Source organism: Ochrobactrum sp. AN78 (genome assembly GCF_029909885.1).
Classification (GTDB): Bacteria; Pseudomonadota; Alphaproteobacteria; order Rhizobiales; family Rhizobiaceae; genus Brucella; species Brucella quorumnocens.
Map to the genome: position 1 here is coordinate 1 of NZ_JASAMU010000016.1, position 111192 is coordinate 111192.

A 111192-nucleotide genomic window follows, 5' to 3' on the forward strand; every position below is an offset into this window, starting at 1 on the left:
GATGCATCGCCTTCAAGCTATCAAAACTAAGACCGGCGCAAGCAGGTCAGATACAAAAAGGCGAAGCCTCTTCAGGCTCCGCCTTTTGTTGTTTGTGGGGGCATAATGATTTGCGGCAACCTCACAGTCTTCAACTGGCGCGGCAAGTCTGCCAGTTCGAGCCAACTCGATGGCAACGGCTTGAATGCATCGAGCCTCATGAGCAAACCAGAGCCCAAGGATGACTTGCGCGCAAAGAGCTTACCAAGCAATCCCAAGCGCGCCTCTTGCGGCAAAGTAAACCGTGCCGGAGTCCGACTTGCACCCATATGGCGACGCACAGCTTCTTCCCAGCCATCCGACAATGTTGCCCCAGGTTGCAAAACCAGCAGCCACTCCGTTCGCAATGCACCAAGCGCCTCGCTCAACTCATTTTCGCTATAAAGGGCACAGCCTGCACCTTCTGCCACCAGCCTTGTCTCATCGGTCGAGCCTTGATCGACAACGACAACGCGACGCAAAAGCCCCTCGACGACTGCGGGCACCAACGCCGACAACGTGTTCGCCAAAAGCTTTTCAGAATTTTGAGTGACGATAAGAACAGAAAGCATGATCCGTTCTATATCAAGACCCTGTGATCGAAAAGCTGCCTTCTTATCTGTTCTTGCTTTGTTCCAGTCTTTGCGATAGGAATAGATTCATCAACAAGAGAGTCGGTTATGGAAATCATCCAGCAGGCAGATAAAGCAGCATTCGGAACAGGGCGCGCGGAACATGCCAATGCGCTTGTGAGCGAAGCAGGCCTGCGCATTGATCATTCACGACGCCGCGGACGCGGTGCAGGCATCAATCCCACCGGACGATTTGAACCCACCACACGACATGAATTTGACGATGGCTGGGAGACGCTTGAAGACCTTCCACCTTTCAAGACAGATGTTCAGGTTGAAAAGCCGCGGACCATCATCACACGCAATGATTCACCTGACATAAGTTTCGATCGGTCCATCAATCCCTATCGCGGTTGTGAGCATGGCTGCATCTACTGCTTTGCACGGCCAACGCATAGCTATATGGGACTCTCAGCGGGCCTTGATTTCGAAGCCCGGCTATTTGCCAAGCCCGATGCACCACGCTTGCTTGAACGGGAACTGGCAAAGCCCGGTTATCAGCCAAAGACCATAGCCATCGGCACCAATACCGATCCTTATCAGCCCATTGAGAAAAAATGGCGCGTCATGCGCGAGATTCTCGAGGTGTTGGAAGCTGCCAATCATCCCGTTGGCATTGTTACCAAATCGGCATTGGTCGTGCGCGACATCGATATATTGAGCCGCATGGCAGAGAAAGGCCTCGCCAAGGTTGCACTTTCAGTGACCACACTTGATGCCAATCTTGCCCGCACAATGGAGCCGCGCGCCTCGACGCCGACATTGCGCTTGCAGGCCATTCGCAAGCTCACCGATGCTGGCATTCCCACAAATGCAATGATGGGCCCTATCATTCCCGGCATCAACGATCATGAAATTGAGCGTATTCTGGATGCGGCTTACGCACAAGGCGCACGCGAAGCAGGCTATGTCCTCTTGCGTCTGCCGTTGGAAGTGGCGCCTTTGTTCAAGGATTGGCTCTTGCGCAATTACCCTGATCGTTATCGCCATGTGATGTCGCTGGTGCGTTCCATGCGTGATGGCAAGGATTATGATGCCGAATGGGGCAAACGGATGCGTGGCACTGGGCCTTATGCCTGGCAGATCGGTCGTCGCTTTGAGATCGCTGCCCGCAAGCTCGGTTTCAATTCTAAACGGCTTCATCTTCGGACAGATCTGTTTGAGCCGGTCGAAAAAGGTGGCAAGCAGCTTTCGCTTTTTTAAGCTTGCGCGCTCACCGTCTCGATCGTGAGCAGTTTGCATGAGTTACGCGCTGCGTATTTAATCCCCGTCTGATGTCCATTTCAGACGGAAGGTCCCTGCTTTTACGCCACCTTCCTCGGCAGGGACCTTGCGGAGAACCAGAAGCAATGCGAGCATTGCCGCCAAATGAAACGCTTGTCTTCTGATTCTCCGCTCCTTTTCGACATCCCGCTTGCACCAGACTTCTCGGAAGAGAAGAAACATCTGGCAAGCGGCCTTCTTCATATTGCTGGCATCGATGAGGCGGGACGCGGACCTTTGGCCGGCCCAGTGGTTGCAGCGGCTGTGGTGCTTGATCCCAATGATTTGCCTGACGGACTGGATGATTCCAAGCGGCTTAAGGCTGCCAAGCGCGACGCGCTATATGAGATCATTCTTGCCAAGGCATTGACGGTCTCAGTCGCAAGCTTAAGTGCGCGCAGCATTGACGCCAGCGATATTCGCAAAGCGGCGCTCGAGGCGATGCGCCGTTCATTTCTAGGCCTTACTCTCAAGCCTTGTCATGCGTTGATTGATGGACGCGACGTACCGCCAGGCTTGACTTGCCCCGGATCCGCCTTGGTGAAAGGCGATCAACGCTCCATTTCCATTGCTGCTGCCTCCATCGTGGCAAAGGTTACACGAGATCGTATGATGGCTCGCAGCGGTGCTGTTCACACACCCTATGGATTTGAGGTCCACGCCGGTTACGGCACGGTCAAACATCGCTCAGCCATTGAAGCAGTGGGGCCGGTTCCGGGAATTCACCGATATACATTTGCACCTATCAAGGGGCGCTATTCCTGCTGACAGTTCGGTGTGCACCGAAACGTGTGAGGCGACAAGCTGCTAAGAAGCAATGAGGCCGTTCTTACATGCAGGACCAGAATGATCCAGAAAACCAATATCGCTGTCGAACTCGGATTGCTGCTTTTGCTGGCAACTCTATGGGGAGCGTCCTACAGCTTCATCAAGATCGGCGTAGAGACAATCCCGCCAATTACACTAATCGCTACCAGAACACTGATTGCAGGCCTTATACTCATCGTCATAATCCGGTTGCGCGGTTTGAAGCTGCCGACTGATGCCCTCACTTGGAAGCGCTTTCTGTTTCAGGCCTGCCTTAACAGCGTCGTACCCTTTACCGCGATCGCATGGGCGGAGCAGACGACTGATGCAGGTCTTGCAGCGATCCTTAACTCAACGACGCCGATCTTTACATTTCTCATCACGCTCCTGATCACACGACACGAAGCTGTAACCAGCCGCAGGCTGTTCGGCGTTGCGGCAGGTCTTGCGGGCACCAGTCTCATTATCGGCGTGCAGGCGCTTGCTGGACTGGGCAACGAATTGTGGGCACAGCTTGCAATTGTCGCTGCGACTATCTGCTATGCAGGTGCCGCCATCTTTGGCAGAAATTTTAAGGGCCTTGATCCGATGTTGCCTGCAGCAGGGTCTCTCATCAGCGGCGCGATCATTCTGATCCCGTTGAGCCTCGTCATCGACCGACCATGGACCCTGACACCCAGCGCTAACTCGCTCTTCGCATTGCTCGCCCTTGCTGTGTTTTCGACCGCGGCGGCTTTCACTATATATTTCCGGCTTATTCAGACGTTGGGTTCGGTCGGCACCACAGCGCAAGCCTATCTCCGCGTCCCCATCGGTGTCGGTATTGGCGTAACCTTTCTGGGAGAAAGGTTGACATCAACCGCATGGTTGGGATTGGCATTCGTGATTGCAGGCGTCGTCGCGATGACATTACCAGCGAGGCGAATACCGTAAAAACTTGGCTGGTCTCTCAATCGGACAAACAAAAACGCCGCCCCTTTCGAGGCGGCGTTTTCTAAATTTCAGTAAATCACTGAGCTTAGTTCAGGTTGGTCTTAACCTGACCGAGCGCATCCTTGAACAAGGTGCCTGCTACCTTCGTATCAACCTTGTCGGCAACGATCTTGCCGGCAGCAGCGATCGCCAGATCAACAGCCGAAGCGCGGACTGCATTGATTGCATCGGTTTCAGCGGTTGCAATCTTCTGCTCTGCGAGCTTGTTGCGACGAACAACAAATTCCTCAGTCGAGCGCTTTGCGTCTTCAAGAAGCGCCTTTGCTTCGCGTTCAGCAGCGGCGACGATGTCACCAGCTTCTTTTTCCGCTTCCCTACGCTTGCGATGATATTCAGCAAGAAGCTGCTGAGCTTCTTCGCGCAGAGTGCGGGCTTCTTCCAGTTCCTTCTTGATATTCTCGGCTCGCTCATCGAGCGAGCGTCCGATCATGCCTGGAACCTTCAGGTAAACAATCAGTGCAATGAAGAGGAGGAGGGCAATAAACGCCCAAAATGTTGAATCCATTGTCGTCTCCTCAGGCGTTTGCGGATTTGACTGCTGCGGTCACGTCGGCCTTATCGGTCTTGGTTCCCAGAAGCTGTTCAACGATCGCAGACGTGGTTTCTTCGGCGATAGTACCGACATCGCTCATGGCCTTGGCCTTGATTGCGGCGATACGTTCTTCCGCTTCAGCAAGCTTGCTCTCAAGAGCGGCTTCCGCAGTGGCGCGTTCGGCCGCTGCTTCGCCCTTGCCCTTTTCGCGAGCAGCTTCGGCAATCGAAGCGGCCTTGGTGCGGGCAGCAGCCAATTCCTGCTCGTAAGCAGCAATGGCGTTGTCTGCATCCTGCTTGAGGCGGGCAGCCTGCTCCAGATCCTGTGCGATACGGTCACGACGATTTTCAATCACGCCGCCGATACGTGGTAGAACCACGCGAGACAGAAACAGATAGAAAAGACCGAAAGTGATCGCCAGCCACAGAAGCTGTGATGCGTAATGGGTGGAATCAAACGGCGGGAATACGCCGCTGCCGTGTCCGGCATCGTGCGCGACCCCGGTTTCGGTGTGCACAGCATCGGCTGCGCCGTGCTCACCAGCAGCTGGTGCCGGTTGCGATTCGGTGGCGGTTTGGGCAAACGCCGTGGACACGAACATCCAGATTTCCCCTTCAATCCAGCATGTTCTTTCCCGGAAAGAAGTCCCGGATTTATAGAAACATGCTCACTTAGACGTCATATGCAAAGGCCAGCCGCGCTGCATTTCAAGATACAGATCGCGGCAGGCCAGTTTCTTGCGACTGTTTATTAAACAGCGAAGAGGAGCAGAAGCGCGATGAGCAGCGAGAAGATGCCCAGAGCTTCCGTCACAGCGAAACCGAACACGAGACGGCCGAACTGGCTGTCAGCAGCGGATGGGTTACGCAGAGCGCCCGAGAGATAGCTACCGAAAATGTTGCCGAGGCCGAGAGCCGTACCGGCCATACCGAAACAGGCGAGACCGGCGCCGATGTACTTTGCTGCTTCCGCTTCCATGTTAAAGCTCCTTCTGGATTGCAAATTAGTGCGGATTTCTGTTCTGGCGGAAACCCGCCGGCGAGAACCTCAAAGCGCTTCGTTTTTTATTTTACCAATACGAGGCGCTTTAAATATTTTCATTACGCATGTTGTTGTCGGAAAACCGGTAACCCACTTTTCCGCAACATGCTTTAGTGACCCGGATGTACTGCGTCGTTGATGTACATGCAGGTAAGAACGGTGAAGACGTAGGCCTGGAGGAATGCAACCAGGAACTCAAGCGCGGTGATCGCGACCGTCATGATAAGAGGCAGGATCGCGCCACCAACACCAAGCGCACCAAGCGAACTCAGCGAGACAACGAAGCCTGCGAAAACCTTGAGCGTAATGTGGCCTGCCAGCATGTTCGCAAAAAGACGAACCGAGAGGCTGATTGGACGCGAGAGGAACGAGATGATTTCAATGGCGACGACCAGTGGCACGATAATGCCCGGCACACCGCTTGGCACGAACAGCTTGAGGAAGCCAATGCCATGCTTGTAGAAACCGTAGATAATCACAGTGCCGATGACGAGCAGCGACAGAGCAAACGTCACGATGATCTGGCTGGTGACCGTATAGAAATAAGGAAACAGGCCAATAAAGTTCGCAACCAGAATGAACATGAACAGAGAGAAAACGAATGGGAAGAACTTCATGCCCTTCGACCCGGCCGAATCTCTCAGGCTCGATGCCACAAATTCATAAGCCATTTCCGAAACCGACTGAAGGCGGCTTGGGATCAGTCCACGGCTCGACGACGTGAAGTACAGAAAGCCTGACGCAAGCACCACCGTTGCGACCATGAAGGCCGAAACATTGGTGAACGACAGGTCCAAACCACCGACGTCGATCGGAATCAACCGGGAAACCTGGAACTGATGGATCGGATCGTTGGCCACCTTTACCTCGTCTGTCGTTCCTGCCCTAAGGCGTTTAATTCTCGGGCGAGAGGCCCGCATGTCTTACGTGTCTATACGCGAACATTTTCGTGATGTCCGCGAAGACTTATTCCTTATCGCTCTTTTCCACGCTAGACTTAATATTGCCTTGATCGGCAACATAACCTGCGGAACGGAGCACGTTGAGGGTGCCTGCACCGAAGCCCAGAAGGAGAAAGATAATTAACCCCCATGGCGACGTGCCTGCGTAACGATCAAGAAACCAACCGATCAACGCGCCGACCACAATACCAGCAATAAACTCGCTGGAGAGTTTCATGGCTTGCGCGACGGAACTGGATGTTTCCGACCGTTCATCCTCGGAAGCCGGTGGCTTAAACATCCCCTTTTTGGCCAGTTCGGCCTCAAGGCGGTTCAAACGCTGATCCAGCCCCCCGGAAACAGTTTTGCGTTCCACATCCCTGCCTACACCGGATGATTTTCCGGGCTCAGTGCCGCTCGTCATTGGCAGCTCCTTTTTGCAAGAAATGCGGGCCGTAAAAGCCCATTTCCAAGTTGCGCGCAACATATTGACACACCGCGCGCTAGTCAAGGCGGTCAAGCAGTTGCTTCAAAAGGTTTTTTATCTAGGAAATGCAATGATTTAGCCGATGGTGCGACTCATTTTCCGCCCAAAGTCAGAGTTCATGCAGCAATTCGGCCTCAAAATTGGAATCGAATTGAGCGAACCTCGGCACATAGATTCATCAATGTGCATCCGTTTCAAGCGACGTTCGAGACAAATAAATGTGTCCGAAAGTGATTTCTTAGCCAACTACCTGAACATACGGCAACAATCAGCTCCAGCCACCGCCATAGGTGCGGTAAAACACATGAAGACCAATCTTAGTCATCTTCTTCATTGTAGGTGCCCAGAACGGGCTGACATAGGTCGCGTGATAATGGGTAGAGGAACCAACTTCCGGCAGCCAAATCTGACCAGCCGTCACTGTCTTGGCGACCTGCTGTGCCATACGCCATTGTGGCATCTCGGTTACGCGATGCTTTTGGCCGTCGCAGGCAAATGAGAACTGGCATGCATTGAGCCAGTTACGATTCTGATAAACCACATCGCAAATGGTTCCCGGATAGGCCGGGTTGCGCACGCGGTTGAGTACGACCTGCGCTACGGCGACCTGCCCTTTTACGTTTTCGCCACGCGCTTCATAATAGACTGCTTCCGCGAGACATTTCTGCTCTTTCGAGCCAAACGATTCTGCGGGCAAAGGCGTTGCCGCCCATGCGTGATCCTGATCACTGATCGGCGGCACAAAACGGCCCGCGTCGGCTTCTGGCGTCAGAATGCTTTCGAAGGGCGATGTCTTGCCGTAGTCCGGCTTAGAAGGCGCATAGCCCAACGCGAGAACGTCGGGCTCATTGTTGTTGATCAGCTTTGCCAGTTGGACAGGCATGTCCTGTTTGGGTTTGGGTGGTTTGACCGCGTGGAACGCCATTGCGATCTCAACCTCCTTCCCTTCGATGCTGGATTTTGAGAAGGCCATACGCGCATCAATCTTTTCACGCGGCGCTGTGATCATGCTGATTTTCTCAAACATGCTGCCCGCATTGAAAGCCCGCGCCGGAGCCTTAGGCTTCACCGAAACGATACGGTCGGTCTTGTCCGCACGATTGATGCGGTTTTCATCCGGATTGGGATCATCGACGCCGAGTTTTGCTGTCTTCTGTCCGCCGGAAAGCGCGACATGGCCAATGCCCGGCACCTGAATGCCGGTGGTGGCGATGCTGCCTGTGACTGTTGTTGCATCCACAAAAGGCATTTCTGCCTGATGCAGCGAACCAACCGGAGCTTTGGCGACAAAGGCTGTCCAGCGATGACCAGCGACATCTACGGTCGGCACAAGGCTTGCCATGTCCTGAAAGGCGATTGCATTGGAGTTGAACAGGTAGGTGATCGCTGCCAGCATGAGCGGCACGAAGCGATGTGGCTTGCGCACAACCTGACGTGGCTTTGCACGCACAGCGTAATAGCGACCATCCTCGGGGCAATAGCCCGTTACCGGATAATGCCATACCGGCTCGGCAACGGCCTTAGACCGGCCAAACAGCGCTCGTATGGAACCAAGACGCACCGCAAACTCCACTCGCAACGATTACTTAACTATAGCGAATAATGGAGTATTAACCTTGATGGATGGTTAACGCGTTTTTGTTTACCCTTTGAAAATATTGATTAATTTTGAATTAACACAGCTCGGGAAGGTTTGTTTTCATTTGCTTTTTTAGCCGTCCCAATAGCAAATGCATTTGGGCAGGAGCGTGCTGGATTTATCTGGAATGCAAAAGGAATTTAAAATGATTGGCAAAAAGACATTGAATGCAGCGGCAGCAGCACTAATTGCCCTCCCCTTTCTGCTTTCAAGTCCTAATGCTGAAACCTTAGATCGCGTCGTGATCCTTACCGACACACCCAAAATTACCCGGTGGGCCGTCATTCATCAGGAGCCCGATCCGGCTCATAACGATCCATATTATCACTTGGAAGCGTTCGAGCATAAGAAGGGCGCTCAGCCTTGGGAGTTCAAACGGCTTGCACATCATATAGTGATCACTGGCGAAGCGCTGGAGAAAAGTCGCAACAATAAACGTGCCGGAACATATGCCTACAAGGATGTCGAGTTTTGGGTCACATACAAAATGTGGCGCGACAATCCAGAAATCCGTGCGCAAACGCCCGTTTGTGAAACGAGCCTCAAAGACTGCCTTGAACGCGCCACAGACCAAAAATAAGCGACCTATATGATCAAGAAAACCCTTTTCGCCGTAGTTCTCATCGCTGTCGGCTTGTTCGGCTACACCAAGGTCATGGCACGCATCGGTTCAGGTGAGCCGCCACAACTTCTGCCCGCAGAACAACAGGCGGATGCCATCAAGGTCTATAAAGGCGAGCGTCGGATGACGTTGCTACGCAATGGTACTGTGATTGGCACCTATCGAATTGCACTCGGCGGCAATGGCGACGGTGGACATAAGAGCCGTGAGGGAGATCAGAAAACGCCTGAGGGCGCATACATCATTGACTGGCGCAATCCACGCTCGATGGCCCATCTAAGCCTGCATATTTCGTATCCGAACAGTGTAGACCAGAGTGTCGCCGATACAGCCGGCTATGCACCCGGCGGCAATATCATGATCCATGGCCTGCCCAATGGCTGGGGCGTGCTTGCTCCTGTGCACCATCTTTGGGACTGGACAGACGGCTGCATCGGCGTGAGCAACACGGAAATGCGTGAAATCTGGTCGAAGGTACCAAACGGCACGCCAATCAATATCTTACCCTAAGAAATATATGTTAGGCTCACACCCACACATAGTCATGGAGGGGATTGATGACTGGGATGATGAAGACGGCACCCATTTTGGGACTCATGTTGTGTGCAATGCTTGCGTCAGCCCATGCCGCATCAGCCAAATCGGCTTGCAACGGCGTGACGACGACAATCAGCACACAGCAGAAAGCGGATTATGCAGCGCTGATTGCCAAAAGCCTCGGCAAGAAGGTCAAGCCAGCCTCGGTTAAAATCAATTCGTTCATGCAATATGACAAGTGGTCGATTGTTTATGCAGACGTGGCAGTTGCCGATCCCGGTTACTTCTTCTTCGATATTTCATCGAATGTCCCAAAATTCAAAGATGTTTGGGGCGGTATCGCTGACGAAAGTGAAATGCCGGAGATTGTGAAATGGGCCAAGGGCATTGGCGCTAACGAAAAGATCGCAGAATGTTTTGCAAGAACCGTCGCCGATTCCTGAGTTGAGGCGCGACCAGATCAAACCGGCCGCTTAACCGCCCAACGTTCAATATCGGCGCTCTGACCAATCAACGCCAGACCATTGGCAATCGAATCAAACTGGTTCGAGCTTGTGACCATGGCGTCGGGGAAACGCTTTTCGAAAGCCTCACGGATGGCAGGCACGAAGGATGTGCCGCCTGTCAGGAAGACCCGATCAATGCCATCGAAGGTAAGTCCGGCCTTTTCAACAGCCTGCTCTACTGATTGCTCGATATTGGCCACGTCATCTGCAATCCAGCTATCAAAATCGTTGCGCGTGATATCGGACCTAATTTCGAAATCATCTGCCTTGAAATGAAGCTCAGATATTTTTTCCGAAGATAGCCGCACTTTGAGATTTGAGACAGCGCGATAAATCTCATAGCCATAGTCGTTCTCGATCAGGTTGATGAAATGTTCGAGCGGTTCAGGATCGACAGCATTCTTGGCAAGATCGGTCAGTGAGCGAATAGTTGAAGGCGAGTTCATAAGGAACAGCGTGTTCCACCGTGCGAAATTCGCATAATAATGACGGGGTATCGGCAGGCGCTTGCCGAAAGATTTATATTCGCCATTTTTTCCCAGGAGCGGTGAAACCGCATTGTCGATGATGCGATAATCGAATGTGTCACCAGCAATGCCTAGACCCGCCTGGCTCAACGGCGTGAAGCTCAAGCCCTGCGCGCCCACTTCAAATCGTACGATGGAAAAGTCGCTCGTACCGCCGCCAAAGTCAGCTACGAGAACCGTCGATTCGGCTTTGAGTTCCTGCGCATAGAAATATGCCGCTGCAACAGGTTCATACACATAATGGATATCGGTGAACCCAAAGGCACGGAACGCTTTTTCATAGCGCTGCATGGCCAGTTCTTCATCAGGAGACGCTCCCGCAAAAATAACCGGGCGGCCAACAACGACACGATTGCCTTTAGGTGGAAGCTTGTCGCCAAGCCGGACTGCGACCGATCCAAGGAACGTTTCGAGAATGTCCTCAAACTTAAAGCGCTTGCCGTAAACTGGTGTGTCGGTGAAGGACTTCTGTGCGGCAAACGTCTTGAAGGATTGAAGCATCCGTGTCGAATGCGGCGCATTGACGAAAGCGTCCATCGCCCACGGGCCGCTCTCCGAGGTACGCTGGCCGGTTTCGCGATCCTGCCAGAAGCAAAGAATCGAACGATAGCCGGTGATGTCGACGCCATCTTTCGGCACACTCAGCACTGCAGTCGTACCATCAGGGGATGCCAGAGACAGAACCGTATTGGTGGTGCCGAAATCGATGCCCAAGGTCACGCCATTAAACTGGCTTTCGCTCTGGCCTTGTTCAGCTTTCGTCATGGTCTGCCTCTGATATGTGGTAAATTTCAGGAGGCGGCGGATTAGCAGACGAATATGAGTTTCTCAAGCCACGAAAGGCGAATAAGACACTGTCGCAACTTATGCCGCAAAGGAAAAGCCATGTCCCGCTTTGAAGGAACCACCGCAATTGTCACGGGTGCAGCACGCGGTCTGGGCGCAGCACTGGCATTTTCTCTCGCTGAAGCCGGGTGCGATGTGGTGCTTTGCGGACGCAATCTGAAAGCGCTTGAAGCGACAGCCAGAAGCATTGCGGACAAAAGCGGACGCAGCGTGAAAACCGTTCAAGTCGATCTTGCTGACATGACAAGCGTTGTAGCGGCAATCGAAACCATCAAATCAGATCATGCGGCAGTCGATATTCTCATCAACAATGGCGCGATGTGGCTCGAAGACCGGAAAGAAGACTATTCGATCGCGGAAGTCGCGGGCGTGATTAATGCGGCCGTGACCGGAACATTTCTGTTTACACAGGGGCTACTTCCCCTTCTCAGTCAATCATCCGGTCCGGATATCGTGACGATTGGATCGATTAGCGGCCTGTCAAATGCGCCGCTTCAAACAGTCTCCGTGCCGTTCTATGCAGCAAAGCGCGCCCAGGCAGCATTGGCAGATGGCTTGCGGCAAAAACTCGCTAACACGCCCGTTCGCTCAATCGTCGTACATCCGCCTTATCTCGAAGACGCCTCGCCGCTTGATGAAAGTTGGGAAGCTTCATCCAAACGGCACAAGGGTGAAGCAGCCACCAGTCGCGATATTGTCGAATCCGTTCTGTTTGCGCTAACGCGTCCGCGTCATGTGTCGCTATCGATCACGGTCGATGCCGATGAGGGTGGCGTGTTTGCCTGAAACGGGATTATCGATCCCGCACAAATTCCCCAACGAATTCGCGCACCGTCGCGAGAATTTCATCCGACAGTTCCGCATCATCAACGATGCGGGCTATTCCAACAGCGCCCGTCATCAGACACGAAAGAATAATCGCCTTGCGTCGCGCCTCTGCATCGCGCGTATCATCAAGCCGAGCGATCATGGTGTCGAGGTTGGATTTAATCCGTGCGGTTGCCGCCGCGCGACACTTGTCGCCACTGCGTGCCATATCTGCGGTGAGTGCGGCGAATGGGCACCCGCTTGCTACATCGTCTCTATGCTCTGAGCTGAGATAGGTTTCCACATATTCGCCGATAGCGACCGTCGCAGGGTCTTTCCCCTTGGCCCTCGCGCTTGCTTCCCATGCATTGAATGCCAGCTCCATAGCTTCGACAACCATGTCCTCACGAGAGGCAAAGTGTTTGTAGAAACCGCCAACCGTCAGCCCTGCCTCTTTCATGAGGTCGGCCACACCGATGCCTTCCAACCCTTTTTCGCGCAGACGACGCGCTGCGACTTCTACGATACGATCGTGGGTCTTCTGTTTGTCGAGCTGGGAATGGCCCATAAAAATTCTCCCGATTTCGTGACTTGACGTTCTGGATTACATACATAATCTTTATGGATGTCAATCATAATCCACATCGGATAAAACCCAGGAGACTGAAATGCGCCTGAACAACAAGGTTGCCGTGATCACCGGCGGTAATAGCGGTATTGGATTTGCCACCGCCAAGGTATTTCTCGATGAGGGCGCAAAGGTCATTATCACCGGCAGAAATCCGGAAACACTTGCCGCAGCTCAAAAGGAACTGGGCAACAACGCTTTTGCACTAAAACTCGATGTCACCGATGCTGCGGCAACCGAAGCCGCTTTTACGGAAGCTGCGCAAAAGTTCGGTCGTTTTGATGTGGTTTTCGCCAATGCTGGTATTGGTGGTGCAACACCGCTCGGTCAGACAAGTTTTGAGCAGTTCAATCAAATTATCAGCACCAATCTGACGGCAGTCTTCTTCACAGTACAGTCTGCCCTGCCTCATCTTAATGACAATGCATCCGTCATCCTGAACGGTTCGGTCGACGCTGTGCTTGGCGTTCCGGGATGGGGTGCTTATGCGGCATCCAAAGGTGCGGTGCGCGCATTCACGCGCAATTTCGCAGCAGAACTTGCGCCGCGCGGCATCCGTGTAAATCAGGTGACGCCGGGCGCAACCAAAACACCGATCTGGCATTCTTCTGCGCCGACACCAGATGCAATGACAGTTCTTGAGGCTCAGCTTGGCAGCAGAAGCGTTACGGGCAGGATGAGCGAACCGGAAGAAATCGCCCGAGCTGCGCTCTATCTCGCTTCCGACGAATCCACCAACGTGACCGGCATAGAAATCACCGTGGACGGTGGCATGACCGGAGCGCCTGCAGGTGCCAAGGCATCTCGCGGCGATTAAAACTTAAAGCAAAAGCCCGGGATCGTGTCCCGGGCTTTTGCTTTGTTCTGCTGCATTTCTTAATCAGCGAAAGCAGCAGTAGCTCTCGTCAGAAATGCTTTTAGCGCTTCTTTTTCGCACGGCCCGCGAACGGATTTTCCGATGTCTTGAGCGACAGGCGGATCGGCACGCCCGGCATTTCAAATGTCTCACGCAAACCGTTGATGAGGTAACGCACATAGGATTGCGGCATCGCATCAGGACGCGAGCAGGAGACCACAAAGCCTGGCGGGCGGGTCTTGATCTGCGTCATGTACTTGACCTTGAGACGGCGTCCCGAAACTGCCGGTGGCGGCTGATGCGCAATAACCCCTTCCAGCCAACGGTTCAGGCGACCGGTCGAGATACGACGGTTCCAGATTTCATGGGTCTTGACGACATTCTCCATGAGTTTGTCCAGCCCCTGGCCGCGCTCACCGGAAATCGGCACAGCGCGAAGACCACGTACCTGTGGCAGAAGCCGTGCGGTCTTTTCGTAAAGATCTTCCAGAACCATCTGGCGATCTTCGATCAGATCCCATTTATTGAACGCGATAACCGGCGCACGACCTTCGCGAATAATCAGATCGGCAATCTGCAAGTCCTGCTTTTCAAACGGGATTGTTGCATCGAGCACGATGATCACAACTTCAGCAAAGCGAATAGCACGCAGACCATCGGCTACGGAAAGCTTTTCAAGCTTTTCCTGCACACGCGATTTGCGGCGCAGACCAGCGGTGTCGAACAGCTTGATGTTGCGTCCACGCCATTCCCAGTCAACGGAAATCGAATCGCGCGTAATACCGGCTTCGGGGCCCGTCAGCAGACGGTCTTCGCCGAGCATGGTGTTGATCATTGTGGACTTGCCTGCATTCGGGCGTCCAACAATGGCAATGCGCAGTGGCTTGGTCGTATCGTATTCCGCAATGATTTCTTCATCCGGGTCTTCGATATCATCACCGATCAGCTCACCAACCGCTTTAGGTGTGAAGGCCTCTTCCGCAGCTTCTTCTGCACGCTGATCTGCAAATGCGCGTTCTTCGCCCAGAAGCTCTACAATCGCGTCGCGCAGATCAGGCATGCCCTGACCATGTTCAGCAGAAATCGCGCATGGTTCGCCTAAGCCGAGCTGGAAAGCATCGTACATGCCGGTTTGCGCGCCGCGTGCTTCCGCCTTGTTGGCAACCAACACAACGGGACGACCGGAACGACGCACCAGTTCAGCAAAAGTGCTGTCAGCAGGCGTCAGGCCGGCTTTGGCATCAATCACAAACAGAATTGCATCGGCTTCAGAGATAGCAGCCTCAGTCTGGGCGCGCATGCGTGCTTCCAGGCTGTCATTGGCTGCATCTTCGAGACCCGCAGTATCGATGACCTGAAACTTCAGATCGTAAAGCTTGGCATCATGGATGCGCCGGTCGCGCGTAACGCCCGGCAAGTCATCGACCAGCGCCAGCTTGCGGCCGACGAGGCGATTAAACAGTGTGGACTTGCCGACATTGGGACGCCCGACGATGGCGAGAGTGAAACCCATGGGTTCGTATTACTCCGGAGGTAAGCGCGGTTTAGCCTTGGGCTTCCGGCAAATTGATACCGGCGCCGCGCATGAGATCTAGCATTGTATTGGCCCGCTGGCGGATATTCGCCGGAGCCAGAGTGTCATTGGCAATCTGCTGATAAAGCTTGGCAGCATCGTCGAAACGCTCCGCCTTCCATGCTGCCAGACCAAGAGCCTCGCGCGCGCTGGAGCGCATTGGATTGCCATCTGCCGAAAGCGTTTCAACGCGCTTTGCGACATCATCATAAGAACCAGAATCAACGAGCAGATAAGCTGCACGCAGACGGGCCACATCACGCATTGGCGCAGGTACGGCATTGTCGGCAGAAACAGCATCAAAGGCTGCAACAGCTGCTGTCACATCGCCCTTTTCTGCCTGAACGGAGGCAGCGCGCAGACGAGCCAGCACTGGATAAGAGCCGTAACCGGTCTTTTCCAGATCATCGAGTGCCGCAATAGCTTCATCGTTCTTGCCGGAAGAGGCCAGATCGAGTGCTGCCAGGAACTTGTCACCGGAAGCAGAGGCTTTGCTGTCAGTCCAATGCTGATAGCCAACCCAGGCGGCCGTACCAATGACAACCGCAACCGCAGCACCGATCACGACCGGGCCGAAGTTTTTCCAAACCTGCTTTGCCCGTTCTGAACGGAGTTCCTCGTTTACCTCGCGAATGAAACTGTCGTCTGCCATGGACCTGCCATCTTTAGTGGAGTGCGACACTTGTGGAGCCGCGCTCTAAAAACCGTTGATCTTAATTTATCTATTCTGGCGCTTTTAGTCGGAATTCGCGCCATATGTAAGACCTGTCGGCGAAATAAGCTGTAAGCGCAAGAAACAATGTGCATTTGCGTCGGAGCTTCGCCATATTTTGTGACTAACAGGCAACTTTTCCAGCCAGATTGCGTTCATTCCCCCATGCGTCTCATCACTCCCGCCGTCATCATCGCTTCCGCACTCGCTGCAAGTTCTGTCGCCGCTGAGACGACGAAGCCGCAATATGTGCTGATTTCGTTTGACGGAGCGCATGACAACAAGCTTTGGACGCGCTCGCGGGAGCTGGCAAAAAATAACAATGCACATTTCACCTATTTCCTGTCCTGCGTCTTTCTGATGACCAAGAAGGACCGTCGTGATTATCAGCCACCGCATAAGCGTGCTGGTTCATCCAATGTTGGTTTTGCATTAAGCGACGATGAGGTTGTGACCCGCCTCGATAATATCTGGCAGGCACATCTGGAAGGCAACGAAATCGCAAGCCATGGCTGTGGCCATTTTGATGGCACCAACTGGTCAACCGCAGACTGGGACAAGGAAATCAGGGAATTCCGTCGCATCACGGCAGATGCCTACAAAAACAATGGTATCGAAGGCGAACCCGACGGCTGGCAGGAGCTGGCCCGTAAAGGCATCAACGGCTTCCGCGCGCCTTATCTCGCAGCCTCCAAGCCCGTGCAGGATGCGTTGAAAGCCAATGGCTTCCGCTATCAGGCATCGTCCATCACACGCGGACCGGAATTACCGCAGATAAATAGCCGGTTTGCATCGTTTGGCCTGCCGCTTATTCCTGAAGGTCCATCCCAGCGCGTTATCGTCGGCATGGATTATAATCTCTATGTTCGTCACTCAAAGGGCAAGGAAGCACCAGCCCAATCAGCCGAATTTGAGGAACGGGCCTACAAGGCGTTTCGCGCCGCTTTTGACAAGCAATATGAAGGCGAGCGCATTCCGTTGCAGCTCGGTTTTCATTTTGTGCTGATGAATGACGGGGCCTATTGGCGCGCCATGGAACGGCTGGTGTCGGAAGTCTGCAACAAGCCAGATGTTAAGTGCACGACCTATAATGATTATCTCAACAGCACCGACTCCCCGAGCGGCCATGCCACGCAGAATCGATCATAACACTAGAGCTTGGTGTGCAGTTTATGCCGACAGCCCGAGATTTTCCTGATCCAGTGCAGGCACTAGCGGCCCATCAATCGCTGCCTCAAAACCGCGCAAGCGCTTGTAGATTGAAAGCAGTTCAATAATCGTCGTCCATGAGTTGACAAGATATTGGAACGAGGTTCGCACCTGCTCGAAAACGTTGGAAATCTGGCTCATTAGACCCAGCGTCAGCTTACCCGCGACAATAGAAGGAATGAGGATCAGCAGCGGAAAGATATTATCCGCCTGCAGATAGAAAATGCGCGCGACATTGAAATACACATAGTGGAAGTAGAGCCGGAAATAATTGTGGCGCACATTTGAAAACAGCTCGCCCATGGTTATCGGTTCAGCGCGGTTCTCGTGGTCTTCGCCGTAAACAAGCTCCTTACGATACGCTGCTTCCACCCGCTGATTGTTAAACTCGAGACCCGGCAGCTTGATACCGACGAGCGCCAGAAAGGCGGTCCCGAAGATCGCCCACACAATAGCGGCCCAAACCAGCGCATGCGGAATAGTGCCAATAATCGGAAGTTCGCTGACCTTTTCCGAGAACGTAAAAAGCACCGGCAGAAAGGCGATCAGTGTCATGACGGACTTTACGAGGCTGACACCAAGCTGTTCCAGCGTCGTGGAAAAGCGCATCGTATCCTCTTGCACGCGCTGGGCGGCACCTTCGATATGGCGCAGTTTCTGCCAGTGCAGCATGTAATAACTGTTCATGGCCGTGCGCCAGCGAAAGATATAATGGCTGACGAAGAACATGCTCAGGACGCCAATCGTGATCGCCAGAAAAGCGATGCCCGCGAAGTCCAGTGCGCCCCAGTAAAAATCGGCGGCCGAAACGGCACCCGGCGTACCCAGAGCTTTTTGCACCATGTCATAGAACGGCCCATACCAGGCATTGACCGCAACGCTGACCTGAACGCTGAAGTAAGTCGTAAACAGGATGAGAGCCGAGCCAAGGATCGACCAGCGCTGCCATGGATGCGGTGAGAACCAAGCCCATAAAGTGTAGAATGCCAGCGCCACCACCACGAAATAAACATAGAACCACAGGAATGGTGCCGACCAGAAGATACTCGCACCGATGATGGGGGCTGCATCAGCTGCTGCAGGTGGCAATCCGACCATGCCGCCGAGTTTAGCGCCCCCTTCATACCAGCCGAGCACCGCAAGGATGGTCCAGAGAAGTGCGGACGAAAAGAAGAGCTTGGGACGCGGGAAAAACGATACAAACATCGGGAAATCCAAAAATGCAATTCTGCATTTATGAAATGCCTGTCCCGCATCCTTTACCAGTTAAATTTTTGTAAGGTTTCCCGTCACTTGGCGGCTCTCACAGCAGCAAGCCTAAAGCAGCAGACGATTATGTCTTACGAACAGGCACGCTGTCGGGCTGGGCCGAATGCAGGAAGTGCAGCAGCGTCTCATTGACCGACTGCAGGCGAAAAGCCGTATCACGCCAGCTGAAATCGATATCCTGTGGCACTGGTGTCAAACGCTCCGGTGTGTCGCCTTCATCCAGATTGCAATTGTGGATTACCGATTGCAGCGACCGTGCGATCCATTCAGGTGGTGAGGCTTCTTTCTTGCGCAGCGCATTGCCAAGCGCCTCGCCAAACAGCAAAGCAGATGCATAAAGACGAATGCCGCGGCGATCATAGCGGCCTGCCATTTCACTGACTTCACGCGCGACGAGCCGTCCACGCAAGGACCAGCGCGCATTCGACCGCGCTAAAGCGATACCCTCGCCCAGAGCATTCAGCGCGCGCTGCGCCTGCGTGAACTGGTTTATTGCGCTTTGGGCATGGACAACGTCCTGCTTTTCAAGCGCTACCGCTGACTGTTTCAAGCCTTTCAGGATGTTATCGACAAGCCCACGCACGGCCCTGTCAATCAGCCGTACCGGATCAGGTGTCACCAATATCTGGCTGAACAGTAGACCAATGCCAGCGCCCACCAGCACATCGATGAGGCGTGTCATGCCCGCGACCTGCGGACCCATCGCCAGCACAAGAATGGCGGAAACGCCGGATTGGATGGCTATTGCCGGCGCCAAGCCGAAGGTCGTTGCAAGCACCATCGCGATGCAAGTGACAACGCTCATATGCAGGACCGGAATTGTTTCCGGCAAAAGCAACGAGAGTTCGCCGACCACAACCCCCGTTGTGACACCGGTAATGACACCGACTGCCTGTTTTCCGTGATTGGGCAGATTAGGTGCCAAACAGATAACTGCCGTCACCATTGCAAAGACGGGTCGCGGCTGGCCGAGCATCCACTGACAAACCAGCCATGCAACCGCACCGGCAACGGAGGCAATCAGCGCATCGCGCCAACTGACCGACCATTGCTGGAAAACTCTGTCTAACCGCTTATGCATGGTTTGGCCTGCCCGCTATCGTCATGTGAAGACATATTATCTAAGGCAAACCTTGAGATGCTCAAGCTTTGAAGAACATCTCGTATTGATCGGGCTTGAAGCCGACAGTCAGCTTGCCAGCCTTATCCAGTACCGGCCGCTTGATCATAGAAGGCTGCGCCAGCATCAGCTCGCGTGCCTTCGCAGCATCGACATTCTGACGCTCGCCATCTGGCAGTTTGCGGAAGGTTGTGCCTGCACGATTGAGCAGCTTTTCCCACTCAATGTCTTTTAGAAAGCGGTCGAGTGTCGCAGCATCGAGGCCTTCCTTCTTATAATCGTGGAAGGTGTAATCGATGCCATGATCTTCAAGCCATGTGCGCGCCTTCTTCATGGTGTCACAGTTTTTGATACCGTAAATGGTCACGCTCATTTCCGACTCCTTTGATCTCGTGCCGCGATCAAAAGCCATCAACCGAAACGTTGCAACCCTTTATCGTGCATCGTGAAATATAATGCCCAGCGTATGACGCTTGCCTGAGCGCAGACGACTGACGCCGTGCCGCATTTTCGCCTTATAATCGCCACGTGTACCACGAATTGGCCTGTCGTTTACCGCAAAAATCACGGCATCTCCCTGCCTTAAAGGCACGACTTCCGCCCTGCTTTGCATACGCGGGCGCTGCTCGGTCAGCACAAACTCGCCGCCGGTGAAATCCTCGCCCGGCTGTGACAGCAGAACCGCTACCTGGAGCGAGAAAGCCAGATCACCGTAGAGATCCTGATGCAGGCAATTATAATCACCATCGACATATTGCAGAATCAGCGGCGTCGGACGCACCTGTCCTGCCGCGTGACAGATTGCGAGATACTCATCATGACTTGCGGGATATTGTACTCCGCTCCCAAGACGCTCGCTCCAACGATTGGCGATGGGACTTAGCCGCGCATATAGCTCCTGCCGTAAGCCTTGAATGATATCCGGGAGCGGGTTGGAAAAATACTTGTATTCACCGCGCCCGAAGCCATGTCTTGCCATCGTGATTGTCGAGCGGAATGCATCGGGTGCATCATAGAGCCCGACAAGCTGATTGCATTGATGTGAGGACAAGATTTTTGCAAGCGTTGCAGTGCCAAACTGATCCAGCTCATCGGCGATTTTTCCCCAGTGATAAGAGGCCAGTTTATCCTTCATGACTGGCGCTCTCTTTCAAGCAGATCACGCTTGCGCTCCACACCCCAGCGATAGCCGGAAAGGCCGCCATCATGACGCACGACCCGATGGCAAGGAACCGCAACAGCAATCTTGTTGGCACCACAGGCTTGTGCCACGGCCCGCGTTGATTTGGGCAGACCGATTGTCTGGGCAAGTTCGCTATAGCTTACGGTCTTGCCCAGTGGAATCTCCCGCAAAGCTTGCCACACGCGCTGCTGAAAAGCTGTGCCTCTCAAATCAAGTGGCAGATCAAACCCAATACCGGGATTTTCGACAAAGCCAATCACCTGCGCGATATGATCCTCGAAATCGCGGTCTGCTCCGACAAGCTGCGCTTTCGGAAAGCGCTTTTCCAGATCGATAATCAGCTCCTGCGGATCATCGCCCATCAGAATGGCACAGACCCCCTTCTCACTTTCGGCCACCAGAACAGCACCAAGTGCCGACTGTCCGATCGCAAAGCGGATGGTCTCGTTTTCGCCGCCTGACTTGTAGACCTTCGGTTTCATGCCGAGAATCTTGTCCGAAGCCTCATAGAAGCGGCTGGAGGAATTATAGCCTGCCTCATAGATCGCGTCCGTTACGCGGCTGCCATTGGCCTTGAGTGCTGCTCGCATTCTGCCTGCACGATGTGCATCGGCATAAGCCTTTGGTGTCAGGCCAGTAAAGCTTTTAAAGATGCGATGGAAATGTGCGGAACTTGCCCCTGCTGCACGCGCAATGTCTTCGAGTGCCGGAACTTCTTCCGCACTTTCAATGAAGCGGCAGGCTGCAGATACCATATCGGCGTAACGCGCGTTGTTTTGTGCGTCGAGCGTCGCATCAATGTGTGGCTTGCACCGCATACAAGGGCGAAAGCCTGCATGCTCTGCATCTTCGCAAGCAACAAAAAACTGCACATTTTCGCGTTTTCCCCGCCGCGATGGGCATGAAGGGCGGCAATAGACGCCCGTCGTGCGTACAGCGTAAACGAATTGGCCATCTGATGCCTTGTCGCGCGCCAGCACTTGTCTCCAGCGGCTTTCATCAGTGTCGTTGCTGTTCGTTTGCGTGAGTGTCATCAGGTTCATGTCCGTTGTCCTTCCTAATATGAAGGAAATCTAACCCCAGACAAGACCGACAACACTCCGCTGCTTGCTTTCAAATTTCCGAAACGTTTTTAAGCCTTGCGCGCTTCCTTGATCGCTTCGATCAGGTCCTGCTCTTTCATCACGCCTCCATAAAGTCTGGTGCCAATGACAAAGGACGGAGTGCCACCAAAATTGAAGGCTTCACCCTGATCCATATTGCGTTCAAGAATGCCGTTGATCCGTGCAGCATCTGCTTTGTAAGCGGCTTCAAGCTTTTTCGGATCAAGACCAGCTTTCTTGAGTGCTGCATCCGTCTGATCTTTGGTCAGACGGCCCGGTGTTACCATCATGGCTTCCATCGCCTTGACGTAGTCACCAGACTTTTCGGCCGCCAGCACCAGCCGCGCCGGATAAGCCGAGTTGTCGCCAAAGATAATCCAGTCTTTCAATACCAACCGCACCTTGCCGTCATTTTCGACAACGCGCATGAGTTCGGAATGGCCCTTTTTGCAGTAAGGGCACTGATAGTCGAAATATTCAACGATGGTGACATCGCCATTTGGATTGCCGAGAACCGGGATGTCTTTGTCATAGAGGACATCGGCGACAGTCGGCACACGCTGGGCGAAGCTCTCGCCGCCAGAAATGGCAATTGTTGCGGCACCGGCTGCAGTTGCTGCCAGCATCTGACGACGATTGATCATTAGCTTTCTCCTTCAGAAGATTGGGCCCTTGATTGAGACTTATCCAGAACGACGACACGGCTTCCGCTGGAAACACGCTTATGAAGGTCGAGAATGTCCTGATTGAAAAGACGGATGCAGCCTGAAGATGCGGCTTTGCCGACCGACCATGGCTCATTCGTACCGTGGATGCGATAGAGCGTATCTTTGCCATCGCGATAGAGATAGAGGGCTCGCGCGCCGAGTGGATTGCGGATACCACCTTCCAGACCCTTGGCATATTTCGCGTAATGATCCGGATTGCGCTTAATCATATTCTGCGTCGGCGTCCAACGCGGCCATTGCGCCTTATACGCAACCTTTGCCTCACCGCTGAAAGTCAGGCCTGCACGACCGACACCTACGGAATAACGCATGGCTTTGCCGCCGGGCTGCACGAGATAAAGATAGCGCGCATAGGGATCGACAATGATAGTTCCGACCGGATGGCTGGTCTTGTAATTGACCTGCTTACGCAGATTACGCTCTGCGATTTTGCTCAGATCAAGTGCTGCAATCTGATTACCGCCATCATTGACTGCACCATACATGACTTCATATTCGCTCTTTGCCGTCTGCACTTCAGGTTCTGGCAAAGGCTCAACAACAGGTGCTGCAGCCACGGGCTGAGGAGCGACAGCAACCGTTTCTGGCATCGTCACTGCGATCGGGCTATCTGACGACGTCGTCGTACAAGCCGCAACGACTAGCGGCAGCAGGCTGATCAACAACAGCCGCGCTACGGACGCTGCTGTGCGCCCCTTTTGATTTTGAGTAGTCAATGCCCAATACCCCAAATGTCCCCGAGCCATGTTCAATTTAGAGCGCGTTTTGATCTGATTGCACCAGATCAGCGCTCCAACCTTTCGTTTTAACGCGCATCTTGTTCCGAAAACCGGTTTCCACTTTTCGGATGCGCTCTCATAAGCCTTGCTTCTGGTCGGTCCTTAGAAGCCCGACAGAGCGTTCAATGGTTGTCGACGATACATCGCCGACCAATCTTGTTCCTTCAGGCTCTTTGCTGGCATTGTTGAAGAAAACCATGGTTGGCGGACCTGCCACTTTGAGCTTTGCCATGAGATCGGCATTGCCCGCATTGAGGTCCGAGACATCCGCCTTGATAAGCTGATATCCGCCAAGCGCTTTCTTCACGCCTGCATCCGGCAGGACGCGCCGCTCCACAGTAGAGCAGCTTACGCACCAATCTGCCGTGAAATAGACCAGCGTCGGCTTGTCGCCGTGCGCCGCGTCCAGCTTTTCCTGAAGGGCAGAAACCGTATCGACCGGCGCGAATCGCAGCTCGGCCAAATTATGGTTAACGTCACGATTAACCAATGCCGCCAGCGGTTGCAATGGATCGCGGCCACCCGATGCCACGCCGAGCATCAAAATAACGCCATAAACGAAGGCCGTCGTGCCGATGGTGCGGGCGACAACACTGCGCCCCGGTATATTGAGAAAGGCAAAGCTCGCAACGCCAAAAAGCAGCAAGGCCCAAAGCACCATATCCACGCCCGAGGGCAACAAAGGTGCCGCCATAAAGATAGCGGTTGCCAGAAAACCAAAGCCAAATACCTGCTTGAACAGTTCCATCCAGGCTCCGGCACGTGGCAAGGTGCCTGCACCAAGCGTAGCAAACGCAATCAAAGGCAGACCTTTGCCGATGCCAAGTGCGAAGAGAGCGCTGGCTCCGAGTGCTACGTTGGCGGTCTGCGCGATATAAAGTAGCGCGCCTGCCAAGGGTGCCGTAACGCAGGGGCCAACGATCAACACCGACGAAAAGCCGAGAATTGCAGCAGAGCGTTTTGAACCGGTTCGTCGACCAGTCTTGGCAGAAATTGCACTCACCCACGATGATGGCAACTGGATTTGGAACAGGCCGAACATCGACAGGGCCAGCAGTGTGAATATTCCGGCAAGTGCCAAGGCCATCCATTTGGATTGCAGCACCATTTGCAGGTTTTGGCCGGACCAGCCTGCAATAGCGCCAATGACTGCAAACCCAAGCGCAAGGCTGACAACATAGGTACTGGACAGAACAAAACCACGTCGCGCAGTCAGTTTTTCACCTTCTCGCGCCAGAGTTCCGGCAACAATCGGATAGATCGGGAACACGCAAGGCGTAAAGGCCAGTAGCACGCCGAAAGCAAGAAAAGCCGCAATCACCAGCACTGAACCACCCTGATCAAGCAGGTTCTCAATCATGCCCTTTTCAGGAGCGAGTGCGAAAGCTTTGCCTTGGTCATTCGGTGTTGGCGCCGCCGTAAATGCCGAGCCTTGTGAAAAGGCCTTACCCATCTGACTGCTGACTGCAAGCGTTACCGGATCGATGGTACGGGTTTCAGGTCGATAGCAGATGCCGTCTTCCTGACAGCCCTGATAAGTCAGTTGAATGGGTTCATTGCCTGTCGGAATACCGGCGCTTGCACGGGTATAATAGACTTCAAGGCGTCCGAAGTTCGGATCATCTTTTGCGATGCCTGGCTGGGTATCGACGGCCAGCGCCTGACCTTTTGCATCTTTTGCTTCGATATGATCGCGATAAAGATAGTAGCCGTCTGAAATCTGCCAATTGAAAATCAGTCGGTTATCGCCGTCCTTCACCACGCTTAGACGAAATGCATCATCGACCGGCAGCGGGCTTGCAGCCACTGCGGACGAAAGAACCATCATAAAAAAAGCGACGAGTATCGCAAAAAAGCGCATTCGAATTATTCCGGGTAATTTGATTCGTGCAAAATAGATTAGGTTGTAAAAAGCAAATGCTGCCGTCACCTTAAGGCAGCCTTAAGCTGGCAAAGCGAGAAGCCGCTTACAGTTGAAACAAGGCGGAAACAGGAAGACACATGCGCATTCTGGTGGTTGAAGACGATGCAATCCTGCTCGACGGGCTTTCCGTGGGACTGGGGTTGGCCGGCTTTACCGTGGACGCTGTCGCAAGTTGTGGCGATGCAGAGGCAGCCCTTGCTGCCCAGAATTACAATGCGATCGTGCTCGATCTGATGCTTCCCGACGGTTCCGGCCTCGACATATTGAAAGCCATGCGACAAGCACGCGATGAAACACCAGTTCTGTTATTGACCGCTCGCGATCAGGTGCCCGAACGCATTGCAGGTCTTGATGCGGGTGCAGATGATTATGTCGGCAAGCCGTTTGATCTGCATGAGCTTGCGGCGCGTGTGCGCGCCATTGCACGGCGTGGCTCAGGTCGCGCCAGTGCTACACTTGAATGGCAAGGCGTAGAACTTGATCCGGCTGAAATGACGGTGCAATTCAAGGGCACCCCCCTGCGTCTGACGCGACGTGAGTTTTCGATATTGCGCACCTTGATGGAGCGCCCGACGGCTACCGTTTCCAAGTCATCGCTCGAAGAAGCACTTTATGGCTGGCAAGAGGAAGTCGAAAGCAACGCAGTGGAAGTACATATCCATCACCTTCGCGCCAAGCTCGGCTCCGGCTTTATCGAAACTGTTCGCGGTGTCGGCTACAGGCTTGCGGGAGCCCATACATGAACTCCATTCGCAGTCGCCTCACCGGCATATTGATCGGCATCACCTGCCTCGTCTGGCTGTTTGCCGTGGTCTGGATTCATGTCAGCACGCAGTCGCGCCTCGAAAAAGTGCTCGATGCGCGCTTGATGGAAGCCGCTCGCATGGTCAACTCGTTGCTGACTGAGCATCGCGTCGAAGTCGGTCCTGATGGGGATGGCGGGCAGCTTTCGCTGAAGCCTATGCCAGATTTCCCAATGTATGACCGCCAGCTTTTTTGCCAGATATGGGCGATCGACGGCAAGCTTGTGGGACGATCCGAAAGCGCGCCTGGCGAACGACTGACGGATGTAGCCAATGGATTCTCTGATACAGTTGTCGCGGGCGATCGCTGGCGCGTCTTTGCGGTCGAGAATACGCAACTGGGCTTGCGCGTGATGGTTGGCGACAGCCTTTCAGTTCGCGAGCGGTTGGTGCAAAGTGTGGTTACGGGCGTCGTACTACCGGCACTGCTTCTGCTTCCGATCCTCGCTATCCTGATCTGGCTATGCGTGCGGCGTGGCCTCAATCCACTAAGCAACCTTGCAGCAATCTTATCCAAACGGGATGCGAGAGACTTACGGCCACTGCGCGAAGAGAAGCTTCCGTCAGAAATTGCCCCGGCTGTTTCGGCGCTCAACGGGCTTTTCCATCGTGTGGAAGAAGCGCGGGAGCGCGAGCGTAATTTTGCAATCTTTGCGGCACATGAGTTGAAGACCCCGCTTGCAGGTCTCAAAACACAGGCCCAAATTGCAGAGGGCGCAAAAGACGACGCCATGCGTATCAACGCCGTTCGTCAGATTGCCGCTGGCGTCGATCGCACCAGCCGTCTGGTCAATCAGTTGCTTGATCTGGCAGCGCTTGAAACAGGCGATGAAATGGAGCCTCCAGCACCCGAGCCCGCTTGCCAGCTGCTCGTTTCAATCTCAACGGATATGCGGATGCTTGCGGCGCATCGTGGCGTCAAAATCGAGCTACCGGGCAATCTGCCACTGGTTACGATGCAATACCCGCACCTCTTCACGTTAGCCATGCGCAATCTGATCGAGAACGCCGTCAACCATTCGCCGGAAGGCAGTTCAGTCAGATGCAGTCTCAATCAGGATGGCGAGCGCCTCATCTTCACTGTTGAAGACGATGGCCCCGGAATACCTCCCGAGGAGATGATCCACGTGACCGAGCGCTTTTATCGCGGTGCCAACAGAAGTGAAAACGGCAGCGGTCTTGGCCTTCCAATTGTCCAGATGGCAGCAACCCGCATGGGTGGCGAACTGCAACTACACAATCGCCCTGAAGGCGGCCTGCGCGCCCTTCTTATCATTCCGGCACAAACTGCGACATAAATTCCTGCCTGTTTACGTTGAACATTAGGTCTCCTACTATATTAATGCAATTGCAAATCATTTGCATTAATATAGTATATTCGTTCGAGTTCAGATATCGCTTCTGAGAAAAGAAACCGAGACTGTTCATGCTGTTCAATCCTAGATCGGGGCCTAAATCAGGGCCTGACGCTTCACAGCTCTTGTCAAAGCACGTTCCTCTTTCTGGCAAAGAATGGAGACGGCAGCAGGCATCAACAGTCAAAGCGATTTTAAGACGGGCCGGGTTGCGCCCGACCCGTCAGCGCATAGCTCTCGGGTGCTTACTGTTCACTGACAAGCATCGGCATGTAACCCCGGATATGTTGAACGAAGAAGCCTTGTTGCACGGGGAAAAACTTTCGGTCGCAACAGTCTACAACGCACTTAATCAGTTCGCCGATGCAGGTCTCATCCGCAAGATCAGCTTACATAGTGAGCGGACCTATTTCGATACGGATACGGGCGATCATACGCATTTCTACATTCATGACGAAGACAGGATCATCGACATTGCATCCAATGATGTAAGTGTTGGTCCCCTGCCTCCGCCACCTGCGGGTTACAAGGTCAGCAAGGTTGATATTCTCATCCATCTGACGCCCATCACTGACAGCAACTGATTTCCCAAAAAACTCCCAATTCGTCGCAGGCGCTCTAATCTTTTGTTTTGGCACGCATCTTGTCCGAAAACCGTTTCACACTTTTCGGGATGCGCTTAAGCGCTCGTTGATTTAGATCAATGACACCCTCTCGTAGAGAGCCGATAGAGAACTATCGCTATAGCTGTCTTCACTTCGACAGCTTCTGACTTGCGCTGCGAGGGGATTAGATGAACTACGCCGCTGGAACAGTCCTTTCTGGTCTGGGAGCACTTTTTGCCGTGCTTCTGGCCGGATTTTCTCATGATGAGTTGTTCAGAACCCATATGTGGATTCTGTTCGCTACACTTGCCATCTTCACCATTTTGCTGATGCGGAATGCCGATTACGGCCTGACGCCAAAGAAGGTTGACCAGTCCACCTATATGGATGGACCGATCCGCTATGGTGTCATCGCAACCGTATTCTGGGGCGTTGTTGGCTTTCTAGTCGGTGTGCTTATCGCAGCCCAGCTCGCTTTTCCGGATCTCAATCTGGAACCTTATCTGAACTTTGGCCGTCTGCGTCCGCTGCACACATCAGCAGTTGTTTTTGCGTTTGGCGGCAACATACTCATCGCCTCATCCTTCTATGTCGTGCAGCGTACCTGTCGCGCACGCCTCGTTGGTGGCGATTTGGCCTGGTTCGTATTCTGGGGCTATCAGCTCTTCATCGTAATGGCTGCAACCGGCTACCTACTCGGTATCACACAGAGCCGCGAATATGCTGAACCGGAATGGTATGTCGATATCTGGCTCACCATCGTCTGGGTCGCCTACCTCGTTGTCTTCCTCGGCACCGTGTTGAAGCGCAAAGAGCCGCATATCTATGTGGCAAACTGGTTCTACCTGTCCTTCATCATCACCATTGCCATGTTGCATATCATCAACAATCTGGCGATCCCGGTATCGTTCTTAGGCGTTAAGAGCTATTCGGCCTTCGCAGGCGTTCAGGATGCCGTGACCCAATGGTGGTACGGCCATAACGCGGTTGCGTTCTTCCTGACCGTGCCATTTCTTGCGATGATGTACTATTTCGTACCAAAGCAGGCGAACCGTCCGGTCTATTCCTATCGCCTGTCGATCGTTCACTTCTGGTCTATCATCTTCCTCTATATCTGGGCTGGCCCTCACCATCTACATTACACGGCTGTTCCCGATTGGGCGCAGACGCTCGGCATGGTGTTCTCGATCATGCTGTGGATGCCTTCATGGGGTGGCATGATCAACGGTCTGATGACGCTTTCGGGTGCATGGGACAAGGTTCGTACCGATCCGATCATCCGTCTGATGGTTGCAGCTATCGCCTTCTATGGCATGGCGACCTTTGAAGGTCCGATGCTGTCGATCAAGGCAGTCAACTCGCTGTCCCACTATACCGACTGGACCATTGGTCACGTTCATGCGGGTGCGCTGGGCTGGAATGGCATGATCACATTTGCTGCCGTTTACTACCTCACACCCAAGCTGTGGGACCGTGAACGCCTCTATTCGATCCGCATGGTCAACTGGCACTTCTGGCTCGCAACACTCGGCATCGTGCTCTATGCCGCTGCCATGTGGGTTGCCGGTATCCAGCAGGGTCTGATGTGGCGCGAATACGACGATCAGGGTTTCCTCGTCTATTCCTTCGCCGAAACCGTGCTCGCAATGTTCCCATACTACGTCATCCGTACGGCAGGCGGTCTGCTCTACCTCGCCGGTGGATTGGTCATGGCATGGAATGTCTACCAGACCATTCGCGGCAACCTGCGCAAAGAAGTGCCAATGGGCGGTGCCCGGCCTGCTGCTGGCGCCCCAATGCAGCCAGCCGAATAAGGAGTGTGATTTATGTCTATTCTGAAAAAACACTCCAAGCTGGAGAGAAACGCGACCTTGCTGCTGATTGCCTCGCTTGCCGTGGTAACGGTCGGTGGCATCGTTGAGATCGCGCCGCTGTTCTATCTCGAAAATACCATCGAGAAGGTGGAGGGCATGCGTCCCTATTCGCCGCTGGAACTCGCGGGCCGTGACATCTATGTGCGTGAAGGTTGTTATCTCTGCCACAGCCAGATGATCCGCCCGTTCCGTGACGAAGTGGAGCGCTACGGCCATTACAGTCTGGCTGCGGAATCCATGTATGACCATTCATTCCAGTGGGGCTCTAAGCGTACAGGTCCCGACCTTGCGCGCGTCGGTGGCCGTTACTCCAACGAATGGCACGTGCAGCACCTCATCCGTCCGCGTGACGTGGTGCCGGAATCGGTCATGCCAAGCTACGCCTTCCTCAAAGATCGTCCGCTCGATGCCAACAACATCGCTGCGAACCTGAAGGCCAATGTGGCAGTCGGTGTGCCTTACACCCCCGAGATGGTCGACAATGCACTCGCCGACCTGAAGGCTCAAGCCGATCCGAACGCCGATACTTCTGGTGTCGAAGGGCGTTATCCCAAGGCACGTGTTGGTGATTTTGACGGTAATCCGCAGGTCATCTCCGAAATGGACGCGCTCATCGCCTATCTCCAGATGCTCGGCACGCTCGTTGATTTCTCGACCTACGACCAGTCCCCCAAAGCGCGATAAAGCGGAGATTTAGCGATGGATTACAATACCCTACGCACTTTCGCCGATAGCTGGGGCCTGCTCGCCATGGCGCTCTTCTTCGTCTTTGTCATTCTCTTTGCCTTCCGCCCCGGAAGCAAAAAGAAAGCCGATGAAGCGAAGGAAATTCCATTCAAGGACGACAAAAATGACTGACAAACAGATCGATGAAGTCAGTGGCGTAGAGACCACCGGCCACGAATGGGATGGCATTCGGGAACTCGACAATCCAATGCCACGCTGGTGGCTCTGGACCTTTTACGCAACGATTGTCTGGGCACTTGCCTATGTCATTGCCTATCCCGCATGGCCGCTGATTTCCAATTCAACCGCGGGCCTGATCGGCTGGTCGAGCCGCGGCGATTTCTGGAAAGAGAACGCAGAGATTGCGGCTGGTCGTCAGGGCATTATCGACCAGATCAAAGCCAAGGATGTGCATGAGATTCTGGCCGATGAAAACCTGCGCCAATATGCGATTGCGGGCGGTGCGGCTGCTTTCCGCGTCAATTGCGTGCAGTGCCACGGCTCAGGCGCACAGGGCGCACCCGGCTATCCCAACCTCAATGATGATGACTGGCTGTGGGGTGGTTCGGTCGACGACATCCTGACGACCATTCGTCATGGAGTGCGCTCGCCTGACGATAGTGAAACACGCGTTTCGGAAATGCCGGGTTTTGCGGATGTCCTCGAGCCCGCGCAGATACGCGATGTCGCAGCTTATGTGGTCAGCCTTTCCGGCACGCCACATGATCCGGCCATGGTTCCAGAAGGCCAAAAGGTATTTGCTGAAAACTGTGCCGTCTGTCACGGCGCGGATGCAAAGGGCCTGCGTGAATTTGGTGCACCAAATCTCACCGACGCCATCTGGTTCTACGGCTCCAGCGAAGACGCCATTGCGCGTCAGGTCGCGCGTCCAAAACATGGCGTGATGCCTGCTTGGGAAACGCGCCTCGGCGATGCAACCGTCAAGCAGCTCGCAATTTTCGTCCACTCGCTCGGTGGTGGTGAATAAAGCATTTCCAGCAAAAGTGCTTAGCAGTTTTACGTAGGATAATGATTAAAAACAAATAGTTAGAGCGACTCCAACGATTCAATCTTAATTGGAACCGCTCTAACGACCACTGGCCCCGAAAAGGGGCCAGTGAAAACAAGGGCAGCTCCAATTGAACGGCAAATCGGGGCTGCGCTCATGTCACTGCATTGGAACGGACGGCGAATAACCACCCCGCTCTCAATTGTTGCAAGTACGATCTACCGGCAAGCCAGCTTCTGTCTGTCCGGCATCGCGCTTCAGGAGCAAGGCAAATGTCAGACGATGTCGAACGCATAGACGTTCAGGCAGTCAACTCCCCCAAGACCCGCCTCCCTAAAAGTGGGAAGTCGCTTTATGCGGCGCGGGTGAAGATATTTCCGAAGCGTGTGCAGGGTGAGTTCCGCCGCTTCAAATGGATCATCATGTTCATTACGTTGGGGATCTATTACCTGACGCCGTGGCTGCGCTGGGATCGCGGCCCCTATGCGCCCGATCAGGCGGTGCTGATTGATCTTGCCAATCGCCGCTTCTATTTCTTCTTCATCGAAATCTGGCCGCAGGAATTCTATTACGTCGCGGGCCTGCTCATCATGGCGGGCCTCGGTCTGTTTCTGGTGACATCTGCGGCTGGGCGCGCTTGGTGTGGCTACACCTGTCCGCAGACTGTCTGGGTCGATCTCTATCTTGTTGTTGAGCGCGCGATCGAAGGCGACCGCAATGCCCGCATGAAACTCGACAAGGCTCCATGGACCTTTGACAAGGTCTGGAAGCGAGTAACCAAGCACGGCATCTGGATATTGATCGGTATTCTGACCGGTGGCGCATGGATTTTCTATTTCGCCGACGCCCCCACTCTGCTTATGGATTTCGTCACGGCTAAAGCGGCACCCGTCGCCTATTTCACCGTCGCCATTCTCACCGCCACGACCTATGTTTTCGGCGGCCTGATGCGTGAGCAGGTCTGCACTTATATGTGTCCTTGGCCACGCATCCAGGCGGCCATGCTCGATGAGAACTCTCTCACCGTCACCTATAATGACTGGCGCGGCGAACCACGTTCACGTCACTCCAAAAAGGCAATTGCTACGGGCGAAACCGTTGGCGATTGCGTCGATTGTAATGCCTGCGTTGCCGCCTGCCCTATGGGTATCGACATTCGCGACGGGCAGCAGCTTGAATGTATTACCTGCGCACTCTGCATTGATGCCTGCAACTCTGTGATGGACAAGGTCGGCAAGGAACGCGGACTGATCTCCTATGCAACACTTGCCGACTACAATTCGAATATGGACCTCGCCACCAATAACGGCACGGCTCCTATCGATCCAACGCTTGTCTATGAAGCGCCAAACAAGTTTTCCAGTGCGGTTGAACATCTGTCGCTGAAAAAAGTTCTGCGTCCGCGCATCCTGTTTTACTTCATCGTCTGGGCGCTGATCGGCCTCACGCTCGTTATCTCGCTTTCGATGCGTCAGCGCATCGGCATTAACGTGTTGCATGACCGCACGCCGCAATATGTGTTGCTGTCCGATGGCTCAATCCGCAACGGTTATACCGTCAAGCTGCTCAACATGATCCCCGTTCCACGCACTTTCCGTCTGTCGATAGAAGGGTTGCCGGGTGCAACGCTGACTGTTCAGGATGAAAACGTCGATGCGGAAGGCAATTACGATGTGCCGGTAGAACCCGACCGGCTGAAGACGCTGCGCGTTTTCGTGACCCTGCCGCATGATGCAATTACGGAGCCACGCTCCGACTATGAAATCGAAGTGCGCGACGCGGACGGCTCCGAAAGCGCACGCTACAAAGCAACTTTCATGGCACCGGAGAAGAAATGATGTCAGTAAAATCAAAAACGTCAGGCACTTTTACCGGTTGGCACATGCTGGGCATCATGATTGCCTTTTTTGGCGTCATCATCGCTGTCAATATGACCATGGCTTACAAGGCAGTCAGTAGCTGGAGCGGGCTTGTGGTGAAAAACACCTATGTCGCAAGCCAAGAGTTCAACGACAAAGCCGAAACCGGCAAGGAACAAGCTGCACTCGGTTGGCAGTCCCAGCCATCTTACGCAGAAGGTGTGTTCAGCTGGAAACTCGCGGATCGCGACGGCAAAGCCATTACCTTGGCCGGTGGCACGGTTGAATTCAAGCGCCCGGTCGGCGATGTGCACGACACCAAAGTCACCCTCAGCACGGATGACGAGGGTGTGCTGACCGCGCCGCTTGAGCTTGGTGAAGGCGCATGGATCATGGAAGTCAATGCCGATGCCAATGAAAAGTATGGCCTTGAAGATCCCTATCGCCATATCATCCGCGTTCTTGTGAAGGACGGGAGGATCTTATGAGTTGTTGCGTTGAAAATGCTCAGATAGCCACCGTCATTCAGACCCTTTCGCCCGATGAAATGCTGGTTGCAAGTCGTGCGCTGGGCGACGGCCTGCGCCAGCTTGATCTGTCGGTTCCCGGCGTTCATTGCGGCCTTTGCATCAAGACCATTGAAGAGGCGCTCGGTAAGCTTCCGGGCGTCGCATATGTTCGCGTTAATCTCACAGCGCGCCGCGTCACCATTCGCTGGAAGGATGGCGAAACACCGCCTGATGTCGTCGATCCGCTACGCCGCCTTGGTTACGAGGCGCATATTTTCGATATGGTTCAGGATAAGGACCCCACTTTCACGCGGCTGTTGATAGCACTTGGCGTTGCAGCCTTCGCATCCAGCAATGTGATGCTGTTGTCTGTTGCAGTCTGGTCGGGAGCAGATGCCGCAACGCGCGATATGTTTCACTGGATTTCCGGTCTTATCGCCCTGCCGACATTGATTTATTCGGGTCGGATTTTCTATGTTTCTGCGTGGAACGCCTTGCGTACCCGACGTGTGAACATGGATGTGCCGATTGCACTCGCCATTTCGCTTGCCTTCGGCATGAGCGTTTATGAGACCATGAACCATGGGCAACACGCCTACTTCGATGCCTCGGTTTCACTGCTGTTCTTCCTGTTGATCGGTCGCACGCTCGATTATCTCATGCGCGCACGCGCACGCTCCGCTGTGCGAGGTCTTGCACAGTTAAGCCCGCGTGGTGCCGTGGTTATCGGCGAAAATGACGAGCGCAACTATTTGCCGGTCAATGAAATCCGCCCCGGAATGCGGATCATCCTTGCAGCAGGAGAGCGCGTTCCCGTTGACGCGAAAGTGGAAGACGGACGCTCGGAACTCGATTGTGCCATTGCATCGGGTGAAAGCGATGCAGTGCCTGTCGGTCCCGGCTCGGATATTCGTGCGGGCACCATGAACCTCTCCGCTCCACTCGTCATTCGCGCAACTGCCGAAGCCAAGGATTCGTTCCTTGCCGAGATGGTGCGCCTGATGGACGTCGCAGAAGGAGGCCGCGCCTATTATCGTCGTCTCGCTGATCGTGCCTCGGAGCTTTATGTGCCGATGGTGCATACGATAGCCTTTGCGGCCTTTGTCGGCTGGATGATCTATACCGGTGGCGACTGGTATCGCTCGATCTATATTGCGATCTGCACGCTCATCATCACTTGCCCCTGTGCGTTGGCACTTGCCGTGCCAATCGTTCAGGTGGTTGCCGCGCGTCGCCTGTTTGAAAATGGCATCATGATCAAGGACGGTTCCGCAATGGAGCGGATGGCTGAGATCGATACAGCCATATTCGACAAGACCGGAACGCTGACTCTTGGTCAGCCGCGCCTCATTAACCGCGATATGATCAACCCGAACCACCTCGAAATTGCAGCTGAACTGTCGCTTTATTCGCGTCATCCATTGTCCCGAGCGCTGGCGTTGTTCTCTGGCGCAAAGCCAATGACTGCTTTCACACGCATTGAGGAAATTCCCGGTTCGGGCATTGAAGCAGCGTTGAATGGCACGGTTTACCGGCTCGGAAAGCGCGAATGGACTGACAGCAATGCGCATGCTGATACTGCCGACGGCCCAGAGACCTGCCTTTCTATCGACGGCAAGCTGGTTGAAACATTCCGCTTTGAAGACCAACCGCGCGAAGATGCAGCCGCTGCCATCGGCACTCTAAAACGCAATGGTTTGAAGCTGGAAATAATTTCCGGCGACAAACAGCCCGCCGTGCAAAAGCTTGCCGGTTATCTTGGTGTCGATACCTATCGCGGCGAAGTTCTGCCTGCTGACAAGTCACAGCTTGTGCAGGAACTAACCGCCGATGGTCGCAAAGTTCTGATGGTCGGTGACGGGCTTAATGATGCTCCAGCCCTTGTTGCAGCCCATGTTTCCATGGCTCCCGCAACCGCTGCCGATATCGGCCGGAATGCTGCCGATTTCGTATTCCTGCGCGAAAGCCTCTCCGCCGTACCGCTGGCTTTTGCTGTATCGAAGGAAGCTGGCAAGCTGATCAGCCAAAACTTTGCGCTGTCCATAGGCTATAATATCATTGCTGTGCCGATTGCGATTTTCGGCTATGTGACGCCATTGGTAGCAGCATTATCGATGTCGCTATCGTCCATCGTGGTCGTCAGCAACGCCATGCGATTGCGGGCTGGAAAGCAAAAGCAGCCGGTGCAAACCACTGTCGCACCTGCTGCCATTTTGAAGGAAGCGCACAAATGAGCGGACTTCTTTTCCTTATTCCCATCGCGCTGGGCCTTGGTGTTCTGGGCCTTGCTGGTTTTTTATGGTCATTGAAAAATGGCCAGTATGAAGACTTAGACGGAGCTGCGACCCGGATACTTATCGACGACGAAACTAAGCCAATATCAAAATCGCTCTCAGATCATTGACGTTCGTTCCGGTGGGACCGGGCATGAACAGATCATCAATCGCATCAAATGCCGTCCATGCGTCATTGGCGTTAAGCCGCGCAGCCCCGTCTTCACCCGCCTTTTGCAGCCGCGAAACCGTTGTGCCATCGGCAAAAGCTCCAGCATTATCTTCCGAACCGTCGATGCCATCGGTATCCGCTGCCAGCGCGTGAATATTCGTATAGCTATCTATATCAAGCGCGAAGGACAGTAGAAACTCGCTGTTGCGCCCGCCTTTGCCGCCTTTCGCACGAATAGTCACGGTCGTTTCACCACCTGACAGGATCACCACTGGCTTTTTAAACGGACGATCACGATCAGCCACTTCACGCGCAATCGCCGCATGAACATGAGCAACTTCGCGTGCCTCACCTTCCATTGAATCGGACAGGATCACCGCCTCAACGCCATGGCGCTCCGCTTCCTTGACTGCGGCTTCCAGAGAAACAGCTGCTGACGCAATCACCCGTACTTCATTGTCGGCAAAGATTTTGTCGTCGGGTTTTGGCGCATGAGCCTTCTCGCTTTTGATATGCGCGAGCACAGCATCTGGCAGTTCAAGCTTATAGCGTTCGATGAGTTTCAGCGCTTCGTCGCGGCTGGTTCTATCCGGCACAGTTGGGCCTGACGCAACAAAGGCAGGATTGTCACCGGGAATATCAGAAACGACCAGCGAAAAGACTTTTGCCGGATGGGCGCAAGCAGCCAATCTTCCACCCTTGATGGTCGAAAGGTGTTTTCTCACGGCATTCATTGCCGAAATCGGCGCACCAGATGCCAGCAACGACTTATTGACGGCGATCTCATCTTCCAAGGTCAGGCCTTCAGGCGGCGATGGCAACAATGCCGAACCGCCACCGGAAATGAGCGCGACGACAAGATCATCCTCGGTGAGACCCGACACCGCGTCGAACAGTCGTTTTGAAGCAGCAAGCCCGGCATCATCGGGAACCGGATGCGACGCCTCAATGATCTCAATAGTTTTGCAGGGCGTGCCATAGCCGTAACGCGTGACTACAACACCTTCCAGCGGCGCTTCCTCATTCTCATGCCGCTCTGCCCATGCCCGCTCGAATGCAGCCGCCATCTGCGCCGAGCCTTTGCCTGCACCAATCACAATCGTTCGGCCTTTGGGCTTTGCAGGCAGATTGGCGCGGATCACCAGTTCAGGGTCAGCAGCAGCAACCGCTGCATCAAAGAGACTGGTCAAAAACTTCTTCGGATCGGTGATGGCGGTCATGAGATTCCCGATATTATTGTTGTTTGGCCGACTATTTCTGAACGAACTTATAAAATCAATGGAGCCGGCCATCTCCTCCAGACAGCCAGCTCCATGTTCTCCCCTCCAGAGAAATCAGGCGCTTGAATTAGGCAACGTCGTGATTTGCCATCCGTTCCAATGCGCGCACCAGCCCAGAATGATCCAGACCGTCATCGCCATGGGCTGCACAGGAATTGAACAATTCCTGTGCCATTGCCGTATTCGGCAGCGACACGCCTAGAGCTTTCGCGCCCTGCAATGCCAGATTCAAATCCTTCTGGTGCAGCGAAATGCGGAAACCCGGATCAAATGTGCGCTTGATCATGCGTTCGCCATGCACTTCCAGAATGCGCGACGAGGCAAATCCACCCATCAGAGCCTCGCGAACCTTTGCCGGATCAGCACCCGCTTTGGAGGCAAACACCAGCGCTTCGGCAACGGCCTCTATATTGAGCGCGACGATGATCTGATTAGCGACTTTGGTTGTCTGACCATCACCGCAATCGCCGACCAGCGTGATGTTTTTGCCCATCAATTTGAGCAGAGGTAGTGCTGCATCAAAACTTGCCTGTGCGCCGCCTGCCATGATGGAAAGGCTGGCGTTTTTCGCTCCAACTTCGCCGCCTGACACTGGTGCATCGATATATTCGGCACCGGTTGCGCGGACTTTCTTTGCGAATTCCTTGGTTTCGATAGGCGAAATCGAGCTCATATCGATGAGCGTCTTGCCCTTGCCCAAGCCTTCCGCAACACCATCCTCACTAAACAGAACGTCGGCGACCTGCGGCGTATCCGGTAGCATGAGGATGATTGTCTCACATTCCGCAGCCACTGCCTTGGGCGTATCGAGAACAGTCAGTCCTGCATCCAGCAAGTCTTTATGTGGAGGCTGCGTGTGCTTTGAGGTAAAAAGCTGGTGGCCTGCATTTTGCAAATGCTGCGCCATTGGCTTGCCCATGATCCCCAGTCCGATGAAGCCGATTTTGGCCATTTCGCTTACTCCCTATTCTAACTTATGCACTTAACCGTTCAGCTTCATATTGTTTGAACCAGCCCAAGCCCTCTTCGGTGGTGGTCTTTGGTTTGTATTCGCAACCGATCCAGCCTTTGTAACCAGCGGCTTTCAGCGCTTCGAACACATATGGATAGTTAATTTCGCCTGTGCCCGGCTCGTTACGGCCCGGATTATCGGCAAGCTGAACATGCGCAATCAGCGGCTTGTAGCGTTCATAGGTGGCAATCAGTTCACCACGCGTGCGCTGCTGATGGTAGAGATCATACTGGATGAACAGGTTGTTGCTGCCGACCTCGTCGATGATCGAAACTGCCTGCTCGACCGTGTTGAGGTAAAATCCCGGAATATCATAGTGATTGATCGGTTCGATCAGCAGGCGAATACCATGCTTGCCGAGTTCCTTTGCGGCAAGCCGCAAATTGCTGACGAAAGTTGCGCGTAGCACATCAGGGTCGGCGCCCTGTGGTGCAATACCCGCGAGGCAATTCACCTGCGAACAGTTAAGCGTTGACGCGTAATCAATCGCGTCCGCCACACCACGGCGAAATTCGTCAATTCGGTCAGGCAGAACTGCGATCCCACGTTCGCCACCGCCCCAGTTGCCGGCTGGCAAATTGTGCAACACCTGTGCCAGATTGTGCTTAGTAAGTGCTGCTTTCAATTCATGCCGGTTGAAGTCATAGGGGAAGAGATATTCGACCCCCGTGAAACCAGCTTGAGCCGCCAGCGCAAAGCGCTCCATAAACGGCACTTCATTAAAAAGCATGGTGAGATTGGCTGCAAATCTTGGCATAATCCATTCCTTCGAAATTAATCTAGCAGCGCTGCAATCGCGGTTGGCGCATCCTCGCCACGTTCGGCGAGTTCTTCAAACTCGACGACCTGATCGATATCCGCCCCCATGGAAATATTGGTAACGCGCTCGAGGATGAATTCGAGTACCACTGGCACCTGATGCTCGCTCATCAGCGCTTTTGCCTGCTCAAAACTTTCGGCAAACTGGTTCGGACTGCGCACCCGGATCGCCTTGCAGCCGAGGCCTTCGGCAACCGCCACATGATCGACGCCGTAACCCTTTTCTGCGTCACCCGATGCGTTGATGTTGTCGAAGGCGAGACTGACTTCGAAATCCATATTGAAGCCGCGCTGCGCCTGACGGATAAGGCCGAGATAGGAATTGTTCACGACCACATGAATGTACGGCAGCTTGTGTTGCGCACCGACCGCCAGTTCCTCAATCATAAACTGGAAATCATAGTCGCCTGAAAGCGCAACGATCGGACGATCAGGATCAGCAGCACGGACGCCGAGAGCAGCGGGCAATGTCCAGCCCAATGGGCCAGCCTGACCACAATTGATCCAGTTGCGCGGACGATAAACATGCAGAAATTGTGCGCCAGCAATCTGACTGAGACCAATGGTTGTGACGTAACAGGTGTCGCGGCCAAAGGCCTTGTTCATCTCTTCATAAACACGCTGCGGCTTGAGCGGTGTCTGATCGAAATGTGTTTTACGCAGCATGGTCCGTTTGCGTGTCGCACATTCCTCTGCCCAACCCGACCAGTCACGCAGCTTGCCGGCGGATTTCCACTCGGTCGCCACATCAAGCAACTGCTTCAAAGCTTTGCCAGCATCTGAAACTATACCGAAATCCGGCGCAAAAACACGACCGATCTGGGTCGGTTCGATATCGACATGGATAAACTTACGATCCTTCTTATAGGTCTCGACATTGCCGGTATGACGGTTTGCCCAGCGGTTTCCGATGCCAATGACGGTATCGGACGCAAGCAGGCTCGCATTGCCGTAACGGTGCGACGTCTGAAGACCGCACATGCCCGCCATCAGACGGTGGTCGTCCGGAATAACACCCCAACCCATCAGGGTTGGGATGACCGGAATGCCGGTGATTTCAGCAAATTCGACCAGAAGATCGGAAGCATCGGCATTGATGATGCCGCCGCCAGCAACGATCAGCGGACGTTCCGCTTCGTTGAGCATGGCAATCGCCTTTTCGGCCTGTGCCCGCGTTGCGGCTGGTTTATAAGCTTCCATAGGCTGATAGGTATCGATGTCAAACTCGATTTCAGCGAGCTGGACATCGATCGGCAGATCGATCAGCACCGGTCCAGGACGGCCCGATTTCATAATATGAAATGCCTTCTGGAAAACAAAAGGCACCAGTGCTGGCTCCATAACCGTAACCGCCCATTTGGTAACGGGAGCTGCGATCTTGGCAATATCGACTGCCTGGAAGTCCTCTTTGTCGAGGCGTGCGCGGGGGGCTTGGCCTGTAACGCAGAGGATTGGAATTGAATCGGCGGATGCCGAGTAGAGGCCGGTGATCATGTCCGTACCAGCTGGGCCGGATGTGCCGATGCACAGGCCGATATTGCCGTGCTTCGCACGGGTATAGCCTTCAGCCATGTGTGAAGCGCCTTCAACGTGGCGCGCAAGAATATGGCGGATAGAACCCCGCGCCTTCATGGCCGAATAAAATGGGTTGATCGCAGCGCCTGGCACACCAAAAGCGCAATTGATCCCTTCCTTCTCCAGCACAAGTACGGCTGCATCGACTGCACGCATTCTGGCCATGACGGCTTCCTCCTACGGAAAATATATCCATTTACAAAAGCTACAGTCAAAATATGGAAATGCATACCATTATATGGAAATAAAGATTTTCAACGAAATGGAGATAATCCCCACGCCCTTTCCGATGTCATGGGGATAAGGTAGTGATAGAAGAACACGGAATCGGAGGCGGCTCATGGAACAGGTAAAAGCAAAGCGGGGCCGCAAGGCAGCGGAAAACGCAGCACCTTCATCCGTTCAGGTTCTGGATCGCAGCCTCAAGCTTCTGGCACTGATTGCCGAGAATGACGGTTCGACATTGACCGATCTGTCTGATGCAAGCCACATGGCGCCTTCCACGGTGCATCGGCTTCTGTCTTCACTCGCGAACCACGGCATGGTTTCGCATGATGCGGAAAGCGGCGACTGGACCATCGGCGTCAAGGCATTTGAAATCGGCAATGCCTTTCGCCGCTTCCGCAAGCTTGGCACTTTGGCGCGGCCTTATCTCAAGCAATTGATGGAATCGAGTGGGGAAACCGCCAATATCGGGGTCGAAGACGATGGCGACGTCGTGTTCATTTCGCAGATCGAAAGTCATGCCCCGATGCGCGCTTTCTTCCGTCCGGGGCGCCGGGGGCCGATCCATGCGTCCGGCATCGGCAAGGCTGTTCTTTCGACATGGTCGGATACAGAGATTGCGCGAACGCTTTCGGGCAGAACGCTTGAGCACTTCACGCAGCGCACGCTCGACACACTCCCCGCCCTACTAAAAGACATTCAGGCAACCCGCACGCGCGGCTGGTCGATTGATGATGAAGAACACACGCTCGGTATGTGCTGCATCGCAGCGCCTATTTTCAACGAGTATGGAGAAGCAATTGCGGGTATTTCCGTTTCTGGGCCTGCCGTGCGTTTGCCTAAGAAAAAGCTGGAAGAACTTGGGCCGATGATCCGCACGACAGCCGATGAACTGACCCGGACCATGGGCGGTAAGCGGCCAGAAGAGCTTTAGAGCACGCATCTTTTCCGAAAACCGTTTCATACTTTTCGGGATAGAGCGCCGTGCGCCCTCTTGGGCGCACAAAGGTCGCTCTAACACTTTATATTTACAGCATAATTCCTTAAGCTGATTCAAGTTTAAGGAATTATGCTGTAGGCTTTAAAAACAGAAAAACCCGCAGCAGATTGCTCCGCTACGGGTCCTCCCTCTCCCTCCTCCAGAGATTTCTTAGGCGAGTTCGGCCTTCAGCGGCTTTCCCGCGATATAGGTCTCGACAATCGCACGGTCATCGCCGACCGTTTGCAGCAGGAACAACTCCTGCTCAAGCGTTGCACCGGCTGCCATGCGAAGACGCATAGGCGATGTCGCTGCTGAATCCAGCACCACAATATCTGCTTCCGTACCCTCATCGAGCGTACCGATTTTATCTTCCATCGACAGCGCGCGGGCATTGCCGAGCGTCATCATGTAAAAAGACTGGAACGGATTGAGGCGCTGCTCGCGTAATTGCAGAATCTTGTAGCCCTCGTCCATGGTGCGCAGCATCGAAAAGCTGGTGCCGCCGCCGACATCGGTCGCGACCGCCATGCGCACGCCCGATGCTTTCAGGCGGTCGCGGTCGAAAAGGCCGGAGCCGAGAAACAGGTTCGAGGTTGGGCAGAAAACCGCAATCGCACCGGTTTCCGCCATCAACTGCACTTCACGTTCTTCAAGATGGATGGAATGGCCGAGCAGCGTCTTGCAGCCGAGCAAGCCATAATGCTCATAGATGCCGAGATAATCCGGCGAATCCGGATAGAGCGACTTGGTGAATGCTATCTCGTCATGGTTTTCCGACAAATGCGTCTGAATAAAACATTCGGGATGTTCGCGGGCAAGCGCCCCGCTCAATTCGAGCTGTTCAGGTGTAGAGGTGATCGCAAAACGCGGCGTAATTACATAATCAAGGCGATCCTTGCCATGCCAGCGCGCGATCAGCTGCTTGCTCTCGTCATAACCTGATTGTGCTGTATCGCAAAGTGCGGGTGGTGCATTGCGGTCCATCATCACCTTGCCGCCTAGCATACGCATATTGCGATGCTGCGATGCACGGAAATAGGCGTCAACGCTCTGCGGATGCACCGAGCAATAGGCAACAGCCGTCGTTGTGCCGTGACGGATCAGTTCGTCCAGAAAGCGCTCTGCGATAAATTCCGCGTGCTGCTCATCGGCAAATTTCTGCTCTGCCACGAATGTATAGGTGTTGAGCCATTCGAGAAGATTGGCGGCATAGGACGCAACAACCTGCGTCTGCGGATAATGGATATGCGTATCGATGAAGCCGGGCAGGATGAGATGTGGCCGATGATCGGCAACCTTTACGTCGCTGCCCGCTTCAGCGCTTATCTCGGCATAATCTCCGAGACGCGCGATGCGGCCATTTTCGACAAGCACAGCACCATCTTCGATATAGCGATAGGATTGACTGTCATCCAGACTTTGCGGTTCGTCACGAAAGGTCAGCACGCGGCCACGGATGAGAAGTTTGCTCATTATTATTTTGCTCCAGCAGTAGCGGATTCATACCAGGAAGCGAGCAGCTTGCGCTCCTCATTGCTCACGCCGGTAACATTGGCAGGCGGCATGGCATGGGATCGACCAGCCTGCAAATAGATTTCGCGGGCGTGGGCTGCGATATCCCTATCTGTTTCAAGAACCACACCTTTTGGTGGCACGATGATGCCTTCCCAACCTGGTTCCTTGGCATGGCACATTGCACAACGTCCCAGAACGGTATCCCGCACTTTTCCAAAGTGCGGGTCCGAGATGAAAGTCTGCTGCAGCGATGAAACCTTCTGTTCTTCTGGTTCACCCGTCAGAATCTTCGGTACAGTCGACAGCCACATGATGATGATGAACAGGATAACCGTCACCAGCCATGTCCATGTCGGGCTACCCTTGCGGGCGTGCTGCGTGTTGAACCAATGGCGGATTGTCACGCCCATCAGGAACACCAGCGAGGCGATGATCCAGTTGAACTCGGTGCCAAATGCCAGCGGATAATGGTTCGACAGCATCAGGAACAGAACCGGCAGCGTCAGATAGTTGTTATGCGTTGAACGCTGCTTGGCGATCTTGCCATATTTCGGATCGGGCTTACGACCGGCGATCAGATCCGCGACCACGATTTTCTGGTTCGGAATGATGACCATGAAAACGTTGGCCGACATGATCGTCGCTGTGAATGCACCCAGATGCAGGAAGGCTGCACGACCGGTGAACAGATGCGTATAACCCCAGGCCATCACCACCAGAATACAGTAGAGAATGACCATCAGGAGCGTATCGCTCTTGCCGAGCATCAGCTTGCAGATGGTGTTATAGGCGATCCAGCCGAAAGCCAGCGAGGCGATCGAAATAGCGATTGCCACCGGTGCTGAGACATCGAGCACATTCGGATCGACCAAATAAAGATCGGCGCCCGCATAATAGACGATGCAGAGCAAAGTGAAGCCTGACAGCCATGTGGCGTAGGATTCCCATTTGAACCATGTCAGATGCTCAGGCATCTCGGCAGGTGCAACCAGATATTTCTGGATGTGATAGAAACCGCCACCATGGACCTGCCATTCTTCGCCATAAGCGCCGACCGGTAAGCCCGGACGCTGGCGCAAGCCAAGGTCCAGCGCGATGAAATAGAAAGACGAGCCGATCCACGCAATCGCGGTGATGACGTGTAGCCACCGCACTGCGAAGCCCAGCCAGTCCCAGGCCACGGCAAGATCATACATCCGGCACTCCCATTACTCGTTTTACTTTTTTGCGTTAACGCGCATCTTTTCCGAAACCCGCTTCACACTTTTCGGGATGCGCTTTTCTCTCTACGCGCATCTTTGCCGAAAACCGTCTTACACTTTTCGGGATGCGCTTTAGTTCCCTGCTTTATTATTTGCCAAAGCTTTGCGCCTGTGTGAACGTCGCATCAAGACCATCACTTTCAAAAAAATATATACAATGGTGGAACGTACGCATGTCTTACCTTGATAATCTGCGTGTTTTTGTGCGCGTTGTCGAATTGGGAAATTTGTCGGCGGCAGGTCGCGACCAGCGCGCCTCGCCAGCCGTTGCAAGTAATCGAATCAAGGAGTTGGAGAAGCATCTTGGTGTTCGGCTCTTCAACAGAACCACACGAAAACTGACCCCGACAGAGCATGGCCGCATATTTTATGACGGCGCGATGAAGATACTCGAAGCGGTGGATGAAGCCGAAGCAGCAGTCGCTGAACTGGCAAAAAATCCAAAGGGTTCGATTCGCATTACTGCACCTTTGGGGCTCGGTCGAAGGCTCATTGCTTCCGGAATTCCCGAGTTTCACGACAAATATCCGGACATTGAAGTGCGCCTGCGACTATCTGACCATGAGATCGACATCATGAGCGAAAGCGTTGATGTTGCTTTCAAATTGGGTGTTTTGGAAAATTCAAATCTGCGGATGCGCGGCATTCTGAACTGCGAACGCGTGATTTGCGCAGCCCCTGACTATCTGGAAAAGCACGGCACTCCACAATCACCCGAAGAGCTTCTGGGCGACCAACACGATTGCCTTCTCCTGCGCTTTCCCGGTTCCAAGGAATTTTATTGGTCATTGCAAACACCCGAAGGTCTTCGGAAGTTCGAAGTCACTGGCCCATACGACTCCGACGATGGCGACGTATTGACGCAATGGGCGCTTGGCGGACGCGGAATTATCAACAAGCCACTGTTCGAAGTGAAAGAATATCTCCGCGATGGTCGGCTGATTCCTATTCTTGCAAGCACACCACCAGCGTCTATCCAGCTGGCCGCAATCTATCCACATAAGCGTTTTCAGGACCCGAAGGTGCGTCTGATCATTGATTTCATGACAGAGCGTTGCCAGCGTCTGATCCGCGAGGCATTGGCCTAAAAGAAAGCCCGCTTGATTATAGCAATTCCAGCAAAAAGCGCGAAGCGGTTTTGCGTGGGATAATACCAAAGTTCATTGAGTAAGACTCATCGGACTTTGGTTAAGCCCGTGTGGCGATTGAACATTTTCAAGGCGTGATGCGTCAGCATCTTGAGCCGCCTTGGTATAATGCGTAAAACCAAACAGTTACAGCGTTTCCAACGATTCAGTCTTAACTGGAACCGCTGTAATTGAATTAGGCGGGCTGCAAGACTTTGCTGGAAACCAGAACTGCGGTCAGAATCTCCGCAGCGGCTAAAGCAGCAATGACTTCCGGTCGTTTGTCTTTCACGACTGTTCCGCCGACCGGGCAAATAAGATTATTAAATAAATCGTCGCGACCAATTTCACGTTTCAACCAAGTTTTGAAAGTGGCTTTCTTGGTCTTTGAGCCAATCATGCCGACATAAACGGCATCGCCACGCTGCAAAGCCTCGGCCACGATCAGGAAATCAAGCGCATGGTCATGAGTAAGCACGATAAAGGCGCTGCCGGGCGGTGCTGAACGCACCACCTGCTCAGGCAAGGCGGCAAGACATGTCTCGACCCCTGGCGCATCGACGGCCATGAGTTCCGCTTCGCGCGTATCCACCAGAATGACCCGCACCGGCGTCAGCGACAGTGAATAGGCTAAGGCGTCACCTACATGGCCGGCACCAAAGACATAGACATGCGGACGGGTGGAGATTTCGGCATCGACCTTAGCAATAAGCTCTTCAGCCAGTCCGCGATTGACGCGCCGGAAGCTTAAACCGACATGACCGCCGCAGCATTGGCCGATTTCGGGACCAAGTGGAACGTCCATCGATGAATCCCGCCCACCCAGCAAGATTTTACGCGCATGGTCGATCGCCATATATTCGAGCTGTCCGCCACCGATGGTGCGGAAGATCATGTCACGGGCGACAAGCATCCATGCACCCGCATCACGTGGTGCGGAACCTCTGACATCGGTGACTTCGGTCAGCACGCTGTCGGATCGCTTGTTGAGAAACGCTCTTATGTCATCCCTCGCGCCCGGCATCGCATTAGCCCTTCTGACTGCGCAGCCGTTGGATGGCCATCAGCACACGCTCCGGCGTGGCAGGCGCATCGAGGCGCGGACTGATTTTGTGATCGGCAACGCTGGCAACAGCATCCGACAGTGCATAGAGCACCGACATGCCATGCGGCAGCGGCGGCTCACCCACAGCTTTGGAGCGATGGATAGTTGGCTCGTAAGCTTCCGACCAGTCCGTAAGCGCAACATTGAAAATCTTTGGACGGTCTGATGCCAATGGGATCTTGTAGGTCGATGGCGCATGTGTGCGCAACCGCCCTTTATTGTCCCAGACAAGCTCTTCCGTGGTCAGCCAGCCCATGCCCTGCACGAAGCCGCCTTCCACCTGACCAATATCAATGACACGGTTCAGCGAACGGCCCGTATCGTGAAGAATATCGGTGCGCTCCACCACATATTCGCCAGTCAGTGTATCGACAGAAACTTCCGAACAGGCTGCGCCATAAGCATAATAATAGAAGGCGTGGCCTTTACCCTTCGCGCGATCCCAATGGATTTTCGGCGTTTTGTAATGACCCGATGCTGATAACTGAACGCGGCCGATATAGGCTTGCTTCACGAGATCATTGAAGCTGATTTCCTGATTACCAACGCGGATGCGGTTGGGAAGGAAAACGACCTGATCTTCCGGTACCTGATGTTGCTGCGCTGCAAAATGAATGAGCCGCTTCTTGATCTGACGCGCCGCATCCTGCGCGGCCATACCGTTCAAATCAGCACCGGATGATGCTGCCGTGGGAGCCGTGTTCGGCACTTTCGCAGTCGTCGTTGCAGTGATCTTTACACGATCAAGGTCAATCTGGAATTCTTCGGCCACCACTTGGGCTACTTTGAGATGAAGCCCCTGCCCCATCTCGGTGCCACCGTGGTTCATATGCACCGAGCCGTCATTATAGACATGCACCAGCGCGCCAGCCTGATTAGATTCCGTCTTGGTGAAGGAAATACCGAACTTCACCGGCGTCAGCGACATGCCACGTTTCACATAGCGGCTTTTCGCATTGAACTCGCGGATTGCTTCACGACGTTTCGCGTAATCAGCGCTTTCCTCAAGCTCGGCAACGATGCGCTGAATGATGCAGTCTTCCACCTTCTGGTGATAGGGCGTCACATTGCGCGCACCATCGGTTCCCATGGCATCGTAGAAATTGAGCTTGCGGATTTCGAGAGGGTCTTTGCCAACAGCAAACGCCACTTCCTCAATAACGCGCTCGGCACCCACCATGCCCTGCGGGCCACCGAAGCCACGGAATGCCGTGTTGGATACGGTATTGGTATAAAGCGGTGCCGACTGCGCATGAACGGCCGGGAAGAAATAGGCATTGTCGCAATGAAACAGCGCACGGTCCCCAACAGGGCCAGATAGATCGGCAGAGAAACCCGCATTCAGAGCAAAAAGATAATCGACACCGAGAATGTTGCCTTCATCGTCGAAACCGACTTCATAATCGATCATAAAATCATGCCGCTTGCCGGTTGAGGTCATATCCTCATCACGATCAAGACGAACTTTAACGGCGCGTTTATGTTTCTTGGCAGCAATTGCAGCAATGGCTGCCCATTGATTGGCTTGCGTTTCCTTACCGCCGAAACCGCCGCCCATACGGCGTACTTCGACCGTCACCGAATGGCTCGGCACACCCAGCGCATGTGCAACCAGATGCTGCGTTTCGCTTGGCCCCTGCGTTGAGCAATAGATCGTTACATCGTCATCCTCGCCGGGGATGGCGAGTGAAGCCTGACCTTCGAGATAGAAGTGATCCTGCCCACCAACAAGCATACGCGCTTTGACTTTACGCGGCGCGTCGTCAATGGCCTTGCGGGCATCACCGCGATTAAGCGTCAGTGGCGTGAAGACCAACTTGTCCTTGTAACCGTCAAGACCAGAAATCGAAAACAGGCCCGGCATTTCTTCATATTCGACCTTGGCAAGACGGGCTGCGCGGCGCGCCTGGTCGCGCGTGCGGGCAACAACCGCAAAGATCGGCTGACCGTGGAACTGAACGTTATCGACCGCGAAGATCGGATCGTCATGCATCCCCGATGGCGAGACATCGTTTTCGCCCGGCACATCCTTATAAGTCAGCACGTCGACCACACCGGGTGCCGCACGCACTGCGGACAAATCCACAGCATTGATTTTAGCGTGCGCAACAGTCGTGAAGCCGACGCCGATATGCAGCGTCCCTTCAGGTTCTGGAATATCGTCGATATAGACCGCTTCACCCGTCACATGCTTATGCGCGGAATCATGACGCTGATCGGTCGCGACGCCGCCTTTAATACGGGCAGCTTTAAGAGTGTTTGCAGGATGCTTGTTCATGTCATCCTCCCTATGCAGCTTCAACGCTTGGCACGCGCAAAGGTTCGGCTTGCCCTTGCGTTTCAGCATAAAAGCGGCGGAGTAAATTCTTGGCGACCAGCAAGCGATAATCAGCCGTCGCGCGCATATCGCTTAGAGGCTGATAGTCGAGGCTATAGGATTCAAGCGCTGCTTCAACGCTCTCCTCGTCCCATAGTTTACCCGTCAGTGCTGCTTCCACATTGAATGCCCGCTTGGGCGTAGCGGCCATGCCGCCATAGGCGATGCGGATGGATGCAACCCTGCCCTCATTATCGAGTGTCAGATGGAAGGCACCCAGCGTTGCCGTGATGTCTTCCTCAAAACGCTTGGAAATCTTGTGAATGGCAAACTGGCTGCCTTCGAGCGGCACCGGCACATGCACGGCTTCCACAAACTCGCCGGGCTGGCGATCCTGCTTACCATAGGCGATAAAAAACTCTTCCAAAGGAATCGTCCGGCGTTCCGTACCCTTGCGCAGAGTGAGCTTCGCGTTCAGCGCAATCAATGGCGGTGGCGTATCGCCAATCGGCGAACCATTGGCAATATTGCCGCCGATGGTACCCATATTGCGCACCTGCTCGCCGCCGATGCGATTGATGAGGCTTCCCAAAGCCGGAATGCGCTTTGCAAGGAAGGAGAAAGCTTCCGTATAGGTTACGCCCGCACCAATAGTGATGACGCCGTCTTCCTCGCTGATGGTGCGCAGTTCAGTGAGATGACCGATAAAGATGACCGGCGAAATATCGCGCATCATTTTCGTGACCCAAAGGCCGACATCGGTAGAACCGGCAACGATTGTTGCCTTGGCTTCGGCTGCATAAACAGTGGCAAAATCATCGAGAGTGGCAGGCACGACCAGACGATCTTTACCACTACCCACTTCAACCCGCGCGCCGTCGCGCAAGGCCGTCAACTGGCTGATAACATGCGCACGTTCAGCCGCAAGCGGATCGTCGATCAGTGTGCCGTATTCGGAGATTGCGCGGGCTGCACGCATGATGGCTTCATAGCCGGTGCAACGACAGAGATTGCCCTGCAACGCCTTTTCGATCTGCGCGTCTGCGGGCTTTGGATTGCGCATCCAGAGGCCATAAAGCGACATGACGAAGCCCGGCGTGCAGAAGCCGCATTGTGAGCCGTGAAAATCGATCATCGCCTTTTGCACGGGATGCAGGCCACCATCCGACCCGCGCAAATGTTCGATAGTCACGACATGACAGCTATCGAGCGATCCGACAAACCGGATGCAGGCATTCACGCTTTCATAGATCAGCTCGTCATCCACAATCTTGCCGACAAGCACGGTGCATGCACCGCAATCGCCTTCGCCACAGCCTTCCTTGCTCCCACGTAGTTTGCAAGAAAGACGCAGATAATCGAGCAAGGTTTCGGTTGGCGAAACGCGATCGAGTTCAACCGTCTCGCCATTCAGCAGAAAGCGGATACTATGTCTGACGGCTTGACCCATATCGCTTAGCTCCCGCGATAGGTTGAATAGGAAAATGGCGAAACCAGAAGCGGCACATGATAATGCGCCTTTTCATCCGAAATGCCAAAGCGCAGCGGCACGACATCCAGAAATGGCACGACGTCATTGCTCTTTCCGAAATATTCGCCAACATGGAAAAGCAACTCATATGAACCAGTATGTAACGCATCGCCTGCGAGCAGTGGCTCGTTGCAGCGACCATCCGCATTGGTGCGGATTTCGCGCACAGTTTCAGCCTGCTGATTCTCTATGCGGCGTAATTCAATGCGGAGATTTGCTGCTGGTTTGCCGCTCACCGTATCAAGGACATGCGTCGTCAATCGGCCCTGACCGCTTATTTGCCTACCCATTTGTACTCCTGCCGCTTGTACGATTCTCTCGATCCCACGATTGGAACCGTTGCAAGCTCTTGATTTAGTGCGGCTTATTCTGGTCAAACCATAGAAGTTTGCAAACCGCACTTGTTCCCTATTTTGAGTATTTACCGACTTCGTGTCTTGGGAAAGATGATAATCGTTGGATGTCTTTCAAAATTTTGAGGGGGAATGGTCCGCGTAAATCTTTATTATCATGGGCAAAACAGACAAAAACTGAGGGAATTCCATATGAGTTATCCGCGCAATCTGGTTGGCTATGGCCGCAACACACCAGACCCATGCTGGCCGGGTGGAGCCAATATCGCCGTGCAGTTCGTCGTAAACTACGAAGAAGGCGGCGAAAGCTGCATTCTCGATGGCGACCCGGCATCTGAATGCCTGCTTTCCGAGATCGTTGGCGCACAGGCATGGAAAGCCCAGCGCAATCTCAATATGGAATCCATCTACGAATATGGATCGCGCTCCGGCTTCTGGCGCTTGTGGCGCGCATTCACGCGACGCAATATGCCGGTCACGGTCTATGGTGTGACGCTCGCCATGGAGCGGAACCCCGAAGCCATAGCCGCCATGAAGGAAGCCGATTGGGAAATAGCCAGCCACGGCCTGCGTTGGTGGGAATATAAGGATGTTCCCGAGGAAGTGGAACGTGAACACATCCGCGAAGCTGTGCGCTTGCACACGGAAATTACCGGTTCACGTCCGCTTGGCATTTATCAGGGCAAACCGTCCGATAACACGCTCAAGCTTGTGATGGAGGAAGGCGGCTTCCTCTATTCCGCCGATTCCTATGCCGATGAACTGCCTTATTGGGTCAAGGGACCGAAAGGTCCGCATCTCATTGTGCCTTATACGCTCGACACCAATGATATGCGCTTTGCAACACCACAAGGCTTTAACTCCGGCGATCAGTTCTACACCTACCTCAAAGATACGTTCGACGTGCTTTACCGTGAGGGTGCAGAAGGTGCGCCGAAGATGATGTCGATTGGCCTTCACTGCCGTCTGGTTGGTCGTCCGGGACGCGCGGCAGCACTGGAGCGTTTCCTCGATTACGTACAGAGCCACGACAAAGTCTGGATCGCCAAACGCGTCGACATTGCACGCCACTGGCATGAACATCACAAGCCAAAATCGACCGATGTTGTGCCATCCAAGGCCAGCAAGGCGGATTTTGTCGCCCGTTTCGGCGGCATCTTTGAGCACTCTCCGTGGATTGCCGAACGTGCCTATGACACGCGCCTGACTGAATTGGCCGATTCAGCCTCCGGCCTTCACACAGCTTTGGTTCGCGCTTTCCGTGCGGCATCCGACGACGAAAAGCTCGGTGTGTTGCGCGCGCACCCCGATCTTGCGGGTAAACTTGCGGCAGCCAAACGCCTGACGCCGGAATCCACCGCCGAGCAGGCTTCTGCCGGTCTTGATGCATTGACAGACGACGAGCGGAAGACATTCACCGAACTCAACGACGCTTACACGCAGAAATTCGGGTTTCCTTTCATCATTGCGGTTAAAGGCCGTAACAAAAAGGAAATTCTCGACGCTTTCAAACGGCGCGTCGAGAATACGAAAGCTACCGAGCTGGAAACTGCGTCCGAACAGGTCGAGCGCATCGCGCTGCTACGGCTCAAAGACATTCTTCCAGAGACACTTTACTGATTAGGAAAAGACCGATGAGCCGAAATTATTATGCACCGACGGGTGGCTTGCCGCCACAGACGCAGCTGCTGACAGACCGCGCGATGTTCACCGAAGCCTATGCGGTCATTCCCAAAGGCACGTTCAGCGATATTGTCACAAGCTTCCTGCCCTTCTGGGACAAGACGCGGTTGTGGATCATCGCCCGCCCGCTGTCAGGTTTTGCCGAGACATTCTCGCAATATATCATGGAAGTGCAGCCGGGCGGCGGCAGCGACCGCACTGAGCTGGACGATGGCGCACAGGGCGTGCTGTTTGTTGTCGAAGGCGAAGTCACAGTCACGCTCGCAGGTAAAGACCATGTGCTGACCGAAGGTGGATATGCCTATCTGCCGCCGAAAAGTGGCTGGCGACTTCGCAACAACAGCAATACCGTCTCCCGTTTCCATTGGGTGCGCAAGGCTTATGAGCATGTCGACGGCCTTGATGTGCCAGAACCTCTCTTCCTTAACGAGAAGAACATCGCACCCACGCCGATGCCGGACACCAATGGTGCTTGGGCCACAACACGCTTTGTCGATCCGAACGACCTGCGTCACGACATGCACGTGACCGTCGTCACATTCGAGCCGGGAGGCGTAATTCCGTTTGCAGAAACCCACGTGATGGAACACGGGCTTTATGTGCTCGAAGGCAAGGCCGTATATCGACTCAACCAGGATTGGGTGGAAGTGGAAGCAGGCGACTTCATGTGGCTGCGCGCTTTCTGTCCACAGGCTTGCTACGCAGGTGGACCAGGCAAGTTCCGCTATTTGCTTTACAAGGATGTCAATCGTCACATGAAGCTGTCGCGCTAAGCGTCATTCTCACAGAAAAAGGCCGATCTTGATCCGGCCTTTTCTTTTGATCACCGCTTTAGAGCGCGTTTCGATCTGATTGGTCCAGATCGGCGCTCTAACATTTTGTTCTAGCGTGCACCTTTGTCCAAAAACCGTTTCACACTTTTCGGGATGTGCTCTAATTAAATTTCGTCAATAAAAAACGGCGGACCGAAGTCCGCCGCCACCATTCTTCTGACTGGAGATCAGATTGAATTAACAAAGCAGTCCTTCTACTTCGTCGAATGGTATTTCAATATATCTAGATTTCTAATCGCGTATAATACCAATATATATTGATAATATTTGTATTAAATTTAGTGACTTGGAAATTTAATTATTATGAAATTTCGTATATTGGCCGTTACGCAATGTAACGGCCAATATATTTATTAGAAAGAACGCTGGAAGCGAACCATGCCCTGCCATGCGTCCTTACCCTTGAGGTAAGACTTGTCGTCCTGCCACTTGGTGTAAGAAACTTCTGGAGTAACGGTGAAGCCCGGTACCAGTTCGTAGGCCACGTTAGCGGTTGCTGCGAACGTGCTGCTACCATCGTAGGCAACCTGTGCATTGAAGGTAGCCTGATCGGTTGCTTTGAACGCTGCTCCACCCCAGACAGCCCAATCGCCACCCCAAGTGCCATAGAAGCTGCTGATGGCACGGACCTGGCCAACAACGTTGCCGGAGCCATCTTTCACGTCGAAGTACTTGTCCTTATTCGACTTGTAACCACCCATGACCCAGAGCGAGAAGCGATCGGTGATATTCACGTCGCCGCGCAGCTTGCCTGCCCATTCTTCATTACGTGCATCATAAGCTGCAACGGCTGCGATCTTGCCCCAGCCCTGTTCGTATTTCACGCCGCCAACGACATGCGGGGTGTAATCCTTGATTACGCCCTCATAACCGTATGCATTATCGGTATCGACGTTGTTACCCTGTTCAAGCGATAGAATAGCGGACAGTCCATTATCACCATTGAAGGTATAGCTAATGAGGCCGGTGCGATAACCGCCTGCAAGGATCACGTCATCGTTGATGACATTGCCAAGATATCCAGGGAAGGTCACGAATGCCGATTCATCAAGACCAACGCGCAGACCACCGAGCTGGATATAGCCATAACGCAGTGAGCCGGATGCACCTTCTTCGCCATTACCCCAGTCATAGCGGGTTTCAGCATAGGTCTTGAGGGTGCCGAGTTCAGTTTCCGAAGCCGTGCTGAAGCGGAGTGTGAAGCGAGCCTTGTTGTCCCAGGTCTTGCGCTTGTATCCGTCGCTGGCAACAGCAGCACCGTCGCGATCAGTAAATCCGCGGCCATATACATCGTTGCCGCCAGTCACATCATAGCGAACATAGCCGGAAACGCGCAGGCAAGTCTCTGTTCCAGGGATGTAGAAGTAACCTGCACCATATGCATCGCAAACGCGTACGTATTCAACGGCCTCTGGTTCTGGTGCAACAATCGCATCAGCGGCTTGAGCAACGCCAGTTCCCGCTGCAATGACTGCTGCTGAACCCAGAAGAAAACCCTTAATAGTCATTTTGATATGCCTCCAGCAAATCTGAATAATTAACACTGCCGACTGATAGAATGAATCTGTCGTAAATCTCAATTACAACTTATAGAGAATGACTATTATAAATAACTATGTGACAAATCTGGCACTATTTAATAGTATATTATATTCACCCAACTAAATATTACTGTATTTACATGCAATTTATATTTTGCTGTATTTTGCTAACAATTAATTGGTTGTCATTTCATAGATATTTAGAACACGGTTATTTAAATCTTCTATTGCATCGTTGATTATGGTGAATGCCCAAAGCCTGCGTTTGACGGCGCATCATCCGACAAGGCCACACCATGCGAAGGTGCCTGAAACCTGCCTTCTCTCAAGTGTTTTATATGCGTATTCTATTCGAATATTTAATATTAGAGCGGATATATTTTAGAAAACATTTATATTGTTGATAGATGTCAATATATTACATATTGTATTCAATTACGTTTATGACTATGAGTATCGTTGGGCTCGCAGTTTGTTTAACGACCTTTCTCATTACCGCTTAAAAGAGAATGTATTTATGAAAACCTATACACCAATCGGTCTTGCAATTGGCTTTGCTGTGATTTCGAGTGTTCCAGCGTTTGCTGCCCCTCTCCCGGGCGGTGCAAGTACACTGCAGGAAACGTATCAGGACTGGACAGTTTCCTGTCAGTCCGAAAAAGAAACAACTGTCTGCGCTGTACGGCAGGATCAAAGCAGCACGCAGACGGGTCAGCGCGTTCTGACTGCCGAGTTGCGCAATACAGCTGGCGGTAAGGTTGAAGGCGTCATTCTAATGCCGTTTGGCCTTGATATCGCTAAGGGCGTAACGCTCAAGATTGATGAAGCTGACGGACCACAGCTGGCTTTTTCGACCTGTCTGCCACAGGGCGGTCTGGCACCAGTGAGTTTTGATGCCAAGCAAGTGGCCGCTTTGAAGGCCGGTACTAATTTGAACGTGAATGCGACTGCGCTTAGCCCAAGTCAGGCCGTGGCTTTTAAAATTTCATTGAAAGGCTACGGCGCAGCGCTCGACCGTATTATTGCACTCACGAAATAATTTGGGGGCACTTGATTTTAGCGGGTACAAAACGATATCCGCAGCATCGCAGATCATGCCGTATGGTTTCTACCGTGCGGCATTTTTTTGCGATCCGCGCTGATTGAAAATCTTATGCTTGTCCAGCCTGAAAAAGCCCTTCAAACTTAGAGCGGCTCCGGTGGATACATAACCCTTGGACCCGCTCCAAATGTTTGTCTTTATGCAATATACCACGTAAAACTGCTTCGCGTTTGTGGTTCAAATGCTCCAAGTTATTTTGATAAGACACTGGAGCGCGTTTCGATCTGATTGAATTGGATCGACGCTCTAACTTATTATATTTAAAGCATAATCTTATCGATCCTCGTTTCACTCCGGTCGGATTATGCTCTAATGCGCATGAGAGAACGTCGCCAGCGCATGGTCATCAGCACCGAAACTATCGCAAGCCCTGCGGCCAGACCAAGCCAGACGCCTGAACCACCAAAGCCAAACTGGAACGCAAGTAGCGCGCCGAACGGCAACCCTACGCCCCAGTAGCCGACCAACGCCAGATACATAGGGACGCGCGTATCTCTGAGGCCACGTAGCATGCCTGCGGCCACTGCCTGTGCCCCATCGACAATCTGGAAAAGTGCCGCAAGCGCAAGGAATGTGACCGCAAGTTCGATAACGGCGAAGTTTTCCGGGTCCTTCAGGTTAAGAAACACACCGATAAACAAACGCGGAATCAGGATCATCAGCAGTCCCATGATCGCCATGAAACCAACGCCAAGTGCATAAGCGCTCCATCCCGCATAGGCCACAGCTTGAGTATCGCCGCGTCCATAGGCGCGCCCCACCCGTACCGTGGCAACCTGCCCGAAACCAAGCGGCACCATGAAACTCAGAGAAGCGACCTGTATCGCAACCGCATGGGCTGCCATTGCAGTAGGGCCTATATAGCCCATCATGACAACGGCCGCATAAAAGATCGACGTTTCAAACACAAAGGTCAGCGCCATCGGAAAACCAATGCGCCATAGCTCTATGAAACGCGGCCAGTCCGGACGCCAAAAACGTCCGAACAGCCGATAACGGCGAAAGCGGCGGTGGCGCATGGTAATGAATGCCATGCCCAAGAACATCATCGTGCTCGACAGAGTGGTGGCGATACCCGCGCCATGGAGCTCCATTCTTGGAAAACCGAAGTGGCCGAAAATCAGTGTCCAGCCAGCCAGCGCATTAAACCCGATAGCAACCGCCGCAACAATCAGCGTCCACATCGGCTTTTCCATCGCCGCGAAGAATGAGCGCAGCACGATATAAAACAGATACGGCAACAGCGCCCATTGCAGCGTATGCATGAAATCGGTCGAGCGCGCGGCAATATCCGGTTGCTGGCCAAGGAAGAGGAATATTTCCTCGCAATGCCAGAGTACGATCCAGATCGGAATCGAGATGATGATCGCCGACCACATGCCCTGACGCACGGTACGGCGCACATCGCGCACTGAATGACGGTTCCTGCCCAGTGCAATAGCGATCATTGGCATCACAGCCGAAACCAGACCCATCGAGAAGATCATCAGCGTGTGATAAAAACTCGTGGTCAATAGCGCCGAGGCCAGTGTGTCCTTGCCAAGACGGCCAATGAAGATCACGTCGGTTGCCGTCAATGCAGCTTGCGAAAGATTGGTCAGAATCAGCGGCCAGCCCAATTTGAGAGCCGTCGCCATTTCCCGGGTCCAGCGCCGAACGCTGCTCATATGTGGCTCGTGAAAGCCCGCATCAAATGTATTGGTCACAGTTCACTCCCCCGAACCATCCGGGGCCGTCAACCCACCGGACAATCCATAGCTAAAACACGCGCCGAGACATCAAAGGCTCAGAGACCATGTCGATCTGAGGAGAATGGCGTGTGATACGAATATCGATCGTCCCATGCCGGCTAAGAGTGTTCATCACTTCAGCAGCGATAACACCCCCACTTTTCGGGTTGTTCAATTTCTAATGGGAACGTTGTGGATGTTCCAGAAATTGATCCGGAGCCAAGCGGGCTGCGCATCGATTTGCACAAATTAAGAGCACAATGGATATCAGACTTGCTTAAAGAAGCAACACACCCTGGGAAGTAAATTCTTACCTCCTGACATGTGAGGAAATCAATTTCCAGACATGTCGCAAAAATGCATTTTCCTGTCCGCAGAACAGTTGACCCTAACATCCGATTATCTAGGAATGATGCGGACACAATTTTGCGAGGGAAATCATGCGAAGCACCAAGGTCATCCATATCGTCGGTTGTCACGCCGAAGGTGAAGTCGGTGATGTCATTGTCGGTGGTGTGGCCCCTCCTCCGGGTGAAACGGTCTGGGATCAGTCGCGCTTTATCGCCAGCGACGAGACCTTACGCAACTTCGTATTGAATGAGCCGCGTGGCGGCGTGTTTCGCCACATCAATCTGCTGGTACCGCCGAAGGACCCGCGTGCGCAGATGGGCTTCATCATTATGGAACCTGCCGACACACCGCCCATGTCTGGATCGAACTCGATCTGCGTCTCAACTGTCCTGCTTGATAGCGGCATCATTCCGATGCAGGAACCTGTGACACGCATGGTTCTTGAAGCACCGGGCGGTATTATTGAGGTGGAAGCTGAATGCCGGAACGGCAAGGCCGAGCGCATCAGCGTACGCAATGTGCCATCCTTTGCAGACCGTCTGGACGCTTCATTGGAAGTTGAAGGTCTTGGCACTATCACCGTCGATACCGCCTATGGTGGCGACAGCTTCGTCATCGTCGACGCAGCACTTATCGGCATGAAGATCGAACCCGGTCAGGCGCGGGAACTGGCAGAAATCGGCGTAAAGATCACCAAGGCTGCCAATGAGCAGCTTGGTTTCCGCCATCCGGAAAAAGATTGGAACCACATTTCATTCTGCCAGATCACTGAACCGGTGACACGCGATGGCGATGTACTCACCGGCGTCAACACCGTGGCGATCCGCCCGGCCAAGCTTGATCGCTCACCAACCGGTACCGGTTGTTCGGCGCGTATGGCAGTGCTGCACGCAAAAGGCCAAATGCAGGTCGGTGAAAGATTTATCGGCAAATCCGTACTTGGCACCGAATTTCATTGCCGGCTGGACAAGGCTCTGGAATTGGGCGGGAAACCCGCTATCAGCCCTATCATTTCCGGTCGCGCATGGGTGACAGGCACTTCGCAGCTCATGCTCGATCCAAGCGACCCGTTTCCGAGTGGATATCGCCTGTCAGACACTTGGCCGAATATGCCGGAATAAACTCACACCTCATCCTGAAGTGCGGCGCGTAGCGCAGCCTCGAAGGACGAGGTCCAGTGAGCACCTGAAACACAATGACCGCGCCTCTCGCAGCCAACCCCTCGCCCTCAACCCTTCGAGACGCCCCTACGGGCCTCTTCAGGATGAGGATCGAGGGGGAGAACAACAAGACACACAACAAAAAAACCCCGCTCAAAGCCATGGCATTGGGCGGGGTTTATTTTAAATATTCAGGCCAAGATTACGCAAAATCGAGAGCGCGGTCGCCATCTTCATCCTTGATGCGCGATGGCAGGCCGATATGGTTGAGGATGTTGAGGAAAGGCTTTGGATTAAGCTCTTCCACATTGACCATCTTCTTCACATCCCATTCGCCCGAAGCGATCAGGATCGCGGCTGCAACCGGTGGTACGCCTGCCGTGTAGGAAATGCCCTGCGAACCAACTTCGTTATAGGCTTCCTTGTGGTCGGCAACGTTATAGATGAAGACTTCCTTCTCCTTGCCGTCCTTGGTTCCCTTGACGAAATCGCCAATGCATGTCTTGCCGGTATAGTCTGGTGCCAGCGACGATGGATCAGGCAGAACGGCCTTGACCACCTTGAGCGGCACAACTTCCAGACCTTCAGCTGTCTTGACCGGCTGTTCGGACAGGAGGCCCAAATTGTTCAGCACCGTGAAGACATTGATGTAGTGATCACCAAAGCCCATCCAGAAACGCACATCAGCGTTCGGATAGTTCTTTGCAAGCGAATGCACTTCATCATGGCCGGTCATATAGGCCTTGCTCGGGCCAACGACAGGCAGGTCAAAGGTGTGGCCGACTTCGAACATCTTGTTCGACTGCCAATCGCCATTCTGCCAGGAATAAACCGTGCCGGTAAATTCGCGGAAATTGATTTCCGGGTCGAAGTTGGTCGAGAACCAGCGGCCATGCGAACCGGCGTTGATGTCAACGATATCGATGGATTTGACTTCATCGAGATAATCGTCAGCAGCCAGACGCGCATAGGCATTGACCACACCCGGATCAAACCCAATGCCGAGAATGGCAGTGATGCCCTTCTCTTCGCATTCCTTCAGGTGCTTCCATTCGTAGTTGCCATACCACGGTGGAGTCTCGCAGATCTTTTTTGGGTCTTCATGGATCGCAGTGTCCATGTAAGCCACGCCCGTATCGATACAGGCGCGGAGGACCGACATATTGAGGAAGGCCGAGCCGACATTGATGACGATCTGAACGCCTGTCTTCTGGATCAGAGCCTTGGTGGCTTCCACATCCAGAGCGTCCAGCGCATGCGCTTCCAGCTTCACCTCAGTCTTGAGGCTCTTCTTTTCATGCACGCTATCGATAATCTTGCGGCATTTCTCAACCGTGCGGGACGCAATATGGATATCGCCCAAAATGTCAGAGTTTTGCGCACATTTATGTGCAACAACCTGTGCCACGCCCCCGGCGCCGATAATGAGAACGTTCTTCTTCATTTTCTGTCGATGCTTCCTCTTCCAGCGGTTACCCGCCATCTGTTTCTCGTCCCGATCACTTTCCCGTCGGAACACATGAGTTCATGCAGTCTGAACCGCTGCAACAGGATCTTTATGAAAGCGACCCTTCAAAATCCGCATAATCAAATTCGCGGACAACTGTGACCGTGCCATCAAGTTCGCGCACGGCAATGGCTGGCATTTTCACGCCATTAAACCAGTTCTTCTTGACCATCGTATAACCGGCCGCATCTTCAAATGAGAGACGGTCGCCGATTTGCAAAGGCTTGTCGAAATTGAACTCGCCGAAAATATCACCGGCAAGGCAGGACTTGCCGCAGATCATGTAGCTATGATCGCCGTCGTTTGGCGCCATCTTCGCCTTTTCGCGATAGATGAGCAGGTCGAGCATATGCGCTTCAATCGAGCTATCGACGATGGCGAGGTTTTTGCCATTATAAAGCGTATCGAGAACCGTCACTTCCAGTGTCGTGGTCTTGGTGATCGAAGCTTCGCCTGGCTCCAGATAAACCTGTACGCCGAACTTTTCCGAAAACGACTTCAGGCGTGCGCAGAAATCATCGACCGGGTAATCATCACCTGTGAAGTGGATGCCGCCGCCAAGGCTCACCCATTCAACGCGATGCAGGAGCGAGCCGAACTTTTCTTCAATATCGGTCAGCATCTTGTCGAAAAGACCAAAATCAGAATTTTCGCAATTGTTATGGATCATGAAGCCGGTAACGCGGTCCATGACCTTCTCGACCTTCGCGACATCCCATTCGCCAAGACGGCTGAACGGACGCGCCGGATCGGCAAGATCAAAGGTCGACGACGAAATGCCCGGATTAAGACGCAGGCCGCGCTTGATATGCGACGCTTTATCGGCAAAACGCTCGAACTGGCCAATGGAATTGAAGATGATCTTGTCAGCATGGCTGATCACTTCGTCGATCTCGTGATCGGCATAGGCCACGCTATAGGCATGGGTTTCGCCGCCAAAACGCTCGTGGCCAAGACGCACTTCATTGAGCGAGGACGAGGTGGTGCCGTCCATATATTCGCTCATCAGATCAAACACCGACCATGTGGCAAAGCATTTCAGCGCCAGCAGGGCTTTTGCGCCCGACTTCTCGCGCACATAGGCAACTTTTTCCATGTTGCGCTTCAGCTTGGTCTTATCGATCAGATAGTAAGGCGTCTGGATCATGAGCGTTCCGGGTCGTCAATTGGGAAAATATGGCCTGTCCAGCTAGGCTGGCGAGCGCGTTGTTAGCTACAGGAGCTGTTACTGGACAGGCTTATAGGAAGCTTGTGACAGAAACACAAATCCGCCACAGACGTTTAGAGAAAAAATTCTCTGACGCGGCAGCGGATTCTGTAATTCTCAGCTTCATATAGAGTTTTTCCGCCGAATTTGAACCCCTTTGAATTTTTATTGATGCCGTTTTACTTCATCCCCCATTCCGAAGATCGAAAAAGCATTTTATAAGGTCGGCCATCGCGTGCGGTCAGCGGGCATCAACCCGCCACTGAAATGCGGGATAGGACCAGGGAAGAAATGCAGAATGATAATCCAGCCGCCACTGCAACAGCAGGGGCTACCGCAGGCTGGGGAGAATTGTTCGCGGGCAAGAATGCGATCCGTTCGCTGACGCTCGTGGGCGGCGTAGCACTCCACGCCATCAATGTTTTCATTGCCACAACCATATTACCAACTGTCGTCGCCGATATTGGCGGCATGGACTATTACGCCTGGAACACAGCGCTGTTTGTGACAGCCTCCATTCTTGGTTCGGCCCTTGTGCCAAAACTTCTTTCGCAGACCGGTCCACGTAACGCCTATCTTGTGGCAGCCATCATCTTTGCAGCCGGAACACTTGCCTGTGGTCTGGCACCGTCCATGCCAGCTATGCTTGCAGGCCGTGTCGTGCAGGGACTTGGCGGCGGCATGATGCTGGCGCTGTCCTATGCCATGATCCGCATCGTCTTTGATGAATCGCTCTGGCCACGTGCCATAGCGCTCGTGTCCGGCATGTGGGGTGTGGCAACACTTGTTGGCCCGGCCATAGGCGGCATTTTTGCTGAACTTGGCGTGTGGCGCGCCGCCTTCTGGTCGCTCGTGCCGGTGATTGGTATCTTCGCCGTCATGGCAACATTGATCCTGCCAAAGCGCACGGGCGATGACGAAGCCAAAGACAAGCTTGCATGGCCGCAGCTTATTCTGCTGACTGCAGCTGTTCTGATCGTTTCGGCTGCGAGTATTTCGGCAAGCACATTCTGGAATGTCGCTGGCGTTTCAATTGCTTTTGCTGTGCTGATGCTGCTTGTCTGGGTAGAGCACAGATCCACAAAGCGCATCCTGCCAAAAGGCACATTCAGCATGAGCCGCCTTGGTGCACTTTATCTCACCATGGGTTTCCTTGGCGGGTCAGTCACGAGTTCTGAAGTGTTCGTACCGCTGTTCTTTCAGGTACTGCATAACCAGTCGCCACTGGTGGCCGGTTATCTTGCAGCGCTCATGGGCGGCAGCTGGACACTTGGCTCCATCGGCTCATCCGGCGTGACAGGCAAAAGCGTAAACCGGGTTATCCTTGCCGCACCCATTATGGGCATCGTCGGCATGATAACACTCGCAATTCTGGTGCCTCCGGGTAGTGAAGGGCATTGGTATAACCTGCTGCCAATCTGTCTTGCCATGGCAATTATCGGCTTTGGTGTGGGCATGACATGGCCGCACCTGCTTACCCGCGTGTTCAAACGTGCAGAAGCAGCGGACCAGAATCTGGCTTCGGCATCTCTGACTACGGTGCAGCTTTTTACTACGGCTATGGGTGCAGCACTTGCAGGAATGATTGCAAATCTGGCAGGCCTCAGCAATCCCGGCGGCTTTGCAGGAATATCAAATGCGGCCCTCTGGCTGTTCATTGGTTTTGCCGTCATGTCGAGCATTGCACTCTTTGCAGCGATAGCACTCGTTCGCAGCTCTCGCTGAGACAGGAAATATAGCCTCCTGAGCATATCATGCTTCGGAGGTGATCGTGATTAGAACAGAATTCCTTGAGACTGCATTTGGATTCGATTTAATTGCGCGGAGAATACCAATCGATGAACTCTTGATGTCGGGACGCAGAAGCATTATTCCAACTTCCGTAATCGCTAGAACGCCGTGCGCCTAATTGGGCGCAAAAAGGTCGCTCTAGAACTTTATGTTTGCTGCAAACTCCTTAAAATTTTTCAAGTTTAAGGAGTTTGCAGCGGCCGACTATGGTGCAGCATACCGGCAAATCACGACCTCGCGGAAGCCACCCTGAAGGCAGCCAGACGCGATCCCCTATGATTGCGATAAAAGTCGCTCACTTCCCACGAAGCGAGCACCGTGAAAAGCGAAACAGAGACAGTTCCGACAATGAGCAGCAATTTTAATCAGGAAACCGTTCTTGACGTTCACCACTGGACCGACAGGCTGTTTTCCTTCCGCACCACGCGTGACCAGGGCTTTCGCTTCCAGAGCGGCCAGTTCATCATGATCGGCCTTGAAGTGAACGGAAAACCGCTGTTGCGCGCTTATTCGATTGCTTCCAGCGTCTACGACGAACAGCTCGAATTTTTCTCGATCAAGGTGCAGGACGGCCCGCTGACTTCACGCCTGCAGCATTTGAAAGAGGGGGACAAGATTCTCGTCGGTAAAAAGCCGGTCGGAACGTTGCTCTATGACAACCTTATTCCGGGCGACAATCTGTGGCTGCTTTCGACCGGTACCGGCCTTGCGCCGTTCCTGTCGATCATCCGCGATCTGGAAGCCTATGAGCGCTATAAGAAAATCATTCTGGTCCATGGCGTGCGCGAAGTGAACGAGTTGGCCTATGCCGATCTCATCACCAAGCAACTGCCGGAAGACGAGTTCCTGGGCGAAATGGTGCGCGAAAAGCTCATCTATTACCCGACCGTGACGCGTGAAGAATTCCGCAACAAGGGTCGCCTCACCGACCTCATCAGCTCCGGCAAGATTTTTGAAGATCTCGGCCTTCCGAAATTCTCCGAGCAGGACGATCGCATGATGCTTTGCGGCAGTCCAGAAATGCTCGCCGACATGCGCCAGATTCTGGAAGGCCTCGGCCTTGAAGAAGGCAGCCAGAGCGAAGCCGGTCACTTCGTGATCGAAAAGGCTTTCGTCGAGAAGTAAAACACGAAGCATAGAGATGAAAAGGGAGGCACATGCCTCCCTTTTGTTTTTTGAGTGCTTTATGCAGGTCTCAACGTACCTGTTTATAGGATCGCCTTGAAATGTTTCTGAGATTATTTGCTTTCGTTATCGCTGTTCTTTTGCTCGCGCCTGTAGCGAATGCCGGGGATTTTGCTGGCAGCGGCCTCAAGAAACTCGCCGTTATCGATCCAGTCGATAGTCGCCCGATGGAAGCAGTCGTCTTCTTTCCCAGCCCAGCAAATACAGACGAGACTCAGATCGGGCCTTATCGACTTGTCGCATCACCAACGGCCCCAATTGCAGAAGGCCACTTTCCTGTGATCCTGTTGTCGCACGGCACAATGGGCAGCATGTGGGGGCATCATGATCTGGCCGAGGGCCTTGCCCGAAATGGCAATATCGTTGTGACCGTGACCCATCCCGGCGACAATTTCAAAGACCCAAGCCGACTGGGGACCACAAGCTCAACATACGGTCGTCCGATGCAGATTTCGGCAGCGCTAAATACAGCGCTCGAAGATACGACCCTTGCTCCTCATATAGACAAGGATCGTATCGGTTTTGTGGGCTTCTCGGCGGGCGGCACGACGGGCCTTATCCTTGCAGGCGCAAAGCCCGATCTTTCGGGGCTTGAACATTACTGCGCCCAACGTCCGGATGATCACAGTGTCTGCGAGGCTAAGGGTAAAATCAGAATTGATCGTCCTAATCTAACGCCAAAGGCTGACCCGCGCATTGGTGCTTATGTCTTTCTGGCACCGCTCAGCGTCATCTTTGCACCTGACAGTCTGAAGGCAGTGAAAGCGCCGACCCTGATCTATGTCGGCGATCGGGACGAAGAATTGTCGTCAAAAGAGAATGCTGTGGTTCTTGCTTCTGAGCTACCCAAAGCACAATTGAAGATAATCGAACAAGCCGGACACTTTACGTTTCTCGCGCCTTGCTCAACGGAACTTGCTGAAGCGGCGCCAGTGCTATGCACCGATAATCCCGGTTTAGATAGAACCGCGCTTCATGAGCGTATCAATATTGAAATCGCTGCATTTTTCGACAAAACTCTGGGGAAGCCAAACTAGAGCGTATCAGGTTTAATCGCACCCATGGTGCTCGCTCTAGATTCTTTTAATTGTCGCATGTTCGCGAACGTTAAAATGAATCCATTTAACTGAGACATGCTTTATAGCGTCGTGCACCCACTTAGGCGCACAAAGGTCGCTCTAACACGTTAAAATTATGCTCTAGTACGTTCCTGCTTGGCTTTCGGCATTGTGGGCATTATGCTCGCGATCATGATAAAGTGTTCGAGTACCCCCTGCATCGCGCTCCTGTGATTACATCACAAGTTTCATCACTGGGAGCATGAACGCAAGCAACCTTCCGGTTTCTTGCGGGTCTTTCGTTTGCATATATGTAGGCGAATAAATGCCGATTTGATCGGCGATTGTGCATTATCCCGTACAAAGCTGCTTCGTCACTTTTGCCGGATATGCTTGATGCAGTGAGCATTATCATGAAAAATTACTTCGAAAGCCCATTCAAGGGCATCACGCTCGACAAACAGGTCACAAATCCGAACATCGTCGTTGGGCGCTACAGCTATTATTCTGGCTATTATCATAGCCATAGTTTTGACGACTGCGCCCGCTTTCTCCTGCCCGATGAAGGTGCCGATAAGCTTATCATCGGCAGCTTTTGCTCGATCGGATCGGGTACCGCTTTCATCATGGCGGGTAATCAGGGCCATCGACACGACTGGATCAGCACCTTCCCGTTCTTCTTCATGCCAGAAGTGGACATATTTGCGGGTGCTGAAAACGGCTACGCCCCATCAGGCGATACAATCATCGGCAATGATGTCTGGATCGGCTCAGAGGCTATTATCATGCCCGGCGTGAAGATCGGCCATGGCGCGATTATCGGCACACGTGCATTGGTCACGCGCGACGTCGAACCCTACGCAATTGTCGGCGGCAACCCTGCCCGCACCATCCGTTCGCGTTTCGACGAAGCAAGCGTAAAAATGCTCCTGGAAATGCAGTGGTGGGATTGGTCTGACGATCAGTTGAAGGGGGCCATGGCCATTTTAACGAGCGGTGATACTGCAGCGCTTTATCACTATTGGCAGAGCGCCGTTCACTGCAAGTGACCTATTACAGTGGTTCCAGTTAATATTGAATCGTTGGAGCCGCTTTAACTATTTGTTTTTTACGCATTTCCGAACGCAAAACCGGTTCCCACTTTTGCTGGAAATGCTTTAAACCGAGGCCTGTTCGCAAACTGCGAACAGGCTATCAGCGTGATGCGGCAACGAAGTCTGATCTTCGCACAATGTAACTCCAGTTCGTATTTCACAAATGAAAAAACATGATTGCAATATTCATGTTTACATGGCAATTATAACTGACTGACTATCAGTCAGTAAAAGCGGCAATCTGGAAGGCTGGCTAAAGTGTGCGTGCAGGTCTTTCAGGTTGTCGTCCTCAAGAATGAACCAAAGATGGTACTGCGGTTCGGTTCGATCTGACTGTTTGTTCCTAAAACGTGAAATCCCGGATCTGTTTTAAGCTGTTCGGGATGCAAGCGATCCTTATTAACGCGCATCTTCATCGAAAACCGCTTCGCACTTTTCGGGATGCGCTCCGTCCAATGTTAACGCGCATCTTCACCGAAAACCGCTTCGCACTTTTCGGGATGCGCTCCAAGACTGCTGCGGCAGAAGCGAGATCCTATGTTCCACGATACAGAACAATGGCCTTACATAGTTACCCTTGCCAAAGGCCCATCCACGCTTGAAGATGTGCGCGCATTTTTCGACAGCTGGAACGCATGGCTGGACGAAGGAAAGCCGTTCATTGCCATCCGTCGCTTTGTTGACGAGGCAGCTCTCGTTCATCCAGACGGTGCTCCACGCGAAATCAAACAATGGTTTCAGCAAAATGCCGAACGTATCCGCAATCAGGTTATGGCGATGATTAGCATCGTGCCAGAATCCGTGTATGAGGAAGCGAGCCGTATGGATGCGGAAAAGCTGTTTCGCGTGCCAGCAGGCACATTTTCTAATGTCGATGCGGCGCTGCATTGGCTCGAAGACAGAGTTGTGCGTCCCAATCAACTTGCCTTTGACAGGGTAGCGATCCGCGCAAAACTGGAGACATAGATTGCCTGCAGCCAAGACCAAGCCTCGCACGAAACCGGCTGAAATACGCCGCATTGAGTTGATGGCGGCTGCTGAAGCCATCTTTCTGGAAAAAGGCTTTGCGGCCACAAGCGTCGATGAAATAGTACGCAAAGCCGATGTGGCCAAGGGTACATTCTATCTGCATTTTCGCAGCAAAGATGAGATTCTGGTCGCGTTACGTGAGCGGTTTGTTCATTCTTATTGCAATGCCCTCGACAGGGAATTGGACGCAGTGCCGATGGGTGATTGGAACGGGCGTCTTGCGGCCTGGGCAGCAACCGGTGTCGCAGGTTATCTTGATAATTACCGCCTACACGATCTTGTTTTCTATGATTTTCACCCACCCATGAGACATGTGAAGCAGGAAAATCCGGCTATCCTTCGCCTTGAGAAACTCTTAAGCGAAGGCAAAGCCTCCGGGGTGTGGAAAATCGCGAATACGCGCCTGTTGGCAACGCTACTCTTCCATGCCTTGCATGGCGCGGTTGACGACTTTATCATCCGCTCAGACGCGATTGAGCGCACCGAAATGGTTCTTGGCGTACAAGATCTTTTTCTCAAGTCAGTGAGGGTTTAGACCTCAAAGACTATTACTTTTTGGCACCGAACACGTGTTCGGGCCCCGGGAAAGACCGGGCGCGCACTTCTTCCGCGTAGGCTTTTGCGGCGTCTGAAACCTGCGGTGCAAGTTCAGCAAAGCGTTTCACAAAACGCGGCGTGAAATCCTGAAACAGTCCGAGCATATCGTCAGAAACGAGAATCTGGCCATCACAAGCGGATGACGCACCAATCCCAATTGTGGGAACTGTCAGCGTCGCCGTGATCTCGCGAGCCAATGGCTCGAAAGTACCTTCGATCACCAGCGCAAAAGCACCCGCATCTGCAATTACCTCTGCATCGCGGCGAATCTGATTGGCTTCTTCATCATCGCGCCCCAACGAGCGAAAACCGCCGACCGTATTGACCTGTTGTGGCATCAGCCCAACATGGCCAAAGACCGGAATGCCGCGCTTGACGAGAAACTCCACCGTCTCCGCCATCTCCTCGCCACCCTCAAGCTTCACGCCGTCGCAGCCAGTTTCCTGCATGATGCGCGCTGCGTTGCGGAAAGCCTGTTCCTTCGATTCCTGATAAGAACCGAATGGCATATCAACGATAACGCAAGCGTGCTCAACGCCACGCATGACTGCCTGTCCATGCGCAATCATCATGTCGAGCGTAACGCCGAGGGTCGAATCCATCCCGTAAAGCACCATGCCGAGCGAGTCACCCACCAGCAGCAGATCGCAATGTGGATCGAGCAGGCGCGCGATTGGCGTCGTGTAGGCTGTGAGGCTGACAATCGGGCGCTCGCCCTTCATCGCCTCTATGGCTTTGGGCGAAAGACGTTTCTTTTTAACGGTCGTGCTCATTTCAGGCGGCCTTTTCCTGCGCCAAATGCGCAATCACCCGGTTATCAAGAAGGCGTGTGGAGCCCAGCCGTACAAACAGCGCCACAAGTACTGGCCTTCCCTGCACCGAGGTCAGACGCTCAAGTGTTTCAGGATCGCGTAATGCCACCACTTCAGGAACAGCCAGCGGTTCCGCTTCAATGAACGCACGGATTGCAGCCTCAAATGTTTCCGGATCATCAATACCAGAGCGATAAAGTCGCTCCGCTTCATCGAGTGCTTTTGGCACAATAATCGCAGCGGCACGCTGTTCTGCTGTCAGATAGACGTTGCGTGATGAACAGGCGAGCCCATCATCTTCACGCACGGTTTGAACACCAACCACGCGCACGGGAATAGCCATATCCTCGACCATGCGACGGATGATAACGAGCTGCTGGAAATCTTTTTCGCCAAAATAGGCGGCATCGGAACCTACAATATTAAAAAGCTTGCTGACCACGGTAGCAACACCAGCAAAGTGTCCCGGACGCGCCTCGCCTTCCATCTGGGCGCCAAGTGTTGGCACATCGACCACGGTCTGCATCGGGCGCGGATACATGTCGGAAACGGCAGGCGCAAAGAGAAAATCCACATTCGCATCGCGGAGCAGATTCGCATCGCGTTCGAGATCACGCGGATATTTATCGAGATCTTCATTGGCACCGAACTGCAGCGGATTGACGAAAATCGACACGACCGTCACGTCGTTTTCTCCGCGCGAGCGGCGAACAAGTTCGAGATGCCCTTTGTGAAGATAGCCCATCGTCGGCACGAGGCCGATGGATTCACCGCTCTTGCGCGCCACGCCAAGCGCCTGCCGCAAATCTTCAATCGTATGGATGATCTGCATAACGGTCTCCCTGCCAGCAACCAGATTTGGTCGCCAGTCCTACAGCGCGCCCTCAGATATGACAACAGCGCTTTTGCTAATGAATATCTGAGGGATGCGATGCGCCTCAGTTGCCGACCGTGCCACTCACCGTGTTGCCAACTGTTCTGCCAAACCTATCGATCTGCTCATTATAGGTTCGACGAGTATTCGGGTCGAAGACTGCGATCGGCGCGCTGACGACAAGCGAAGCAGCACTGCCCACGCCCTGCGCAGTGCCAAGTGCAACAGCACCCAGCCGCTCGCCCAGCCCAATATCAGAATCGGTAATAGTCTGGCCTGTTACGAGACGTTGACCGATCAGCTGAACAACTTCAGGACTTGAAGCGAACTTGCCGTGGTTGAGGCTGTCACCCGCTTTGAGCTGCGTGAGATCAATCACCGTGATTCCCGCTTTTTCAAGCTGCGAACGGTAGGGTTCGACCGAAGGATCGATTTGCCCCAGTCGATCAACATTGCCGGAGATAAAGCGGGATGCCCGGAGCGCGCGATCATCGCGTGAAGTGAACAATGTGAAACGCGGATGATCTTTGCCCATGGCGCGGAACTGCTGATTGAATACATCCACATCCAGATCGGGCGACGCGAGAATGACGTCGGTAATCTTCGGATTAACGCGCTTATCGCGGATCGCCATCTGGCGCAGTGCTTCAACCGTCAACCAGCTGCCCATGGAATGGGCCATGACGGTGATGTCTTTTACACGCGGGTCTTCGGCGATCTTGCGCAAGGTCATTTCCAGCGCGTCCCGCGAATAATTCGTGCTTTCCTTGTCGTAATTATAATCGAACACACTACCGCGCGATGGCCAGGTAAAGATCACCGGTGCAACATCGGCTCCAGAATCATGCACAATCTGCGCAAAACGATACACCGAATCCTCATAAGTATTATTGAAGCCATGGACGAAGACCATGACCCGGCGGGATTTCGGCAGGCTGTGATTGAGCCATTGGCGGGCGCCGGATTCTGTGCTGATCGCTTTAACTTCAACGGTCGTGAAATCCTTCAGCGGATTTGCCGGTAGCTTTTTAGGCCACTGAACTTCACCAACCTTGCGGTTCTTTTCCGGCGGGATGGAGACCATGATCTCTGTCAGGCTAATTTCCTGATCACGTTCGCCGGAAAACAGCGTTCCGGGATTACCGGAAGGCGCACGGGTTGTCGCCACCAGAAGATCAACCTTGGAGGCACCGGGAACGCTTTCCGCAACGGGAATAAGAACACCGTCAGGACGGCTGGCGCAGCCCGCGATTAGGGTCAGGCAGACAAGTAATGCCGGGGCAGTACGACGAAAAATGCTCCGCAAAACCTGGATCTCCCCAAAAGACACACAACCGCACGCCTCTCCTACACGGATTAGCGCCCGGTTAATATATTCTTTACCTGACGAGAGAAGCCAAGCCCCAATTATTCAAGACTGTGGAAAGATACCGTCGCTGCGGCTTCTCGGTTACACACTGTTTCATTAACCGACACTTTCCCACACGCCTCTTGCGCCCAATATTGAAGCCAACAGCGCAGACAATTCCGCTTTTTGCGCAGGAGGACACAAAATGACTTCAGACCTTACCCCGCAACTCACAGGGTTGCATCATTTGACAGCAATCACCGCAGACGCACCCGGCAACAGGCGCTTCTATACCGACACGCTCGGCCTTCGCCTCGTCAAGAAGACCGTCAATCAGGACGACACCAGTGCCTACCATCTGTTTTACGCTGATGGGCTGGCCTCGCCCGGCACCGATATCACCTTCTTCGACTGGCCAGTGCAGCGAGAACGGCGCGGCACGCATAGTGTTTCCCGCACCGGATTGCGTGTAAATGGCGTTGAAAGCCTCGACTGGTGGCGCAACCACCTCAAGGAGAAAGGCATCGAAACTGGTGATATATTCGAGATTGGTGGTCGCGCAGTGCTTGATTTCGAGGACCCTGAGGGTCAGCGCCTGCGTTTGACCGATGATGGAGGCATCGGTGCGGCACATAGCTGGGAGAAAAGTCCTGTTCCTGCCGAGCGGCAGATACGTGGCCTTGGCCCCATTACGCTGAGCGTTCCTGATTTGGCACCGACAAAAATCGTGCTGGAAAAGGTAATGAACATGCGTGAAGCCGGTGACTATGCTTCGCCCGATGGCGAAGGACATGTCCACGTGTTTGAAATGGGATCAGGCGGTGCCGGCGCAGAACTCCATATCGCTGTGCAGCCGAACCTGTCACCGGCTGGTCAGGGCGCAGGTGCCGTGCATCACGTTGCGTTCCGCACACCGGATCAGGAAACCATGCAGGAATGGGTGGATCGTCTGCGCGCACTGCGCATTCCATCCAGCGGCGAGGTCGAGCGTTATTACTTCCGCTCGCTCTACTTCCGCGAACCCAATGGTGTGTTGTTTGAGATTGCAACAGATGGTCCCGGCTTTGCAGTCGATGAACCTCTCGAAAGCCTTGGAGAAAGCCTGTCACTCCCACCCTTTCTGGAAGGAAAAAGGCAGGCGATTGAAAAGGGCCTGAAGCCACTGAATTAAACCAACAAAAAGGGCCGCCGGATTTATCCGGCGGCCCTTTTCTTTATCCAACACAATCGTGTCACAGCTTTTGCTGTAGCCACTCACCTGCCATACGGACATCTTCAGCAGTCACACCATGGCCACCTTTAGCAGAACGGATATCGAGTTCAGCTCCATCGGTTCGCAATGCCTGTGCGAGTTTGCCCGACGCATCGCCAAACGGATCGCCTATTCCATTGAGCAACAGTATCTTGGCATCCGACAGATCAGCAATCGGCTGCTCTTCCAAAACGTCCATAGCACGCAGCAATACGGCTTTGCGTATGACATGCGGATGCAGCCGCATGAAGGCCGCGAGCATATTGGCGCCATTGGAGTTGCCAATGAACGCAGTCCGCTCGGGGTCGATACGGTAAGCCGCAATTGCACCTTGAACGAAAGCCTCGAAAGCCTCTGCCTCAGACCGAATGTCCTCCTGATCGAACCGTTTCAGGTCGAAACGGCGAAACCAGCGCTGAATACCCTCTTCCGTGCTGCGTCCGCGAACGCCGAGAAGCGTTGCACGTGGTGCAACCAGACGAGCAAGCGGCGTGAGGTCGTTTTCATTACCGCCTGTGCCGTGCAACAGAATAAGCGTAGTCCCATCTGGATTTTCCGGCTGGTGGATACGGTGCACAAAAGGCAAGTCGCGATAGATCACCCGCTCCTCACCCGGCAAGCCAAATTGCGGCATGCGAGCTAGGATCGCATCCGCCTGATGCTCGTTGCCCGGCGGTACGAACAGAACCTGACCCAGCGTTTCCACCGGTTCATCCAACGTGAACCCGGGAGTATCGGTGGCAAATTCAAACAGGGTTCCGCCCGGCTCGCGAACATAGAGCGACGTGAAGTATTTGCGATCATGCACGTTCACTTCACTGGAATTGAGTTTTGAAAGCTCCTTTTCCAGTGTTGTCACATCCTGCGTTGTGGCCGCACGAAATGCCACGTGGTCGGCAATGCCCGTTCCGGGAATACCCGGCCAAAAGCCACTTGCGTCGCGCACGTCAATCACATCGCCTGAATCGGAAACCAGACGATCGATTGTGCCTTCCCTGGCCTGAGCGCGAAAACCAAAATAGCGTTCAATGAAGCCAATTGTCTGTTCTGGTGTCTCCGACAAAATGGTCGCCGAGCGTATCCGGCGGACCGCATGTTCCGCAGGAATATCGCCTGAAACCCATGCATCATTGGCTGCAAGATCGCTGCCGACCAGCTTGACGATAACACCATCAGGATCGCGCAGACGCAGTACCGGTTCGCCAAATTCCTGCACAGGACCTTCAGACTGCACGTGATAGCGTAGTGCCCGCTCCAGCCAAAAGCCGACCGAGGTGCGGTCAATAGCAAGAGCGATTTCGCTCACTTGACCATGCCCGACTCGGCCCTTTGCGCCATCTTCCCAAACAAGGAAAGTGATCAGGGAGCCCGGCGTGCCGGAATGATCGCCATAGAACAGATGCAGCTGCTCCGCATCTTCAAATCCGCCTGTCTGTTTGACAATGCGCAGGCCAAGAAAGCCAGCATAGAAATCGACATTGGCCTGAACCTTGCGCGTAATCAGCGTGAGGTGATGGATACCGCTGGTCATGATTGCAATCTCCCGCGTTTCGTAGCGGCAAGTCTCTCAGACGGAGACAATCACCGCAAATGTGAAGTTGCACGAGAGATAGTTTACATCACCACGCTTGCCCATATGGCGATGCGGCGACGCACTGTTAACAGATCAGGATATTGGGGGATCAGAAAAAGAAAAAGGCCGCGCGGGAGGAGGATGCGCGGCCTGATCTTGAATACGGCTGGGAGGAGGAGTGCCGTATCCGTCATCGGGTTCTGGGAGGAGGAGTGAACCCGATGACCAATGAATACCCGCAGCCTCTTTATTCAACAACGGCCAATAACGCATATCAGTTATGCAAATACGCCGATGCTTAAGATTATTGCAGAAACAGAAGCAGGATGAATATGCTTATATAATGAGCACATTATAAAAAATATGCTGAAAAATTAGCAACTCAGAGAAGCTGGGCGATGAATGGTGCAGCCAGAACATTGACCAATCCGACCAGAACCATGACGAGTCCGGCAATCGAGCCTTCCTCGCTGCCGATTTGATGCGCCTTGGCTACACCTGCGCCATGTGCGCCCATACCGAACAGCGCGCCGCGCGCAAGAGCTGAACGAAGCGGCAGCCAGTTGAGCATGACTTCGCCGAGCGCCGCGCCAAATACGCCGGTCAGCACCACGAAAATGGCTGTCAAATCGGGTGTACCGCCAATATCACCGGAAACCGTCATGGCGAAAGGCGTACTCATGGAGCGCGGCATAAGGCTGAGGCTTATTGCATCGTTCAGACCAAGAAGCTGCGCAAGACCCCAGGCTGAAAACATCGCGGACGAACTGCCGACCACAACACCAACCAACAAAACCGGCCAATAGCGACGAATGGTTGCGCGCTGCTGATAGATCGGAATGGCGAAAGCCACCGTCGCAGGCCCAAGCAGTGCGACCAGCCAATGCGTTGCACTGAAATAGCCGCGATAGTTTTCATTGAGACCAATGAGAAGAGCCATAAGCAACAGCGGCGTAATGGCAAGCGGCGTCAACCACCACATGGGAAAGCGGCGATAAACGCGCTTTGCAGCAAGATAGAGAAGGATTGTGGCAGCAGACCAGAACAGTGTGGCCACATAAGGATTACTTAGTGGCATAGCGTGCGCTCAGCCGGTAGCAGAAGTCTACTGTCAGTGCAGTCACAGTCATAACGGTCAGAGTGCCAACCAGAATGACGGCCATAATCTTAACGCCCAGCATACCAAGCAACTCCTGATGCTCCAGAACTGCCAGAACGGCAGGCACAAAGAACAGCAGCATCTCTGCCAGAAACCATTCTGCACCGCGCTTCATGCTGAAAAGGCTTACACGGCCACTCAAAAGCAGGGCCAAAACCAGTGCCATACCGACAATGCCACCCGGCAGTGGCAGGCCACTTAAACGAACAAATGCTTCACCCGCCAACCAGAAGCCGACCAGCGTCGCAATCTGCATCAAGCGGCTGTTGTGCAGCGCATAGCGAAAGCGGATCATCAGGTTATGGGCATTCATGATTGTGTTCCAATGCTGGTATTTGTGAAAACACTATAGGCGCTGAATTGATATTCCAGAAATGAATTGATTTCATTGCAGCTATTCCATTATAGAATAGCTTATGAACTTACGTGGCTTTCAGGCATTCGTGGAAGTGGTGCGGCAGGGGGGCTTTTCCGCTGCGGCCCGCACGATCAATGCCACGCAATCCACCGTCAGCAAGACGGTGCGTCAGCTCGAAGATGAACTAGAGATCATCTTGCTCGATCGCGAAGCCACCCCTCCCCGTCTGACAAGCGCAGGTGAAATCGTTTATCGACGTGCACTGGCCATACTGACAGAAAAAGACGACATGCTGACTGAGCTTGGCGAGTTGCGCGGGTTGAAGCGCGGTGTTTTGCGCCTCGGATTGCCACCCATAGGCTCCAGCGTTCTGTTCGCCCCAGTCTTTGCCACCTTTACCAAGCTCTATCCTGACATCGACATTCAACTCGTCGAGCATGGCAGCAGGCGACTGGAAGAATTGCTGCTTGCAGGTGATATCGAGCTTGCCGCTTCGCTTCTGTCCGTCGAAAGCAGCTTCGAGTGGCAGGCCGTTCGTTGTGAGCCCGTGGTGGCCCTGCTTCCTGCCAACCACAGCTTCACTGACAATGACGGCATCCCTCTGCACGACATTGCCAGCCAGCCCTTCATTCTTTTCGAAAGCGGCTTTGCCCTCAATCACATCATTCTCGATGCATGTCATTCGCAAGGACTGTCCCCACACATTGCCATGCGTTCCAGCCAGATTGATTTTATCGTGGAGCTGGTTGCAGCAGGTATGGGTATCGGCTTTCTGCCACAGATGATCGCCGAACAGCGCAAGCATCGCGATGTCCGCATCCATAAAATCAAAGACGCAGAACTGAACTGGGACATGGCCCTGATCTGGCGAAAAGGCGCATTTTTATCCCATGCGGCACGGGCCTGGCTCACACTGTGCAAGAGCGAAAACAGCAGCAACAAGGCTTGAAACCTGGGCTTTTTCGCCTATCTCAATTGAATACACCGACATAAAGGGAGCTATAGGCTCTCATCACCCATACGGCTTTAAGAGGAGGCCATCATGGAAGGTCAGGTTATATTCTACAAAGACGACAGGATCATTTACCGACACCACGTTGAAGTGCAGGAAGACGATTATTCAAAAGGCGTCAATGATGCCCTCATCGCCTTCCAGCGCAACTATGCGGGCTTTGATCTTGCGGATGATAATATCCACATCCGTTTTAAGCGGCCAGGTGAGGTTTGAAACCAGCAGGCTGCGTGGAGAAAGTTTCGCCTGAGAAATCAGGCGAAAGCAGCCTCGTGTGCAACGCGGCGGATATCTGTGCGTGACAGGCCGAGATCATAAAGCTCGCGGTCGCTGCAGCCGCTGAGTTCGCGCAGGTTTTCGCGATACTGCATCCAACGGGAAAACTGGGTACGAAGGTGGTTCATGGTGGTATCCCCTTATGTGCCGCGCTGTGAAAGCGCTAAGCTTTTGCCTTCCTCCCGATATGGAGCTTCCGCCTTTTTAATCGTTTTGAGAAGTGCATAAACTGCATGGCTGCAATGCCAAACCTGCGGCCTTACGAGGATATATAAGTAACGCAGTTCGCTAGCCTGCGCGACAAAAGTGATCGTCAAAACTGGCCTCACAGCTGTTGGGAGAGGCTTAGAAACTTGTAATCTTCGAATTTTAATTAAATCTATTTAATTGGCTTAACAGGATAAGATTCCCCAACGTATGAACAAAACGATATTTATTGTCGGCAATGGTCCGCTGGACCGTGATTTGTCCGCCGAAATTGACGCCGCCGATCTTGTCCTTCGTTTCAATGAACCACGCGTCTCTCTTGGAATGAGTGGCAAAAAGACTGACATGCTCATGCTCGCCACGTCGAGCAAACAGATGGAGCAATGGATCAAGGATCCAACCTTCATCAATTCGGAAATTGTCCGAAATACGCCGGAAGTGCTGTTTGCCTTCCACCCGAGCATCATCAAGCGGTTCCATCACCACCCAAACATTCTGTCACGGCTCAAGGGTCGTCGCGCTGACTGGACCAATGAGGCGATTGACTATTTCGGCCGTGCTGGCAAGAAAATCCGCATCATGCCTTCGCAGGATTATTTTGCCGTTTGCGACGAGCTTGGCATTGGTGCCGATCGGATGAAAGAAGTCTTCCCCAGCACCGGTTTTTTTGGCATCTGGCTCGTCTTGCGCAAATATTCCTTACCTGACTGGGATATCAAAATTTGCGGCTTTAGCTGGGAAGGCTGGAAGCGCCACGACTGGAATGCCGAACGAAAGTGGATTGAAGAAAAAATCGCCGCAGGACGTCTACATAAAGTAGGCTAAGTGTGACTTGCGAAAATCATGCGCATAGCAGATATAGAACGCCGCTTCGGCTGAAATTACTTTTCGCGCGCTTAGGTTTTACATGAACATCAAGGCTTTCATCATTCATTTAGCGCGCGCGACTGATCGCAAGCCGCAAGTGGAAAAGCTCATTCACGAATTGCCGGTAAAAACGGAAGTAATCGACGCTGTGGATAGCCACGTCCTCACAGGCGCCGAGATAAGCCGCGTTTACAAGCGGCAACTTCATGCGCCCCGTTATCCATTTGAGCTTAGCAAAAACGAAATTGCCTGCTTCTTGTCCCATCGCAAAGCATGGCAGGCGATCGTCGACCAGCAGCTCGACGCGGGCTTCATCATCGAAGACGATATTGAACTCACTGATGTTTTCAATGCTGCCTTCCACGCGGTCGGCAATCATTTCGAGCCGGGCGGCTTCGTACGTTTTACCTTCCGCGACGACCGTGAGGTTGGGCGCGAAGTTTTCCGTAACAATCAGGTGCGTATTATCATTCCAAACCCGATTGGGCTCGGTATGGTCGCACAGCTTGTAAGCTTCGATGCTGCAAAAAAGCTGCTTGCGATCACCGAACAGTTTGATCGCCCTGTCGATACAACAATCCAGATGCGATGGGTTACTGATTTGCAGCCGCTCGCAGTCATTCCCGGTGGCGTGAAAGAAATTTCTGCGCAGCTTGGCGGCACGACCATTCAGCACAAGAAATCCTTTTCCGATAAGCTTAAAAGGGAAATCCTCCGTCCCATCTACCGGATGCGCGTGCGCGGGTTCTCCTCAAGATCGAAGTGAGACAAATGGCGGTCCCTGTTCTTCTTTATCACCAGATTGCCCCTCTGCCGCACAAGAAGATCCCGTTTCGCGGACTTTGGGTTCATCCGGAAAAGTTTCGCAGCCAGATGGCATGGCTGAAGCGGCTCGGCTATCAGGGCCTCTCGCTGCGAAATGCCATGCCCTATATCAAGGGCGAGAAAACGGGGAAGGTTGCAGTCATCACCTTTGATGACGGGTTTCTCAATAATTATGAGAATGCCCTGCCAGTCCTTGCGGAATTCGGCTTCACCGCAACGAATTACTTTGTCGCCAATCAGATTGGCGGCAGCAATATCTGGGATCAGTCCATGGGTGTTCCGTTAACACCCTGCATGTCTGTGACACAGATGCGCGAATGGGCCGCCTTGGGCCATGAAGTTGGCGCGCATACGGTCGACCATGTTAATCTGGAAAACACCCCGGAAGAGGAAGCTCGCCGACAGATCGTGCAGTCCAGGACCATGCTTGAGGACATGCTGGGATCGGAAGTGACAAACTTCGCTTATCCCTATGGCGGGAATCACCAGATTCACCGCGACATGTGCCGCGACGCCGGTTTTGAAACTGCGACAACGACCGTTCATGCACGGGCGCGTGCAAGCGACGATCCCTTTGGCATGCCGCGCGTTTATGTCCGCCGCAGAGATTTGGCGCCAAAATTCATTTTCCGCCTGATGACGAAATAACCAACTTTTTCGCCCACTGCCTGAAAACCCGCTATTTGTTTGATTTTGATCAATGCAGTTTCACGAAAGCGTGGCAAATTGCCCGTCATTGCGCCATGGACGCAATCACGCAAAAGCGGTACTAGAGCAGTAACAAGGAGCGTATAATGGACTATCGCCGGTTTTTTGAAGAAGCGATCGACCAGCTGCACGCCGAGAAGCGTTACCGCGTTTTTGCCGATCTTGAGCGCATTGTTGGACGTTTCCCCCGAGCTACCTGGCGCAACAATGGTATTGCACGTGAGATCACCGTCTGGTGCTCTAACGACTATCTGGGCATGGGGCACCATCCTGACGTCATCCAGGCGATGTGCGATACCGCCAACAGCACCGGCTCCGGCGCAGGCGGCACTCGCAATATTTCGGGCAACAATCACCCACTTGTAGAACTTGAAGCCGAACTTGCTGACCTGCATGGCAAGGAAGCTGGCCTCGTCTTCACGTCCGGTTTTGTGTCCAACGAAGCATCGATTTCGACCATTGCACGTTTGCTTCCAAACTGCCTGATCCTTTCTGACGAACTCAACCACGCTTCGATGATCGAAGGTGTGCGTCGTTCGGGTGCAGAAAAGAAGATTTTCCGTCACAATGACGTCGAGCACCTGGAACAACTTCTCAAGGCTGCGGACCATTCCCGCGCCAAGCTGATCGTGTTCGAATCTGTCTATTCGATGGATGGCGACATTGCGCCAATCGAGAAGATTGCCGATCTGGCCGACAAGTATAATGCCATGACCTATATCGATGAAGTTCATGCAGTTGGCATGTATGGTGTGCGCGGCGGTGGAATCACCGAACGCGACGGCCTTGCACACCGCATGGACATTATCGAGGGCACGCTTGCAAAAGCATTCGGCGCTTTGGGCGGTTACATTACCGGTTCACGCGCTATTATCGACGCCGTTCGCTCCTATGCACCGGGCTTCATCTTCACAACTTCTCTGCCGCCGGCAGTAGCAGCTTCCGCGACCGCTGCGATCCGCCACCTGAAAGTCTCGCAAGTCGAGCGCGATGGTCAGCAGCGTCAGTCGCAGCGCGCCAAGGATGTTCTTTTGGCTGCCGGTTTTCCGGTCATGCCGTCTGAAACCCACATCGTACCAATTCTGGTTGGCGATCCGGAACTGTGCAAGAAAGCCAGCGACCGTCTGCTCGACGTGCATGGCATCTATATCCAGCCGATTAACTATCCAACTGTGCCACGCGGCACAGAGCGTCTTCGCATCACACCGTCGCCATTGCATGACGACCTGCTGATCGACGGCCTCAAAGATGCGTTGCTGGAAGTATGGAATACGCTCGGCATTCCATTTGCCGAACCGGATGCGCCGAAGGCTGCAAACTCCGACCGCGTTATTCCGCTGATGGTTTCAAAAGCAGGCGGCTGATAAACGCAGTCGTAGGAAATTGAAAAAGGCCGGTTTCACCGGCCTTTTTTATTTTGGACACGCATCTTGCGCGAAAACCGTTTCACACTTTGCGGGATGCGCTTCAGAGATTGTTGATCCAGCGAACCAGCCTTGCCGCGGCCTCATCCACCTGCTGCGGATCACGGCAGAAGCAGAGGCGGAAGAAGCCCTCGCCGCCAAGCCCGAATGCACTACCAGGTGCCAGGCCCACATTAGCATTGTCGACCATGTCGATTGCAGCTTTGACCGAATCCTTCACACCATCCACACCGAAGAACAGATAAAATGCGCCCTGCGGCGGTGTCAGACGTACTTTTCCTGTGCTTTGCAAACTAGCACACAGGTGATCTCGCGTTGAGCGCGCGCGTTCCACCTGCATGGCAATGAAATCATCGCCATGATCGAGTGCTGCAACCGCACCACGCTGCATGAACTGCGCGACACCCGAATTGGAATACTGGATCATGTTTTCAACGACGGGGCCAATCGAAGGATGCACGGTCATCCAGCCCACGCGCCAGCCAGTCATCGCCCAGTTCTTTGAGAATGAGTTGACGAAAATGATGCGGTCGTCGGGCTCCATGATATCCATGAAAGACGGAGCACGCCCCCCACCGTAATAGAAGTGAGTGTAAATCTCGTCGGCTATGATCCAGAGGCCCTTCTCACGCGCCAGATCGAGAATAAAGCGCAGCGTTTCGCGATCCGCAGTCCAACCCGTCGGGTTGGATGGCGTATTGATGAACATTGCGCGCGTGCGTGGCGTGATGGCGCTCGCAATCTTTTCAGGATCAAGCACCCAGCCATTGGCTCCGAACTCGAGTTCCACCGGCACTGGAACCGCACCGGCAAGTCCAGCTGCGCCGACAAAATTCGGCCAGGCTGGAGACAGATAAATCGCTTCTTCGCCAGCACCCGTTGTTGCCTTCAGCGCCATTTCAATGGCGTGCATGCCCGAACCAGTTACATAGAAATTTTCTGGTTTGAAGGACTGCGCAAAATGGCGCGCATGGTAGCGAGCAAGTGCTTCACGCAGATCAGGAATACCAGCCTGCCATGTGTAGAAGGTTTCGCCGTCGGCAATTCCCTTCTGCGCCGCCTCCCGAATGAAATCAGGCGTAGACAGATCACCCTCCCCGACCCACAACGGAATCAGGCCCTCTTTGCCACGACCGTGATTGGCTACGGCAACGATGCCGCTTTCAGGTGATTGAGCTGCTTCACGGCGGAGATTGGCGATAAGCGTCATTTGTTCCCACATAAAATTCGATTTTGATTTCACCTGCTTAGCAAGGCGCAATCATGAAATCACGCGGCATTTTGTGATGATCCGATCAACCGCATTGATGGGTCGAACCAACTTTCATCTTTGGGAATGAGCGCACAAAAAAACGGAGCCATAAAGGCTCCGTCCTTTGTCGACTGCTCTGGAAAAATCAGGCTTTGCTCTGCTTTGCGAGAAGATCGCGGATTTCAGCCAGCAACACTTCGTCGCGTGGCAGTTCTGCAGCGGCTTCCGGCTTGGCTTCTTCCTTTTTCTTGAGCCTGTTCATGCCTTTGACGACGAGGAACAAAACCCATGCAATGATAAGGAAGTTGATAAGCAGCGTGACAAAGTTGCCGTAAGCGATGGTCGCACCGGCTTCACGGGCTGCAGCAAGCGTTCCCTTCGGATCGCCAGCAAGCTGGATATACATGTTGGAGAAATCGATACCGCCCGTCAGCAAACCGATGATCGGCATGATGATGTCATTGACGATAGAATTGACGAGGCCACCGAACGCCCCGCCAATGATAACACCGATGGCCAGATCGACCATGTTGCCCTTGAGAGCAAATTCTCTGAATTCTTTCAACATTAGCCTGTATCCCTCTCGAACACGAACTTAAACCGGGCCGTCTTTGCTGCGGATAAGGTTCGCCAGATAAAATCTATACGATGAACCGATGGGATCGGGGAGGATCACAAATGTTCACTCCCTAGTTTGTAGGCTAAAATACCCAAAGAAAAGATGAACTATGCAAAATGCACCGTTTAGAGGTGTATTTTTCTGAGTTTGCTAATGTTTTGGAGCTGGAGGCGCAAAAGATGCGCCTCCTTAAGAAGCTTAAGCAGCAAAACGCTTGGTTGCTTCAATCAATTCATGCGTAATACCGGGTTCGGTCACCGCATGACCGCTGTCTTCAACGATTTTGAGATCAGCCTCCGGCCACATCTTCTTGAGCTGCCATGCATTGATAAATGGCGTGCAGATATCATAGCGGCCATGGACAATTACGCCCGGAACCTGCCGGATGCGTTCAACATTCCGCAGAAGCTGATCGTCGCTGTCAAGGAAACCACGGTTCTGGAAGTAGTGGCATTCGATACGCGCAAAAGCGATGGCGTGATGATCTTCGCCAAAGGCTTCAACGCGAGCTGGATCGGGCTGCACCGAAAGCACCGAACCTTCCCACCGCGCCCACAAGCGAGCGGCTGCAAGCTGCACCTGCGGATCTCGATCAGTCAGACGCTTGTAGTAAGCTGCGATCATATCGCCGCGCTCTTCTTCAGGGATATGCTCTTGATAGGTCTCGAAGTGATCGGGGAAAATGATGCTCGCACCATTGGAATACATCCAGTCAACTTCAAACCGGCGCACCATGAAAATGCCACGCAGAATGATTTCCGACACGCGTTCTGGATGGGTTTCAGCATAGGCAAGGCCCAACGTCGAACCCCATGAACCACCGAAAACCTGCCACTTCTCTATGCCCAGATGCGCGCGAATATGCTCCATATCGGCCACCAAGTCCCAGGTGGTATTCTCGCGCAGTTCTGCATGTGGCGTCGAGCGACCGCAGCCGCGCTGATCGAAAAGAATGATACGGTATTTCTCTGGATCATGCAGGCGTCGCATTGCGGGCGTGATGCCGCCGCCCGGCCCACCGTGGATCATGACAACAGGTTTACCATCAGGATTGCCGCACTGCTCGACATGGATGCGGTGCAATGACGAAACCTGCAGCATCTCTTCCTTGAAGGGCTGAATTTCCGGATAAAGCGTATTGCGCGTCATATAGTGCCTTTTCGTTCCCGCTAGAGCATTCTTAGTTTTACTGGGAATGCTCTCGTTCATAATTGAAATTAGCACATAATGCGGCCAGAAGGCGGCAATGCGACATATGAATCCAGCTAAGCAACGCTATTTTTGGTTGCCCGGAACGAAAAACGGCATAAAACGGAAGAGCTGCATGTAAAGTGCAGCACATGGGGAGGACTTTCAGAATGGCGTGCGAGGCTTATGCAATTCATCATCGCTGACGACCATCCGCTTTTCAGAGGTGCGTTGCGACAGGTTCTGTCGAGCCTTCCTGAAGAAGCAGAAATCCTCGAAGTCGGCGATTTCGATGCAGCGAAAAAGCTGGTCGTAGAACGCGACGATATCGATTTGCTTTTGCTTGATCTGACCATGCCCGGCGGGACTGGCCTTTCTGGCCTGGTCACGTTGAAAGCACTTCAGCCTGCATTACCGATCATTATCGTCTCGGCCACTGATGACACTGCAACCATCAGGCACGCCGTCGAGCTTGGTGCATCGGGCTTCATCTCGAAATCCGCAAGCATGGAAACTATCGGCGAAGCAGTACACGCAGTTATTGCAGGCGATATCTGGACACCATCCGATATCGACCTCGATCAGGCGCACGACCCTGAAATCGAAGCGCTCATCAACAAGATAAGAACACTTACCCCCCAGCAGACACGCGTACTGACCATGCTTGCCGAAGGCCTGCTCAACAAGCAGATCGCCTACGAACTGAATGTATCAGAAGCGACGGTCAAAGCACATGTCTCTGCCGTTCTGCAAAAACTCGGCGTTGATAGTCGCACACAGGCGGTCATTCTTTTATCGCGGATTGGCAACGACGCACTGACTTCAGAAGCCAGCTGAAACTAAAGCGTGCCGCGTTTTACAATATCCATGTGACACGCTTTAATTCTTTGTTTTTACGCATGTCTTTCTCCCAAAACCGATTCCCACTTTTGGGAGACATGCTTTATTTGTCTTTACTCATTATCCTACGCACACCGCTTCGCGCTTTTACGGGAAAAGCTATAAAGTCATTCTGCAGCTGTTGGGCGGCTGGAAGCACCTTCACGTTGATGTAGCGCGCTCGATAGTAGCGAACGCAGAGCTGCCGGACGCAATGGCTTGTGCAAGACAATGACATTTTCGTCGTCAGCCCGTTTGCGAACTTCTTTGGAGCGGTCGGCTGTCAGCAGAATAGCCGAAATTTCTTGTTTGAAGCTTTCCCGCGCAAAACCGATCATGTCCAGCCCGTTTTCATTGTCGAGATGATAATCTGCCACGATAACATCGGGGGCGACTTCGCGCTCGATGCAAAATACCTTCAACTCAGCTCCTCTGCGCAAAGTGGTGACATTGCACCCCCAACCAAGCAGAAGCGTTTCCATCCCAGCCAGAATATTGGCGTCATTGTCGATACAAAGCACATCAAGGCCAGTGAGGCTTGATGCGCGCTTTATGCCCTTACGACTTGCAACCTCTTCGATGGGAGCAGGTGCTGCGCTGATCGGAATGCGCAGCGAGAAAACGCTGCCCTTTCCAGGCGTTGAGGATAGCGTCAAGGGCAGCGACAGAACACGGGCAATACGATCAACGATGGAAAGGCCCAACCCAAGTCCTTCCGCCTCACGCATGCCTTCATCAAGACGTGTAAACTCACGGAAAACCAGTTTCAGCTTCGGCTGCGGGATACCGATACCGGTATCAAGCACTTGCAGCTCAATGAAATTGCCACGTCGGCGAACACCAAACAGAATGCCACCCTTGCGGCTATATTTGATTGCGTTTGAAACCAGATTCTGGATGAGGCGTCGCAGCATGTTGCGGTCTGACTTCACCACAATGCTCGAAGGCACAACGCGCAGTTTAAGGCCTTTTTTCCGAGCCATTGGTGTGAAGTCCGTCGCAATTTGGCTTAAAAGCTTATCGAGACGGAACACCGAGACTTCTGGCTTGAGCGCACCCGTATCGAGCCGCGATATATCGAGCACCATTCCCAGAATGGCCTCAACCGATTCAAGTGAAGAATCGATGTTGCGGGCGAGCTGGCTGGTTTCCGCACGTCCAAGCTTTTCTGTTAGCGCCGTACTGTAAAGCCGTGCTGCATTGAGTGGCTGTAGAATGTCGTGGCCAGCTGCTGCCAGAAACCGTGTCTTGCCAAGGTTTGCTTCTTCGGCTGCGGATTGTGCCTTTGCAAGCTTCTGGTTCACATGCGTTAGTTCGGCAGTGCGGTCAGCGACGCGCTGTTCAAGCACCTCAGCCGCCTTCTGGCGCATCAGATCGGCCTCAACTTCGGCAGTAATGTCTGTATAGGTCGCGACAAGTCCGCCATCCGGCATGGGGTTGGAGTTGATCTCCAGCACCTTTCCGGTCGATTTTAAAGTCATCCGCCATGGCTGTCTGAGAGTTGCAAGGGATCGTATGGCCGAGTTTTGCGCATTGACGGCAAGATCGCCGCTGCTGGCCAGATGTTCGACAATCTCGGACACCGGAATCCCAACCTGCATCACTTCATCCGGCAGATCAAAATGGGCACGGAACTGACGGTTCCAGCATGTCAACCGCAGATCCTTGTCGAGTACCGTTATGCCCTGATCCATCTGATCGAGCGCAATTTGCAGGAGGTCACGATTTTGTTGCAGGGCGACGGAAGCATCGTCAAGCAATTGCCTTGCGTCACGCGCAGAAGCATCGTTGCGTTGAAGTAGCAAAGACAGGACGAGGCGGGCCGACGAGGAACCAACTGCCGTTCCCAGCAATTGCTCGGCGTAACGGATCAACGGCGTGTCCACCGTCATGCCGGGATCGAGCTTGCGTTGCTCTCGTCCTTCAAAACGCAGGAAAGCACGCTCAACACGTTCGGCCCCCAGATAGCGAGCCATAGTCGCTTTGAGTTCTGCGACCGTAACCGTTGTCCGAAAACGCTTGAGGGTCGGTGTACCAATGAAATAGCGCGGCAGGAAAATGCTCGCCTGAATGCGTTCAAGCGGTGTTGAAGCACGTGAAAGCGACCCAAGAATGTAGAACAAGGTGTTAGCCGCAAGGCTCCACATGACGCCATTGGTCAGAGGCAAAGCATCTGTGCCAAACAGGGCTTCAGGTCTTAATGCGGTAAAGCCAAGAAAGCCTTCGCGCAATATCTCCGCATCTTCTGGAGCCATGGTTGGCAGAAGCAACGTATAGGCCCAGATGAGAAACCCTGCCGACAAGCCGAGCATTGCGCCACGTCCATTGGCGTTGCGCCAGAACAACCCACCGATGAACGAGGGCATGAACTGTGCAATAGCTGCAAAAGATATAAGGCCGATGGACGCGAGGTGGATATTATTAGACGCCATGCGATAATAGACGAATGCCAACGCCAGAATGCCGATAATCGTCAGTCGCCGCGTATTGAGAATGATCATCGTCAGATCACGCTGTTCCGTCGGATGACGAACAGCGAGCCTGCGAATTATAAGCGGCAGCACAAGGTGATTGGAGATCATGATCGCCAGCGCCACGCAAGCGACGATGACCATCGCTGTCGCCGCCGAAAGCCCGCCGAGAAAGGCTATCAGCGCAAGCCAGTGCGCACCAGCTGACAGTGGCAGTGCCAGCACATAGAGATCACCACTGACTGTATTGCCAAGCGTCATGACGCCGATGAGTGCAATCGGGAAAACGAAAATATTGATCAGGATCAGATAAAGCGGAAACAGCCAGGAGGCGGTGCGCAATTCTTTTTCACTGCGGCTTTCGACAACCGTCACATGAAACTGGCGCGGCAGCATGATGATAGCGGCAGCACTCAGCGTTGTGTGCACGATCCACGTACCGATTGAGGTTTCATAATGAAAGGCCTCAAGGGCCGCAGGAGATTGCGAAATCTTCTCGATCAATTCTCCCGGTGAGCCGAAAACAAAGAACGTGCAGGCAAAACCAACTGCAAGAAATGCGGAAAGCTTGATCACCGATTCAAGTGCAACAGCCAGAATCAGGCCGTTCTGATGTTCGGTCGCATCTGTGTGGCGTGTGCCGAACAGAATGGCAAAGACAGCCAGAACAGCCGCCACCGGCAAAGAAATATCGCCAAAAACAAAAGAGGCTGGGTCAAAAGCCGAGCCGTAATGCTCCATCACCAACCCGACGCTGCCAGAAACGGCTTTGAGTTGCAGCGCAATATAAGGAATGGAGCCGACGGCTGCGATACAGGTAGCAAGAGAGGCCACGCCAAAGCTCTTGCCATAGCGAGCGGCCAAAAAATCAGCGATGGAGGTGATGTGTTCTGACTTCGCCAACCGCACGATGTGGCGCAAGAGGCGATTGCCAAGCGTGAAGACGAGAATCGGGCCGATATAGATGCCCAAAAACTCAAGCCCTCGTTGGGCCGAAAGGCCGACGGAGCCGAAGAATGTCCACGATGTGCAGTAAACCGCGAGGCTGAGTGCATAAATATAGGGGCGTGGAGCGCTGCTCCAGCGAGCGGCGCGCCTGTCGCCGATGCTTGCAACCGCAAACAGCATCAACAGATATAAAAAGGCCGCGCCTATAATTCCCCAGCCCTGCATTGCCGGACCATCCTCCCCTGCTGTTACCCTAATAATTGGAGGTAACACACAGGGGAAGGCAAGCATTTTCATAGGTAGCGCGCAAGGTCTAACCTATTATCAATTAGTTAGAGCCGTCCCGCAAAAATGCCCCCTTCTATTGAGCGGGTGCCGCACCCTCTGCGGGCTTATCGGTCTCGCTGTCGAAACTCTTCGTTACATCCATGAAACGACGCATGAAACGCTCCATATAGCCAAGAGACTGCTCGAACTCCGCATCTGTTGGCAGCTTGGATGCAGAAGCAGATGCACCACCTGCTTCAAGAGCTGTAACCTTGCCCTCAAGCTTCTTCACCCGATCCTGCAAATCGGAAATATCATTTTCGTAAGCTTCTCGATCCTCGGTCGCCATCTTGCAGATAAGCTGCCCCTGCTGCTCGTTGCAAACCGACAATGCGCCGGTGCGAGTATCGAGCCGCACGTAACCGGTTTCGGTGCCTTCAAGGCGATAGCGCCCATTTTCCTCAGCATGAGCACCGCTTGCTGCAAAACTTGCACCCAGCAATGAAACAGCGGCTAGTGTGCGAAATAACGGCATGGTTTTGCCAGACATGTTTCGATCTCCTTTAACGCATGTTCTAAGCGCAGCTTGTCCGAAATCCGTGTCACACTTTTCGTGACGCGCTTTCAACTTCCACCCATCATATGGGAGCTATGCAAGAAAAACGAACACGTCATGCTTTGATTTTCTAACTAATTCGGTCTAGAGAGCTGCCATGACCAAAACGACCATCTACAAGATCGCCCCGCGCGATCTCTGGGCGCAGGCAGAAGAAGCTGGCATTTTTACCGGGGCACCGGTTGATATTGCTGATGGCTATATCCATTTCTCTACCTATACACAGGTGCGGGAAACAGCCGCCAAACACTTTGCCGGGCAAACGGATCTGCTGCTTGTGAGCGTGGATGCGGATTTTCTTACAAGCAGTTTGGGCGATGCGCTGAAATATGAAGCCTCGCGTGGCGGAGCACTCTTTCCGCATCTTTATGCAGCGCTGCCAATGTCGGCAGTCACAAAAGTCGAGCCCTTGCCGCTCGACAAAGATGGTCTCCATATCTTTCCGGAGCTTGAGGATAAATGAGCGGGCTTTTTGAACTTATCGGGCGACGTGCATTGTTCTCGCTCGATGCCGAGCAGGCGCATGGTTTGTCCATTGCCGGTCTTAAAACCGGCATCGTTACATGCAACCGCTCCAATGACCCTGCGCTTTCGGTTAAGATTGCAGGACTGCAATTCCCGAACCCGCTGGGCATGGCCGCAGGCTATGACAAGAATGCCGAAGTGCCGGATGCGCTTTTGAAAATCGGTTTCGGCTTCACAGAAGTCGGCACGATCACCCCGCGTCCGCAAAGCGGTAATCCACGCCCGCGTATTTTCCGCCTGCCAGATGATCACGCCGTCATCAACCGCCTTGGCTTCAACAATGAAGGCCACGATGCAGCTTTCAAGCGATTGTCGCAACGTGCAGGCAAAAGCGGCATTGTCGGCGTCAATATCGGTGCCAACAAGGATGCTGAAGATCGTATCGGCGATTATGTGGCTGGTATCCGTAAGTTCTATCAGCTTGCGCGCTATTTTACCGTCAATGTTTCTTCGCCCAACACGCCCGGCCTGCGCAACCTTCAGTCGCGAGAGGCATTGCGCGAACTGCTATCGCGCGTGCTTGCAGCGCGCGACGAAGAAGGCAAGATGTGCACGCTGAAGCGGCCTGTCTTTCTCAAGATCGCACCCGATCTCAGCAATGAAGAACTGGACGATATCGCGGCCGAAGCTACAGCACAGAAGCTCGACGGCATTATCGTTTCCAACACCACGCTTTCACGCCATGGCCTGAAAAGTGCCGAGAACCATGAAGAAACCGGTGGTCTTTCTGGCGCACCACTTTTCGAGCGTTCAACCGTCATTCTGGCCCGTATGCGCGAACGCGTCGGCGCTGACATGCCGCTGATCGGCGTGGGTGGTATCGATAGTGCCGAAACAGCGCTCGCCAAAATCAAGGCTGGTGCCGATCTCATCCAGCTTTATACCGGCATGATCTATCGCGGTCCGGGCCTCGCGTCAGAAATCCTGCGCGGCCTCTCAGAGGCTGTGAAAAACGAAGGTGCTGCCAATATCGCCGAACTGCGTGACCGCGACACCAAGCAATGGGCCGCGCGTCGCCTTCCGGATTAATTCCGGGAAAATTCTGATCGATATCTGCGCGGCAACAGCGTCAGAAGCGTTACGCCGCGGATCGATAAAAACAGATTGAGTGCCAACCAAAGCCCGTGATTTCCCATCATGGGCTTTGCTGCATAAAGCACCACCAAAAAGAATATCAGCGAGAAGAACATCATGTTGCGCATATCACGCGACCATGTTGCGCCGATATAGACGCCGTCCATGTGAAAAGCGAGAAGACCCGTGAGGCCTGTCAGTGCTGCCCACGGCAGATATTTGATCGCCTCATCGCGCACGTCTTCGGCCTTCGACAGCAGACCAATAATCGCATCACCAAACACCATCAGGATGAGCGCAATCGCGCTGGCCATGACCAGTCCCCAGACGAAGGTCAGCTTGGCGCCACGCACAAAAGCCGGACTGTGACGCGCGCCGACCGAACGCCCGACGATCTGCTCAACCGCCGCTGCCATTCCATCAAGGAAGAAGCCACAGACGAGGAAGAAGTTCATCAACACCGCATTTGCTGCAAGCGTCACTGGTCCAAGCTCCGAGCCCGCGCGCGTGAAGAAAGCAAATGCCGTCAAAAGCAGGATCGAGCGGATCATGATGTCTCGATTGAGCGCGATCATCCGCACAATACCAGCCTTGTGCAGAATGTGCTTGATATCCGGGTGGCGACCCGTTTGCTTGTGAAAATGGCGCATAACAAGGTACAGCCCGACAATAGCGGCCACCGTTTCGCCAGTCACTGTCGCCCAGGCAACGCCTTCGACACCCCAGCCCAGTTCCAGACCGAGCACGATGCACAGCACAATGTTAATGCCGTTGATAAGCACCTGGAGGCTCAAGCCAAGCACGCCCTGCCCGCGCCCCAGAAGCAGACCCAGCACCGAATAATTGATCAGCGCAACGGGGGCAGACAACATGCGAATGGAAACATAACTCACCATTGCCGCCTGTGTTGCAGGCGTTGGGTGAATAAAATCGGACGCGACAGTGAGAACCAGCGGCAAGCTCAGGATCATCAGACAACCCGCCACGATTGCAATGATGATTGCGCGCCAGAAAATCGCTTGCTCTTCTGCCTTATCTTCCGCACCCATGGCTTGTGCTACAAGGCCGGTTGTGCCCGAGCGCAGGAAGCTGAACATCGTTAGCAAAAAATCGAAGACCAGCGCGCCGATTGCCAGTCCGCCAATCAGTTCGGCCTGCCCCATCTGACCGACCACGCCCATGTCGACGAGGCCGAGCAAAGGGGTGGTGACAGCCGCCAGCGTCATCGGAACGGCGATCATCATCACCATGCGATGCGTCACATCAAATGGTCTGGAAACGATGCTCTTTTCGTGCAGCATCTGATCCATGGTTGACCCCAAAAACTCATTAGCAATTGGAGGAAGCTCTACTCTGGAATTTCTGTAAACGACAGAAAATTCGGCCACCGCATTGTCGCAGGCCTGACAACACTATGTCCGCAGAGTTTTCAATTCATTACAGCGGCTCCAGTTAATATTGAATCGTTGGAACCCCTGTAACTATTTGTTTTTACGCATTTCCGAACACAAAACCGGTTCCAACTTTTGCTGGAAATACTTTTAAGCGTTCGGAATGCGCGCAATAACCTTGATCTCGAAGTCAAAACCAGCAAGCCAGTTGACGCCCACAGCGGTCCAGTTTGGATACGGCTTCTCGGCAAACATGCGCGCCTTCACGTCCATGATTGTCGCAAACTGGTTTTGCGGGTCTGTATGAAATGTAGTCACGTCCACGATGTTATCGAATGTGCAGCCCGCCACTGCCAATACATTGCGCAGATTATCGAATGCGCGTTCAACCTGTGCTTTGAATTCAGGTTCGGGCGATCCGTCTTCACGGCTACCAACCTGCCCAGATACAAAGAGAAGGTCGCCGGAGCGAATGGCAGCCGAGTAACCGTTTTGTTCATAAAGGTCCTGGCGACCATCGGGAAATATAGCGATGCGGGTCATGGAACATCCTTTCGATATACAGCTTTTTTTAAGCCTACAAGTTTGATATACGTAACGTATGTGTATTTCATATACGCACCGTATGTCAACACCGGAGATTTGCATGGCCCCGCGGTCTCGTGCTGAAACCATGATGGAAAACCGCCAATTGCTGCTGGTTGCAGCGAGGAAAGCCTTCGCCGAAAAAGGCTTTGCAGCCGCATCCATGGACGATCTAACCGCTGAAGCGGGGCTGACACGCGGCGCGCTCTATCATAATTTTGGTGACAAGAAGGGCTTGCTGGCCGCCGTCGTTGCACAGATTGATGGTGAAATGGCTGCACGTGCCAAGGAAGCAGCGTCCGTTAAAGCTGACCCTTGGGATGCGCTGATAACGGAGGCTACGACCTATATCGAGATGGCATTGGAACCAGAAGTGCAGCGGATCGTCCTCTTAGATGGCCCGGCTTTTCTGGGAGACCCTTCACAATGGCCCAGCCAGAATGCCTGCCTCGACGTCACGCGCAAAACGGTTGAAGTTCTGATCGCAGAAGGTGTTTTGAAGTCCGTCGATGTGGATGCTGCGGCGCGCCTGTTAAGCGGAGCAGCACTGAATGCAGCGCTTTGGGTTGCCGCAAGCGACAATCCAGCGTCAGCGCTGAAAAAGGCTGTAGATGTGTTTCAGCATCTGGCTTCCGGACTCTTGGTCGACAAAAGAATTTAAAGCCCCAACATCATCGCCCAATAAATGCGACGCGGATTATTTTCAGGTGTTGCCCAGGCAAGGCCATAATGCCCGAATGTGGGATCGAGCATGTTTTTGCGATGGCCGGGCGATTTCATCCAGGCATCGAATACCGCTTGGGTATTGGGCTGGCCCGAAGCGACGTTTTCCGCGGCAGGACCGCGAATGCCTGCCTGCTTAAGCCGCGAGACAAAGCCATTACCCCAGCCAACCGAGTGGCCAATCTTGCCATGGGTTGCCATACGCCGTGCCTGATAAAGCGCGGCCTGTTCGAGCTTGCTATCGGTCGCCATCGACGACAGGCCGTTGGCCTTGCGGATCTGATTGAACAAGTCCGTTGGATCGACGTCTGCTGCGGCATCCGCAAAGCCCGCAGGCAAGGCGGCGAAAGCCAGTGCACCACCGGCGAGGATCAAAAATCCCCGCCGGGAAAGAATAAACGTGTCGTTCTGCTGCATTTGTCCGGTTTCTGAGCGGTTCAAATTGAAGCATTGTTCGGCACAAAAATGCTTCGCACTCTTGGCTCAAATGCTCTGATTATTTCCGGTAACTCAGGATACGGAGCAAAATAAAGGCAGGAATAACGACTGCCGCACCAAGAATGAGATAATCGGCAAAACCAGCAATTGCTGAGAAGCCCATATTCCACAGACGCAGCACAAAATCGCGGATGCCATAGAGAATATCATACGGCGTCCAGTGGAATGCGCTCATCACCACGCCCACAACAAGCGAGATCAGTACCAGCTTGATCAGCACGCGCGCTGGCGTATCGCCAAGAAAACGGTTTACACCATCAGACATGCAAATCTCCTGCATAAAAGCATGTCTCCGAAAAGCGGGAACCGGTTTTCCGTTAAAGACATGTGTAAAAACAAAGGGCATTAAACGCGCGGTATGGATACGATAAAATGCGACGCGTTTCAGCCCCTCTGCCAAACTGGCAGTTTCGTCGCGGAAAATAGGAGGTCAGTGGGGGATTCGCAAGCTATCTCACAAGCTCAGTGCTGTTTGCGATATTCGCGCGGGGCTTTTTGCTTCTGTCTGATAAACGAACGGTTCATGCTGCGGGTGTCGGTAAAGCCGCTGGCGACCGCCACTTCCAGAAGCGAGAGCCCGGTTTCAGACAACAGCTCGCGCGCCTTCTTGACCCGTAACTCCTCACGGACCTCGAAAGCGGTGCGCCCAACAGCCATGCGGAAACCTCGCTCCATCTGGCGGACAGAAATACCGAGCTTGCGCGCCACATCAATCATCGGCACTGGCTCTTCCAGCGTTTCCTCGAAAATGCGGATCGCCTTGCGGATCATCGGTGAGCGAACGCCATTGAAGCTGAGCGCCGGTTGTTCAGATCGCACCAGCTCATAAGGGATCATCAAAATGGATGCGCTTTTGCGCGCCAGTTCCTCGGAGATTTCATTCTGAATGATCGACAGCGAAAGCGACGCAGCGCCCAGTCCGCCTGCACAGGTGTAGTGTCGGCCGCTGCGATGAAAAAGGCTGGTTGTATCAGCCGTATGACCGTCGAAAAGATCGACGAAGTCGTCGCGGTGAAACCAGCTGACGCAGCAATTGCGGTCATCGAGCAAGCCGCCTTCAGCAAGCAGGAAAGCTGCCGTGCAAAGGCCCACCACCGTCTTGCCGCGTTTGTCGGCTCGTTTGATGAGATCAATCAACGCCTGCTGGCGCGGGCGATATTGCGCAAGCAAACCGCCAACCACCGCCACATAATCACATTCATCAAGTTCGCCTATGGGCGCGGTCGGTTCAATGACCATGCCGGAACTGGACGTAACCGGATCGCCAGACAAGGTGCAGATTTTCCACCCGCATCTGATCTGACGGCTCTTGTCACGGTCATCGGCTGCCAGTCGAAACGGATCAAGAAACAGGCTGAGTGCTGTCAGTGTAAAGCCCGGCAGCGCGACGATACCCACCAACAGACGGCGCGGTGGCACATCTACTGTGTTTTCCCGTACATCATCCTTACCATGCTTCACTCTTCCGGCCTCCTCCACTTCGCTCCAATTTATAGAAGTAGGATCGGGAAGAGCGCAATCACCTGAAATGCTTGGAGAGCTTGAGTTGCTGCGCCTGATAGTTCGATCCGAGATCGACACCGTAAAGCGCCTTCGGGCGATTCAACATATGCTCATAAACAAGACGGCCGACAATCTGGCCATGTTCGAGAATGAACGGGACTTCATGACTGCGCACTTCCAGAACCGCGCGGCTTCCAGTGCCACCAGCAGAGCTATGGCCGAAACCTGGATCAAAGAAGCCCGCATAATGCACACGGAATTCACCAACCAGCGGGTCGAAAGGCGTCATTTCAGCTGCGAAAAGCGGCGGCACATGCACGGCTTCACGCGAAACCAAAATATAGAACTCATCAGGATCGAGCACGAGCTCTCGTGAACCGCGATCATAGATCGGCTCCCAGAAATCGAGCACGTCATGCGCGGCGCGTTTATCGACATCGACGACAGCCGTGTGATGCTTGCCGCGATAACCAATTAATCTGTCTTCGCTGCCTGACAGATCAACCGAAAGCGCGATGCCGCCGCCTGAAATATTCGGCATTTCAGAAGCAACCAGCGTCTCGTTCTGATGAAGGATTGCCAGTTCCGCTTCGCTCAACTGCGCGCGGCCCTTTCGGAAACGGATCTGCGACAGGCGAGAACCAGTACGTGCCACAATCGGGAATGTGCGTGGGCTGACTTCAAGATAGAGCGGGCCTTTGTAACCAGCCGGAACCTTGTCGAATTCCTGCGCACCATCGGTGATGACGCGGGTGAAGATATCAAGACGACCGGTCGAGCTTTTTGGATTGGCGGATGCTGAAAGCTCTGGCGAAAGTGACAGGCTTTCAAGCAAAGGCACGATATAGACACAACCCGTTTCAAGCACTGCACCCGCAGTCAAGTCGATCTCGTGCAGCTTGAGACGTTCCAGCTTGTCGATAACCGGGGTTCCGGGACCGGGCATGAAGGATGCGCGCACACGATAGGCTTTGGCACCCAACCGCAGATCAAGACTGGCAGGCTGAATCTGATCGGCATCCAATGGACGCGCAGATGCCAGCAAACCGCTTTCAAACAGTGCAGCAATATCCGCATCTGCCAGAATTCCCGCATCCCTCTGCGTCATAACACTGAACTCCGTGACTTACTTAAATTTGGTCTATGACCATTGACCGCTCTCGACCCCAATGCCAACCCTGAAACCCCACAGCTCGCGGGTTTTCCGCAGGAATCACAGCCATCAGAGCTTTGGCAGACAGGCGTTTTCCTGAAAACTGATCCTTCTGGCATTGACGACCCCGCCCAAGAGGCATAAGGAAAAAGTGTTCCGTGGTGATTTGGCCGGCCGGCTTGCAGCCACGTTAAAGAATTCGCTAAATGAGGCCGCGGTTCGTTACCGGCCTTTTGCGTTTTCGCAAGGCCGGTTTTTTATTGGCCGCCGAGGCAATTCCGCGCCCCGGCCGACCAGCTTTCGACAGGTTGGAAAAATGACGAATGAGACTACCCGCAAGTTCCGCCCGGCAACTCAGCTCGTTCACGCAGGATCGCTGCGTTCGGGTTTCGCAGAGTTGTCAGAAGCCCTCTATCTAACGCAGGGCTTTCTTTATCCAACGGCGGAAGCCGCTGAGGCTCGCTTTAAGGGTGAAGACCCTGGGTTCATCTATTCGCGTTATGCCAATCCAACCACCGATATGTTTGAAAAGCGGATGTGCGCACTTGAAGGCGCGGAAGATGCTCGCGCACTGACATCAGGCATGGCAGCGGTTGCTGCATCCATTCTTTGTCAGGTACAGGCTGGCGATCACCTGATCTGCGCCCGCGCCGTCTTCGGCTCGTCGCGTTATATCGTCGAAACGCTATTGCCACGATATGGCGTGGAAATTTCCGTAATCGATGGCGCGAATATCGAGAACTGGAAAGCCGCCGTCCGTCCCAACACCAAGGTAATGCTGCTTGAAAGCCCGTCGAACCCGACGCTGGAAGTCATCGACATTGCCGCTGTCGCAGATATTGCCAATGAGATCGGTGCCAAGCTGATCGTGGATAACGTCTTTGCGACCCCCCTCTTCCAGAAGCCACTGGAACTGGGCGCGCATATCGTCGTCTATTCGACGACCAAGCACATCGACGGTCAGGGTCGTTGCCTCGGCGGCATCGTCCTTTCCGATCAGGAATGGACTGAAGAAGTTTTGCAGCCTTACTTCCGTCATACCGGTCCCGGCATGAGCCCGTTCAATGCATGGATCATGCTCAAAGGTCTGGAAACGCTCGGCGTACGCGTGCGTCAGCAGACACAATCGGCAGCAGCCGTTGCAGACGCGCTTGCAGGCCAGGCTGGCGTCAAGCAAGTTATCTATCCGGGCCGCGCCGACCACCCGCAGGCCGACATCATCGCCAAGCAGATGACTGGTGGCTCGACGCTGATTGCTTTGGAGCTGGAAGGCGGCAAAGAAGCGGCGTTCAAGTTTGAGAATGCGCTTCAGGTCTTCAGCATCTCCAACAATCTGGGCGATGCAAAGAGCATCATCACCCATCCGGCGACCACTACGCATCAGAGCCTCACCGACGAAGCCCGAAGCGAGCTTGGCATTTCAGATGGCATGCTGCGCATCTCGGTGGGTCTTGAGGACACGGACGATCTGATTGAAGACGTGTTGGAAGCGCTTGTCGCCGCTCGTTAATAAAAATCGACTAATTTAGCGCCTTTTGATCGCAAAATGATGCATAAACAACGCAATTGCCGGAACATTTCGGCAATTGTAGCGCAATTGTCCGCTTCAAATCGTTGACCTCCAGCGCAACTTTGGCGATAGGTTGAAGATGAAGACTTGATGCGATTCAAAGGCGGGTGCGTATGTACAGAGCGGTGACGCGGGGTATCGAAGTAACAGCCGAGCCCTTTTATCTTGAAGATCAGTCAGAGCCTGAAGAAAATCGCTATGTCTGGGGCTATCGGATCACGATCGCCAACAATTCTTCCGACACCGTGCAGTTGCGCTCGCGGTACTGGCAGATCACTGATGGCAACGGCCACATAGAAGAAGTACGCGGAGACGGTGTTATCGGAGATCAGCCGACGCTCAACCCCGGAGACTCCTACCAGTATTCTTCAGGCTGTCCACTCAACACCACATCCGGCGTGATGGTTGGGCGCTATCAGATGCAGGCATCTGATGGAAAAGCTTTTGAAGTCGAAATTCCGGCGTTCTCGCTCGATATTCCCGAAACACGCCGCACGCTGAATTGAAAAAGGCGCTTCTCACGAAGCGCCTTTTTCTTGTTCTTATTTCGCAAACTGCGCTGGGTCAAACTCGTAATGTGTCGAGCAAAACTCGCACGTCACTGAAATCTTTCCGTCCTCGATGCTGTCCTGAATTTCTTCAGCCGAGAGATTGGAAAACACACCTTCAATCTTCTCGCGCGAGCACGAGCATTCATCGAGAACCCGAACGGCTTCATAGATGCGCACGCCGCGTTCATGGAACAGACGATAAAGCAGACGTTCCGAGCCAACTTGCGGATCGGTCAGCTCAGAGCTTTCAATCGTGCCGACCAGCGAACGTGCCTCATCCCAGCCGTCATCTTCCAGATCACGCGCAACCGTGTTTTCATCGCCATCACCACCCGGAAGATCCGGTATGCGCGATCGCAATTCGGACTCAGGCAGGAACTGAATAACCAGCCCCCCGGCGCGCCAACGCTCGACAAGTTTACCGTCCGCACCGCGTTCAATAAGCTTGGCAACGCTCAACTTCATATCGGTCGGTATCTGTTCCGACTGGCGGAAATATGTGCGTGCAATCTCTTCCAGTGTCGATCCATCAAGAGCAACGATGCCCTGATAGCGCTGCGTATAAGCACCCTGATCAACGGTGAAGGCCAGCGTGCCGCGACCAAGTAGCTCCTCAGGACGCGTCTGACCAGCCGCTACCGCTTCCTTTACGCGCTCCGCGTCGAAACGCGCATAGGCACGTACGGAACGTGGCGTACGGAAATCGACCACCAGCATATCGACAGGACCGTCGGACTGGGTCTGGAAGATAAACTTGCCTTCAAATTTAAGGGACGTGCCAAGAAGCACAGTCAGAACCGTTGCTTCGGCCAGAAGGCGCGCGACATGTTCCGGATAGTTGTGGCGCTTCAGAATGGCATCAATGCTGCCGCCCAATTGCACGGCGCGACCACGCACGTCGAGCCCCTCCACCTGGAAGGGCACAACCGCATCGTCGCCAGCGAAGTCGAGGTCTTCCAGAGCGATCTGGATGTCTTCGACTTCAATTTGCTCATTGCTGATCTTATCAGACAATTTATGCTCCTAAATTGCCGCCTTGCAGGCACCAGGCCAGAATGGCTTTCTGGGCATGGAGCCTGTTTTCAGCTTCATCGAATACGACCGATTGAGGGCCGTCGATCACTTCGTCGGTCACTTCCTCGCCGCGATGCGCGGGCAGGCAGTGCATGAAAAGCGCCTCTTGGTCAGCTTTAGCCATCAGATGTGCATTAACCTGATAGGGCATGAAAACATTATGGCCACGAGCATGATCTTCCTGCCCCATCGAAACCCAAGTGTCGGTCACGATGCAATCTGCACCGCGTACCGCCTTATCCGGGTCCGCTGTGGACATGATGTTCGCGCCGTTTGCCTTTGCCCAATCGATATATTGCTGCTTCGGCTCGCTGCCTTCCGGCGTTGCGATATTGACGTTGAAATCAAAACGCGCCGCAGCTTCCACAAGCGAATGAAGGACGTTGTTACCGTCCCCCATCCAGGCGAAGGTCTTGCCTTTGATCGAGCCGCGATGTTCCTCATATGTAAGAACGTCGGCCATGATCTGACAAGGGTGCGTGTCATCGGTTAGTGCATTAATAACCGGAACGGTCGCATACTCGGCCAGTTCCAGCATGCGATCATGCGACGTTGTGCGGATCATAATCGCATCCACATAGCGCGAAAGCACCTTGGCTGTGTCCGCGATGGTCTCGCTGCGACCGAGCTGCATTTCCGAGCCTGTGAGCATGATCGTCTCACCGCCAAGCTGACGCATACCCACATCAAACGAGACGCGGGTACGTGTGGACGGCTTCTCGAAAATCATCGCCAGCACCTTGCCCGCAAATGGCTTTTCGAGTTCGCCAGCCTTCAAGCGTGCCTTTCGCGCCTTGGCGTCTTCCATGATAGCGCGGAGTTCGCCGGCTGGTACAGTTGAAAGGTCGATGAAGTGCTTGATACCGTTATTGTTTGCCATGATCTCACGCCGTCTTACTGGTCGGATTTGCGATTGCAAGCCGTTCTACGGCCATCTCAATACGCTTCAATGCTTCACGAGCCTCTTCAGGCGTCGTGACCAGTGGCGGAAGAAGTCGGATGACGTTGTCACCAGCGCCGACGCTCAGAAAATGTTCGTCACGCAGAGCCTGAATGAGCGTCACATTTGGCACAACGCATTTGATACCCATCAGAAGACCACGACCACGGATTTCCGAAACCACGCTCGGAAAACGATCAATGATCGACGCAAGGCCCTGCTTCATGGTCAATGCAGTTTCCTGAACGTTTTCGAGGAATCCGTCAGCAAGCACAACATCTAGCACAGCATTGCCGACAGCCATAGCAAGCGGATTGCCACCATAGGTGGTGCCATGAACACCGGCGGTCATGCCTTTGGCAGCGTCAGCGGTTGCAAGGCAGGCGCCCATCGGGAAACCACCACCAATTCCCTTGGCGACCGCCATGATATCCGGCTTGATGCCCGACCATTCATGAGCGAAGAGTTTGCCGGTACGGCCAACCCCCGTCTGCACTTCGTCGAGGATCAGCAGAAGACCCTTGTCATCGCAGATCTGGCGCAACAGACGCATGAACTCTTCCGGGAAGCCACGCAGACCGCCCTCGCCCTGCACAGGCTCGAGCAGAATTGCTGCGGTCTCACTGGTGATCGCAGCACGCAATGCTGCTTCATCTCCGAATGGCACCTGATCGAAGCCGTCGACCTTAGGGCCGAAACCTTCGAGATACTTGGCCTGACCGCCTGCGGCAATCGTAGCCAATGTACGGCCGTGGAATGCGCCTTCAAAAGTGATGACGCGGAAGCGCTCAGGATTGCCGTTTACATAATGATAGCGGCGCGCGGTCTTGATCGCGCATTCAAGAGCCTCGGCACCGGAATTGGTAAAGAACACTTTATCCGCAAATGTCGCTTCAACCAGACGAGCGCCCAGCTTCTCCTGTCCAGGAACCTCATAGAGATTGGACAGGTGCCACAGCTTGTCGGCCTGATCTTTGAGCGTATTGACCAGATGCGGATGGGAATGGCCCAGTGAATTGACTGCAATGCCTGCAGCAAAATCGAGATAACGGTCGCCGCCTTCGGTAATCAGCCAGATGCCCTCACCTCGCTCGAAGCGCAGAGCCGCACGATTATAGGTGTCGTAGAGCGGTTGCACAGTCGTAACGTCGGTCATTGCAGTCAGGCCTCCATAAGCCTTGTAAATGCAGCGCCTCCGGCAAAGCCGGTCAGGCAGCGTTTCCCATTGTTTTAAATACCCGCAGGATGCCTAGAAAGGCTCCTGAACGGGATCGGGCGATCTCATGTCTTTGCATGAGCCTCCCGGCGGAAATAAAAAACCGCCCTCAGGGCGGCATTATTTATTCCCGGGCGTATATTGGCGCTCGCAAAAAAAATGTCAATCAAAGCGCGCAAGGATAATCATCCATCTTTATGCATGAGTTCATGCTGGAAAGAACTCACTATAATAAGATGGGACCTATGCGCTCCGGGGCTGGCATTTTGCGGATTGGGTCGATATATAGACCCCAGATGTTTTCCCTGACGGAACATCCCGCTGAAAAGCTCCCGCGAAATACCCGAAGCTGACTCAGAAAAACCGTCTTTAGCACCCAAGTTGGGGAAAACCATAAAAATGGAATCCGCCTGACAAGGCTATCCCTTGTCATGGAGTCGTTGATTAATGTAGTTTCTATTCAAAGCAAAAAAACTACATTTCGTGCGACGGACCTAGTCACCCGGATAGATATAGTGTTTGTGCCTGGAGCAATCCGGGAGCACTGGCGGATTCCGGATAACGAAAATTGATTGGAGCCCAGGGCGATGAACTGGACAGATGAGCGCGTCGAACTGCTGAAGAAATTATGGAACGAGGGCTTGAGTGCAAGCCAGATCGCAGCACAGCTTGGCGGCGTGAGCCGCAATGCAGTGATCGGCAAAGTGCATCGTTTGAAGCTTTCGGGCCGTGGCAAAACCACCACGGCTGCTCCTCGCAGCAAAAAAGTTAATACTGTTGCAGCCACTCCACGTCCCGCTGCAACCCAGACCAATGGCGGCGGCAGCCGTCCTCAGACGACCACGACCATCCGCACGGCAACCGTTACGCAGACCGTCGGTGCAACCGCACTTCAGATGGAATATGTGGCTGATGCAGTGACTGAAAGGGTCGTAAGACCAACTTCGGACGTTGTTGTACCTATTTCCCGCAAGCTGACCTTGCTGCAGCTTAGCGAACGCACCTGCAAGTGGCCAATCGGCGATCCGCTCAATGAAGATTTCCACTTCTGCGGCAGTGAATCCGGTGAATCCAGCCCATATTGCGGATATCATTCGAAACTGGCTTTCCAGCCGACGGCAGAACGTCGCCGCGCGCGCTGAACGATCGGCCAAATCGGAAAAATCTAAGCCCCGGAGCGAAAACGCTACCGGGGCTTTTGTTTGCAGAAGTCTTAGAGCATTTCCTGTTTACGATGAATCGTTAGAAAAACGTCTCACTGCCTGCTTTAACGCATGTATTTATTCCAAACCCGTTCCCATTTTTCGGGATTTGCTCTCGTTCAAGCCCGCTTAGGCAGGCGCACCAGGAAGGTTGAACCTTCACCAAGCTGCGAACGTACAACCAGTCGTCCGCGATGGCGCGCCAGAATGTGCTTTACGATGGCAAGCCCCAAACCTGTCCCCTTCTGTGCACGGCTGGTTTCGACGTCGATGCGATAGAAGCGCTCTGTGAGGCGCGGCAGATGTTCAGCGGCGATGCCCGGACCAAAATCCTGTATGGAAGCCACAGCCTCGGATGCGCCGCCGTTGTTTTCTTCATCCAGCTTCAGAATAACACGCTTACCGCCCTGCCCATATTTACAGGCATTCTCAACCAGATTCTGGAACACCTGAATCAGTTCATCGCGCGTACCCGTCACATTGACTGGACGATCCGGCAGATGGCGTTCGATCGTGACGTCCAATCCAGCAGCCAGCGGGCTCAGCGTATCTGCTACATGGTTGAGCACAGCGGTCATATCCACGCATTCATTCACTGACAGATGCGCTCGCATCTCGAGCCGTGATAGCGACAGGAGATCATCGATCAAGCGTGACATGCGTTCGGCCTGTTTCTGCATGATGCCGAGAAACCTGTCGCGTGCTGCTGCATCGTTGCGGGCCGGCCCCTGCAGAGTTTCGATAAAGCCCAGCAGCGAAGCAAGTGGCGTGCGCAGTTCGTGGCTGGCATTGGCAATGAAGTCCGACCGCATACGGTCGATACGCCGCGTTTCGCTCTGATCGCGGAAAAGAAGAACAAAAAGCTCTGGCCTACCATCGGCATCACGCAACGCCTTGACCATCGCTTTGTACCAACGGTCAATCGGCACGCGCTCGAAATAGTCGATGCTACGTGGTTCACCGTCTGCAATCACGCCCTGGATAAGCGCATGCATTTCCGGTGCACGAAAACGCAGATAAAGGCCAGTGTCCTTTTCAAGAGACTGGAATGCATCAACAGCAGCGGCATTGGTAAAAAGCACAGTTCCACGTTGATCGAAGACGATCATCGGATCGGTCAGCAGTTCAGCCAGCCGTTCTCCCGAAACATCCGCCATTTCATTGGTTGTATGGACGCCCTGCGGCTTGTCCTCAATGGCATCTTCGCGCGTTGCACTCGCAACCCAGATGGCACCTATAATGATCAAAACCATCAGAGCGATACGGAACCATAGCGGCAATTCCAGCACCATGATGCAGACTACCAGTACCATGCTGGCAATGAGCACGCCTTTGACCCGGAGAAGCGGAGCGAAGAGGGTTTCCTCTGGCTCGGAACCGGTCGAAGGCTGGTTGCTGTTTTCACTCATTCTGACATCTCTCACTTAATGCACCGCGCAAGCAATTGACCTGACGCAGGCTATTGTTCCCTCGGGAACAAACCATCCTTTACGCGGCTTATAAACAGCCCATATCATGCATAATGCTATGTGGGCACTTTTCGAAGCGTGCTTTTCTATAAACCAAAGGAGCTTGCCGTGGGTGACAGTTCAAAGACAGCTAACAAAAAGAAAGCAGAAAAGGACAATTCCAAATCCGCCGATAAGCCCTTGAAGATCAAAATCGATGGTGAGACGCACAAGTTCGATATCAATGATCCAAAGCTTCCCGATTGGATAGATGATCAGGCTCTTCAGTCCGGTGGCTATCCCTATACGGAAAAAATGAAAACGAAGGAATATGAGGAAACGCTGGAGCGTCTTCAAATCGAACTCGTCAAGATGCAGTACTGGCTGCAAGGCACGGGCGGGCGCGTCATTTCGGTGTTTGAAGGGCGCGATGCCGCAGGCAAAGGCGGTACGATCTTCACAATCCGTCAGTTCATGAACCCACGTACTGCGCGCAACGTCGCGCTACCCAAGCCAACCGAAACCGAACGTGGTCAGTGGTATTTTCAGCGCTATGTGCAGCTTTTCCCAACGACCGGCGAGTTTGTTACCTTTGACCGCTCCTGGTATAATCGTGCCGGTGTCGAGCGCGTCATGCAGTTCTGCACACCGGAACAGCTTGAAACATTTCTGACAGAAACACCGGATTTCGAGCGCATGGTTGTCACCGAAGGTATTCACCTGTTCAAGTTCTGGCTTGATATTGGTCAGGAAATGCAGCTCAAGCGCTTCCATGAACGCCGCCACAGCCCGCTCAAGAACTGGAAGTTCTCACCCATGGATGTGGCAGGCATTTCACGCTGGGATGATTATTCAGCAGCTTTGCACACGATGCTGGAGCGCACCGATACAGGCTATGCGCCATGGACGATCATCCGCTCCAATGATAAGCGACGCGCCAGACTGGCTGCAATCCGGCGCGTTTTGCTCACATTGCCCTATGAAGGCCGGGATCTGGAAGCCATTGGTCCCGAAGATCAATCCATTATCGGACGCGGGGCTGAATTCCTCGCATCCAAAACCGCTACCCCTTCATCCTCCAACAAATAGAACACACTTGGCTGGTGCGGAGTTTTCTCCCACAAATGCGGCTTTCGCACCAGCTGCCACAGCGCGCGCCAGGCCGAAATGGAGATCAGAACCCAATAGGCAGGTATGGCCAGAATATAGGCGTAGCCACTCAATTCCGTCGGTTCCATCGTCTTAGAACCAAGCACATAAAAGCTCAGATAAGCCAGCATGATGTTGACGAGATCAATGCGCAGTAGCCACAGATTTTCGGAGCCGAGCGGCCCGAAAGCCATCATCGCAACCAGCACTGCAACCGTCATAAGCATAAATGGATGCAGAAGCGCTGAACCGATAATGCCGAGCGTATAAATCTGGTTGACCACGAAGCGCCACCAGCCGAGCTCACGCCAGGTTGTGTAAGGATTTCGGCCATGCACAAGCCATGTCTGCATCCAGCCCTTGATCCAGCGTGTCCGCTGTTTGTGCCAGACAGAATAATCCACCGGAGCATCTTCAACAGTGCCCCGGGTGATAACATCGATACCATAACCGAAACGGGCAAGCCGCATACCAAGGTCAGCGTCCTCCGTCACATTATAGGCGTCCCACCCGCCAACCTGATCGAGACAGGACCGGCGAAAATGATTGGAAGTGCCGCCCAACGGAATAACAAGACCCTGTGAGGCGAGCCATGGCAGCAGGCCCCGGAACAAAGTGGCATATTCAAACGCGAACATACGCGTCAGCAAATTCTGGCGGAAATTTCCGATAATGAGTGGTGCCTGAACGCAGGCAAGTTGCTTGCCACCACGCTGGAATGCCTGCCATGCCTCAAGCAACTGGTCAGGATGCGGGCGATCTTCCGCATCAAAAATCGCGATAATTTCTCCACGCGCAAATTGCAGCGCGTAGTTTAAAGCCTTGGGCTTGGTGCGCGGCCCGCCTGACGGCACGAGAACCAGTTCGTAATTGGAAGGCAGCGTCCGCCCTCTGATCTCGGCAATCGTATCGAAATCGTCCTTCTCACACACGAGCTTGATATCCAGCTTGCTGCGCGGCCAATTGAGCCGTTCAAGCGAGGCTAACAACTGCCCGACCACGGCCTGTTCGCGATAGAGAGGCACAAGAACGGAATAAACCGGCAAGTCACGTCGTTTGAAAGGCATGATCTCAGGAAAGCGCAAGCGTCGGCTACCAACCGCTGCAAAAAGACGAATAAGCACACAGCCGAAAAAGAACAATGTCAGGCAGACATGTAAGGCCAGAATAGTTTCTGTCGGCCAGTTCACGATACTGGCAATGAACGCATAAAGCCCCATCGCTATGATGAACGCCTGAGGCGTCTCGAGAACACGGGAAGCAGAAAAAAGCTGCGGCGTCATCGCATGGGCGCGTGCAATCAGATCTTTCTGATGACGCTGACGCAGAATTCTTTTGATGAAGGAAGGGGTGCAAATCCTGATCCGATCCCGCAGGTCCGGCGACTGTCGAATATGATCTCGCAATTTCGCGATACCTTTTTCGGTTGGTGCTAGATAGAGATAGGACGTGCCATCTCTACCGAGCACCATAAGCTGGCCAGGCTCAGTGAAAATGGCCGACGTTTCTTCGCCTGTGACAAAAATCCGGGACGATAGAACCTCTTCTGTAAATGCCAGCTCAAGATAATCGGCTATAGCTTCAAAGAGCATCTCTTCTGAAACACCCGGCTGATGTCCGACTTCATCGCAGAAACTTGTCCCGTTTATGATAGCCGCTTCGTATGCGTGCTTCAGGCAATCACGCGGCACGCCGCGGCGTTCCAATCTGGCGGATATGGCAGTGCATATCCCCAGATCGAACGCAATCGATCCGTTACTCATAGTACCCCCGCACTACTACTGGATTATTTTCAATTATTACTAATATTTATTTCAATGCATAATGTGGTTTATTTATTTAACTAATTTATGTATTTATTAAATAACCCCACATATTTATATTTATTTCATTCTATTTAAAATAGAAACAGAATTATTCGTCGTCCATGGAAGTTATTTTGTTTTTGCGTCCTTATGTGCCAACCCATTCAAAATCATTGCATAGTTTTCCACACCCACTCTATTAACGTGAAATTATAAGATATTGCTTACATAAAGCATCGATGAAACGGCACCTTTTGAGCATAGCGGTCGCAGCTTTTTGGCTTTTGAACAGCCTCCCCTCCAGCGCGCAACCCGCACCCAAGGCACCTGACTTCTTCAATCAGAAGGAAAGGCTGGCTTTACCGTCTTTGCAGGGCCTCAACAGACTTCGCTTTGTAACCACGCTCGACTTTCCGCCCTTTAATGCGTTGAATGACGCTGGCCAGCTTTCCGGTTATAATGTCGATCTCGCCAAGGCGCTTTGCAGCCAAATGGGATTGAGTGACATATGTCAGATAGAAGCTGTGCCGTGGAACGAGCTTGAAACCAGACTTGAAAGTGGCGATGCAGAAGCGATCATCGCAGGTTTAAGTGCCAGTGCGCAAAACCGGGAAAAGTTTGTCTTCACCCGCGCTTATATGCGTCTTCCTGCACGCTTCGTGGCAATCAAAGCAAATCGTTTCTCCGAGCCCGCTTCTATCGCACTGCGCGGTAAGAATGTTGGTGTCATTGCAGGAACGGCACATGAGCAGGTTCTGAAATCTTATTTCCCGCAGGCCGTCGCCAAACCCTATCCAGATCGTGCCGCACTGCTGGCCGCATTGCAAAAAGGCGAAGTGGATGCAGCATTTGATGACGGAATGGCCCTGTCATTCTGGTTGGAGAGTGATCAAGTCAATGACTGCTGCAGCTTTGTTGACGGGCCTTATCTCGCGCCACAATATCTCGGTCCCGGCCTGAGCATAGCCGTGGCACCGAAAAATGCGCCGCTGGCGAGCGCTTTCAACAATGCGCTTCAATCACTGCAGCAGCAGGGCAAACTTACAGAGCTGTATCTGCGTTATTTTCCAAACAGCTTTTATTAGAGTGTTCGACAGCTCAGTTTTAATTGGAACCTCTCACGCCTGACTCGCGTTGAATGCGCCGTTCAGCCACAAACTTAAAGCGGCTCCAGTGAATATTGAATCGTTGTAACCGCTGTAACTATTTGTTTTCACGCATTTTCGAACGCAAAACCGGTTCCCACTTTTGCTGGAAACGCTTTAAATTAGAGCGCATCCCGAAAAGTGTGAAACGGTTTTCGGACAAAGATGCGCGTTAAAACAGATAATTAGAGCGCCGATCTGATTCAATCAGATCGAAACGCGCTCTAAGCTACTTGATCGAAAAAAGCACCTTAGCCAAAGCCAAAACCGGTCTGAACACGAGCTAATTTCGTGCCATTTTGTCGCACCTCAGTGCACACGCAGAGCCTAATTTTCAGTGTTTTTTGAAACTTCCGATTATTCGATACTTACAGTATATAAGTAAAATTATTTGAAATCAGAATATTGGGTGGGATTTTTTGAAAATCACCGGCGTATTATCGCTCGTATTCTCGTAACTTTCGTGTCGCTTTTATCATATTTTGCCAATAATTCCAGTTATTTATTTAAGCTTGAAGATTTCTTCTTTTGATCGATAATCAAAGTCGAGGATTAGGAGGAATTATACATGTACCAAGGCATTAGCACTCATTGGCACAAGACTCCTGCACAGACCCAACGGTCACCGAATGAAGCAACCTATGTGTTCTTCGGGATCTTTCTGGCGTGCCTAACAGTTCCTGCGGCAATCATTCTTTGGGCCATCGCTCAAAGCATAATGACGCATTTCTAAAAAGGTCAGGCAAGCTCGCTAATAGAGCCGAGACGCCAGGTTACGGCCATTGATGGATTGTGCGGAGCGTGACGGGAAGGTGTGGACGGCGCCCCGAGGGGCTTGCTCATAAACGCGATCCATACATGCGTAAGCGCCCATAGACGCACCGCATGCTGTCTTAGAGAGACGTGTACCCTAATGGGCATACAAAGGACGCTCTAACAGTTTAAACTATGCCGTAATATGCAATAAGTTCAACAAAAAGCCCCGCCTGAGAGCGGGGCTTTTCTTTTTCGATCTTAAAGCATTTCCAGCAAAAGTGGAAACAGGTTTTGCGTTCGGAAATGCGTAAAAACAAATAGTTACAGCGGTTCCTACGATTCAATATTAGCCGGAACCGCTGTAACCATCAGGCGCATCCGAGGAGGCTGCGCCGGGCACTGTATTAGAGCGTCGGGGGGGGGGGGGGGGGGGGGGGGCGGGGGGGGGCGCAAAAAAAAAAAAAAAAATAAAAAAAAAAAAAAAAAAAATAAAAAAAAATTAAAAAATAGT

General features: G+C 53.4%; 104 protein-coding genes and 1 riboswitch. Of the genes, 48 read left to right on the top strand and 56 right to left on the bottom strand.

The genetic code is table 11. The annotated features are described in order from the left end of the window. Nucleotides 1-71: 71 nt before the first annotated feature. Entirely contained in the window at nt 72-590 is a 519-nt protein-coding gene (locus QBD00_RS21205) for a glycosyltransferase (protein WP_318580466.1), read from the bottom strand. A 108-nt stretch (nt 591-698) separates the two neighbouring features. Here QBD00_RS21205 and QBD00_RS21210 point away from each other — a divergent pair, with 108 nt between their 5' ends. The 3 genes from QBD00_RS21210 (at nt 699) to QBD00_RS21220 (ending at nt 3653) form a co-directional block, all read left to right on the top strand. Continuing rightward, nucleotides 699-1853, top strand: coding sequence for a PA0069 family radical SAM protein (locus tag QBD00_RS21210; RefSeq protein WP_318580467.1), 1155 nt, complete (start codon nt 699-701; stop codon nt 1851-1853). Between the two features lie 165 nt (nt 1854-2018). After that, nucleotides 2019-2681, top strand: a complete 663-nt coding sequence (locus QBD00_RS21215; protein WP_095446117.1) for a ribonuclease HII — start codon at nt 2019-2021, stop codon at nt 2679-2681. A 78-nt stretch (nt 2682-2759) separates the two neighbouring features. After that, entirely contained in the window at nt 2760-3653 is an 894-nt protein-coding gene (locus QBD00_RS21220) for a DMT family transporter (RefSeq protein ID WP_095446116.1), read from the top strand. Nucleotides 3654-3738: 85 nt separating this feature from the next. Here QBD00_RS21220 and QBD00_RS21225 read toward each other — a convergent pair whose 3' ends face one another. The 6 genes from QBD00_RS21225 to QBD00_RS21250 form a co-directional block, all read right to left on the bottom strand. Continuing rightward, on the bottom strand, nt 3739-4218 hold the full coding sequence (locus tag QBD00_RS21225; RefSeq protein WP_318580468.1) for a F0F1 ATP synthase subunit B: 480 nt from the start codon (nt 4216-4218) through the stop codon (nt 3739-3741). A 10-nt stretch (nt 4219-4228) separates the two neighbouring features. Further along, nucleotides 4229-4846, bottom strand: a complete 618-nt coding sequence (locus tag QBD00_RS21230) for a F0F1 ATP synthase subunit B (protein ID WP_095446114.1) — start codon at nt 4844-4846, stop codon at nt 4229-4231. Nucleotides 4847-4995: 149 nt separating this feature from the next. Continuing rightward, nucleotides 4996-5223 carry a F0F1 ATP synthase subunit C gene (locus QBD00_RS21235; protein ID WP_007632966.1) on the bottom strand — a complete coding sequence of 76 codons (228 nt, stop codon included), beginning with the start codon at nt 5221-5223 and terminating at the stop codon, nt 4996-4998. 173 nt (nt 5224-5396) lie between these two features. Continuing rightward, nucleotides 5397-6146: a F0F1 ATP synthase subunit A gene (locus tag QBD00_RS21240; protein WP_095446113.1), complete on the bottom strand. Its 750-nt coding sequence runs from the start codon at nt 6144-6146 to the stop codon at nt 5397-5399. 106 nt (nt 6147-6252) lie between these two features. Then, a complete protein-coding gene (locus tag QBD00_RS21245) occupies nt 6253-6651 on the bottom strand; it encodes an AtpZ/AtpI family protein (RefSeq protein ID WP_095446112.1) in 399 nt (132 codons plus the stop codon). Between the two features lie 331 nt (nt 6652-6982). After that, nucleotides 6983-8275, bottom strand: coding sequence for a cell wall hydrolase (locus QBD00_RS21250; protein WP_318580469.1), 1293 nt, complete (start codon nt 8273-8275; stop codon nt 6983-6985). A 205-nt stretch (nt 8276-8480) separates the two neighbouring features. Between QBD00_RS21250 and QBD00_RS21255 the strand changes: the two genes are divergently transcribed. From QBD00_RS21255 to QBD00_RS21265, 3 genes are read left to right on the top strand one after another with little or no spacing between them, the layout of a single operon-like run. Next, nucleotides 8481-8933, top strand: a complete 453-nt coding sequence (locus QBD00_RS21255) for a DUF5086 family protein (RefSeq protein WP_318580470.1) — start codon at nt 8481-8483, stop codon at nt 8931-8933. Between the two features lie 9 nt (nt 8934-8942). Further along, nucleotides 8943-9485, top strand: a complete 543-nt coding sequence (locus tag QBD00_RS21260; RefSeq protein ID WP_318580471.1) for a L,D-transpeptidase family protein — start codon at nt 8943-8945, stop codon at nt 9483-9485. A gap of 47 nt (nt 9486-9532) precedes the next feature. Next, nucleotides 9533-9955, top strand: coding sequence for a hypothetical protein (locus QBD00_RS21265; protein ID WP_318580472.1), 423 nt, complete (start codon nt 9533-9535; stop codon nt 9953-9955). Between the two features lie 17 nt (nt 9956-9972). Here QBD00_RS21265 and QBD00_RS21270 read toward each other — a convergent pair whose 3' ends face one another. After that, a complete protein-coding gene (locus tag QBD00_RS21270) occupies nt 9973-11310 on the bottom strand; it encodes an Hsp70 family protein (RefSeq protein WP_318580473.1) in 1338 nt (445 codons plus the stop codon). A gap of 120 nt (nt 11311-11430) precedes the next feature. On the opposite strand from QBD00_RS21270, the gene QBD00_RS21275 reads away from it, so the two are divergent. Continuing rightward, nucleotides 11431-12177 carry an SDR family oxidoreductase gene (locus tag QBD00_RS21275; RefSeq protein ID WP_318580474.1) on the top strand — a complete coding sequence of 249 codons (747 nt, stop codon included), beginning with the start codon at nt 11431-11433 and terminating at the stop codon, nt 12175-12177. Nucleotides 12178-12184: 7 nt separating this feature from the next. On the opposite strand, the gene QBD00_RS21280 is transcribed toward QBD00_RS21275, so the two are convergent. Next, nucleotides 12185-12766 carry a TetR/AcrR family transcriptional regulator gene (locus QBD00_RS21280; protein WP_318580475.1) on the bottom strand — a complete coding sequence of 194 codons (582 nt, stop codon included), beginning with the start codon at nt 12764-12766 and terminating at the stop codon, nt 12185-12187. Between the two features lie 100 nt (nt 12767-12866). On the opposite strand from QBD00_RS21280, the gene QBD00_RS21285 reads away from it, so the two are divergent. After that, complete coding sequence (locus tag QBD00_RS21285) at nt 12867-13643, top strand: SDR family NAD(P)-dependent oxidoreductase (RefSeq protein ID WP_318580476.1); 777 nt, start codon at nt 12867-12869, stop codon at nt 13641-13643. Between the two features lie 100 nt (nt 13644-13743). Here QBD00_RS21285 and der read toward each other — a convergent pair whose 3' ends face one another. Both der and QBD00_RS21295 read right to left on the bottom strand, forming a co-directional pair. Then, nucleotides 13744-15195 carry a ribosome biogenesis GTPase Der gene (der, locus tag QBD00_RS21290; RefSeq protein ID WP_318580477.1) on the bottom strand — a complete coding sequence of 484 codons (1452 nt, stop codon included), beginning with the start codon at nt 15193-15195 and terminating at the stop codon, nt 13744-13746. A 31-nt stretch (nt 15196-15226) separates the two neighbouring features. After that, complete coding sequence (locus QBD00_RS21295; protein ID WP_095446103.1) at nt 15227-15907, bottom strand: tetratricopeptide repeat protein; 681 nt, start codon at nt 15905-15907, stop codon at nt 15227-15229. Nucleotides 15908-16132: 225 nt separating this feature from the next. Here QBD00_RS21295 and QBD00_RS21300 point away from each other — a divergent pair, with 225 nt between their 5' ends. Then, complete coding sequence (locus QBD00_RS21300; protein ID WP_318580478.1) at nt 16133-17116, top strand: polysaccharide deacetylase; 984 nt, start codon at nt 16133-16135, stop codon at nt 17114-17116. 21 nt (nt 17117-17137) lie between these two features. On the opposite strand, the gene sbmA is transcribed toward QBD00_RS21300, so the two are convergent. From sbmA to dsbD, 8 genes are all read right to left on the bottom strand, one after another. Continuing rightward, nucleotides 17138-18382: a peptide antibiotic transporter SbmA gene (gene sbmA, locus QBD00_RS21305; protein ID WP_318580479.1), complete on the bottom strand. Its 1245-nt coding sequence runs from the start codon at nt 18380-18382 to the stop codon at nt 17138-17140. Between the two features lie 127 nt (nt 18383-18509). Then, complete coding sequence (locus QBD00_RS21310) at nt 18510-19526, bottom strand: FUSC family protein (protein ID WP_318580480.1); 1017 nt, start codon at nt 19524-19526, stop codon at nt 18510-18512. A gap of 61 nt (nt 19527-19587) precedes the next feature. Beyond that, a complete protein-coding gene (locus QBD00_RS21315; protein ID WP_318580481.1) occupies nt 19588-19938 on the bottom strand; it encodes an ArsC family reductase in 351 nt (116 codons plus the stop codon). Nucleotides 19939-19998: 60 nt separating this feature from the next. Next, a complete protein-coding gene (locus QBD00_RS21320) occupies nt 19999-20700 on the bottom strand; it encodes a 2OG-Fe(II) oxygenase (protein WP_318580482.1) in 702 nt (233 codons plus the stop codon). Then, the gene (gene ada, locus QBD00_RS21325) at nt 20697-21791 is read right to left on the bottom strand and encodes a bifunctional DNA-binding transcriptional regulator/O6-methylguanine-DNA methyltransferase Ada (RefSeq protein WP_095446098.1); all 1095 of its coding nucleotides are present in this window, start codon (nt 21789-21791) and stop codon (nt 20697-20699) included. Before ada ends, QBD00_RS21320 begins: the two co-directional genes overlap by 4 nt. An 89-nt stretch (nt 21792-21880) precedes the next feature. After that, nucleotides 21881-22495 (bottom strand): DsbA family protein, encoded by a 615-nt coding sequence (locus QBD00_RS21330; RefSeq protein WP_318580483.1) that lies wholly within the window; start codon nt 22493-22495, stop codon nt 21881-21883. Continuing rightward, nucleotides 22495-23247, bottom strand: a complete 753-nt coding sequence (locus QBD00_RS21335; RefSeq protein ID WP_412535054.1) for a L,D-transpeptidase — start codon at nt 23245-23247, stop codon at nt 22495-22497. Before QBD00_RS21335 ends, QBD00_RS21330 begins: the two co-directional genes overlap by 1 nt. 187 nt (nt 23248-23434) lie before the next feature. Beyond that, complete coding sequence (dsbD, locus tag QBD00_RS21340) at nt 23435-25219, bottom strand: protein-disulfide reductase DsbD (protein ID WP_318580484.1); 1785 nt, start codon at nt 25217-25219, stop codon at nt 23435-23437. 140 nt (nt 25220-25359) lie between these two features. On the opposite strand from dsbD, the gene QBD00_RS21345 reads away from it, so the two are divergent. From QBD00_RS21345 to ccoS, 11 genes are all read left to right on the top strand, one after another. After that, nucleotides 25360-26025 carry a response regulator transcription factor gene (locus QBD00_RS21345; protein ID WP_264233286.1) on the top strand — a complete coding sequence of 222 codons (666 nt, stop codon included), beginning with the start codon at nt 25360-25362 and terminating at the stop codon, nt 26023-26025. Further along, nucleotides 26022-27383, top strand: a complete 1362-nt coding sequence (locus QBD00_RS21350) for an ATP-binding protein (protein ID WP_318580485.1) — start codon at nt 26022-26024, stop codon at nt 27381-27383. The genes QBD00_RS21345 and QBD00_RS21350 overlap by 4 nt, the downstream gene beginning before the upstream one ends. 128 nt (nt 27384-27511) lie before the next feature. Beyond that, nucleotides 27512-28024, top strand: a complete 513-nt coding sequence (gene irrA, locus QBD00_RS21355; protein ID WP_412535053.1) for an iron response transcriptional regulator IrrA — start codon at nt 27512-27514, stop codon at nt 28022-28024. A 209-nt stretch (nt 28025-28233) separates the two neighbouring features. Continuing rightward, a complete protein-coding gene (ccoN, locus tag QBD00_RS21360) occupies nt 28234-29859 on the top strand; it encodes a cytochrome-c oxidase, cbb3-type subunit I (RefSeq protein WP_095446091.1) in 1626 nt (541 codons plus the stop codon). A gap of 12 nt (nt 29860-29871) precedes the next feature. After that, on the top strand, nt 29872-30603 hold the full coding sequence (ccoO, locus tag QBD00_RS21365) for a cytochrome-c oxidase, cbb3-type subunit II (protein ID WP_095446090.1): 732 nt from the start codon (nt 29872-29874) through the stop codon (nt 30601-30603). A gap of 15 nt (nt 30604-30618) precedes the next feature. Continuing rightward, entirely contained in the window at nt 30619-30777 is a 159-nt protein-coding gene (locus tag QBD00_RS21370; RefSeq protein ID WP_024896091.1) for a CcoQ/FixQ family Cbb3-type cytochrome c oxidase assembly chaperone, read from the top strand. Then, the gene (gene ccoP, locus QBD00_RS21375) at nt 30770-31633 is read left to right on the top strand and encodes a cytochrome-c oxidase, cbb3-type subunit III (RefSeq protein WP_318580486.1); all 864 of its coding nucleotides are present in this window, start codon (nt 30770-30772) and stop codon (nt 31631-31633) included. The genes QBD00_RS21370 and ccoP overlap by 8 nt, the downstream gene beginning before the upstream one ends. Before the next feature lie 293 nt (nt 31634-31926). Next, entirely contained in the window at nt 31927-33492 is a 1566-nt protein-coding gene (gene ccoG / locus QBD00_RS21380; RefSeq protein ID WP_318580487.1) for a cytochrome c oxidase accessory protein CcoG, read from the top strand. After that, nucleotides 33492-34001, top strand: coding sequence for a FixH family protein (locus QBD00_RS21385; RefSeq protein ID WP_318580518.1), 510 nt, complete (start codon nt 33492-33494; stop codon nt 33999-34001). The genes ccoG and QBD00_RS21385 overlap by 1 nt, the downstream gene beginning before the upstream one ends. Then, the gene (locus tag QBD00_RS21390) at nt 33998-36256 is read left to right on the top strand and encodes a cation-translocating P-type ATPase (protein WP_318580488.1); all 2259 of its coding nucleotides are present in this window, start codon (nt 33998-34000) and stop codon (nt 36254-36256) included. The genes QBD00_RS21385 and QBD00_RS21390 overlap by 4 nt, the downstream gene beginning before the upstream one ends. Further along, complete coding sequence (gene ccoS / locus QBD00_RS21395) at nt 36253-36426, top strand: cbb3-type cytochrome oxidase assembly protein CcoS (RefSeq protein ID WP_095446084.1); 174 nt, start codon at nt 36253-36255, stop codon at nt 36424-36426. The genes QBD00_RS21390 and ccoS overlap by 4 nt, the downstream gene beginning before the upstream one ends. On the opposite strand, the gene QBD00_RS21400 is transcribed toward ccoS, so the two are convergent. The 4 genes from QBD00_RS21400 to gcl form a co-directional block, all read right to left on the bottom strand. Further along, a complete protein-coding gene (locus tag QBD00_RS21400; protein WP_318580489.1) occupies nt 36392-37687 on the bottom strand; it encodes a glycerate kinase in 1296 nt (431 codons plus the stop codon). The two genes, ccoS and QBD00_RS21400, sit on opposite strands and share 35 nt — an antisense overlap. Nucleotides 37688-37814: 127 nt before the next feature. Further along, nucleotides 37815-38699: a 2-hydroxy-3-oxopropionate reductase gene (locus tag QBD00_RS21405; protein WP_095446083.1), complete on the bottom strand. Its 885-nt coding sequence runs from the start codon at nt 38697-38699 to the stop codon at nt 37815-37817. 22 nt (nt 38700-38721) lie between these two features. Beyond that, nucleotides 38722-39516 (bottom strand): hydroxypyruvate isomerase, encoded by a 795-nt coding sequence (gene hyi / locus QBD00_RS21410; protein ID WP_095446082.1) that lies wholly within the window; start codon nt 39514-39516, stop codon nt 38722-38724. Nucleotides 39517-39533: 17 nt separating this feature from the next. Then, nucleotides 39534-41318 (bottom strand): glyoxylate carboligase, encoded by a 1785-nt coding sequence (gcl, locus tag QBD00_RS21415; RefSeq protein ID WP_095446081.1) that lies wholly within the window; start codon nt 41316-41318, stop codon nt 39534-39536. A gap of 175 nt (nt 41319-41493) precedes the next feature. Between gcl and QBD00_RS21420 the strand changes: the two genes are divergently transcribed. Then, the gene (locus QBD00_RS21420; protein WP_095446080.1) at nt 41494-42312 is read left to right on the top strand and encodes an IclR family transcriptional regulator; all 819 of its coding nucleotides are present in this window, start codon (nt 41494-41496) and stop codon (nt 42310-42312) included. A gap of 216 nt (nt 42313-42528) precedes the next feature. Here the strand turns inward: QBD00_RS21420 and guaD are convergent, their stop codons facing one another. Then, nucleotides 42529-43833: a guanine deaminase gene (guaD, locus tag QBD00_RS21425; protein WP_318580490.1), complete on the bottom strand. Its 1305-nt coding sequence runs from the start codon at nt 43831-43833 to the stop codon at nt 42529-42531. Nucleotides 43834-43835: 2 nt separating this feature from the next. Next, the gene (locus QBD00_RS21430) at nt 43836-45071 is read right to left on the bottom strand and encodes a urate hydroxylase PuuD (RefSeq protein WP_095446078.1); all 1236 of its coding nucleotides are present in this window, start codon (nt 45069-45071) and stop codon (nt 43836-43838) included. A 239-nt stretch (nt 45072-45310) separates the two neighbouring features. On the opposite strand from QBD00_RS21430, the gene QBD00_RS21435 reads away from it, so the two are divergent. Beyond that, the gene (locus QBD00_RS21435; RefSeq protein ID WP_095446077.1) at nt 45311-46225 is read left to right on the top strand and encodes a LysR family transcriptional regulator; all 915 of its coding nucleotides are present in this window, start codon (nt 45311-45313) and stop codon (nt 46223-46225) included. Nucleotides 46226-46460: 235 nt separating this feature from the next. Here the strand turns inward: QBD00_RS21435 and xdhC are convergent, their stop codons facing one another. The 4 genes from xdhC to uraH are packed head-to-tail and all read right to left on the bottom strand — an operon-like array spanning nt 46461 to nt 51507. Next, nucleotides 46461-47288, bottom strand: coding sequence for a xanthine dehydrogenase accessory protein XdhC (gene xdhC / locus QBD00_RS21440; protein WP_318580491.1), 828 nt, complete (start codon nt 47286-47288; stop codon nt 46461-46463). 4 nt (nt 47289-47292) lie between these two features. Further along, the gene (gene xdhB, locus QBD00_RS21445; protein ID WP_318580492.1) at nt 47293-49647 is read right to left on the bottom strand and encodes a xanthine dehydrogenase molybdopterin binding subunit; all 2355 of its coding nucleotides are present in this window, start codon (nt 49645-49647) and stop codon (nt 47293-47295) included. A gap of 10 nt (nt 49648-49657) precedes the next feature. After that, nucleotides 49658-51136, bottom strand: a complete 1479-nt coding sequence (gene xdhA / locus QBD00_RS21450; protein ID WP_318580493.1) for a xanthine dehydrogenase small subunit — start codon at nt 51134-51136, stop codon at nt 49658-49660. A gap of 5 nt (nt 51137-51141) precedes the next feature. Beyond that, nucleotides 51142-51507: a hydroxyisourate hydrolase gene (uraH, locus tag QBD00_RS21455; protein ID WP_318580494.1), complete on the bottom strand. Its 366-nt coding sequence runs from the start codon at nt 51505-51507 to the stop codon at nt 51142-51144. Nucleotides 51508-51762: 255 nt separating this feature from the next. Here uraH and puuE point away from each other — a divergent pair, with 255 nt between their 5' ends. Continuing rightward, nucleotides 51763-53190 carry an allantoinase PuuE gene (gene puuE, locus QBD00_RS21460; RefSeq protein ID WP_318580495.1) on the top strand — a complete coding sequence of 476 codons (1428 nt, stop codon included), beginning with the start codon at nt 51763-51765 and terminating at the stop codon, nt 53188-53190. A gap of 14 nt (nt 53191-53204) precedes the next feature. Then, a complete protein-coding gene (locus tag QBD00_RS21465; protein WP_318580496.1) occupies nt 53205-54026 on the top strand; it encodes a bifunctional allantoicase/(S)-ureidoglycine aminohydrolase in 822 nt (273 codons plus the stop codon). A 413-nt stretch (nt 54027-54439) separates the two neighbouring features. Here QBD00_RS21465 and QBD00_RS21470 read toward each other — a convergent pair whose 3' ends face one another. Beyond that, entirely contained in the window at nt 54440-55594 is a 1155-nt protein-coding gene (locus QBD00_RS21470) for a porin (protein WP_095446070.1), read from the bottom strand. 550 nt (nt 55595-56144) lie between these two features. On the opposite strand from QBD00_RS21470, the gene QBD00_RS21475 reads away from it, so the two are divergent. Next, on the top strand, nt 56145-56666 hold the full coding sequence (locus tag QBD00_RS21475; RefSeq protein WP_318580497.1) for an invasion associated locus B family protein: 522 nt from the start codon (nt 56145-56147) through the stop codon (nt 56664-56666). 365 nt (nt 56667-57031) lie between these two features. On the opposite strand, the gene QBD00_RS21480 is transcribed toward QBD00_RS21475, so the two are convergent. Further along, a complete protein-coding gene (locus tag QBD00_RS21480) occupies nt 57032-58435 on the bottom strand; it encodes an MATE family efflux transporter (protein ID WP_095446068.1) in 1404 nt (467 codons plus the stop codon). A 464-nt stretch (nt 58436-58899) separates the two neighbouring features. Here QBD00_RS21480 and QBD00_RS21485 point away from each other — a divergent pair, with 464 nt between their 5' ends. After that, nucleotides 58900-59931, top strand: a complete 1032-nt coding sequence (locus tag QBD00_RS21485; protein ID WP_264230638.1) for a trans-3-hydroxy-L-proline dehydratase — start codon at nt 58900-58902, stop codon at nt 59929-59931. 241 nt (nt 59932-60172) lie between these two features. Here QBD00_RS21485 and QBD00_RS21490 read toward each other — a convergent pair whose 3' ends face one another. Both QBD00_RS21490 and nspC read right to left on the bottom strand, forming a co-directional pair. Then, the gene (locus QBD00_RS21490; protein WP_264230637.1) at nt 60173-61414 is read right to left on the bottom strand and encodes a saccharopine dehydrogenase family protein; all 1242 of its coding nucleotides are present in this window, start codon (nt 61412-61414) and stop codon (nt 60173-60175) included. A gap of 112 nt (nt 61415-61526) precedes the next feature. After that, nucleotides 61527-62624 carry a carboxynorspermidine decarboxylase gene (gene nspC, locus QBD00_RS21495; RefSeq protein WP_095446065.1) on the bottom strand — a complete coding sequence of 366 codons (1098 nt, stop codon included), beginning with the start codon at nt 62622-62624 and terminating at the stop codon, nt 61527-61529. Nucleotides 62625-62975: 351 nt separating this feature from the next. On the opposite strand from nspC, the gene QBD00_RS21500 reads away from it, so the two are divergent. The 6 genes from QBD00_RS21500 to QBD00_RS21525 all read left to right on the top strand — a co-directional run bounded on the left by QBD00_RS21500 (nt 62976) and on the right by QBD00_RS21525 (nt 69376). Continuing rightward, nucleotides 62976-64409: an MFS transporter gene (locus QBD00_RS21500; protein ID WP_318580498.1), complete on the top strand. Its 1434-nt coding sequence runs from the start codon at nt 62976-62978 to the stop codon at nt 64407-64409. A 414-nt stretch (nt 64410-64823) separates the two neighbouring features. Continuing rightward, nucleotides 64824-65600: a ferredoxin--NADP reductase gene (locus QBD00_RS21505; protein ID WP_264230634.1), complete on the top strand. Its 777-nt coding sequence runs from the start codon at nt 64824-64826 to the stop codon at nt 65598-65600. A 101-nt stretch (nt 65601-65701) separates the two neighbouring features. After that, on the top strand, nt 65702-66697 hold the full coding sequence (locus QBD00_RS21510) for a dienelactone hydrolase (protein ID WP_318580499.1): 996 nt from the start codon (nt 65702-65704) through the stop codon (nt 66695-66697). Between the two features lie 434 nt (nt 66698-67131). Then, a complete protein-coding gene (gene catB, locus QBD00_RS21515) occupies nt 67132-67767 on the top strand; it encodes a type B chloramphenicol O-acetyltransferase (protein ID WP_318580500.1) in 636 nt (211 codons plus the stop codon). A 582-nt stretch (nt 67768-68349) separates the two neighbouring features. Continuing rightward, nucleotides 68350-68778 (top strand): hypothetical protein, encoded by a 429-nt coding sequence (locus QBD00_RS21520; RefSeq protein WP_318580501.1) that lies wholly within the window; start codon nt 68350-68352, stop codon nt 68776-68778. A gap of 1 nt (nt 68779) precedes the next feature. Continuing rightward, a complete protein-coding gene (locus QBD00_RS21525) occupies nt 68780-69376 on the top strand; it encodes a TetR/AcrR family transcriptional regulator (RefSeq protein ID WP_318580502.1) in 597 nt (198 codons plus the stop codon). 13 nt (nt 69377-69389) lie between these two features. Here the strand turns inward: QBD00_RS21525 and panB are convergent, their stop codons facing one another. From panB to QBD00_RS21540, 3 genes are all read right to left on the bottom strand, one after another. Continuing rightward, entirely contained in the window at nt 69390-70211 is an 822-nt protein-coding gene (gene panB / locus QBD00_RS21530; RefSeq protein ID WP_264230630.1) for a 3-methyl-2-oxobutanoate hydroxymethyltransferase, read from the bottom strand. 1 nt (nt 70212) lies between these two features. Then, nucleotides 70213-71082, bottom strand: a complete 870-nt coding sequence (gene panC / locus QBD00_RS21535; RefSeq protein ID WP_318580503.1) for a pantoate--beta-alanine ligase — start codon at nt 71080-71082, stop codon at nt 70213-70215. Between the two features lie 106 nt (nt 71083-71188). Next, nucleotides 71189-72430 (bottom strand): alpha/beta hydrolase, encoded by a 1242-nt coding sequence (locus QBD00_RS21540; RefSeq protein ID WP_095446058.1) that lies wholly within the window; start codon nt 72428-72430, stop codon nt 71189-71191. Nucleotides 72431-72677: 247 nt separating this feature from the next. Here QBD00_RS21540 and QBD00_RS21545 point away from each other — a divergent pair, with 247 nt between their 5' ends. Then, nucleotides 72678-73643 (top strand): ring-cleaving dioxygenase, encoded by a 966-nt coding sequence (locus QBD00_RS21545; RefSeq protein WP_318580504.1) that lies wholly within the window; start codon nt 72678-72680, stop codon nt 73641-73643. 61 nt (nt 73644-73704) lie between these two features. Here QBD00_RS21545 and QBD00_RS21550 read toward each other — a convergent pair whose 3' ends face one another. From QBD00_RS21550 to QBD00_RS21560, 3 genes are all read right to left on the bottom strand, one after another. Next, the gene (locus QBD00_RS21550; protein ID WP_318580505.1) at nt 73705-75255 is read right to left on the bottom strand and encodes a VOC family protein; all 1551 of its coding nucleotides are present in this window, start codon (nt 75253-75255) and stop codon (nt 73705-73707) included. Between the two features lie 424 nt (nt 75256-75679). Further along, a complete protein-coding gene (locus QBD00_RS21555; RefSeq protein ID WP_095446054.1) occupies nt 75680-76375 on the bottom strand; it encodes an LrgB family protein in 696 nt (231 codons plus the stop codon). Then, complete coding sequence (locus QBD00_RS21560) at nt 76362-76769, bottom strand: CidA/LrgA family protein (protein ID WP_036567364.1); 408 nt, start codon at nt 76767-76769, stop codon at nt 76362-76364. Before QBD00_RS21560 ends, QBD00_RS21555 begins: the two co-directional genes overlap by 14 nt. 103 nt (nt 76770-76872) lie before the next feature. Between QBD00_RS21560 and QBD00_RS21565 the strand changes: the two genes are divergently transcribed. Together QBD00_RS21565 and QBD00_RS21570 are read left to right on the top strand one after the other, a co-directional pair. Beyond that, nucleotides 76873-77763 carry a LysR substrate-binding domain-containing protein gene (locus QBD00_RS21565; protein ID WP_318580506.1) on the top strand — a complete coding sequence of 297 codons (891 nt, stop codon included), beginning with the start codon at nt 76873-76875 and terminating at the stop codon, nt 77761-77763. Nucleotides 77764-77856: 93 nt separating this feature from the next. Next, complete coding sequence (locus tag QBD00_RS21570; RefSeq protein WP_094578894.1) at nt 77857-78042, top strand: hypothetical protein; 186 nt, start codon at nt 77857-77859, stop codon at nt 78040-78042. 38 nt (nt 78043-78080) lie between these two features. On the opposite strand, the gene QBD00_RS21575 is transcribed toward QBD00_RS21570, so the two are convergent. Continuing rightward, a complete protein-coding gene (locus tag QBD00_RS21575) occupies nt 78081-78230 on the bottom strand; it encodes a DUF1127 domain-containing protein (protein ID WP_151095100.1) in 150 nt (49 codons plus the stop codon). A gap of 289 nt (nt 78231-78519) precedes the next feature. Here QBD00_RS21575 and QBD00_RS21580 point away from each other — a divergent pair, with 289 nt between their 5' ends. The 4 genes from QBD00_RS21580 to hemA all read left to right on the top strand — a co-directional run bounded on the left by QBD00_RS21580 (nt 78520) and on the right by hemA (nt 82073). Further along, nucleotides 78520-79134, top strand: a complete 615-nt coding sequence (locus tag QBD00_RS21580) for a hypothetical protein (protein WP_095446052.1) — start codon at nt 78520-78522, stop codon at nt 79132-79134. Nucleotides 79135-79216: 82 nt separating this feature from the next. Then, nucleotides 79217-79942, top strand: a complete 726-nt coding sequence (locus QBD00_RS21585) for a glycosyltransferase family 25 protein (RefSeq protein ID WP_318580507.1) — start codon at nt 79217-79219, stop codon at nt 79940-79942. 5 nt (nt 79943-79947) lie between these two features. Next, nucleotides 79948-80649, top strand: coding sequence for a polysaccharide deacetylase family protein (locus tag QBD00_RS21590; RefSeq protein ID WP_318580508.1), 702 nt, complete (start codon nt 79948-79950; stop codon nt 80647-80649). Nucleotides 80650-80795: 146 nt separating this feature from the next. Further along, nucleotides 80796-82073 (top strand): 5-aminolevulinate synthase, encoded by a 1278-nt coding sequence (gene hemA, locus QBD00_RS21595; protein ID WP_095446049.1) that lies wholly within the window; start codon nt 80796-80798, stop codon nt 82071-82073. Between the two features lie 103 nt (nt 82074-82176). Here hemA and QBD00_RS21600 read toward each other — a convergent pair whose 3' ends face one another. The 3 genes from QBD00_RS21600 to pip form a co-directional block, all read right to left on the bottom strand. Further along, nucleotides 82177-83343, bottom strand: coding sequence for a pyridoxal phosphate-dependent aminotransferase (locus QBD00_RS21600; RefSeq protein WP_318580509.1), 1167 nt, complete (start codon nt 83341-83343; stop codon nt 82177-82179). 187 nt (nt 83344-83530) lie between these two features. After that, nucleotides 83531-83953, bottom strand: coding sequence for a large conductance mechanosensitive channel protein MscL (gene mscL / locus QBD00_RS21605; RefSeq protein ID WP_095446047.1), 423 nt, complete (start codon nt 83951-83953; stop codon nt 83531-83533). Nucleotides 83954-84202: 249 nt separating this feature from the next. Continuing rightward, nucleotides 84203-85153, bottom strand: coding sequence for a prolyl aminopeptidase (gene pip / locus QBD00_RS21610; RefSeq protein ID WP_318580510.1), 951 nt, complete (start codon nt 85151-85153; stop codon nt 84203-84205). Between the two features lie 225 nt (nt 85154-85378). Here pip and QBD00_RS21615 point away from each other — a divergent pair, with 225 nt between their 5' ends. After that, nucleotides 85379-86029 carry a response regulator transcription factor gene (locus QBD00_RS21615; RefSeq protein WP_095446045.1) on the top strand — a complete coding sequence of 217 codons (651 nt, stop codon included), beginning with the start codon at nt 85379-85381 and terminating at the stop codon, nt 86027-86029. Nucleotides 86030-86199: 170 nt separating this feature from the next. On the opposite strand, the gene QBD00_RS21620 is transcribed toward QBD00_RS21615, so the two are convergent. Beyond that, nucleotides 86200-89715, bottom strand: a complete 3516-nt coding sequence (locus QBD00_RS21620; protein WP_318580511.1) for a PAS domain-containing hybrid sensor histidine kinase/response regulator — start codon at nt 89713-89715, stop codon at nt 86200-86202. Between the two features lie 136 nt (nt 89716-89851). Next, on the bottom strand, nt 89852-90307 hold the full coding sequence (locus QBD00_RS21625; protein ID WP_318580512.1) for a hypothetical protein: 456 nt from the start codon (nt 90305-90307) through the stop codon (nt 89852-89854). A 163-nt stretch (nt 90308-90470) separates the two neighbouring features. On the opposite strand from QBD00_RS21625, the gene QBD00_RS21630 reads away from it, so the two are divergent. Together QBD00_RS21630 and QBD00_RS21635 are read left to right on the top strand one after the other, a co-directional pair. Continuing rightward, nucleotides 90471-90836, top strand: coding sequence for a DUF952 domain-containing protein (locus tag QBD00_RS21630; RefSeq protein WP_095446042.1), 366 nt, complete (start codon nt 90471-90473; stop codon nt 90834-90836). Then, on the top strand, nt 90833-91927 hold the full coding sequence (locus QBD00_RS21635; protein WP_264230619.1) for a quinone-dependent dihydroorotate dehydrogenase: 1095 nt from the start codon (nt 90833-90835) through the stop codon (nt 91925-91927). The genes QBD00_RS21630 and QBD00_RS21635 overlap by 4 nt, the downstream gene beginning before the upstream one ends. On the opposite strand, the gene QBD00_RS21640 is transcribed toward QBD00_RS21635, so the two are convergent. After that, nucleotides 91924-93273 (bottom strand): MATE family efflux transporter, encoded by a 1350-nt coding sequence (locus QBD00_RS21640; RefSeq protein ID WP_412535055.1) that lies wholly within the window; start codon nt 93271-93273, stop codon nt 91924-91926. The genes QBD00_RS21635 and QBD00_RS21640 overlap by 4 nt on opposite strands. Nucleotides 93274-93513: 240 nt before the next feature. Next, on the bottom strand, nt 93514-93906 hold the full coding sequence (locus QBD00_RS21645; protein WP_151095088.1) for a RidA family protein: 393 nt from the start codon (nt 93904-93906) through the stop codon (nt 93514-93516). A 103-nt stretch (nt 93907-94009) separates the two neighbouring features. Here QBD00_RS21645 and QBD00_RS21650 point away from each other — a divergent pair, with 103 nt between their 5' ends. Beyond that, the gene (locus tag QBD00_RS21650; RefSeq protein ID WP_318580513.1) at nt 94010-94609 is read left to right on the top strand and encodes a TetR/AcrR family transcriptional regulator; all 600 of its coding nucleotides are present in this window, start codon (nt 94010-94012) and stop codon (nt 94607-94609) included. Here QBD00_RS21650 and QBD00_RS21655 read toward each other — a convergent pair. The 4 genes from QBD00_RS21655 to QBD00_RS21670 form a co-directional block, all read right to left on the bottom strand. Beyond that, nucleotides 94606-95088, bottom strand: coding sequence for a CAP domain-containing protein (locus tag QBD00_RS21655; protein ID WP_095446037.1), 483 nt, complete (start codon nt 95086-95088; stop codon nt 94606-94608). The genes QBD00_RS21650 and QBD00_RS21655 overlap by 4 nt on opposite strands. A gap of 79 nt (nt 95089-95167) precedes the next feature. Further along, nucleotides 95168-95434, bottom strand: a complete 267-nt coding sequence (locus QBD00_RS21660) for a DUF6460 domain-containing protein (protein WP_007873508.1) — start codon at nt 95432-95434, stop codon at nt 95168-95170. 197 nt (nt 95435-95631) lie between these two features. Continuing rightward, nucleotides 95632-96648: a GlxA family transcriptional regulator gene (locus tag QBD00_RS21665; RefSeq protein WP_404900665.1), complete on the bottom strand. Its 1017-nt coding sequence runs from the start codon at nt 96646-96648 to the stop codon at nt 95632-95634. A gap of 40 nt (nt 96649-96688) precedes the next feature. After that, nucleotides 96689-97780, bottom strand: a complete 1092-nt coding sequence (locus QBD00_RS21670; RefSeq protein WP_095446035.1) for a 2'-deoxycytidine 5'-triphosphate deaminase — start codon at nt 97778-97780, stop codon at nt 96689-96691. 193 nt (nt 97781-97973) lie between these two features. Next, nucleotides 97974-98053: riboswitch (SAM riboswitch) on the top strand. Nucleotides 98054-98141: 88 nt separating this feature from the next. Here QBD00_RS21670 and QBD00_RS21675 point away from each other — a divergent pair. Both QBD00_RS21675 and apaG read left to right on the top strand, forming a co-directional pair. Further along, on the top strand, nt 98142-99335 hold the full coding sequence (locus QBD00_RS21675; RefSeq protein ID WP_095446034.1) for an O-succinylhomoserine sulfhydrylase: 1194 nt from the start codon (nt 98142-98144) through the stop codon (nt 99333-99335). Between the two features lie 173 nt (nt 99336-99508). Continuing rightward, a complete protein-coding gene (apaG, locus tag QBD00_RS21680) occupies nt 99509-99901 on the top strand; it encodes a Co2+/Mg2+ efflux protein ApaG (RefSeq protein WP_318580514.1) in 393 nt (130 codons plus the stop codon). Nucleotides 99902-99937: 36 nt separating this feature from the next. Here the strand turns inward: apaG and QBD00_RS21685 are convergent, their stop codons facing one another. The 3 genes from QBD00_RS21685 to QBD00_RS21695 are packed head-to-tail and all read right to left on the bottom strand — an operon-like array spanning nt 99938 to nt 103116. After that, entirely contained in the window at nt 99938-100960 is a 1023-nt protein-coding gene (locus QBD00_RS21685) for an Hsp33 family molecular chaperone (RefSeq protein ID WP_095446032.1), read from the bottom strand. Nucleotide 100961: 1 nt separating this feature from the next. Continuing rightward, nucleotides 100962-101900, bottom strand: a complete 939-nt coding sequence (gene argF, locus QBD00_RS21690) for an ornithine carbamoyltransferase (protein ID WP_095446031.1) — start codon at nt 101898-101900, stop codon at nt 100962-100964. Nucleotides 101901-101904: 4 nt separating this feature from the next. Further along, nucleotides 101905-103116, bottom strand: coding sequence for an aspartate aminotransferase family protein (locus QBD00_RS21695; protein WP_095446030.1), 1212 nt, complete (start codon nt 103114-103116; stop codon nt 101905-101907). Nucleotides 103117-103763: 647 nt separating this feature from the next. Here QBD00_RS21695 and QBD00_RS21700 point away from each other — a divergent pair. Beyond that, nucleotides 103764-104318 carry a GcrA family cell cycle regulator gene (locus QBD00_RS21700; protein WP_095446029.1) on the top strand — a complete coding sequence of 185 codons (555 nt, stop codon included), beginning with the start codon at nt 103764-103766 and terminating at the stop codon, nt 104316-104318. A 179-nt stretch (nt 104319-104497) separates the two neighbouring features. On the opposite strand, the gene QBD00_RS21705 is transcribed toward QBD00_RS21700, so the two are convergent. Next, nucleotides 104498-105787 (bottom strand): ATP-binding protein, encoded by a 1290-nt coding sequence (locus tag QBD00_RS21705; protein WP_151095080.1) that lies wholly within the window; start codon nt 105785-105787, stop codon nt 104498-104500. 168 nt (nt 105788-105955) lie between these two features. On the opposite strand from QBD00_RS21705, the gene ppk2 reads away from it, so the two are divergent. After that, nucleotides 105956-106915 (top strand): polyphosphate kinase 2, encoded by a 960-nt coding sequence (gene ppk2 / locus QBD00_RS21710; protein WP_264230613.1) that lies wholly within the window; start codon nt 105956-105958, stop codon nt 106913-106915. Here the strand turns inward: ppk2 and QBD00_RS21715 are convergent. Continuing rightward, nucleotides 106843-108738 carry a glycosyltransferase family 2 protein gene (locus tag QBD00_RS21715; RefSeq protein ID WP_318580515.1) on the bottom strand — a complete coding sequence of 632 codons (1896 nt, stop codon included), beginning with the start codon at nt 108736-108738 and terminating at the stop codon, nt 106843-106845. The genes ppk2 and QBD00_RS21715 overlap by 73 nt on opposite strands. 281 nt (nt 108739-109019) lie before the next feature. Between QBD00_RS21715 and QBD00_RS21720 the strand changes: the two genes are divergently transcribed. Then, complete coding sequence (locus QBD00_RS21720; RefSeq protein WP_318580516.1) at nt 109020-109865, top strand: transporter substrate-binding domain-containing protein; 846 nt, start codon at nt 109020-109022, stop codon at nt 109863-109865. The last annotated feature ends 1327 nt before the right edge of the window (nt 109866-111192 follow it).

What these genes read in the sequence shown, in the direction of transcription:
- QBD00_RS21205 (WP_318580466.1), bottom strand. Translation starts at nt 590, where the DNA reads ATGCTTTCTGTTCTTATCGTCACTCAAAATTCTGAAAAGCTTTTGGCG.
- QBD00_RS21210 (WP_318580467.1), top strand. Translation starts at nt 699, where the DNA reads ATGGAAATCATCCAGCAGGCAGATAAAGCAGCATTCGGAACAGGGCGC.
- QBD00_RS21215 (WP_095446117.1), top strand. Translation starts at nt 2,019, where the DNA reads ATGAAACGCTTGTCTTCTGATTCTCCGCTCCTTTTCGACATCCCGCTT.
- QBD00_RS21220 (WP_095446116.1), top strand. Translation starts at nt 2,760, where the DNA reads ATGATCCAGAAAACCAATATCGCTGTCGAACTCGGATTGCTGCTTTTG.
- QBD00_RS21225 (WP_318580468.1), bottom strand. Translation starts at nt 4,218, where the DNA reads ATGGATTCAACATTTTGGGCGTTTATTGCCCTCCTCCTCTTCATTGCA.
- QBD00_RS21230 (WP_095446114.1), bottom strand. Translation starts at nt 4,846, where the DNA reads ATGTTCGTGTCCACGGCGTTTGCCCAAACCGCCACCGAATCGCAACCG.
- QBD00_RS21235 (WP_007632966.1), bottom strand. Translation starts at nt 5,223, where the DNA reads ATGGAAGCGGAAGCAGCAAAGTACATCGGCGCCGGTCTCGCCTGTTTC.
- QBD00_RS21245 (WP_095446112.1), bottom strand. Translation starts at nt 6,651, where the DNA reads ATGACGAGCGGCACTGAGCCCGGAAAATCATCCGGTGTAGGCAGGGAT.
- QBD00_RS21255 (WP_318580470.1), top strand. Translation starts at nt 8,481, where the DNA reads ATGCAAAAGGAATTTAAAATGATTGGCAAAAAGACATTGAATGCAGCG.
- QBD00_RS21260 (WP_318580471.1), top strand. Translation starts at nt 8,943, where the DNA reads ATGATCAAGAAAACCCTTTTCGCCGTAGTTCTCATCGCTGTCGGCTTG.
- QBD00_RS21265 (WP_318580472.1), top strand. Translation starts at nt 9,533, where the DNA reads ATGACTGGGATGATGAAGACGGCACCCATTTTGGGACTCATGTTGTGT.
- QBD00_RS21270 (WP_318580473.1), bottom strand. Translation starts at nt 11,310, where the DNA reads ATGACGAAAGCTGAACAAGGCCAGAGCGAAAGCCAGTTTAATGGCGTG.
- QBD00_RS21275 (WP_318580474.1), top strand. Translation starts at nt 11,431, where the DNA reads ATGTCCCGCTTTGAAGGAACCACCGCAATTGTCACGGGTGCAGCACGC.
- QBD00_RS21280 (WP_318580475.1), bottom strand. Translation starts at nt 12,766, where the DNA reads ATGGGCCATTCCCAGCTCGACAAACAGAAGACCCACGATCGTATCGTA.
- QBD00_RS21285 (WP_318580476.1), top strand. Translation starts at nt 12,867, where the DNA reads ATGCGCCTGAACAACAAGGTTGCCGTGATCACCGGCGGTAATAGCGGT.
- der (WP_318580477.1), bottom strand. Translation starts at nt 15,195, where the DNA reads ATGGGTTTCACTCTCGCCATCGTCGGGCGTCCCAATGTCGGCAAGTCC.
- QBD00_RS21295 (WP_095446103.1), bottom strand. Translation starts at nt 15,907, where the DNA reads ATGGCAGACGACAGTTTCATTCGCGAGGTAAACGAGGAACTCCGTTCA.
- QBD00_RS21300 (WP_318580478.1), top strand. Translation starts at nt 16,133, where the DNA reads ATGCGTCTCATCACTCCCGCCGTCATCATCGCTTCCGCACTCGCTGCA.
- sbmA (WP_318580479.1), bottom strand. Translation starts at nt 18,382, where the DNA reads ATGTTTGTATCGTTTTTCCCGCGTCCCAAGCTCTTCTTTTCGTCCGCA.
- QBD00_RS21310 (WP_318580480.1), bottom strand. Translation starts at nt 19,526, where the DNA reads ATGCATAAGCGGTTAGACAGAGTTTTCCAGCAATGGTCGGTCAGTTGG.
- QBD00_RS21315 (WP_318580481.1), bottom strand. Translation starts at nt 19,938, where the DNA reads ATGAGCGTGACCATTTACGGTATCAAAAACTGTGACACCATGAAGAAG.
- QBD00_RS21320 (WP_318580482.1), bottom strand. Translation starts at nt 20,700, where the DNA reads ATGAAGGATAAACTGGCCTCTTATCACTGGGGAAAAATCGCCGATGAG.
- ada (WP_095446098.1), bottom strand. Translation starts at nt 21,791, where the DNA reads ATGAACCTGATGACACTCACGCAAACGAACAGCAACGACACTGATGAA.
- QBD00_RS21330 (WP_318580483.1), bottom strand. Translation starts at nt 22,495, where the DNA reads ATGATCAATCGTCGTCAGATGCTGGCAGCAACTGCAGCCGGTGCCGCA.
- dsbD (WP_318580484.1), bottom strand. Translation starts at nt 25,219, where the DNA reads ATGCGCTTTTTTGCGATACTCGTCGCTTTTTTTATGATGGTTCTTTCG.
- QBD00_RS21345 (WP_264233286.1), top strand. Translation starts at nt 25,360, where the DNA reads ATGCGCATTCTGGTGGTTGAAGACGATGCAATCCTGCTCGACGGGCTT.
- QBD00_RS21350 (WP_318580485.1), top strand. Translation starts at nt 26,022, where the DNA reads ATGAACTCCATTCGCAGTCGCCTCACCGGCATATTGATCGGCATCACC.
- irrA (WP_412535053.1), top strand. Translation starts at nt 27,512, where the DNA reads ATGCTGTTCAATCCTAGATCGGGGCCTAAATCAGGGCCTGACGCTTCA.
- ccoN (WP_095446091.1), top strand. Translation starts at nt 28,234, where the DNA reads ATGAACTACGCCGCTGGAACAGTCCTTTCTGGTCTGGGAGCACTTTTT.
- ccoO (WP_095446090.1), top strand. Translation starts at nt 29,872, where the DNA reads ATGTCTATTCTGAAAAAACACTCCAAGCTGGAGAGAAACGCGACCTTG.
- QBD00_RS21370 (WP_024896091.1), top strand. Translation starts at nt 30,619, where the DNA reads ATGGATTACAATACCCTACGCACTTTCGCCGATAGCTGGGGCCTGCTC.
- ccoP (WP_318580486.1), top strand. Translation starts at nt 30,770, where the DNA reads ATGACTGACAAACAGATCGATGAAGTCAGTGGCGTAGAGACCACCGGC.
- ccoG (WP_318580487.1), top strand. Translation starts at nt 31,927, where the DNA reads ATGTCAGACGATGTCGAACGCATAGACGTTCAGGCAGTCAACTCCCCC.
- QBD00_RS21385 (WP_318580518.1), top strand. Translation starts at nt 33,492, where the DNA reads ATGTCAGTAAAATCAAAAACGTCAGGCACTTTTACCGGTTGGCACATG.
- QBD00_RS21390 (WP_318580488.1), top strand. Translation starts at nt 33,998, where the DNA reads ATGAGTTGTTGCGTTGAAAATGCTCAGATAGCCACCGTCATTCAGACC.
- ccoS (WP_095446084.1), top strand. Translation starts at nt 36,253, where the DNA reads ATGAGCGGACTTCTTTTCCTTATTCCCATCGCGCTGGGCCTTGGTGTT.
- QBD00_RS21400 (WP_318580489.1), bottom strand. Translation starts at nt 37,687, where the DNA reads ATGACCGCCATCACCGATCCGAAGAAGTTTTTGACCAGTCTCTTTGAT.
- QBD00_RS21405 (WP_095446083.1), bottom strand. Translation starts at nt 38,699, where the DNA reads ATGGCCAAAATCGGCTTCATCGGACTGGGGATCATGGGCAAGCCAATG.
- hyi (WP_095446082.1), bottom strand. Translation starts at nt 39,516, where the DNA reads ATGCCAAGATTTGCAGCCAATCTCACCATGCTTTTTAATGAAGTGCCG.
- gcl (WP_095446081.1), bottom strand. Translation starts at nt 41,318, where the DNA reads ATGGCCAGAATGCGTGCAGTCGATGCAGCCGTACTTGTGCTGGAGAAG.
- QBD00_RS21420 (WP_095446080.1), top strand. Translation starts at nt 41,494, where the DNA reads ATGGAACAGGTAAAAGCAAAGCGGGGCCGCAAGGCAGCGGAAAACGCA.
- guaD (WP_318580490.1), bottom strand. Translation starts at nt 43,833, where the DNA reads ATGAGCAAACTTCTCATCCGTGGCCGCGTGCTGACCTTTCGTGACGAA.
- QBD00_RS21430 (WP_095446078.1), bottom strand. Translation starts at nt 45,071, where the DNA reads ATGTATGATCTTGCCGTGGCCTGGGACTGGCTGGGCTTCGCAGTGCGG.
- QBD00_RS21435 (WP_095446077.1), top strand. Translation starts at nt 45,311, where the DNA reads ATGTCTTACCTTGATAATCTGCGTGTTTTTGTGCGCGTTGTCGAATTG.
- xdhC (WP_318580491.1), bottom strand. Translation starts at nt 47,288, where the DNA reads ATGCCGGGCGCGAGGGATGACATAAGAGCGTTTCTCAACAAGCGATCC.
- xdhB (WP_318580492.1), bottom strand. Translation starts at nt 49,647, where the DNA reads ATGAACAAGCATCCTGCAAACACTCTTAAAGCTGCCCGTATTAAAGGC.
- xdhA (WP_318580493.1), bottom strand. Translation starts at nt 51,136, where the DNA reads ATGGGTCAAGCCGTCAGACATAGTATCCGCTTTCTGCTGAATGGCGAG.
- uraH (WP_318580494.1), bottom strand. Translation starts at nt 51,507, where the DNA reads ATGGGTAGGCAAATAAGCGGTCAGGGCCGATTGACGACGCATGTCCTT.
- puuE (WP_318580495.1), top strand. Translation starts at nt 51,763, where the DNA reads ATGAGTTATCCGCGCAATCTGGTTGGCTATGGCCGCAACACACCAGAC.
- QBD00_RS21465 (WP_318580496.1), top strand. Translation starts at nt 53,205, where the DNA reads ATGAGCCGAAATTATTATGCACCGACGGGTGGCTTGCCGCCACAGACG.
- QBD00_RS21470 (WP_095446070.1), bottom strand. Translation starts at nt 55,594, where the DNA reads ATGACTATTAAGGGTTTTCTTCTGGGTTCAGCAGCAGTCATTGCAGCG.
- QBD00_RS21475 (WP_318580497.1), top strand. Translation starts at nt 56,145, where the DNA reads ATGAAAACCTATACACCAATCGGTCTTGCAATTGGCTTTGCTGTGATT.
- QBD00_RS21485 (WP_264230638.1), top strand. Translation starts at nt 58,900, where the DNA reads ATGCGAAGCACCAAGGTCATCCATATCGTCGGTTGTCACGCCGAAGGT.
- QBD00_RS21490 (WP_264230637.1), bottom strand. Translation starts at nt 61,414, where the DNA reads ATGAAGAAGAACGTTCTCATTATCGGCGCCGGGGGCGTGGCACAGGTT.
- nspC (WP_095446065.1), bottom strand. Translation starts at nt 62,624, where the DNA reads ATGATCCAGACGCCTTACTATCTGATCGATAAGACCAAGCTGAAGCGC.
- QBD00_RS21500 (WP_318580498.1), top strand. Translation starts at nt 62,976, where the DNA reads ATGCAGAATGATAATCCAGCCGCCACTGCAACAGCAGGGGCTACCGCA.
- QBD00_RS21505 (WP_264230634.1), top strand. Translation starts at nt 64,824, where the DNA reads ATGAGCAGCAATTTTAATCAGGAAACCGTTCTTGACGTTCACCACTGG.
- QBD00_RS21510 (WP_318580499.1), top strand. Translation starts at nt 65,702, where the DNA reads ATGTTTCTGAGATTATTTGCTTTCGTTATCGCTGTTCTTTTGCTCGCG.
- catB (WP_318580500.1), top strand. Translation starts at nt 67,132, where the DNA reads ATGAAAAATTACTTCGAAAGCCCATTCAAGGGCATCACGCTCGACAAA.
- QBD00_RS21520 (WP_318580501.1), top strand. Translation starts at nt 68,350, where the DNA reads ATGTTCCACGATACAGAACAATGGCCTTACATAGTTACCCTTGCCAAA.
- panB (WP_264230630.1), bottom strand. Translation starts at nt 70,211, where the DNA reads ATGAGCACGACCGTTAAAAAGAAACGTCTTTCGCCCAAAGCCATAGAG.
- panC (WP_318580503.1), bottom strand. Translation starts at nt 71,082, where the DNA reads ATGCAGATCATCCATACGATTGAAGATTTGCGGCAGGCGCTTGGCGTG.
- QBD00_RS21545 (WP_318580504.1), top strand. Translation starts at nt 72,678, where the DNA reads ATGACTTCAGACCTTACCCCGCAACTCACAGGGTTGCATCATTTGACA.
- QBD00_RS21550 (WP_318580505.1), bottom strand. Translation starts at nt 75,255, where the DNA reads ATGACCAGCGGTATCCATCACCTCACGCTGATTACGCGCAAGGTTCAG.
- QBD00_RS21555 (WP_095446054.1), bottom strand. Translation starts at nt 76,375, where the DNA reads ATGCCACTAAGTAATCCTTATGTGGCCACACTGTTCTGGTCTGCTGCC.
- QBD00_RS21560 (WP_036567364.1), bottom strand. Translation starts at nt 76,769, where the DNA reads ATGAATGCCCATAACCTGATGATCCGCTTTCGCTATGCGCTGCACAAC.
- QBD00_RS21565 (WP_318580506.1), top strand. Translation starts at nt 76,873, where the DNA reads ATGAACTTACGTGGCTTTCAGGCATTCGTGGAAGTGGTGCGGCAGGGG.
- QBD00_RS21570 (WP_094578894.1), top strand. Translation starts at nt 77,857, where the DNA reads ATGGAAGGTCAGGTTATATTCTACAAAGACGACAGGATCATTTACCGA.
- QBD00_RS21575 (WP_151095100.1), bottom strand. Translation starts at nt 78,230, where the DNA reads ATGAACCACCTTCGTACCCAGTTTTCCCGTTGGATGCAGTATCGCGAA.
- QBD00_RS21580 (WP_095446052.1), top strand. Translation starts at nt 78,520, where the DNA reads ATGAACAAAACGATATTTATTGTCGGCAATGGTCCGCTGGACCGTGAT.
- QBD00_RS21585 (WP_318580507.1), top strand. Translation starts at nt 79,217, where the DNA reads ATGAACATCAAGGCTTTCATCATTCATTTAGCGCGCGCGACTGATCGC.
- QBD00_RS21590 (WP_318580508.1), top strand. Translation starts at nt 79,948, where the DNA reads ATGGCGGTCCCTGTTCTTCTTTATCACCAGATTGCCCCTCTGCCGCAC.
- hemA (WP_095446049.1), top strand. Translation starts at nt 80,796, where the DNA reads ATGGACTATCGCCGGTTTTTTGAAGAAGCGATCGACCAGCTGCACGCC.
- QBD00_RS21600 (WP_318580509.1), bottom strand. Translation starts at nt 83,343, where the DNA reads ATGACGCTTATCGCCAATCTCCGCCGTGAAGCAGCTCAATCACCTGAA.
- mscL (WP_095446047.1), bottom strand. Translation starts at nt 83,953, where the DNA reads ATGTTGAAAGAATTCAGAGAATTTGCTCTCAAGGGCAACATGGTCGAT.
- pip (WP_318580510.1), bottom strand. Translation starts at nt 85,153, where the DNA reads ATGACGCGCAATACGCTTTATCCGGAAATTCAGCCCTTCAAGGAAGAG.
- QBD00_RS21615 (WP_095446045.1), top strand. Translation starts at nt 85,379, where the DNA reads ATGCAATTCATCATCGCTGACGACCATCCGCTTTTCAGAGGTGCGTTG.
- QBD00_RS21620 (WP_318580511.1), bottom strand. Translation starts at nt 89,715, where the DNA reads ATGCAGGGCTGGGGAATTATAGGCGCGGCCTTTTTATATCTGTTGATG.
- QBD00_RS21625 (WP_318580512.1), bottom strand. Translation starts at nt 90,307, where the DNA reads ATGTCTGGCAAAACCATGCCGTTATTTCGCACACTAGCCGCTGTTTCA.
- QBD00_RS21630 (WP_095446042.1), top strand. Translation starts at nt 90,471, where the DNA reads ATGACCAAAACGACCATCTACAAGATCGCCCCGCGCGATCTCTGGGCG.
- QBD00_RS21635 (WP_264230619.1), top strand. Translation starts at nt 90,833, where the DNA reads ATGAGCGGGCTTTTTGAACTTATCGGGCGACGTGCATTGTTCTCGCTC.
- QBD00_RS21640 (WP_412535055.1), bottom strand. Translation starts at nt 93,273, where the DNA reads ATGCTGCACGAAAAGAGCATCGTTTCCAGACCATTTGATGTGACGCAT.
- QBD00_RS21645 (WP_151095088.1), bottom strand. Translation starts at nt 93,906, where the DNA reads ATGACCCGCATCGCTATATTTCCCGATGGTCGCCAGGACCTTTATGAA.
- QBD00_RS21650 (WP_318580513.1), top strand. Translation starts at nt 94,010, where the DNA reads ATGGCCCCGCGGTCTCGTGCTGAAACCATGATGGAAAACCGCCAATTG.
- QBD00_RS21655 (WP_095446037.1), bottom strand. Translation starts at nt 95,088, where the DNA reads ATGCAGCAGAACGACACGTTTATTCTTTCCCGGCGGGGATTTTTGATC.
- QBD00_RS21660 (WP_007873508.1), bottom strand. Translation starts at nt 95,434, where the DNA reads ATGTCTGATGGTGTAAACCGTTTTCTTGGCGATACGCCAGCGCGCGTG.
- QBD00_RS21670 (WP_095446035.1), bottom strand. Translation starts at nt 97,780, where the DNA reads ATGACGCAGAGGGATGCGGGAATTCTGGCAGATGCGGATATTGCTGCA.
- QBD00_RS21675 (WP_095446034.1), top strand. Translation starts at nt 98,142, where the DNA reads ATGACGAATGAGACTACCCGCAAGTTCCGCCCGGCAACTCAGCTCGTT.
- apaG (WP_318580514.1), top strand. Translation starts at nt 99,509, where the DNA reads ATGTACAGAGCGGTGACGCGGGGTATCGAAGTAACAGCCGAGCCCTTT.
- argF (WP_095446031.1), bottom strand. Translation starts at nt 101,900, where the DNA reads ATGGCAAACAATAACGGTATCAAGCACTTCATCGACCTTTCAACTGTA.
- QBD00_RS21695 (WP_095446030.1), bottom strand. Translation starts at nt 103,116, where the DNA reads ATGACCGACGTTACGACTGTGCAACCGCTCTACGACACCTATAATCGT.
- QBD00_RS21700 (WP_095446029.1), top strand. Translation starts at nt 103,764, where the DNA reads ATGAACTGGACAGATGAGCGCGTCGAACTGCTGAAGAAATTATGGAAC.
- QBD00_RS21705 (WP_151095080.1), bottom strand. Translation starts at nt 105,787, where the DNA reads ATGAGTGAAAACAGCAACCAGCCTTCGACCGGTTCCGAGCCAGAGGAA.
- QBD00_RS21715 (WP_318580515.1), bottom strand. Translation starts at nt 108,738, where the DNA reads ATGAGTAACGGATCGATTGCGTTCGATCTGGGGATATGCACTGCCATA.
- QBD00_RS21720 (WP_318580516.1), top strand. Translation starts at nt 109,020, where the DNA reads ATGAAACGGCACCTTTTGAGCATAGCGGTCGCAGCTTTTTGGCTTTTG.